A 113122-nucleotide genomic window follows, 5' to 3' on the forward strand; every position below is an offset into this window, starting at 1 on the left:
GTGGAATTGATCAAGCCGATCGCCATGGAGGAAGGCTTGCGCTTCGCGATTCGCGAAGGCGGTCGTACCGTCGGCGCCGGCGTCGTCACCAAGGTCCTCGAGTAAATCACGGAAGAAAAGAGCCGGAGCTTCGCGCTCCGGCTCTTTTCTTTTGGGGTCGTTTCGCGCTAGACTGGCCTTTAGCACCAGGCAGGCGCCGGAGGGATTCCTCCGGCCTTTCCCTGAGAGGAAGCCTGGGAGTCCGAACGCGGGCGCTTCGCCCACACGGACGAAAGGAGTACGAACATGGCGAAGGAAGGTCCTCGCATCAAGATCAAGCTCGAGAGCACGGCGGGCACGGGCTTCTACTACACGACGACGAAGAACCGCCGCAACACCACGGCGAAGCTCGAGCTCAAAAAGTACGACCCGATTGCCAAGAAGCACGTTCCGTTCAAAGAAAAGAAGATCTAACGTGAACGGGATTGTGCGGTACTTCCAAGAATCGCGCCAGGAACTGTCGCGCGTGACATGGCCGAACCGCCAGCAGGTGCTGGAGGGCACGCAAGTCGTGCTGTTCTTCATCATCGCGATGTCCTTGTTGATCTTCATCTATGACTCGGCCTTCGCCTTCCTGATTCGCTCGGTGGTGCCGCGGTGAGTATCGAGTGGTACGCGGTCCACACGTACGTCGGTCAGGAGAAGCGAGTCGAGGAAGCGCTCATGGAGCGTTCCAAAAAGCTCGGCTTGTACGGCACGAAGATCTTTCAAGTGCTGCAACCCAAGGAAACGGCCATCGAGTTGCGCGAAGGTGGGAAGAAGGAGACCGTCGAGCGTCTCCTCTTTCCCGGCTACGTGTTCGTGCAGATGGACGTGGAAGACGACGATGTGCCGGGCGAGCTCGGCGAGTCGTGGGAAGCCGTGCGGGCGACGCCGGGCGTGACGGGCTTCGTGGGCACGTCCACCCATCCCGTGCCGCTTTCACCCGACGAAGTGCAGCGCTTGCTGCAAAGCGTCGGCGTGGCGGCGAAGCAGGAAGAAGCCGCTCCGGCGCGCGTCAAGGTCAACTTCAAAGAAGGTGACATGGTCCGCGTGACGGCCGGTCCGTTCGCCGACTTCACGGGTGTCGTTTCGGAAGTCAACGCGGCGCAGGCCAAGGTCAAGGTTCTCGTGTCGATCTTCGGACGTGAAACTCCGGTCGAGCTCGACTTTTCGCAAGTCACGAAGTCCTGACCGTCTCGCATCTTCCCAAGGCGCTCGCCTTGGGATAAACTGTGCAAGTTGCCTTCACCACGAAGGCACTTAGCGCTGGCACCCCGAGCGCCTCAAGGCTCGTTCGGGGGAGCTAAGGAGGAAGAAGTATGGCGAAGAAAGTCGTCGGCATGGTGAAGCTGCAGCTTCCCGCCGGTAAGGCCACCCCGGCACCGCCCGTGGGTCCCGCGCTGGGTCAACACGGCGCTAACATCATGGGCTTCGTGAAGGAGTTCAACGCGGCGACCGCCGACAAGGGTGACGCGATCATCCCGGTCGAGATCACCATCTTCGGAGACCGCTCGTTCACCTTCATCACGAAGACTCCGCCGATGAGCTACCTCATCCGCAAGGCGAGCGGCATCGCCAAGGGCAGCGCGACCCCCAACAAGGCGAAGGTCGGCACGCTTTCGTGGGATCAAGTGCTCGAAATCGCGCGCACCAAGATGCCCGACCTGAACGCCGCGTCGCTCGAGGCCGCCGCGAACACCGTTGCGGGTACCGCGCGTAGCATGGGCGTCACCGTCGAAGGAGCCCCCAATGCCTAAGCACGGCAAGCGTTACACGGCGCTCGTCGCCAAGGTGGACCGCAGCAAGGTCTACACGATCGAAGAAGCGACCGCGCTCGTCAAAGAACTCGCCACCGCGAAGTTCGACGAGACCGTCGAAGCGCACTTCCGCCTCGGCATCGATCCTCGCAAGAGCGACCAGAACGTGCGCGGTACCGTCGCGCTTCCTCACGGCACGGGCCGCACGGTGCGTGTCGCCGTGATCACGCAAGGCGACCGCCTCGCGGAAGCCGAAGCGGCCGGCGCCGATGTCGTCGGCGCGGGCGAACTCATCGACCGCATCGCGGGCGGCTTCATGGATTTCGACGCGGTCGTCGCGAGCCCTGACATGATGGCGCAAGTCGGTCAGAAGCTGGCGCGCCTCCTCGGTCCGCGCGGCCTGCTGCCCAACCCCAAGAGTGGTACGGTCGGCACGGACGTCGCGGGCATGGTTCGCGGTCTCAAAGCGGGTCGCATCGAGTTCCGCAACGACAAGACGGGTGTCATCCACGCCCCGATCGGCAAGGCATCGTTCGAACCGGGCAACATCGCCGACAACTTCCGTGCGCTCGCGACCGCCCTCGAAGGCGCCAAGCCTGCAGCCGCGAAGGGAGTGTACGTCCGCTCGATGTACCTCACGACCACGATGGGCCCCTCGATTCAAGTCGCCCTCGCTTAAGAAGCTTTTCCGCGCCCTCGTTGGCACCCCGGTGCGAATCGCACCTTTTAATGGCACCGTAGACAGCGGGGACCCTTGCCAGGTTGAAACATCCCGCCGAGGCGTTCCAGTCGCATTCGCACTGGGCACCTACGCTCAAGCACCTCTCAGCTTTAGGAGCAGACGTGGCGAACCAACGAAACACCAATAACCTCGCCGCGCTTCGCGAGTCCCTGCAAGGCATCGACACGTTCTACGTCGTGAATTACCAGGGCCTCACCGCAGGGCGACTCGGCCAACTCCGTCGTGACTTGGCCGCGAAGGGTGGGCGACTGATCGTCGCCAAGAACACCCTCATCAACATCGCCTTGCGCGACAGCGAGCGCGATTTCGCTGACATTCTGCACGGTCCCTCTGCCATCGTCCTCGCGCAAGGCGATCCCGCCGGCGTCGCTCGTGTCCTCTCGGACGCGGGCAAGGCGAACGACAAGGGCATCCCGGCCTCCAAGGGCGGGCTCGTGGAAGGTCGCCGTGTGGATACCGCCGTCATCGAACGACTGGCGAGCCTCGGCAGCAAGGATCAACTGTACGGCGAACTCGTCGGCGTACTCGGCGCGCACCTCAGCACCCTCGTTGGGCTGCTCGAGGCGCTTCAAGAACAAAAGGGCGGCGCGGCCGCTTAATCGAAGGAGACCATCATGGCTTACAACAAAGAACAATTCCTGGACGATCTGAGCAACATTACCCTCCTCGAACTCGCCGATCTCATCGACGCGATCAAGGAGAAGTTCAACGTGACGGCCGCTGTCGCCGTCGCGGGTCCCGGCGCCGGTGCCGCGGCCGCCCCGGTCGAAGAGAAGACCGAGTTCGACGTCGTCCTCGTGGACGCCGGTGCCAGCAAGATCAACGTCATCAAGGAGCTCCGCGCCATCACCGGCCTGGGCCTCAAGGAAGCCAAGGACCTCTCCGAGAAGGGTGGCGTCGTGAAGGAAGGCATCAGCAAGGACGATGCCGAGAAGTTCCGCGCGCAACTCGAAGGCGCGGGCGCGAAGGTCGAAGTCAAGTAAGACCTTTACACCGCGGGTGCAATACCGGAAGCTCCACGGCTTCCGGTATTTTTCATTGCCGTCGCGTCCCCTTGAAGCGAACACAGGATCGAGAAGGCTCTTTTTCTCGTCGGGATGATCCGTTCGAGCAGGCGCCCACCGAGGCGAGCGGCGTGCCTTGATCCAGCGTGGAGCAAGAACCTGCTTTCGGTCGGGCGAAGCGAGAAATTCCGATTCGTTTTTGCTATAATCGCGTACAGGACAGCTCGAATATGGAGCTCAAGCGCTCCTCTTGCAAGTCTTACCCGTTTCGGGTAGACTTCTTAACGCTGCCTGCGGATGCGGGCAAGGAGGAGACGACGCTGGGAGCAATCCCAACACAGTCAGTCTGAAGATTCGGAGGCGGGAAGTTTTCTCGCCTCCCCTCAACCTTGTTATCCATGATGGGCAATGACGGGTTCGGGGCGAGGCCAAAGGTCTTACCACAAGCGTTGAGGTGTGAATGACACAACGAATCGAACGCTTCGGCGAAATCGCCGAAGTCATTTCTCTGCCCGAACTCACGGAAGTCCAGGTCAATTCCTTCGCGCAGTTCCTGCAAGAAGGCAAGACGCCTGACGAGCGTGAAAATGCGGGCCTGCAAGGGGCTTTCAAGGAAGTCTTCCCTATCGACGAGTCCGACCGCAACCGAAGCGCGGGCCTCGTCCTCGACTTCTTGGAGTACAAGCTCGGCGAACCGCCCTACACTCCCGAAGAGTGCCGCGAGAAGGACTTGACGTATCAAGCGCCCCTCTACGCGAAACTGCAGCTTATTCACAAGGACAGCGGCCTCATCAAGGAAGACCAAGTCTTCCTCGGCGACTTGCCGTTGATGACGAAGGACGGTTCGTTCGTCATCAACGGCGCGGACCGCGTCGTCATCTCGCAAATCCACCGCTCGCCCGGCGTGTACTTCACGTCCTCGTACAAGGGCATCAAGAAGTTCTACACGGCGGCGATCATTCCCATGCCGAAGCGCGGCCCGTGGATCGAGTTGGAGTTCAACGGTCCCGCCCTCGAAATGAAGGTCAACAAGCGCAAGTTCCCCGTGAGCTTGCTGCTGCGCGTTCTCGGCTTCGACGACTCGCAAATCAAAGCGTTGTACGCCGAGTTCGACGAGTCCTTCGAATTGCCCGAGGACAAGTCGAGCGGCATGAATCCTGACGAAGCGCTGCTGCGCTTGTTCACCGTGCTGCGCCCGGGCGATCCCCCAAAGCGTGACAAGGCCATCACGTACTTGTACAGTCTCCTCGCAGACCCCAAGCGTTACGACCTCGGCGAGCCGGGCCGTTTCAAGATGAACCGCAAGCTCGGCACGACGCGCGACGACCGCACGCTGCTGAACTTCGTGGACGGCAAGTTTCAAGACGCGGGTCTCATCGACACCATTCGCTATCTGCTCGCCCTGACGTACGGTCGTCAAGATCTGACGGTCGGCGCGGACGAGGACGGCGTCGCGCAAACGGTGCCCGTCGAGGAAGACGACATCGACCACCTCGGCAACCGCCGCGTGCGTACCGTGGGCGAACTGCTCGCCGACCAGTTGCGCGTCGGCATGGGACGCATGGCGCGCGGCGTGCGTGAGCGTATGCTGCTCGGCAATCCCGACGCGGCGACGCCGACGAAGCTCGTGAACAACCGTCCTATCGTGGCGGCCCTGCGCGAATTCTTCGGTCGCAGCCAGCTTTCGCAGTTCAAGGACCAGACGAACCCGCTGGCGGAACTGCGCCACAAGCGCCGCATCTCGGCCCTCGGTCCGGGCGGGCTCACCCGTGAACGCGCGGGCTTCGACGTGCGCGACGTGCACCGTACCCACTACGGTCGCGTCTGCCCGATCGAAACACCCGAAGGCGCGAACATCGGCTTGATCTCGTCGCTCGCGTCCTTCGCGAAGGTGAACGACCTCGGCTTCATGGAAGCGCCGTACCGCAAGGTCGTCGACGGTCACGTCACCGCCGAAGTGCAGTACATGACGGCCGACATCGAGGACCGCTTCAACATCGCGCAGGCCAACACGCCCCTCAACGAGGACGGCACCTTCGCCACCGACCGCGTCCTCGCGCGTCGCCGCGGCGATCCTTTCTTGATGGATCCGGCGGAAGTCCAGTACATGGACGTCTCGCCGAAGCAAATCGTGTCCATCTCGACCTCGCTCATTCCGTTCCTGGAGCACGACGACGCCAACCGCGCGCTCATGGGATCGAACATGCAGTCGCAAGCCGTGCCGCTCGTGCGCGCCGAGAGCCCCGCCGTGGGCACGGGCGTCGAGGAACGCGTCGTGCGCGACTCGGGTACCAGCGTCGTCAGCGACGTGAAGGGCCGCGTGTCTTACGTGGACGCCCGCGCGATCCAAGTGACCCTCACGGAAGATCGTCCGGAACTCGCGCTGTTCACCGGGAACGTGCGCACCTTCGACCTCGTGCGCTTCACGCGCTCGAACCAAGGCACGAACCTCGACCAGCGCCCGATCGTCTCGGTCGGTGACGAAGTCGACGTCGACCAAGTGCTCGCCGACGGTCCCGCCTCGGAGCTCGGTCGTCTCGCGCTCGGTCAGAACATCACCATCGCCATCATGCCGTTCGACGGGTTCAACTTCGAAGACGCCATCTGCATCTCCGAAGCGCTCGTGCGCAAGGACTTCTACACGTCCGTGCACATCGAGAAGGACGAGATCGAAGCGCGCGACACGAAGCTCGGCCCCGAGAAGATCACGCGCGACATTCCGGGCCTCTCGGAAGCCGCTTTGCGTGACCTCGACGAGGACGGCATCGTGCGCGTCGGAGCGGAAGTCAAGCCGGGCGACATCCTCGTCGGCAAGACGTCGTTCAAGGGCGAAAGCGAACCTACGCCCGAAGAGCGTCTGCTGCGCTCGATCTTCGGCGAGAAGGCCCGTGAAGTGAAGGACACTTCGTTGCGCGTGCGCTCCGGTGAAGGCGGCATCGTCGTGAAGACCGTGCGCTTCCGCCGTGGCGACGAAGGCGTCGACCTCAAGCCGGGCGTGCGTGAAATGGTGCGCGTGTACGTCGCGCAAAAGCGCCGCTTGCAAGTCGGCGACAAGGTCGCGAATCGTCACGGCAACAAGGGCGTCGTCTCGAAGATCCTGCCGCCCGAAGACATGCCCTTCTTGCCCGACGGCACGCCCGTCGACCTCGTGTTCAACCCGCTCGGCGTTCCGTCGCGCATGAACCTCGGCCAGATCCTCGAAACGCACCTTGGTGAAGTCGCGCGCCTCACGGGCCAGAAGTTCGTGACGCCGGTGTTCGACTCGGCCACGGAAGACGCGATCAAGGAGATGCTGCAAGTCGCGGCGGCCGAACGCATCGACGCGCACAAGAAGTCCGGCTTCGAAACCGACGTGCGTGAAGCGGAAGTGCTCGAGCGCGCCGGGAAGCTCGGCGTTATCGACTTGCCGCAAGGCGACTACGACAACGCGCAGATCGAACTCGCGCGCACCGGCAAGAGCGTCTTGTACGACGGTCGTACGGGCGAGCCGATCTCGGGTCCGGTCGTCGTCGGCACGATGTACGTCATGAAGCTCTACCACATGGTGGAAGACAAGCTGCACGCGCGCTCCACCGGCCCGTACTCGCTCATCACGCAGCAACCGCTCGGCGGTAAGGCGCAGTTCGGCGGTCAGCGCTTCGGCGAGATGGAAGTGTGGGCGCTCGAAGCGTACGGCGCCGCGCACACCCTGCAGGAGATGCTCACGATCAAGTCCGACGACATCGAAGGACGCGACGCCGCGTACCAATCGATCGTCAAGGGCGAGGAAGTCGCGAACTCCACCATTCCCGAGTCCTTCAAGGTGCTCGTCAAGGAACTGCACTCGCTGGGCCTCGACGTGGAAGTGCTCGACGAAACCGACAAGCCCGTCGACATCTTCGAAGGCATGATGCCCAAGCGGTGATCGCCCGGCGGGGAGGGGCCTTCTTCCCTCCCTGTTCGGCCTTCCATGACCACAGGCCTCTCTCAATTGGAGTGATGCTTTGAAAGATTTCAGCAAGGTTCGTATCGCCATCGCCAGTCCCCAGCGCATTCGCGACTGGAGCTACGGCGAAGTCGAGAAGCCCGAAACCATCAACTACCGCACCCTCAAGCCCGAGCGCGAAGGTCTGTTCGACGAGCGCATCTTCGGTCCGCAAAAGGACTACGAATGCGCGTGCGGCAAGTACAAGCGCCAACGTTACGAAGGCAAGGTCTGCGAGCGCTGCGGTGTGGAAGTCACGAGCTCCAAGGTGCGCCGCTACCGCATGGGTCACATCGACCTCGCGACGCCCTGCGCGCACATCTGGTACGTCAAGGACACGCCGAGCAAGATCGGCACCCTTCTCGACCTCAGCGCGGCGCAACTCGAGAAGGTGCTGTACTTCAGCTCCTTCCTCGTGATCGATCCGCAAAACGCGCAGAAGGACGGTCGTCCGCTGCGTCGCGGCGAATTGCTCTCCGACGACGAGTACCGTGAGCTTCGCTTCGGCCGTCAAGAAACGTACACCTTGCCCAACGGCACGGAAGCAAACATTCGTGACGGTGAGTACGTCACGCGCGGCCAAAGCCTCGGGGGCAACGTCGTCAGCAAGATGGACGGCCTCGCTCAATACCGCTTTCCGCGTCGCGCGGAACTGCACTACCGCGAGGAAGCCGAGGCGCGCGTCCTGCTGCCCGGCGACATCCTCGTGGCGCAAGACGCGTTCCGCGCCGGTGAAATCATCGCCGAGCCCGAAGCGGACCTCAGCATCAACGCGCCCGTCGACGGCATCGCGTTCCTGCACGATCTCGGCGAGGATAGCGTCCTCGTGGACTTGCAAAGCGACGACGGCGAAGTGCTGGCGCGCGTATACGTGCCGCATGGCATGGAAGTCGCCGTGGCCGAAGGCGAGCGCGTCGAGTCCGGCGCGGTCCTCGCGACCGCGCCTGCCGGAGCCCGTCTGCGTACGAGCCGCGCTTCGCGTCTCGAAGGCGTGAAGACGAGCAAGAAGGGCGACACCACGGCGGCCGTTCACTGGACGCGTACCGTCGAGTTCCCCATCAATCCCACGATGCACGTCCTCGTCGGAGACGGCAGCGAAGTGCGCAAGGGGCAACGCGTCATCGGCGCGATCGACGAAGACCAGATGGTCACCGCCGAGCGTGACGGCACGATCACCCTTCACGCGCCCGCCAGCATCATCGTCTCCAAGGCGAAGGTGTACGCGTATCAAGACGAGCCCTTGGTCGTCAACGGCGACCGTGTCGAGCCGGGCGACTCCCTCGCCGACGGCGGCGCGCTGCGCAGCGAGATCTCGGGCCGCGTGGAGCTCGACCTCGTGCGCAAGCAAGTGCGCATCATCGAGTCCTACGACTTCGTGGCGAAGATGGGCGCCGAGGCCGTCAAGGAGCTTCTCGACGGGCTGGAACTCGGACAACTCGAGGCGGAACTCAACGAGCAGATGAGCGACAACTCGCGCCACAAGCGCGCCAAGGCCCGCAAGCGCCTGGAAGTCGTTCGCTCGTTCGTCAAGAGCGGCAACAACCCCTCCTGGATGATCCTGGAGACCGTGCCGGTCATGCCGCCCGACCTTCGCCCGATGGTGCAGGTGGACGGCGGTCGTTTCGCGACGTCCGACCTCAACGACCTCTACCGTCGCCTCATCAACCGCAACAACCGCCTCAAGAAGCTGATGAGCCAAGGCGCGCCGGACATGATCATCCGCAACGAGAAGCGCATGCTTCAAGAAGCGGTGGACGCCCTCATCGACAACGGCCGTCGTGGCTCGCCCGTCACGAACCCCGGTTCGGACCGCAGCTTGCGTTCTCTGACCGACTTGCTCGGCGGCAAGCAAGGTCGCTTCCGTCAGAACCTGCTCGGCAAGCGCGTCGACTACTCGGGCCGCTCGGTGATCGTCGTCGGTCCGCAGCTTCGCTTGCACCAATGCGGTGTGCCGAAGCGCATGGCGCTCGAACTCTTCAAGCCCTTCTTGTTCAAGGTGCTCGAGGAGAAGGGCGAAGTCACGAACATCAAGCAAGCCCGCAAGATGCTCGAGCGTTACCGTGATACGCGCGACTCCGTGTGGGACGCACTCGAAGAAGTCATCGAAGACAAGGTCGTGCTGCTCAACCGCGCGCCCACCTTGCACCGTCTCGGCATCCAAGCGTTCGAGCCCGTGCTCGTCGAAGGCCAATCGATTCAGCTTCACCCGCTGGTCTGTGAAGCGTTCAACGCCGACTTCGACGGCGACCAGATGGCCATTCACGTTCCCCTGAGCGCGCAAGCGCAAGCCGAAGCGCGCATCCAGATGCTCTCGGCGCACAACTTGCTGTCGCCCGCCAACGGCGAGCCGAACGTCAAGCCCAGCCGTGACATCATCCTCGGGATCTTCACGCTGACCCTCCTGCGGCGCGACAACAAAGGCGCGGGCGCGGAATTCACGTCCGAGCAGGACGCCCTGAGCGCGCTGGAGCGCGGCGAAATCGGCCTCAACTCGCCCATCACGGTGAAGGGGCAAGAAATGTCGCCCGGTCGCTTGAAGTACGTCTTCACGTCGCCCGACGAAGCGATCCTCGCCGTGGAGCGGAGCGAGATCGATTACCAAGATCACGTTCGCATTCGCGTGAACGGCGTCATGCACGACACCTCGGCAGGCCGCGTGATGTTCCGCCGCATCGTGACCGAAGCTTTGAGCGACCACAACCAACGCCTCGTGGAAAACCTCGTGTCTTTGGACCTCGCCTACGAAAAAGACGGCTTGAAGGACATGATCATGCTGTGCTTCAAGACGCTCGGCATCGAGGCGACGGCCAAGCTCCTCGACGCGCTCAAGGACAGCGGCTTCCGCTTGTCCACGACGTCGGGCATCACGATCGGCATCGACGACGTCGTCATTCCGCCCGCGAAGCAGGAGATCCTCGCGGAAGCGGACGGCAAGCTCAGCGAAATCGAGCAGAATTTCGACTTCGGCTTCCTCACGGAAGAAGAGCGTTACAAGCAAGTCGTTCAGCTTTGGAACGACACGACCGACTCCGTGAAGAACGCGGTGTTCGACAACTTCTCCAAGAACTACCCGTTCAATCCGCTGTGGATCATGTCGCAGTCGGGCGCCCGCGGTAACCCGCAGCAGATTCGTCAGCTCGCCGGGATGCGCGGCCTCATGGCCAAGCCCGACGGTTCGACGATCGAAGTTCCGATTCGCGCGTCCTTCCGCGAAGGACTCACGGTTCTCGAGTACTTCATCTCGACGCACGGCGCGCGTAAGGGTGGCGCGGACACGGCGCTTCGCACGGCCGACTCGGGCTACCTCACGCGTAAGCTCGTCGACGTGGCGCACGAAATCGTCGTTCGTGACGTCGACTGCGAAACGACCGACTACACGATCATTCCGCTCGGATCCACCGACGAGCGCACGGGCGAGTTCCGCGCGCGCAAGGGTGGCGAAATCGAGACGTCGCTGTACGGCCGTACGCTCGCGGCGGATCTCGAACTCGAAGGCCGCACGATCTCGACGGGTTCCATGCTCGCCCTCGAGGACGTCAAGGCCATCACGAAGCAAGCCAAGGCCATCGGCGAGGTGTTCGTCCGTACGCCGCTCAACTGCCGCGTGAAGGCGGGCGTGTGCCAGAAGTGCTACGGCTACGACCTCTCGCAAGCCAAGCCCGTCTCGATGGGCGAAGCCGTGGGCGTCGTGGCGGCCGAGTCGATCGGCGAGCCGGGCACGCAGCTCACGATGCGCACCTTCCACACGGGTGGGGTCGCGGGTGGCAGCGACATCACGCTCGGTCTGCCGCGCGTCATCGAGTTGTTCGAAGCGCGCAAGCCGAAGAATCAAGCGGTCGTCGCCGACCGTGACGGCGCCGTTCGCATCGAAGAGGACGACGAGCGTTACCTCGTGCGCATCGAAGCCGAGCAGGCCGAGCACTCGAGCAAGACCGCGATGAAGATCAACAAGGCGATGCGTCTCATCGTGCGTGACGGGGACAGCGTGCAAGCGGGCGACCCCTTGACGCGCGGCGCCGTCAATCCGCACGACCTGTTGGAATTCCGCGACATCGACACGACGCAGCGTTACCTCGTGGAGGAAGTGCAGCGCGTGTACCGCAGCCAAGGCGTGAAGGTGCACGACAAGCACATCGAGTTGATCGTGCGTCAGATGCTGAAGTTCGTGGAAGTCGTGGACGGCGGCGACACGGACCTGCTCGAAGGGCAGAGTGTGGAGCGCTGGGAAGTCGAAGCGTCGAACGAGGCGTTGCCGGACGGCAAGCGTCCCGCGTCGTGGAAGCCCGTGCTGCTCGGCATCACGAAGTCGAGCCTCAGCACGAAGTCGTGGCTGTCGGCCGCGTCCTTCCAACACACCACGCACGTTCTCACGGAAGCGTCGATCAAGGGTCAAGTCGACGACCTCATCGGCCTCAAGGAAAACGTCATCCTCGGCAAGCTCATCCCGGCGGGAACGGGCCTCGACATCGTGCGCGTCTCGCAAGTCGCCGACGACCGCACCTTGGAGCGCTACGGCCGCGACGGTGCCCCGACGGACGTCGAACGCCGCGCCCCGAGGTACGAAGGCGACCGCGCCATCCAGCCCGGATTCGACGACTAAACCTCTCCTCACCCAGCCTCCTCTTCCCGCGCGGGAGGGGAGGCTTTTTGTTGGTGCTAGGCTTCTGTGCATGAACGTCACCGTTTCCTTCCTGGGTCTCGGCGCCATGGGCTACCCGATGGCTGGGCACCTCGCGCGAAAGTTCGACACGCTCGTGTGGAATCGCACGCGTGAAAAGGCCATCGCGCACGAAGCGGAATTCGGTTCGCGCGCCGTGAACAGCGTGGCCGAAGCGGCCGATGTCGACATCCTCTTCACGTGCCTGCCGACGACGGCGGATGTCGCGAGCCTCGCGCCTGAAATCGTGAGCGGCGCTCGCGAAGGACTCGTGTGGGTGGATTGCACGTCCGGCGATCCCGGCAAGTCGCGCGAGCTCGCCGAATGGCTTTCGCGTCGCGGGGTGGAGCTCGTGGACGCTCCCGTCTCGGGCGGCACGGTCGGCGCTCAAAAAGGTGCCCTCACCGTGATGTACGGCGGAGCGGAAGCCACGATGGAGGAAGTGAGGCCCGCGCTGGAAGCGTTCGCGGCGAAAGTCGTTCGTGTCGGCGACGTCGGCGCGGGCCACGCGGTGAAGGCCATCAACAATGCCTTGCTCGCCGTGAATCTTTGGTCGGCGTCCGAAGGGCTCGCCGCGCTCGCCGCCCTCGGCGTGGACGTCGGCGCCGCCCTCGACGTTATCAATGCGAGCAGCGGACGCAGCAACGTGACGGAGAATCTCATTCCGCAACGGGTCCTCACACGCGAGTTTCCCGCGACGTTCAAGCTCGGCTTGCTCGCCAAGGACGCGGGCCTCGCGCTCGACGTGGCGCGGGAAGCGAAGGCTCCCACGCCCCTCCTCGCGATGCTCGAAAGCCTCGTGCGCGCCGCTGCCCGAGACATCGGGCCCGACGAGGACCATACCGCCCTCGCGAAGCTTCTCGAACGTTGGGCGGGCGCTCAGATCAAGTCTTCCTGAGAGGCGAAAGACGCACGGGTAAGGTAGGGTGAGGGCAGTATGACAACCTCACCCTCGTTCGACGTCGTCTCCGACGGAGGCCTCGACAAGTTCGAGGACCTTCTCAACGACGTGCCCGCCGCGCCTTTCGCGCTGCACTTCGGCAACACCAGCTACCTCGCCGACCAGTTGCCGCGAGAAGCCTTCTTCCGTGAGCTGAAAACGAACGCGAGCCACCCCACCACCAGCCAACCCACGCCGCAGCAATTCGCCGAGATGTACACCGCCGCTCGACGCCCCGTCTTGTGCGTCACCATTTCGGCGGGCTTGTCCGGCAGTCGAAGCGCCGCCGAGCAAGCGCGGAGCGTCGTGCCGAACGCGGACGTCACCATTCACGACTCGAGGACGCTCAGCGCCGCGCAAGCCTTCCAAGTCCACGCCGCCATGACGGCTCGCAACCTTGGGCATAGCGTCGACACGGCCAAGGAGTGGATGACGCGCGTCTCCGACGAAACCGAGTTGTACTTCACGATCGACACGTTGGAGTACCTCAAGAAAGGTGGACGCATCGGGCGCGTTCAAGCGGCGCTCGGCGGACTGCTGAACCTCAAGCCGATCGTGACAGTGGACAAGACGAGCGGCACGTACGTCAACGCGGCGCGGGCGAGGTCGTGGAGCAAGGCGCTCGAGACGCTCGCGGCGCAAGTCACGGCGAAGTACGGAGCGGGAACGCCCCTTCGCGTCGGCTTGCTGTACGGAGATTCGACGAGTTACGCTGCAGAATTGCTGGAGTACGTGAAGGTGAAGCATCCCATCGTGTGGAGTGGAGCGGCGTCGGTGGGACCGGCGCTCGCGGTGCACACGGGACCGAAGGCGGCGGGCTTGGCGGTGGCGCCCGGCCCTTGGCCTTGGGAGCGGTGAGAAAAGGCGCGCTCGCCCCGTCCGTCCGAGTGACGTTCAGCTCGATGTGGGCGCGCGGCGCGCTTCAGCCTTGCTTTCCCGACAACAGCACGTCCATCCTCTGCAAATCCTCGGGCGTGTCCACGTCCGTCAACGCCACCTCGGGAAAGTCCAACCACACGGCCTCGCCGCCGAATTCCTTCACGAGGTCTTTCGGGCCGTGGTCTCCCCTTCCCGAGAAGCGGCCGAACAAGTCTTGGCGAAACAAGTGCGGCGGCGCGCGAACCTCGCCGTACCGAGCGAGGACGAGAGGCGGACGTGAAGCTCGGTACGCCTCGGTGACGGCGCGGTGCATGGCGGGCGTCACGAGGGGCATGTCGGCGAGCGCGAACGACGCCGCCTCGACGTCGTTTGGCAACGCGTCCACGCCGACTTTGAACGACGTTCCGATTCCTTCGCGGTAACGTTCGTTCACGACGAACGTTACCGGCATATCCCGCAAGGCGGTCTTCACGTCGTCCGCGTCTCGGCCGAGCACGACGAGGACGAAATCGAAGCCTGCCGCGACGACGTTGCGGACGGTGTGGCGCACGAGCGCTTCCCCGGCGACGTCGAGAAGTTGCTTGTTTCGGCCCATGCGCCTCGACGCGCCGGCGGCGAGCACCACCCCGGCGAGGCGGCGGCGCTCGGCGGCATTCAGCGAATCTGTCTGAATTTTGACATACGAAAAATTCAATGTGTCATAATCTTAATTCAACACAGCATTCATTTCAGTAGGACCGCTGCCGAAAGGTGGCACGGGAGGTCGTGAGATGTTTCCAGCAGCTTTCGATTACCTTCGGGCGCACTCCATCGAGGAAGCCGCCGCAGCGCTTTCACAGCATGGGGGCGACGCGCGCATCCTCGCCGGAGGGCAAAGCCTCATTCCTGCCATGCGCTTCCGACTGGCCAGGCCGACCGTCCTCGTGGACATCGGGTCGCTGCGTGACCTCGTGTACCTGCGCGAGGAAAGCGGCTTCCTGCGAGTCGGCGCGATGACGACGGACGCGCGCTTGGAGCGCGACAAGGACGTCCGCGCCCGCTACGCCCTGCTCACCGAGACCTCCGATGTCGTCGCCGACCCGGTCGTGCGGCACAAAGGAACGGTCGTCGGAAGCTTGTGTCACAACGATCCTGCCGGTGATTGGGCGGCGGCGGCACTCGCGAGCCGCGCGATCATGGTCGTGCGCGGACCGAGCGGTGAACGCGACGTGCCCATCGACGAGTTCATCGTCGACTCGTTCACGACGGCCGTGCAGGAAGGCGAGATCGCGGTGGAAGTGCGCTTCCCCACGCCGAGCGCCCGCACGAGCGGCGCGTACGAGAAGATCGAGCGTAAAGTCGGCGATTACGCGACGGCGGCGGCCGCCGTGCAACTCACCCTCGCCGACGACGGGACGATCGCGCAAGCGGGCGTCGCCATCACCGCGCTCGGACCGTTCGCGATGCGCGTCACCGAAGCCGAACGCCTTCTGCTCGGGCAGCGACCGAGCGAGGACCTCTTCCGCGCGGCGGCCGAGGAAGCGTACCGACTCGCCGACCCGAATCCCGACACGCGCGGCAGCGCCGAGTACAAGAAGAACATGGCGCGCATTCTCGTGGCGCGCGGCCTTGCCCGCACCTCCTCGAAGCTTCACGCCTGAGGTCCCCATCATGACGAAGCAACGCGTCGAACTGAACGTCAACGGTGAAATCCACGAAATTCAAGTCGAACCTCGCAAGCTGCTCGCGTACGCTTTGCGCGACGAGTGCGGCCTGACGGGCACGCACGTCGGCTGCGACTCCTCGTCGTGCGGCTGCTGCGTCGTCGTCCTCGACGGCGAGACGCCCGTCAAGAGCTGCACGATGTTCGCGGTGCAAGCCGAAGGGCACGACATCACCACCGTCGAGGGCCTCGCGCAAGGCGGGCAACTGCACCCCCTTCAGCAAGGCTTTTGGGATCAGCACGGCTTGCAATGCGGATACTGCACGCCCGGAATGCTGATGACGTCCTACGCGATGCTCAAAGAGTACCCGGAGCCCACCGAGGAGGACGTTCGCAAGTTCTTGAGCGGCAACTTGTGCCGCTGCACGGGCTACAACAACATCGTCAAGGCCGTCTTGCAAGCCGCGAAGGCCCTCGGGGCCGAAAAGAGCGAGCCCGAAACGACGGCGGCGGACGACTGACTCTCACTTCCAGCTCCTCTCCGGCCAGGAGAGGGAAGCATCCTCGGAGGCACGCATGAGCATCACTCCCGATCCTCAAAAGCACGCCCTCGGCGTCTCGATGAAGCGCAAGGAAGACCCGCGCTTTTTGCAAGGCAAGGGGCGGTACGTCGACGACATCAACTTGCCGGGTCAGCTGTACATGGCGATCGTGCACAGCCCGTATCCCCACGCGAAGATCAATTCGATCGACAAGGAGCCCGCGCTCGCCGTGCCGGGCGTGAAGGCCGTCATCACGGGCGAGGACCTCGTCGCGGCCGGGCTGGGATGGCTGCCGACCTTCCACGGCTTCGACAAGCAGATGGTGCTCGCCGTCGGCAAGGCCCTCTTTCAGTACCAAGAAGTCGCGGCGGTGTTCGCGACGTCGCGGGAAGCGGCGATGGACGGCGCGGAACTCGTGGAGATCGATTACGAGCCGCTCGATCCCGTCGTGAGTCCGCACGAAGCGGCGAAAGACGAAGTCGTCATCCGCTCCGACCGCGAAAAGAGCACCAACCACATCTACCACTGGGACGTCGGACACAAAGACGAGACCCAACGGGCCCTCGAGGCGGCCGAGAAGGTCGTGAAGCAACGCATCGTCTTCCAACGCTGCCATCCCGCGCCGCTCGAGCCGTGCGGATGCGTGGCCGAGTTCGACACCATGGGCCGCCTGCACTTCTACGTGACGTCCCAGGCGCCGCACGTGTACCGCACCGCGCTCGCCCTCGTGACGGGCATTCCCGAGGACAAGATCCACGTCGTCTCACCCGATATCGGCGGCGGCTTCGGAAACAAGGTTCCGGTGTACCCCGGGTACGTGTGCGCCGTCGTGGGCAGTTTGCTGTTGAAGAAGCCCGTGAAGTGGATCGAGACGCGCACGGAAAACCTCACGACGACCGGCTTCGCGCGTGACTACCACATGGACGTCGAGATCGGCGCGAAGGCCGACGGGACCGTTACGGCGCTTCGCGTGAAGACCGTGGCGGACCACGGGGCGTTCGATGCGGCCGCCGACCCCACGAAGTACCCTGCCGGAATGTTCGGCATCGTGACGGGCTCTTACCAATTTCCCGTGGCGTATGCCGAACTCGACGCGTACTTCACGAACAAGGCGCCCGGCGGCGTCGCGTACCGCTGCTCCTTCCGCGTGACGGAAGCGTCGTACGCGATCGAGCGCGCCATGGACATCCTCGCCGACGAGCTCGACATGGACCCCGTGGAGCTTCGCAAGAAGAACTTCGTGCGCAAGGACCAGTTTCCGTACCAGTCGGCGCTCGGCTTCACGTACGACTCCGGCGACTACCACTCGACCCTCGACAAAGCCCTGGAGCGCATCGGTTACGACGACTTGCTGCGCGAGCAAGCCGAGAAGCGCGCCCGAGGCGAGCTGATGGGCATCGGCTTTTCCACCTTCACCGAAGTCGTCGGTGCGGGTCCCAGCAAGCACTTCGACATCCTCGGGATCAAGATGTTCGATTCGGCCGAGATTCGCATCCACCCGACAGGATCGGGCGTCGTGCGCGCGGGCACGAAGAGCCAAGGGCAAGGACACGAGACGACGTGGGCGCAGATCGTCGCCGAGGAACTCGGCCTCGACCCGCAAAACATCATGGTGGAGGAAGGCGACACGGACACCGCTCCGTACGGCCTCGGCACGTACGCGAGCCGTTCCACGCCCGTGGCGGGCGCCGCCATCTCGCTCGCCGCGCGCCGCATTCGCGAAAAGGCCCGCAAGATCGCCGCTCACCTTCTCGAAGCGTCTCCCGAGGACGTGGAGTGGACGGACTACAAGTTCCAAATCAAGGGCGTCCCGACGAGGAGCGTCACGATGAAGGACGTCGCGTTCGCCGCGTACACCAATCCCGGCGACAACGAGCCCGGCTTGGAAGCGTCGTACTATTACGATCCTCCGAACATGACGTTTCCGCACGGCACCTACGTCGCCGTCGTGGACGTGGACCGTCACACGGGCGAGACGAAGGTGCGGCGCTTCCTGGCCGTGGACGACTGCGGAACCGTCATCAACCCGATGGTCGTGGAAGGGCAGATCCACGGGGGTCTCACCGAGGGATACGCGATCGCATTCATGCAGGAGATCACGTACGACGAGAGCGGCAACAACCTCAACCCGAACTTCATCGACTACCTCGTGCCGACGAGTCTCGAAGCGCCGAAGTGGGAGACGGACAACACCGTCACTCCCTCGCCGCATCACCCGATCGGTGCGAAAGGCGTGGGGGAATCGCCGAACGTCGGATCGCCCGCCGCGTTCGTGAACGCCGTCATGGACGCCCTCTCGCCGCTCGGCGTACGCCACGTCGACATGCCGCTCACGCGGGAGAAAGTGTGGCGGGCGATTCAGGAAGCGGAAGCGAGACGAGCGATCAGCGCGGACTGACCGAGCTCTTCATCCTCGGCCCCTCTCCTTGCACGGGAGAGGGGAGGTAAGTTGGAAGCGAGGTAACGACGATGAAATTGCAATACACCGGTCAAGAACAAGTTTCCGCGCCCGTCTCCGACGTCTGGACGTTCATTCGCGATCCCCGCTTGGTGGCGTCGTGCCTGCCCGACGTTGACACCGTGGACGTCCACGACGACACGCACTTCGACGCGACCGTGAAAGTCGGCATCGGACCCGTGCGTGGAAAGTTCAAGTTCAAGATCGAGCTTCAGCCTGACCCGGACGCGGGCCGCATGACCGTCAAGATCAACGGGGGCGGCTTCGGAAGCGTCGTGGATCTTGCGGCGGGCGCGAACATCGTGGACAACGGCAACGCCACGACGACCCTCGATTGGGGCGGCGAGGCGACCATGCGCGGCCCGGTCGCGACGGTCGGCGGGCGAGTCCTAGACGCGCAGGCGCAAAAGCTGATCACGCAAACCTTCGCGAACATGGCGGCGAAGTTGAACGCGGCGACACCGGCCTGAGGCGCCCAAGCTTGCACGCCACCTTATCCTTCGCGTGCAGGCTTGGGCGCGAGGTCGCATTCTCGGCCCTCGGTCGGAGGGCTCCCGCGAAGCGGGTGGAGGGGCATGTCCGAGCACATCCCTGATTTCTTCGGTCGGTTGGCGTCCCTTCGAGCGCAAGGAACGCCGGTGGCGGTCGCGACGGTCGTGGCAAGAAAGGCGCCCGTGTCGGCCCACCTCGGCGATCGGGCGCTCGTGTTCGCGGACGGGCGCATGGAGGGCTTCGTGGGCGGATCGTGCTCGCGCGACATCATCCGCAAGCAGGCGGTGGAAGCGCTCGCCGCGGGCAAGCCCCGCCTCGTGCGCATTCGGCCCGACGCGAGCCAAGCGTCCTCCATGAGTCCGGACGCGGAAAGCATCGTCGTGCCGATGACGTGCGCTTCGGAGGGCGCGAGCGACGTGTACGTCGAGCCGATCCTACCGCCGAGACGTCTCGTTGTGGTGGGCTTCACACCCGTCGCCCGAGCGGTCGCGACGCTCGCGCGGTCGCTGGAGTACGAGGTGACGCGCGTCGTGGAGGCGATCGAAGTGCCGAGCGCCGAGACGGACGGCGTGAAGGTCGTGGCCGTCGAGGATCTCTCGGAAGCGTTGCGAAGCTCGCCTCTCGCCGTGCGGGGCAATCTCGTGGTGATCGTGGCGTCGCAAGGACACTACGACGAGGTGGCCTTGGAAGCGGCGCTTCGGGTGAAGCCTGCCTTCTTGGGCTTGCTGGCGAGCCGCAAGCGCGCGGAGACGGTGCGCACCGTGTTGCGAGACGTCTCGGGCTTTTCCGAGGAGGACGTCTCCTCCATTCGCAATCCTGTCGGGCTCGACATCGGCGCGAAGACGCCCGCCGAGGTCGCCGTGTCGATTCTCGCGGAGATCGTGCAGGCGAAGCCGTTTCTGCACGCGCCGAGTCAGACGGTCGCGCCTTCCCCGCCGATCGTGGCGGTCGATCCCGTGTGTGGAATGGAAGTGGAAGTCGCGTCGGCGAAGCACGTCGCGGAGCATGATGGAGGCATGTTCTACTTCTGCTGTCCGCACTGCAAAGCGCGCTTCCTCAAGGACCCCGCGAAGTACCTGGCCGGAGCCGCTTCGTGACGACCTTGGCGTTCGAGGCGCTCGCGAGCGCCTTCGAGGGGCGCGGCTACGTGACGTCCGCGCCCCTCGCGACGGCCCTGCAACTCGTGGCGGCCTTGCGAAAACCGCTGCTCATCGAAGGACCAGCGGGCGTCGGGAAGACGGAAAGCGCGAAGACGCTCGCGGACGTTCTCGATACGAAGCTCGTTCGGCTGCAGTGCTACGAGGGGCTCGACGCGGCATCCGCCCTTTACGAGTGGAACTATCCGCGCCAAATGCTGCGAATTCGCATGACGGAAGGTGAAGGCGGGCGTTTGGAGGAGCGCGAAGCGCAAATCTTCGGTCCAGACTTTCTGCTCAAGAGGCCGTTGCTGGAAGCGATCACGCAGTCAACGGCGCCCGTCTTGCTCATCGACGAGGTGGACCGCGCTGACGAAGCGTTCGAAGCGTTCTTGCTGGAACTGCTCGCCGAGTTTCAAGTGACGATTCCGGAGCTCGGGACGATTCGAGCGGTGGAGCGGCCGTACGTGATCTTGACGTCGAACCGTTCGCGCGAATTGTCGGACGCGTTACGACGACGCTGTCTGTACTTGTGGCTGGACTATCCGACCTTCGAGCAGGAAGTTCGCATCTTGCGAGCGAAGTTGCCGAACATGAACGAGCAACTCGCCGTGCAGGTCGCGCGGGTGATGGCGGAATTGAGGACGCTGCCGCTCGGGAAGCTTCCGGGTGTCGCCGAGAGCCTCGATTGGGCGCAGGCGCTCATGACGCTGCACCGTGAAGTTCTCGACGAGGACACGTTCTCGCAGACCTTGGGGTGCATCTTGAAGTTGCGTGAGGATTGGCAGCTCGTGGCGGCGCAAGCTCCGAGGTTGCTCGCGCGAGCATGACGCTCAAAGCGCCGCACGCGGACCTCGCGCGCAACGTGGCGGCGTTCGCGCACGAGCTGAGAAGCAAGCACGGCTACCGTGTCGGAAGCGGTGAGGTGCAGGCGGCCCTGCTCGCGCTCGCCGTCGTGGATCTCGGCAGCCTCACGCGCGTGCGCGACGCCCTACGGCCCGTTTTGGCGGCGTCCCATGAGGAAGCACGCGGCTTCGACGCGATCTTCGATGCGTTCTTCTTGCCGCGAGACCGCATGGGCATCGCGCAGCCGAACATGCCGGGATTCGAGCCGAAGAACGAGCGCCCCGGCAAAGGGAAGGGCGCCCAGGAGCGCGAAGCGGACGCCGATCAAGGCGGCGAAGGTGAGGAAGGCGGCGGGCGGCGTTTGCGCGAGGACGCTCTCGAAGAAGGCGCAGACGACTCGGGCGGCTCGAAACCGTTCTTGCGCGCGCGGTACAGTCCGCTGGAAGTGGAGGGCGAGCCGCCGAGCGTGAGGGCCGAAAGGCTGGCGGAGATGCTGGGTGTCGCGACGTACCTCGTGTCGCGCCTCACGCTGGGCCGCAGCCGCAAGTGGACGCCGATGCAAAGAGGATCGCGGCTCGACTTCCGGCGAACGCTGCGCGCCTCGTTGTCGCGCGGCGGAGAAGTCGCGCATCCGCATTGGAAGGGCCACCCGAGGCGCAATCCGCGCTTCGTGCTGATTCTCGACGGAAGCCGGTCCATGACCCCGCACACCGCGTTGATGCTGCAGTTCGCTTACGCGTTGACGCTGCGGGCGCGGCGCGTGGAAGTGTTCTTCTTCTCGACGGAGTTGAAGCGGGCGACGCCGGAACTTCGGCGCATGGTACGGTCGGGCCGCACGGGCACCTTGCCGGGCTTCGGAGCGGCGTGGGGCGGCGGAACGAACATCGGCGGCAGCCTCTCGAGCCTCGTGCGCCTCCATCCGGACTTGCTTTCGTCGGAGACGATGACCTTGATCCTCTCGGACGGCCTCGACGTGGGTGAGCCCGACGTGCTGGAGCGCGCCATGCGCGAGTTGAAGCGGCGTACCGCGAGCGTGGTGTGGCTCAACCCGCTGCTCTCGACGGCGGGCTACGAACCGACGGCGCGGGGCATGCGCGCGGCCTTGCCGTTCGTGGACGTCTTCGCGAGCGCGAACAACCTCGCGGCCCTACGGGCGCTCGCCGCGCGAATCACAATGAAGCGCTGAGGGCGTCCTCCAGCGTCTGCCACGCGAGGAGGGCGCACTTTCTGCGGGCGTGCAGCTTCGATACGCCCGACAAGGCAGCGAGTTCGCCGAGAGCGGGCGTCGGGCTCGCCTCGCCCATCACGACTTCCTTGAATTGCCGAGCGACGTCGCGCACCTCCGCGAGGGTCTTGCCCTTCAAGGCGTCCGTCATCATCGAGGCGCTCGCCACGCTGATCGCGCACCCTTTGCCTTGGAAGCGTACGTCCGCGACGCGGTCCGCGTCGAGCTTGATCCAAACTTCGACGGAGTCGCCGCACGATGTGTTCGTTCGCGAGGCGTTCAAGGCGTCGTCGATTCGTCCGACGCCGTGCGGATGCTTGTGATGCTGTGAGATGACGCTGCGGTAAAGGTCTTCGAGGGCCACTGGAAACTCCTTTTCTTCGGAGGACTCAATGCGAGTGGTTCATGCCGGGCATGTCCTGCATGTCCGTCGAGTTCGTCGGAGCGGCCGAGGTCGCGCCCCGTTGCTGCAAGAAGGTCTTCATAAGGGCGATTTCGCTGCTTTGCGTCGTTTGGATGTTGCGTGCGAGACTGCGAATCTCGGGGCGCGTGTCGTTCAACATCGGTTTCGCCATCGCGAGGGCGCCTTCGTGGTGACGGATCATGAGGCGCAGGAATTTGACCTCCGCGTCCTTCACGGGCAAGGTGGACAGCGACTCGACGTCGCCGGAAGTCGCCATGCCCATTTGGCGGGCGTGTTCGGCCGTCATCGCTTGGCCCGCCCACGGCACGCCCCACTGCGTCATCCAGCCGCGCATCTGCCCGACTTGGTCTTGCTGCGCGAGCGTCATGTCGAGCGCGACCGTTCGCAAGTCCGGGTCGGCGCTGCGATCTCGAATGCGGATCGCCATGTCGATCGCTTGCGAGTGGTGCTGAATCATCTCGCGCACGAAACGCACTTGCGCGCTCGCGTCGTTCGGCGTGGCGCCGCGCATCGCGACGAGTGACAAGGCGAGCGTGAGGACCGCCAGCACGGCGACGATCCCGAACGTGCGAATTACGAGGAGAGGAGCCTTCACGACGTCAGTATAAAGACGCGCGTGAAGGCTCCGTGTCCCGCCGAATTCAGTTCTTGAACGACTTCCACTCGGCGACCGAAGCGTTCGGGTCGACGACGAGCCGCACGTACTGACCGTTGAGCGCGTGATTCAGGCGGCCGCACAAAATGAGGTACACGCCGGGTTTGTTCGCCACGAAGTCGAGGGTGGCGTCGAACTCGCCCGTGCCTTGCCCGTGCACGAGGACACGCTTGCCCGCCCCCGGAAAGGCGGCGGCGGTGACAGGGTACTGGTCTTTGAGTTCGCCGCTCTTCGGGGCGTCCACGACGATGGCGGTGTGAAAGGTGTCGCCCATGTTGCGGAAGTTGATGACGACACGCCATCCTTGCGGCACGACGAAGCCCTTCTCGCCGTCGGTGACGCCGTTGTAGTTGAAGCCGTCGTTTATGGTGGGACTGCCCGCCTTGACAGTCAGGACGGCCGCGCGGTTCTTCGGCGCGTTCGTGACCCACATGGAGTCGCCGGGCGGATACTTCACGGCGCTTTGTGCGGCGGTCGGACCGCTCGCGGCGCTCGGGTTGCCGCTCTGCTCGACGCTCGTCGCAGTGGGCGCAGTTCGCCCGACCTTAGCGACGTACCAGACGTCGTTCAAGGCTTGGCCGAGGGTGTCTCCCGCCTTGCGGTCGCGTTTCCAGTAGTAAAGCGGCTGGCCGTTGTAAGCGACTTGCCGAGTTTTGTCCTTGCGTTCGATCAAGGTGAGTCGTCCTTGAGCGCCGCCGGGCAGAGTCGGAAGTTGCGAAGCGAGCACGGGGGGCCAGTTCTCCGCGCAAGCGTCGTAGCAGTTGCTGGTGCCCAGGGAGTCGCGCGTGAAGATGTAAAGCGTCTTGCCGTCCGCACCCGTGAGGAACGCCCCGAGTTTGGAGTCTTCGCGCACGTCGAGGCGAAGGCGTGCTTGTTGTGCGACGACGCTCGTCGCCAGCAGCAACCCCACCATTGCAAATTTGAGCATAGCCCTCCTACGAAAAATAAAGTCGTACGTTCGGAGGGTACGCACGCGGGCGTCACAGTTTTCTTACACCTACACGCGTGCGGACATCAACTGCGACGCGAGTTCAAGAGTGTTTCAGCGCGGCGTCACGCTCGAAGCGCGAGAAGCCTGATAAGGTCGTCCTCATGAGGACCTTGTCTTGGCTGCTCGGCTTTTGTCTGCTGCTTGGCGCGGCGCACGCCGCCGACGTGGAGGTGCGCGCGACGACCGATCCGAGCGTGCGCGTCGGCATCAGCGGCCTCGACATTCGCGGCTTCGACGTCGGATTCGGCGTGTCGAACGTGGGCCTCGACCTCAGCGTCGGGCGGCGCCTCGATCTCTCGGCGTTGGGAACGCTCAGTGCCCGCACCACGATCGCCGCGACCTTCTCGGGGGCCTTCAATGTCGTCTCGACGGCGAACGGAACCCTCGGCCCGATCGCGCTGAGCTCCTCGCTCAACGCCTTCACGGCGCCGCCCTCGGCCTTCGATCCGCTCGCCGTCTTCTCGTACGAGCCGACGCCCACCTTGAATTCCGGCTTGTTGTTCAGCGCCACGGGTCGTTACCGCGTGCAGCGTGACCTCGTCGTCGGCGTGAGCGGCGAGCTCGGCGCGGACTCGGGCGTGAGCGTGTTCGGAGAGATTCGGCGCGACGAACTCACCTTGCGTCTCGGCGGACGAACGGGCGCGACTGCGACGGGCCTGCTCGTCGGAGCGACGATGCGCGGGGAAACGACGACGCTTGGCGTGGACGCGCTGCTCGGCATGAACAGCGTCGGCGTGACGGGCAGCGTCGTCGTTCAAGACCTCTTGGGCGAGAACACCAGCGCTCGCGCTTACCTCGCCTTCGAGCCGTGGCGGACGGCGGCCCTGCCCTTGCGTTACGGTGCCGACGTCACGCTGCCCGTCGCGCGAGGGGCCTTGACGGCGGGAGTTCGCGGCGGCACGGGCAACGTCGGCTTGCGCGTCTCGTACGCTTTCCCGCTCGGCGGCCCCGACGACGAGGAGTGAGTTCGCAGTCAGTTCCCAGGAAGCCTTCTCATGACCTCGAACGAGATACTGTGACTCGATGAAGAAAATCTCGCTTCTTTTCCTCGCCCTGCTCGGCAGCGCTTTCGCTCAGTCCGCCAACGAGATCGTCTCGAAGGTGGAAGCCGCGCAGAAGAACGTCAAGGACTACAGCTTCAAGATCAGCGGCACCGCCAACTTCGAAGGTGGCAGCCAAAAGCTCGACCTCGACGTCAAGGCCATTCCGTCGGCAAGCGTGGCGCGCGTGCAATTCAACGCGCCCGACGCCTTGGCCGACAACATCATCGTCGTGGACAAGAACACCGTCTCGACGTACCTGTACCTCACGAACCAGATCACCGTTCAAACCGTCAAGTCGTCGAGCGCGGGCGGCTTCAACTTCGACTTTTCGCAGCTCACGAACGCGTCGCAGTTTTTGTCGGACAACTACAACGTCAAGCTGGTCGACACGGACGGCGCGTCGGGCAACCGCACCTTCGTCTTGGAAGCCACGTCCAAGAACGGCGGCACGGACCGCAACCGTGTGTGGATCGCCGAGCAAGGCTGGCGTCCCACCCGCGTGCAAGTCTTCAACGGGTCGGGCAAGGTCACGACGGACCTGACGATCAGCAACTACAAGACGAACACCGGCCTCACGTCCGCGAAACTGCGCGCCCTTCCGAAGGACGCGGAAGTCGTCAAGCGATAAGCCACGGTCATTGGCGAAACGCCCCCTGAAATCAGGGGGCGTTTCGTTTGGCGACGTTCTGAACTTAAAGTCCCCTCCTCGGAGGGGACTTCGACGAAAGCGAGCGGACGGCCGCGCTTACCCTTTCACGCTTCCCGCCAGCAAGCCGCGCACGAAGTAGCGGCCGAGCAGGATGTACACGAGCAGGGTCGGCAGGGCGGTGAGCAACGCGCCCGCCATCGGCAAGTTCCAACTCACGGCTTGTCCGCCGGAAAGTTGGGCGAGGGCCGCCGTGATCGGCTGGCTCGACGGGTTGGCAAGGGTCACGCCGAACAGGAATTCGTTCCAGACTTGCGTGAACTGCCAAATGACGACGACGACGAAGCCGGGCACGCTCAGCGGAAAGATGACTTTGCTGTAGATGCCCCAAAAGCCCGCGCCATCAATGCGAGACGCCTCGATGAGCGCGTCGGGCACTTCCGAGTAGTAGTTGCGGAAAATCAAGGTGGTGATCGGCAAGCCGTACACGACGTGCGCGAGGATGAGGCCCCACAAGCTGCCGTAAAGACCGATGCCCTTGATGAACTGGAACAGCGGAATGAGCACCGCTTGGTAGGGAATGAACATCCCGAACAGCATCAACGCGAACAGCAGATCCGCGCCCGGAAACTTCCACTTGCTCAGCGCGTACCCGTTGAGGCTGCCCAACAAGGCCGAAAGGGCGGTCGCGGCGACGGCCAGGAGAAGCGAATTTCTCAGGCCGCCCGAGACTTTGCTCCACGCCTCGGTGAAGCTGCCCCAATTCCACGTGCCTGGCAGGTGCCAAGTCGTGTCGAGGTTGATGGCGTCGGGCGTCTTGAGGGCCGTGACGATCAGAAGATAGATCGGCACGAGAAAGAACAAGGCGGCGACGACGAGGGCGAGGTACACCAAGGCTCTCGAGAGCGAGAAGCGGCGCGGCGCGGCGCTTGCGCGCGTTTCAGGCACGGTCGTGGTCACGCGCGGTCACTCCTTCGGAATTGCGAGGCGAGGTACGGCACGATGACGGCGGCGACGAGCACGAGCAGCACCATGCCGATCGCGGCGCCCTTCGCGAACTGGTTGCCTTGGAACGCCGTGATGTACAGGTACAAGGCGGGCACCTCGGTGTAGAGGTTGTTGAGGCCCGTCATGGCGTATACGAGGTCGAAGATCTTGAGGGAAATGTGGCCGAGGATGATCATCGCGCTCAAGGTGATCGGCGACAGCAGCGGGAAGATGACGTGGCGGTACACGCCCCACTCGCCGGCCCCGTCGACGCGCGCCGCTTCTCGGAGCTCGTCGGGAATGCCGCGCAGCCCGGCGAGGTACAGCGCCATCGTGTAGCCCGACATCTGCCAAACGGCGGCGACGACGATGCCGATGAAGGCGAGGTTGAAGCCGTGCGGCTCGGGCGCGGGCGTGATTTGGACGCGGTTGCCGAACGTCAAGGCCCACAAGAAGAGCAGGGCGGCGCAGATGACGGCGGTCCACGTGCGCGTCCGGTCGCCCGACGTCCACGCGCGCCACGCCACGACGAGCAGCACGAGGCCCACGACGAAGGCCGTGGCGAGCGGCAACTTGTTGAAGTCGAAACTCCAGATGGTGGACGAGCTCGTGAGCCACGCGTTGTTGTTCGGGTCGAGTCCGAACAAGGCGTTCACGCCGCCCGACGGTTGCAGCATCCAGCGCCAAATGGTGCCCGTCACGATAAACGACAAGCTCATCGGGAAGAGGAAGATGGTGCGCCACAAGCCTTCACCGCGCGGATTGCGGTCGAGGAGCATCGCGAGGCCGAGCCCGAGCCCGAGGCACGCCGCGATGAAGAAGACCGTGAAGAACAAGGTACTCACGAGGTCTTGTCGAAAGCGCGTTTCGAGGAAGCCGGTGAAGAGGTTGGCGTAGTTGTCGAAGCCCGTGAACTTGATGACGGGGTTGAGGCTCAAGGCTTGTACGGGATCGTTGCCCCAATCGGTGAGGCTGAGATAACCGGAACGCGCGATGAAGCCGTACACGAAGATGGCGAGCATCACGACCGACGGCGCGAGCACGACAAGGCTCCACGCCCGATCGGCGCTGAAGTTGCGTCGACGCGGTGTCGACGACTTTCGGGGCAAAGTGGCGCGGGCCATGACAAACTCTCCTTAAGCGAGGAGGCGACACCGCGACGATGCCGCCCCCACCGTTCAGACGTGAAAGAAACTTGTTACTGCCCGAGCTTCGCTTGCGTCGCGAGGGCCTGCATGGCTTGCGCCGCCGCTTGCGCGTTGCGGCTTTGGCTGAACTGCGCGACGATGCCGTTGAAGCCGCTCATGAACGTCTCGTTGGCGACGGCGCCGTGCACGAGGCTGCCCGCGATGGCGTCGCGGCGCCAGTCACGCGCGGCCGATTGCGAGTAGGCGTTGTACTTGCTGAGATCGGAGTCGGTGCGCGCAGCGATCGAGCCCTTGAGCGGGTTGAAGGCGTCTTGGCCTTCCTTGCTGCCGAGGAGCTTGAGCCAGTTCGTGACTTCGGTCTTGTTCTTCACGCCCTTGGGCAGGCCGAACGAGTCGGCGAGGAACAAGAAGGTGCCCGACGTGCCGGGCGCGGCGGACCAGCCGAAGTCGGTGCCGGGCTTGAGCTTGAGCGTCGTGGCCATATAACCGGCGGCCCAGTCACCCATGATGTTGAACGCCGATTGGCCCTTCACGACGCGGTCGGTCGCTTGCTGCCACGTCAAGCTGCCCGCGTCCTTGTTGGTGCAGTCGAGGACCTTGCCGAAGTTCGTCCAGATCGCGACGGCCTTCGGATCAGTGAACTTCAGCTTGCCGCTGAAGAGGTCGGCCCAGCCCGCACGGCCCAGCGTGCCGAGCGCGATGGACTCCCACAAGTGTTGTTGCGGAAAGCTCGCGTCGCCGACGGAGATGGGCGCGGCGAGCCCTTTGGCCTTGAGCGTGTTGCAGGCCGTGAGCAATTCGGCGATCGACTTGGGCGCCGAAACGCCCCACTTCTTGAGGTTGGCGGGCACGTACCACATGACGTTCGAGCGGTGCACGTTGACGGGCACGCTCCAGATGCCGCCCTTGCTCGACAGCAGCGGAATGAGGTCCTTCGGGAACTTCGAGAGCCAACCTTCGGACTTGTACAAGCTCGAGAGGTCCTCCATGCGGTTGGCGACGACCCACGTGCCGATCAGTTCTTGACCCGCGTGGACTTGGAAGGAATCAGGCGGATCGCCGCCGAGCATGCGCGTCTTGAGGACCGCTTTCGCGTTCGTGCCCGCTCCGCCCGCGACGGTGGCGTTGACGAACTCCGTGCTGGGGTACTTCTGCTTGTAGAGCTTGACGAGGGCCGCGAGCGCGGGCCCTTCGTCGCCCGACCACCACGAAAAAACTTCGACGCGCTTGCCTTGCGCGAACGCGGCGGTGGCGCCAAGCAAAACGGCCGTGACGAGAACTGCTTTCTTCTTCATACGTCCCTCCAGGGGGTTACGGAAATCGACGGGTGTTGTGTGGAATGAGCGGGTGGCGTGGACGGTGAGGCGGCAGGGGGCGCGTTGGCCCCGCTGACGCGGTACAGGCGGCGCAGGCCGCGCGGCGTGAAGAGTTCCTCGAGCATCATGGCGCCCGCGCCGAGGACGCCGACGTTCGCGCCGAGGTGGCTGAGGTCGATGGCGACGCTGTCACGGCTGATGTGCAGGGCGCGCTCGGCGACGACGTCGCGCACCGCGTCGATCAAAGGTTGCCCCGCGAGGGCGAGTTGCCCGCCGATCACGACGACGCTGGGATTGAAGAGGTTGAGGACGGTGGTGATGGCCACGCCGAGGTGGCGGCCCGTTTCCTGCCACACGTCACGGGCGATGGTGTCACAGTCGGCGAAACGCAGCAGATCGGCGAGGTCGCTCATCGCGGTGAGGTTGGAGCGCGACTCGCCGCGCACCTTGGCGCGCATGTTCGCGACGACGATGTCGGCGGCGGCGTAGCTTTCGAGGCTGCCGGGATTGCCGCTGCGGCCCCTCGGTCCCATCTCGTTGATGGAGATGTGACCGATTTCGCCCGCCCCGCCGCGCGCACCTCGGTACAGATGCCCGCCGAGCAGGATGCCCGCCCCGATGCCTTTGGCGGCCTTGATGTAGATGAGGTCGGGCGTGCCCTTGTGGATGCCGAAGCGCCACTCGGCGAGCGCGCCGAGGTTGGCGTCGTTGTCGGCCGTGACGGGAACGGGAAAGCGGGCGCCGAGCGCGGCGGCGATGTTCTCGCCGTCCCAGTTGGACATGTTGGGAGGCCGCACGACCTTGCCCGTGTGGTGATCGACCGGGCCAGGAACGCCGACACCGATCATGGCGACTTGCTCGAGCGTGACGCCCGAGCGTCCGAGGACGACGTGCAGAAGGCGCTCGATTTCACGGTAGGTGGCGGCGGGACCGGAGGCGATGTCGTGCTTTCGCTCTTCGAAGGCGACCACGTCGCAGCGCAAGTCGAGGAGGGCGACGCGAAGGTGTCGGGCGCCGAGGTCGACGGCCAACAGGTACACGGCGCGGGCGCACAGTCGCAGCATGGTCGCCTTGCGGCCCGCGCCCGCGCGGCTTTCGTCGCGCCCGACTTCCTCGAGCAAGCCCGCGTCGAGCAGCTCGGCGACGATGTTGCTGATGGCGCTGCGCGACAAGCCGACGCGGCGCGACAATTCGACGCGAGAGAGGTCCTCGTGCCACAACATTTTCAGGAGCAACAGCGTGTGTTGCGCCCGAATGGCAGCCAAATCGAGGACATCATGGGTCATCGCGAACGAACCTTTCTGCCGAACCCTTGAAGGGCGCGGCGCACTTCTCCCGCTTTTCGCGGTCTCATGGAGGTGAAGTGAAGGTACGCTTCAGCGATTTTGTTTGTCAAATGAACAAATGAATGGGAGCGGTTACACGGTCATTTACCTTTTGGAAGTGCTTCAAGATCGCGTATTCACCAGTAGTGACAACCATTACCTCTCATGAAACGAGAGGAACGATTCCGCACCTGCCCTTTCACTGAGGCGTTTGGTCGCACCGCTTTCTTCGTCCAGTGCTGGCATGACGGCATCTAGGGCACGGCGGCGTTCTCGTGTGCTCCTTATGAGGGTTAAAAAGACGAGTCTCACAAGAGCGTGCGGCTGGAAAACGCCACGAACAAAGACGAGCACGCCCGCCTCGAGCGCCAAACAAACGGTCGGCTCGAAGCGGGCGTCGTGTTGCGACGAGAATTACTCGTCGGTGGGTTCGGGTGGGACGGCTTCGTCCGACTTCTCGGGCCGCAGCAGCGGAAAGAGGAGCACGTCCCGAATCGACGCCTTGTCGGTCAGGAGCATCGTGAGACGGTCGATGCCCATGCCCATTCCGGCGGCGGGCGGCATGCCGTACTCGAGGGCCAGCAAGAAGTCCTCGTCCTGCTGATGCGCCTCGTCGTCCCCCGCTTCGCGGCGCGCCGTCTGCGCTTCGAAGCGCGCTCTTTGATCGAGAGCGTCGTTGAGCTCCGAGTAGATCGGCGCGAGCTCGAAGCCCGCCACGAACAAGTCCGTACGCTCGGTAAGCGCGTCGCGCGTGCGGTGCTTCTTCACGAGCGGTGAGATCGCCAACGGCATGTCCACGAGGAACGTCGGATTCACGAGGTTCGGCTCCAAGTACTCGCCGCTCACCTTCTCCAGCAGCTTGTAGTCGGGCACCTTGCGCCACTCCGGGTGACGCTCGTTCGCCCACGTTCGCAGCGCTTCGGCGTCCATGGGATCGAAGCCGAGCTTCGCCGCTTCCCGAACGGCCGCCGCGAAGTCGAGGCGCGCGAACGGACGCGCGAAATTCACTTCCCGCCCGCCGAACGTGATCGTCTCGCGTCCGTGAATCGTCGTGACGAGTCCGTGCAACAGCTCTTCGACGAGGGCCATCATGTCGTTGTAATCCGCGTAGGCCCAGTAGAACTCCAACATCGTGAACTCGGGGTTGTGCGTCGCGTCGATGCCTTCGTTGCGATAGTTGCGTCCGATCTCGAAGACCTTCTCGAAGCCGCCCACGAGCAGGCGCTTGAGGTACAGCTCGAGCGAAATGCGCAACGAGAACTCGTGTGACAAGGCGTTGTGGAACGTCTTGAACGGCTTGGCTTCCGTACCGCCCGGAATCGACTGGAGGGTCGGCCCCTCGACTTCCAGGAAGCCGCGATCTTCGAGAAAGCGGCGAATGAACGACAAAATGCGCGCGCGCGTCTTGAAGACGGCGCGCGACTCGAGGTTCGTCATGAGGTCGAGGTAGCGGCGCCGTGAACGCAATTCCGGGTCGGCGAGGCCGTGGAACTTGTCGGGCAGCGGATGGAGCGCCTTCACGAGCGGCGTCCACTCTCGCACGTGCAACGTGACCTGTCCCGTCTTCGTGACGAACGGAAAGCCCTTCACCCCGATGATGTCGCCGAGGTCGAGGTGCTTGAGAAGCGCGAAGTTCTCGAGGTCGTTCTTGCGGAAGAAGAGTTGCAGCGTGCCCGTCTCGTCTTGCAAGTCCATGAAGGCCGCGCCGCCTTGGATGCGCATGCGCATGAGGCGACCCGCGAGGGCGTACGTCTCGCCTTCCCACGCCGTGCCGGGCTCGCCGCCCGGATGCGACGTCAGAACGTCCGACGTGTGATGCGTCTGCGGGTACGCGTAGGGAAAGGCCTCGAAGCCCGCCTCCGTCAGCGCTTTTTGATTGTTGAGTCGAGCGATGGTCTGCTCGTGAAGGCCGTCGTGCATGAGAGGCAGTATACCCTCCGGCTTCAGAGGGTCACCTTGTCCTCGTAGCACCACGCCCACGTCTCGCCTTTCTCGACGCTGCGAACGAGCGGATGGGCCGTGGTGTGGTGATGTTTCGTCGCGTGCTTGTTCTTGCTGGAGTCGCAGCAACCGACGTGCCCGCACGTCAGGCATACCCGCAGGTGGACCCACGAGTCGCCGGAGGCGAGGCATTCCTCGCAGCCGTCCGTTCTCGGAACGACGGTCGTGGCGGCGGAAGTGTGCGTGCAGGCGCTCGAAGCCCGCTGGGATGGAGTCAGTGAGACCTCGGCGGCGGGCACGAAGCGTTCTTCACGGCGTTGCGGACGTGGACCAGTTTCGGACATGTCAGACCTCAAAGCGTGGGCGAGGAGTTCGAGGACTTCGTCGTGGTCGCTCATCACATCATGAGCGCCCGCCGAGCGCAACTCGTGGGCGTGACGCTCCTCGGCGCTCGCGACGACGCGCACGTTCGGGTAGTTGGCGCGCACGACGGAGACGACGCGGCCCGCCATTTCGACTTCGTCGTCGGGCACGATCAGCAGGCGCGCTCGGTCCGCGCCCGCCTCGGCGAGCATGTACGGACGGCTGTAGTCGCCGAGCATGACGTGATAGCCCGCCTGTTGAGCTTGCTGCGCTCCGTCGGGACTGAGAGTGACGATGCCGAACGGCACGTCGGCGGCGTGCAGCGCCCCCGCGATTCGCCTTCCGAGGTCGCCGTACCCGGCGATGAGCACGTGGTCGCGCAGCCCTCCGAACCCTTCGTGGGGTTCGGCAGTGGAGGACGCGGGCGTCGATTTCGAGAATCGCTCGCCGATCGTCCCGCCGAGCCGCGCGAGGACGGGCGTGAGGGCCATCAGGACGACCGTGGCGGCGATGAAGGCTTGGGTGCCGCCCGTACCGAGCCCGGCGGGCGACAGGCCGTACTCGCGGCCCGTGCGTTCCAAGACAAAGGAGAACTCGCCGATCTGCGCGAGCAGGAAGCCCGCGCCGAGAGCGACGCCGGGCGCGTATCCCAGGAGACGCGCGCCGAACGCGGACGTGAGGGCCTTCACGGTGACGACGAGCAGCAGCACGCCCGCGACGAGAGGAAGGTTCGCGAGCAGAAAGCGCACGTCGAGCAGCAACCCCACGGACACGAAGAAGGCGGCGCTGAACAAGATCTGCAGGGGCAGGACCTCGCCGAGCGCTTGACGCCCGAAGCGGCTTTCGGATACGACGAGGCCCGCGAGGAACGCGCCGAGGGCCAAACTCACCCCGGCGACGGAACTGATCCAGGCGGTGCCGAAGCAGATCGCGATGACGGTCAGCAAGAAGATCTCTTGCGAGCAGGTGCGCGCGACGGCTTCCAGGACGAGCGGCATCACGCGCCGCGCGAAGATCAGGACGCCCGCGACGAGCAGGGCGGCCTTGCCGAGCGCCCACACGATGTCGAGGGGTGATCCGCCTCGTCCGCCCAAGATCGGCACGAGCAGGACCATCACGACGACGGCGAGGTCCTGGAAGATCAGCATCCCGAGGCTCACCTGGCCCGTCTCGGAGCTCGTTTGGCCCTTGTCGGAGAGAAGCTTCATGACGATCGCCGTGCTCGACAAGGCCAGCAGGCAGCCCGTGAAGATGGCGGCGTTGAGGGCCACGCCGAAGGGAATCAGGGCGAGGGTCGTCACGACGATGACTCCCGCGACCTGAAGGCCGCCTCCGACGAAGATCAGGCGCCCGATGCGCGCGAGGCGATCGAGGCTGAACTCGATGCCGATGGCGAAGAGCAGCAAGATCACGCCGAGCTCGGCGGCGGCGTTGATGAGCTCTTCGTTTCGTACGAGCCCGAGGACGCTCGGGCCCGCCACGACGCCGGCGAGCAGAAAGCCGATGATCGGCACGAGGCCGAGGCGGAACGACAGGTACGCCACGCCCGCCGCGAGCAAGGCGAGCAAGGTGAGTTGCGGAAAGAACGGCGGCGCTTCTCCGGCGGCGAACGCGGTCGACGCGAGCAGGAAGGCGGCCAGCCCCACGAGTCGCTTCATAATGCAGAGTATCATCACGAAGCTTCACGAAAACTTCGGGATAGACTCCGCGCATGGGCCGAGAAGAGCACGTCTCCGCGAGTCCCGAGCGCGTTCGGGCCGCCGTCCTCACGATCAGCGACACGCGCACGTCCGAGACGGACAAGAGCGGACGTTACCTGCAAGACGCCTTGTCGTCCGCAGGGCACGACGTCGTCGGATACCGCATCGTGCCCGACGAGGCCGACGAGATTCGGGCCGCCTTTCACGACTTCTCGCGTGTCGCGCAAGTCGTGATTTCGAGCGGTGGAACGGGCATCACGGGGCGGGACGTGACGGTTCCGGTCGTGGAAAGCCTGCTTCGCAAGCCGATGCCGGGCTTCGGAGAACTCTTTCGCATGCTCAGCTACGCGGAGGTGGGCGGCGCGGCGATGCTGAGCCGAGCGGTCGGGGGATTGGCGGACGGAGCCTTGATCTTCGCGCTTCCGGGCAGCTTGAACGCGGCGCAAACGGCGTGGGACAAGCTGTTGAAGGACGAACTGGGGCATCTGGTGTTCGAGATGTTGCGGCACGCGCCGAGCGAACGGGCATCGAACGGGCCGGGGAACGCTTCGTGATTCTCGCGTACGTGCTGCTGTGCCTCGCGGCGCTCGTGTACTGGGGCGCGCGCATGGTACGGTTACGGCGCGCGGGATTGTACGAAGCACGCGGATGGCTGGTGCCCGTCGGGGTGGCCTTGCTGTTCGTGGGGTTGCTTCGCGAGGAGACCGCCGTGCTGATCGGCGTGGGCGGCGCGCTCGCCCTTATCGGGGAGTTCTTTCCTCAAGTGCGCAGGCGACGCGGCAAGAAGGCGGCGCAGCCTCCGCTGTTACCGAAGTTCGAGCGTTGGAGCACGGCTCGCGAGCCTCACACGCCCGACATCGAGTTGTACTTGGAGGAGACGGGCGCCCGGGTGCGCAACGTCGGGGCCGTGACTTTGCACCTTCGCGGCTGGTCGCCGAGCGGATACAACGGCTGGCTCAAGCTCTACTCCGAGGAGGACGGCGCGCCCGTCGAGGCGTTGGCGCCCTCGGCCTTCGCGCGCCTCTCGCCGTGGCCCATGCCGAACCGGGGCGTGCGCGTGTGGTACGTGCGCGAAGACGCGCCGAGCGAGGACTTCGTCTTCAAGGCCGATTGGGAAGAGTCGGCGCGGCGCCTTCGCGAGTTGAATTAGCGGTCTTCGCGAAGGTGTAGACTTTTCTCACAATGGACATCTCGAGGGAAGTCGGCATCCTGCTGCTGTCGGTGTTGTACGCGTTCGTGGGCACGTTGCTGCTGTTGGTCGGCTATCGGCTGTTCGATCGCTTCACGCCGACCGACGCGCAGAAGAAAATATTCGAGGAGGGCAACGTCGCGGTCGCCGTGTTGTTCGGCGGGTTCTTGGTCGGCCTCGCGATCGTCATCGCGGCGGCCCTCAGCGGCTGATCGTTTCAGCGGTCGCGGTCGTCGGTTCGGCCGCTTTCCGCCGAGCCGAGGGCGGGCGCGTTCGTGGCGCCCGTGTTCGGAATGGGAGGAAGCGGTCCTCGGTCGCGCAAAGCTTCGCCGGGCGTGGAGGGATTGACTTGGTTGCCGCCGCCGTCCTCGACTTCCTCGACGCTTTTTCCGAGGGGCGGGATGCCGGAGAGTTTGGTATCGTCCATGCCTCACCTTGCGCCCGCGAGACGCGAGAAGGGTTGGAGGAACGCGAAGCCGTCTTACGCTTCGACTTGATACGAGTCGTATCAAGATTTCTTCCTCTCCTCGTTCAAGATTGGCAAATCTGTCCTATTTTGGCGCGAGCCTTACCCCTACACTAGTTCGGTGACTTCAGGAACTTCCTACATGCTGCGCGGCACCGCTGCGAACGACACCCTGCGCGTCCTCGCCATCGACGGGACCGCCCTCGTGGAAGAAGCGCGCACGCGACACGACCTCAGCCGAACGGCGTCCGCCGCGCTCGGACGCGCCCTCATCGGATCGCTGCTCCTCGCGCAAGTCCTCACGAAGACCGACGACGGACGCGTCACCTTGCGCATTCAAGGCGACGGACCCGTGGGTTGGATCGTCGTGGAAGGCTCTGCCGACGGGCTCACGCGCGGCTACGTCCGCCAACCGCATGCCGACCTGCCGCCGCGTGAAAGCGACGGCAAACTCGACGTGCGCGGGCTTATCGGCCAAGGCGACCTCGCCGTGACGCGTCTGCTGGAAAACAGCGAGCCGTACACCGGCACGGTCGAACTCGTGTCCGGCGAGGTCGCCGAGGACCTCGCGTACTACCTCGCGCGCTCCGAGCAGATTCCGAGCGCCCTGCTGCTCGGCGTGTACGTCGAAGGCGGCCGCGTCACGCACGCGGGCGGCCTGCTCGTTCAAGCCATGCCGGGCGCCAGCGACGAGACCCTCGCGCGTCTCGAAGCGAACATTCGCGCCATGGGCAACATCACCGACAACTTGCGGCGCGGCTCCATCCTCGAAGCCACGCAACGCGCCCTCGACGGCCTCGGTCTCACCTTGCACGAGCAGGCCACGACCGCCCGCTTCGAATGCCGCTGCTCCGAGAAGCGCGCGTTGTGGTCCCTCGCGTACTTCTCGCCCGCCGAGCGTCAGGAGATGATCGACGAGGGCGGCCAAGAAGTCGTATGCCACTGGTGCGGCCACAAGTACCAACTGCAACCCGACCAGATCCGCTCGCTCGACGCGCCGCACGCGCAAGCCTAACTTCTTTTCCCCGGCTCCCCTCTTCCATCACGGACAGGGGGGCTATTCTTTGCGAGATGACCGACCTCCTTTCCTTCACCGCCACGCCGGGACGGCTCGACGCCGTGCTGAGCGTCCTGTCCGGCATCAGCCGCTCGCAAGTCGCCTCGCTCATCGAAGGCGGGCTCGTGCGCGTGAACGGCGCCGCGGCCAGCAAGAGCGGCTTGAAGCTCAAAGGCGGCGAGATCCTCGAAGTGACCGTGCCGCCGCCCGCTCCGAGCGACGTCGTGCCCGAAGACGTTCCCCTCGACATCCTCTTCGAAGACGACGCCCTCATCGCCGTGAACAAACCGCCCGGCATGGTGACGCACCCCGCGCCGAGCGTGAACAGCGGGACCCTTGTGAACGCCTTGCTGGGCCGCATGACCTTGCCGGAGCAGGAAGGCGCCCTCGGACCCGACGGGTACCGCCCGGGCATCGTCCACCGCCTCGACAAGGACACGAGCGGCGTGATCGTGGTGGCGAAGACCGTGGAAGCGCACGCGCGCCTCGCGGCGGCCTTCAAGGACCGCGACACGAGGAAGACCTACCTCGCGATCTGCGGCGGCACATGGACGGCCGAAAAGACGACGAGGATCGACGCCCCGATCGGACGCCACCCCGTGGAGCGACAAAAGATGACGGTCGGCGGCGGCGCGGCGCGCGAAGCGCAAACGACCTTCGTGCCCCTCGCGACGGTCAGGACGAAAGGGCGGACCTTCGCGCTCGTGCGGTGCGAGCCGAGAACGGGCCGCACGCACCAGATTCGCGTGCACCTCGCCCACCTCGGCTCGCCCATCGTGGGCGACGAGACGTACGGCCGCGAAAGCGACGCCATCGGCCGTCAAGCGCTGCACGCCTGGCAGTTGCGTCTCCCCCACCCCGTCACGGGCGACGAGCTTCACCTCACGGCGTTCCCGCCCGACGATCTGCTGAGCGCGTGGGTGAAGCTCGGAGGCGACATTCCAAAAATCCTGACTTCAGAATGAGACATTTGCCGGAATGTCCCGCGTGAAGGCGGTTTTAAGATGAGCGCGCACCGCGAACGCTCGCTTCGACTTCGCGGCTATGAAAGGAGCCATTCATGCCGAAATACGAACTGCCCCCCCTGCCTTACCCCAACGACGCCCTCGAGCCGCACATCGACGCCCAGACGATGGAGATCCACCACGACCGTCACCACGCCGCGTACGTCAACAACGCCAACGCGGCGCTCGAAGGTCTCGACGACCTGCAAGCGCTGAGCCCAGAGGAGCTCATCCGCAACCTCGACCGCGTGCCGCAAGACAAGCGGGGCGCGCTTCGCAACAACGCGGGCGGGCACGTCAACCACTCGATGTTCTGGCAAATCATGGGCCCGAACGGCGGCGGTCAGCCCACGGGCGAACTCGCGGCGGCCATCGACGAGGCCTTCGGGTCCTTCGACGCGTTCAAGCAGAAGTTCACGCAAGCGGGCATCACCCGCTTCGGATCGGGCTGGGCGTGGCTCGTCGTGAAGAACGGCAAGCTCGACGTCGTCTCGACCGCCAACCAAGACAACCCCCTCATGGGCGAGGCGGTCGCAGGCGTCGGCGGCACGCCGATCCTCGGATTGGACGTGTGGGAGCACGGCTACTATCTCAAGTACCAAAACAAGCGCCCCGACTACATCGCCGCGTGGTGGAACACGGTGAACTGGGACAAGGTCGCCGAGCTGTACACCGCCGCGAAGTAACGCGCCACGCGAAACAACCGGCAATGCCGCGACGGGAGGACCCACGGGCCCTCCCGTCAACATTCGTGCGTCATGCAGGAATCACCGAGCGCGACGTACCTTGCGAAAGCCGGTCGGCAAGGAGGGCGCAGCATGTCAGCGAATCGGGAAAGAAGGGCGCAGGTGCCGAGGTGGGCAAGGCGGCTGATCGTCGGGCTCGGCACGGCGGTCATCGTCGCGGCGGTTTCGGGCGGGACGCTCGGCGTGCTCGGCGCGGCGGCAGGATCGGGGGCGGACGCGGGGCGTGCTGCCGCCGCCTTCGCGGGTTTGGCCCTCGGCGTCGGGACACCCCTCGCGCTCGTGCACGCCCTCGTCGTCGCGCCCCTCGCCGCGAAGGCGAGGCACGCTGCGTGGGCGTTCGTGACACACCTCGTCGGGGGCGCCCTCTTGGCGAGCTTGCTGAGCGTGACGCTCGCTCCGGTGGGCGCGTTGGGTGGAGCGGTGTTCTTCGCGCTCGAACGACGTTACGGTTCCGAGTAGTGCTGTTCGGCGAGGCACGCGGGCGACCGTGATGAACGCGCGGTCGGACTCGGCGCTTCACGGGCCGCCGAAAGGCGGCCCGTGAAGCGCCGAGCGGCTCAACCGGGAATGAGGCTGATCGGCGTTTCGATCTCGACTTCCGCGCCGACCGGACCGAGCATCACGCCCGCCGCCGTTGACTGCTTCACGCCGAAATCCTTGAACGCCCCGCTCGTGTCGACCTTGATGTACACGGCGCTCTTGGCCCCGGCCGTCAAGACGCCGCCGACGCCCGCCTTCGTGCCCAGCGTGAGGGTGATCTCTCCTTCGAAGGCGTACTCGAGTTCGGCGAATCCGCCGCTCTCGACGAACAGGAGTTCGCTTTCGAGCACCGTGATTTCCACGGCGACCTTTTCGCAGTTCACGCTGAGCTCGGCGATCTTCAAGTCCGCCTTGAGCTTGTACGGTCCCGTCAGAGGACATTCGAAGGCTTCGGGCGCTTCCTCTTGAGGTTGCGCTTCGGCCTCGGCCGTGCCGTCGCAGTCCATGCCGTCCGCCACACGAGTCTCGTATTGCGCCCACAAGTTCCCGGCGCTCGACGCCGTCGCGAGAAGGTTCGAGATGAGGTTCTCGGCTTCCTGCTGCGCGGTGAGGCGCGCGAGCTTGAAGTCGACGGGATCGGAAATGTTGCTGGCCAGACCCGTCGCGACGCGGTACATGGGGTCCATCAGTTCGGCGTAGGCGCCGTCGAGACGCAGCATCGACGTGCGCCAGCGAGCGTGGGCCTCCTTGAAAGCGGGGCAGCGCATCGCGTTGTACTTTCGCCTCACGCCCTCGCGACAATCGGAGTCCCGGCAAGCCGTCAGCTCGGGCGTTTCCGCCGCCGCGATGTCCTTCATGGCCTGCGCGAAACGACCGCTTGGCGTGCGCGAATTGAAAAACACGGTCTGCTGCGAGTTCGGCTTCGTGGCGTCGAACTGCGACCCGCCGAAGTTCACCGCGCCTTCGTCGCGCGTCAACTCCTCAGCGACGAGCGCGAAGCGCTTTTTGAGGGTCGGTTCGAACGGCAAGGCGGTGATGCGGAAGACGATGTCGTACACGCGCGCCTTGGCGAGTTCGTCTCCCGGCGAAGGTCGCCTTGCCTGCACGAGGCGTGCCGCCTGCTGTTGTTGCAACTCGGCGACTTGCTGCATTCGTGCGTCGCTGCGCTGGCGATACCATTCCTGCAACTCTTTCACTTGCTCGAAGAACGCTTGGCCGTCTTGCACGTTCTTCGGGTACTTCAAGCTCGGAAGCTTCCAACCGCGTCCACGCGACAAGTCGTACACTTCGTGAGCCGGGGTGAGCACCAACGTGCGCGCGGCCGTACCGGTCGAGGTCGAAGTCGGCGTGGACGGGGGCGCCGTCGGTGGTGAGGACGGTCCTCCGGGCACGGCGGGCGGCGCGGGAGGAGGCGTCGCCGTCGCCGTCGAGGCGTTCTTCGGAGCGGGACCACGCCGCCCTGCGGCGGCGAAGTACGTCACCGCTTCGGTCTTCTTGCCTTGTGCCCGCAAGGCGAGCGCGAGGTTGCGCTTCGCTTCCGCCAAGAACGGGTCGAGGCGTACGGCTTCTCGCAAGGCCGTTTCCGCGTCGGCGAAACGCCCGAGGGTGAGCAGCGCGTGACCGCGCGCGTTGAGCATCACGGCGCGCGACACGAAGGCGCCGCTCGGCGTGCCGAGCTTGTTCGCCTCGTCGAGGAACGAGAGGGCTTCGTACGGCATGCCGAGCAAGCTCAGCAAGCCTGCGGCGTTCACGAGATGCGCGGGGTTCTTCGCGTCTCGCGCGTGCGCCGCCAAGAGGGCGGCGAGGGCGATGGCAGGACGGTTCTTGAGGACTCCGGTCGCGACGACGCCTTGGAGTTGCGCGGCCGTCTTGCCTTGCAGCAAGTTCGCGAGTCGGTCGATGTCTTTTTGCGGCGCGTCGAGGTAGGCGGCGTGACGCGCGCCGTTCAGGGCCTCGGCGAACGTCACCGCTTTCACCGCGCCGCGAACGGGCGCGGGCGTGCCGGAAAGGTTGCCTTTCGCTTTCGCCCTCAAGCGGTCAAGTTCGGCTTTGGTGGCCTTGTAGTTCGGGTCGCTCGGCGACATGGCGCTCAGCGCGCGTTCATAGGTGCCGATCACCGAGAAGTCCGCGCGGACGTCCGCGCGGTTGGGAAAGCGATTGGCGAACGCGGCCTCCAGCAACTGCGCGGTCACGTCGTCATCGGTTGCGGGAGGGGCGTCGCTCCAGCCGACCCAACGCTCGCTCGTGACGGCTTGGGCGGACGCGACGTCGGCGAGGCAAACGGCGAGGGGGCTCGCGAGCAGCAAGGCCGTCAGGAGGCGTTTCATGATGCGCAAGGTACGCGGCCGATCATGATCGAAGCGTGGTTACGGCATGGCGCGCCGTCCGCTCGGCACGTCAGGAAGCGTCGACGAGGACGAGGCGTGCGGTGCGGGCGGCGGCGTCGCGTGCCGAGCGCGCCGCGTCGACGTCCCCGTTCGTTTCGAAGCACCCGGCGGCCTCCTCGAAGAACATCGTGGCTTCGCGAAACTGCGCGGACGCCTCGGCGATGACGGCCGCTTGCGAGAGCCAATCGGCGGCCTTCGCGAAGTCGCCGCCTCGGAGCCAGTGTCGCGCGACGCGGCTCGGCGCGGCGTCGTAACGCGGCAGGACGCGCGCGGCGCTTCGGTGCAGCAGGCGCCGAACGGTGTCGGGCATTCCGACGTCGACCGCCTCGTACACGAGGTCGTGGCTGAAGCGTTCACCGCGCGTGATCTGAGCGGCCTCCAACTCCTCCCAAGCGGTCGCCGTGTCCAGCAAGGGCGCGCCGAGAACGTCCGCGACGAGTTCCACCGAGAAATCGCGCTGCAGCACGGCCGCCGCCCTGGCGGTTTGCAAAGCGGTCGTGGACAGACGGGCGAGCCGACGCGCGATGAGATCGCCGACCCTTCCGGACGGAAGAAGTCGCTCGGGAAGGCCCGAGGCGAGCTGGTTCGACTCGATGAGGTGCTTGACGGTTTCCAGCAAGAAGAGCGGATTGCCGCCCGCGTACGACGCCAAGCGCGACCGCAACTCCCCTTCGCCGGGCACGCCGACTTGTTCCAGCAAGGCGAAGCGGCTTTCGGGCGCGAGAGGACGCAATTCGATGTGCAAGGCCATTCCTCCTTGCACGAGTTGCTCCAACAGCCGCAAGTTCGCCTCGGACGTTTCGCCCGTGCGGAGCGTCGCGATGACGCGCGGCATGCCGCCAGGTTGACCGAGCGGATACGCCCCGCCGAAGAACGACATGCCGTCCTCGACGCTCACGTCGTCGAAGAACTGCCAGTCGTCCACGATCATGGTGGTGATCCCGGCGTTCGTGGCGAGCGCGAAGACGCCCATGGCTTGCCGAAACCGCAGCACGTCCAGGTGGTTGGTGAGGGGTGGCGGCGCTTCGCCCGCCTCGGCGAGTTCGGGAAGATACCGTGACATCTCCAGGCGCACCCACGGTTCCAACGGCAAGTCCGTGTGGCGGTTCAGCAGCGTCCGAAAGGCGCGCGCCGAGGACGCGCCCGGCTGGTTCGTGTCGCCGGGACGTCCTTCGAGCACGTGATACTCACCCTTGCTCGACGCGAAGTCGAGCGCGAGCCTCGACTTGCCGACGCCGGGCTCGCCGCTCAGGAAGATGAACTTGCCCGCCTGCCACGCCTCTTCCAAAGAGGCCCACTCGCCCTCGCGTCCCACCAGGACCGGGGGGCGCAGGACGCTGAGAGGAATGTCCGTCCGCGCGACGCTGGGAACTTCCACGCGCCCTTGGCTGACGAGGCGCGCGAGTTCCTTCGTTTCCGGCAGAGGTTCCACGCCGAGTTCGCGTTCCAGCACGTCCTTGCACTTGTGGTACGCCTTCAACGAGGCGGGGCGGTCGCCGCGCAGGTAGTGAAGCCGCATCACGCGCCGCCACGCGTCTTCGGAAAGGACGTCGAGGTCGAGCAGGGCCGACGCGTGCCGCAAGGCTTCGTCGAAGCGTCCGTCTCGTTCGGCGCGGTCGCTTCGGTCGCGCCAAGCGGTGAGACGACGCTCACGTAGCCGTTCTTGCTGCAGCGCGATCCAGTCGTGGAGTTCTAAGCAGTCGTCGTAGCTCGAGCCTTGCAGCAGTTCTCCGTCGCTCGCGAGCACGTCCTCGTACCGGCCTTCCTCGAAGGCCTGCCAGACGCGCTTGACGTCCGTGGAAGCGTCCTCGGCGAGCGTCAGGACTTCGGCGCCTTCGACGAGTTCGGCGCTCGTGGCGCTTCGCAGCTTGCGCAGCAGGTGCACGAGGTTGTTTCTGGCGGCGGCTTCGCGGGTGTCGGGCCACAGCAACTCGGTGAGTTGGGCGCGTCTCGTCGGCCCTTCGAGCGCGAGGTACGCCAGCAGGGCCGCCGCCTTGCGCTCCAGAACGAGCGTCGCTCCAGCATCGGAATCAAGATGAGGAACTCCGAGCAAGCGAACGTGCCAGGACGAGGCGGTCATAGGATCGCCTTCAGTGTATCAATCCTCACGAGGAGCGCCATGCTTCTCGTGAGTGTCCCTATCGCGCGGGTCGCGCCGTCGAGGTGGAGAACGATGACCGAACGCGGTGAAGGCCACGGCGGGCGTACTCGGGCACCTCACGGCGACCTTGGTCGAAGAACGCCTCACCGGTCGATGTCAGGGCAAGGCGGCGAATTTGTGTTTGAGGGCCTTGTCGGTCGCGGCGGGCACCATTTTCGAGACGTCGCCGCCGTACGAGGCGATTTCGCGCACCATGGAGGAGCTGACGTAACTCCACCGTGTGGCCGCCATGATGAAGACGGTCTCGACGTCGCCGAGTTGGCGATTGAGGTGCGCGATTTGCAGTTCGTACTCGTAATCCGAGACGGCCCGCAAGCCGCGGATGATGACCGAGTTGCCCTGCTCGCGCATGTACTCGACGAGCAGGCCGCCGAAAGTGTCCACCTTGACGTTGCGCAGATGCGCCGTCGCGGCTTGGAGGATCTCGAGGCGCTCTTCGAGGGTGAAGAGGTGCTTGCCGGTCTTGCGCGCGTTGTGCATGACGGTGACGGTGACGGTGTCGAAGATGCGCGCCGCGCGCGTCAGCACGTCCATGTGTCCGTTCGTGACGGGATCGAAGGAGCCGGGGTAGACGGCGTGTTTCACGATGATCGAGTGTACAGCGTGAGGACGTTGCTGCCGTAGACGCGCCGCTCGGCGTTCCATCCTTCGGCGCTCGGCGGGGTGAGTTGCACGGGGTGTTGCACGACGAGGGTGCCTTCGTCGGCCACGACGTGCGACGTGAGGACGGCTCGGGTCGCCTTGGCGATGTCGTGCTCGTACGGCGGGTCGAGGAAGACGAGGTCGAAGCGTCCGAGGCGCGGCAGGAGGGCGAGCGCGTCGCCGTGGAGGACGCGCGCGTCGAGACCGAGGGCGCGCGCGTTGTCTTCGAGGGTCTTCACGGCGCGCTTGTCCTTGTCGATCAGGGTGACGGCGTAGCCGCGGCTGGCCGCTTCGAGGCCGACGGCGCCGCTTCCGCCGTAGAGGTCGAGGAAGGCGCCTTCGTCGAAGCGAGCGGCGAGAAGGTCGAAGAGGCTTTTTCGAAGGCGGGCGCCGGTGGGACGGGCGCTTTCGGGAACTTTGAGGGCGCGTCCTTTGGCGACGCCCCCGAGGATGCGGAGGTCGGGCACGACGTCAGGATACCGCCTCTTGACAAGTGACCAAAGGTCAGTAAATATATGACCCGTGGTCATCAAGCAGCGCGCCCGCAACGACGAGGACAAGACCGCGCGGCGCGAGCACATCCTCGACACCGCCGTTCGCCTGTGGGACGAGCGTCCCTACGACGAGCTCACCATGAGCGACCTCGCCAAAACCGTCGGGTTGGCCAAAGGCACGCTGTACCTCTACTTCCGCACGAAAGAGGAAGTGTTCGTCGCCGTCCTAGAGCGTCTGCTGTGGACGTGGTTCGCCACCGTGGACGAGCGACTCGACGCCAAAGAACACGCGGCGCCCGGCGAAGTCGCCGACCTGCTCGCCGACACCTTGCGAGGCCAGGAGCGCATGGTTCGCCTGCTCGCGCTTCTCAACACCGTCTTGGAGCAAAACGTGAACGTCGAGGTCGGCTTGAAGTTCAAGGCGGACCTCGCCGAGCGGCTCGCCATTACGGGGGCGCGGCTCGCCCGCCTGCTTCCCGGCCTCGACGGACCGCGCGTCCTGCTGCACATGAACGCCCTCGTGATCGGCCTGTTCACCGTCACCGCCGAGACGCCCGCCCTGAAAGCCGCCCGCGACCACGAGTCGCTTCGCCACCTCGCGATGGACTTCGACACGGAACTTCGCTTCTCGCTCGCCGCCTTGCTGGGCGGCCTCACCCAGGAGGTATGACATGATCCACGCCGCGCGTCCGCTCGCCCTCGTCACCGGAGCTTCCGGCGGCATCGGAGAAGACATCGCCCGAGAACTCGCCGACCGAGGCCACGACCTCGTCCTCGTCGCGCGCACGCAGGGCAAGCTCGAAGCGCTCGCCGAACGGCTGCGGGTGCAGTTCGGCGTCACCTCGCACGTCATCGCGCTCGACTTGTCGAAAGCGGATGCGCCCGCGCGACTCGAAGCCGAGCTGACCGCGCGCCACCTCACCGTCGACGTCCTCGTGAACAACGCGGGCTTCGCGAGTTACGGCGAGTTCTGGACGCTCGATCTCGCGCACGAGATGAACATGATTCAAGTGAACGTCGCCACGCTCGTGGAGCTCACCCGCCGTCTCCTGCCCGGCATGGTGGCGAGAAAGCGCGGACGAATCCTGAACGTCGCCTCGACCGCGTCGTTCATGCCGGGACCGCTCATGGCCGTGTACTACGCCTCGAAGGCCTTCGTGTTGTCTTTCGGCGAAGCGATCGCCGAGGAACTGCGGGGCACGGGCGTCACCGTCACGACCCTCTGCCCCGGCCCGACGACCTCGGGCTTCCAGGAACGCGCCGGCATGCAAGACTCGAAGCTCTTGCAGCAGGGCTTCGTGCGGATGATGACGAGCGCTCAAGTCGCGAAGCTCGGCGTGGACGCTTCGCTGCGCGGTCAGCGCGTCATCGTGACGGGCGTCCTGAATCAGTTGCAGGCCCTCACCCCACGCTTCTTGCCGAGAAGCGTCGTTGTGGGCGTCGTCAAAGCTGCACAGGCCCGCGGCCACTGAACGTCCGTGACGCTAAACTGAACTCATTCCACTTTCCTGAGGTCGCGCCATGACGTCCATCCTGCCCTCACCGCAAGACTCGCTGCCGGACTTCTCGCTGCCCCACGCGATGCTGTCACGCCGCGCCGCCGACCCCACCTTCCGCTCGCTTCCCTCGCGCAAGATGCGCCTTCGCAAGCTCGCGGCGGCCGTCAAGGCGTACCGCGCCGACATCGCCGAAGCGCTTCGCCGCGACCTCGGCAAAGGCCGCGCGGAAGCCGAGGTGAGCGAAGTGCACTCCGTGCGCCTCGAAATTCGCCTCGCTCTCAGGAACCTCGACCGTTGGGCGCGCACGCGGCGCGTCGCCACGCCGTCCACTTTGCTGATGGCCTCGTCGCAAGTGCGGCGCGAACCCAAAGGCGCCGTCTTGATCCTCGCGCCGTGGAACTACCCGGCCAATCTCGCCTTGACGCCGCTCGTGTCGGCCATCGCGGCGGGCAACACCGTGGCCCTCAAGCCTTCCGAGAAAGCGCCCAGAACCGCCGAGGTGCTCGTGAAGCTTTTGCGCGAGACCTTCGCGCCCGACGAAGTCGCGGTCTTCACCGGCGGCCCCGAGGTGGCGCGCGGTCTTTTGGAACTGCCGTGGGATCACGTGTTCTTCACGGGTAGCACGCGCGTCGGACGCGAGGTGATGCGCGCCGCCTCCAAGCACCTCTCCCCCGTCACCTTGGAGCTCGGCGGCAAAAGCCCCGCCATCGTGCACGCCAGCGCCGACCTCAAGCTGGCCGCCGAGCGCGTCGCGTGGGCCAAGTTCGTCAACGCCGGTCAGACGTGCGTGGCGCCCGACTTCGCCCTCGTGCACGAATCCGTCGCGCTCCGATTCGTGTCCGAGCTCAAGAAGGCGACCGTCGTTTCGTACGGCGAGGCGGCGCGCTTGCAAGGCAATCGCGACTACGGGCGGCTCGTGGACGAAGGGTCGGCCGAACGCCTGCAAGCCCTCGTGGAAGACGCGGTGGCGCTCGGCGCGAAGGTGGAGATCGGTGGAAGCGCCGCGCCGAGCGAGCGCTTCATGGCCCCGACGATCCTGACGAACGTCGACGGTCACATGAAGGTCATGGAAGAGGAGATCTTCGGGCCCGTCCTGCCGATCTTGACGTACCGCGAGGAAGTCGAGATCGCGTCGCTCGTGACCGAACTCGGCTCGCCGCTCGCCCTGTACGTCTTCGCCGAGGACAACGGTTTCGTGGAGCGCACCTTGCGTGACACGCGCTCGGGCGGCGTCGTCGTGAACGGAGCGTTGTCGCACATCCTCAATCCGCACCTGCCCTTCGGCGGCGTGGGACCGAGCGGCATGGGCAGCTATCACGGCGAGTGGGGCTTCAAGACGTTCAGCCACGAACGCGCGGTCTTGCGACAAGGGCGATTGTCCGCGCTCAAGGCGATGACGCCGCCGTACGGTCGTCCCGTTCCGCGCCTCACCGCGTGGCTGCTGCGCCTCATTTCGTGAAGCTCGCCGGGGCCATCACGGCGGGCGGACGCTCCAAGCGCTTTGGCACCGACAAGGCATTGTTCGAATTCGAGGGCCGCTCGCTGCTGCGGCGCGTCGCGGACAGCTTGGACGACTGCGAACCGAAGTTGCTGATCGCGCCTCCCGGCAAGTATGACCTCGGCGGCTGGCGCCTCGTGGACGACACTCGGCCGGGCGAGGGTCCGCTGGCGGGTCTCGAGGCGGCGCTCGCACAAGTGGACGACTGGTTGGCTTTCGCGGGCGTGGACTTGCCGTTCGTGCGTCCGGAGTTGTGGAACGTCCTCGCGCGCTTCACGCTCGGCGCGGACCTCGTCGTGCCGCTCGACGAGGCGGGGCGGCGCCAACCCTTGTCGGCGCTGTACCACGCCTCGCTTCTGCCCCGAGTCACGGCGTTGCTGGACGGCGGCGAGCGTAAGCTCAACGAGCTTCAGCAAGCCGCGCGAACGGTGTTCGTCCCGTGGGCGCACGTGTCGCATCTCGGACCGCACTTGTTCGTGAACCTCAATACGCCAAGTGACTTACCCCGCGCACCTTGAATCGTGTTAGAACTCGGACGTGCTCCAACCTGACAGCTTGCTGAAGTTCGTCTTTCCCTCCGATCCGCAACTCTCTCCCGACGGCGGACGCGTCGCCTTCGTCTTGTCTCGCATCGAGGAAGAAGACCTCGACAAGATCGACAAGGACTTCGCCAAGCCGAGGTACAAGAGCGCCGTGTACGTCTCCGACGGCGGCGAACCGCGCCAAGTCACGAGCGGCGAAAAGGGCGACCGCGCGCCGCGCTGGTCTCCCGACGGCGAGACGCTGCTGTTCGTCTCGAGCCGCAGCGGCAAACCGCAATTGCACCTCCTGCCCCTCGCGGGCGGCGAAGCGCGGCAACTCACGCGCCTCAAGACGGGCGCGTCCGAAGGTCAGTGGAGTCCCGACGGTACCCAAGTCGCCTTCTTGTCGCGCGGCGACGACGAGGACAAGTCGAACGAACGCGGCGAGGCGAAGGTCGTCGAGCGCCTCGTGTACAAGTTCAACGGCGCGGGCTTCTTGCCCGTCAAGTCGGCGGCCCTGTACGTGCTGAACGTCTCGTCGGGCGAGTCGCGGCTCGTCTTCCAGCCCGAGACGTCCATCTCGGACTTCGCTTGGAAACCTGACGGCAGCGGGTTCCTGGCGATCATGGCCAAAGACGAGACGGCGTTCGCCTCTTGGGAAAACGAAGTGTTCGACATCGACTTGCAAGGTCAGGTCAAGCAAGTCACCGATTGGCGCTCCGGCTTGTTCAGCCTCACCATCCACCCGAGCGGCGCGAAATTCGTCGCCACGGGCCGCCCGAGCGACAAGACGAACGTCGAGGAAGGCCACATCTTCGAGTTCGACTTGCAAGGCAATTGGAAGCGCCTCGACGAGAAGGTCGACTTTCCGGCGGGCAACATCGTGGCGGGCGACTGCCACGTCGGCAGCTTTCCCGGCAAGCCTTCGTACGTCGGCGAGGACCTCGTGTCGCTTTACACCGTCGGTGGCAGCGCCGGACTGTTCGCCCTGCAAGACGGCGAAAAAGTCGAGCGGGTGTACGCCGAGGGACGCGTCGTTTCCGCCTTCACCGCCAACGCCAACGGAACCGCGTACATTCAGGAAAGTCCCAGCGAGTACCCCGAGGTGTTCCTCGGCGGCCGCAAGATCACGAACCTCGCCGCGAAGCTCGGCGACTTCCCGATTCGCCAGCCCGTGCGCGTCACGGCGACGCACTCGGACGGCACCGAGGTCGAAGGCTGGGTGCTGCGCAACGGCGAAGAAAACCAGCCTGCCATCCTCACGGTTCACGGTGGACCGCACACGGCTTACGGCCATGGCTTCATGCACGAGTTCCAACTTTTTGCCGATCGCGGTTACGCCGTGTGCTACGCCAACCCGCGCGGCTCGGTCGGCTACGGCCAAGCGTTCACGTCGGCAATCTTCGGTCGTTGGGGCACCATCGACTACGAGGACCTCATGGCCTTCTTCGACGCCTGCCTGAGCGCGATTCCCGACCTTGACGCTTCGCGCACCGCCGTCATGGGAGGCAGTTACGGCGGCTTCATGACGAACTGGGTGATCGGGCACACGGACCGCTTCACGTGCGCCGTCACGGACCGCTCCATCTGCAACCTCGTGTCGTTCAACGGCACGTCCGATATCGCCCCGCGCTTCTGGCGCGACGAGTTGGGCCTCGAGTACATTCGCAGCACCGACATCGAAGGGCTTTGGAACATGAGCCCCCTCAAGTACGTCGAGCACGTCAAGACCCCGTGCCTCATCGTGCATTCCGAGGAAGACCACCGCTGCCCGGTCGAGCAGGCCGAGCAGTGGTTCACGGCCCTGAAGTTGCGCGGTGTCGAGACCCTGTTCGTGCGTTTTCCCGGTGAGAACCACGAACTGTCGCGCTCGGGTCGCCCCGACCGCCGCATGGTGCGCCTCGAGCACTACCTGCGCTGGCTCGACAGCCACCTCGGCGTGGGCGGCTGAAGCGTTTGCACTTGAAGCGGACCTTCGTGAGGCCCTCCGAATTCGGAGGGCTTTTCCGTTCGTTCACGAGCTTCGTGCGCGGCGTCAGCTCGACAAGAGTAGAATTGGCGCTCAGCATGGCCTCCACCTCGGTGACCTCGCCCCCACTCGCTCATCCTGTCGACCCGCCCTTCGTCGCTCACAGCGCCCCCGCTCAAAAGTCGCGCATCGAAGCCATCAACATTTTTCGGGGGCTCGCCATCCTCGAGGTCGTGATGCACCACACCACGGGCATGGCGCTCCGCTTCGTCGATCCGGGCGGCCTCGCGCACTTCCTGCTGGCGGTGGTGAATCGCATCCTGCACTTCGCCGTGCCCGGCTTTCTGTTCATGACGGCGGTCGTCCTCACGCGAAGCGCCCTGAAGCGCTTCGAGCCGAAGAGCTACTACTGGGGCCGCGTCAAGAAGAGCCTCATGCCATACCTGATCTGGACCGTACTGTACGTCCTCTTTCGCGTGTGGACCGAGCAAGATCCGCGCGGCGTGCTGCAACAGCCCGAACGCTGGCAAGTGTGGCTTCAGTACGGCAAAGGGTACTTCCACTTGTACTTTTTGCTGATCGCCTTGCAGTTCTACCTCGTGCTGCCCCTCGTGCTGCCGCTCTTTCGGCGCAAGTTGAACTTGCCGTTGCTGATCGCGGCGGCGTTCGGCTCGCAACTGGTCGTGTACCTGCTCAACCGCGAGGGCGTCACGAACTGGCGGTTTCCCGCCACGATGGCCGTGTGGTACATCCCCGCCATCACGCTCGGCATGTACTTCGGCGCGCACTACTCGGCCTTCGAGAACTTGTGGCGCAAATGGCGTCTGCCGCTCGTGGCGAGCGCCGCCGTCGGCTTGGCGTGGTACTTGCCGCAAGCCTACGCCGCGCTCGTTGGCTCGCGCGTCGACAACTTCTCGTACAACACCGCGCACTGGGTGTACACCACGACCTTCGCGCTCGTCCTCTTCGGCTTCGCGCACTCCTTCGCCCGAGCGCCGCAGTGGTTTCAGCGCCCCCTGGCGCGCCTAGGAAGCGTCAGCCTGCAAATCTATCTCGTGCATCCCGCCTTGCTGTTCTTCTTCGAACGCGAGGGTCTGCACGGCGAGCCTTTCAGCGTCGCCGTGCAAGTGCTCGTGGCTTTCCTCGCATCGCTGCTCGTTCCGTTCGTGTTCGCGCGCCTCTTGGAAGGAAAGAAGCTGAGTCTGTGGCTGTTCGGGCGCTAAAATAGCGCCCATGTCGTTTCTCGCCGCCTTGCTCACCGTGCTCGGGTACCTCGTGGGAAGCTTGCCCCTCGGGTACTGGTTGTTGAGCCGCCTCGGCTTCAATCCACGATCGCTCAGCGCCTACAACCTCGGCGTGGAGAACGTCGTGCGGCAACTCGGCGCGGGACCCGCCGCCGCCAGCAGCGTCCTCGACGTCATCAAGGGCCTCGTGGCCGTTCTCATGGCGTCCAGCCTCGGTGTGCCGGAAGTCGCCGTGCTCACGGGCGTCGCCGCGTTCGTCGGGCACCTGTACCCGCCCCGCTTCGTGTTCGGTGACTTGCCGCCGCGCGGACGCGGCAACCTCGTGCTGCTCGGTGTGCTGGCAGGCTGGTACGTCACGGGAAGCTTGAGTTTGTGGACCGTCCTGATTCCGCTCGTCGCGTGGGCGGCCACCTTGGGGCTGTCGGGCTTCGCGTCTGTCGCGACGGTCGTCGGATTGCTGGTGTTCGCGCTGCTGCTGACCTTCACGGACGTCCCCATCGGCGCGAAGCTCGCGGGTTGGACGCTGCTCGCGTTGTCCGCGTGGCGCTTCAAGGAGAACCTCGGGCGTGTTCTCGACGGCACCGAACCGAGAGTCGGCGAGGACGTCCCGATGCGCGGCAAGAATCCCAACCAAGTTGTCGCGGCGTTCATGATCCACCCGCTCACCCTCGACGACTTCTGGCAGTCGAAACGCTTCGCTTGGCTGCGGCCCCTTGTAGACCGAGGCGTCGTCAGCGAGAAAAGCGTCAAGGCCATGGCGACTCAACTGCGGCCCATGAAAGTCGGCGAGCTTCGCGGCATCAAGACGTCCGACGGCAAGGAGATCCGCGCGTATCTGCTCTCCAGCCCTCTGCTGCCCGACGTGTTTCGCGACTCGCCCGACCTCGCCGTGAAGCGCGCCATCGAAGGCGCGCGTCTCGCCCACGAGCTCGGCGCGTCCGTCGTGGGGCTCGGCGCGTTCTGGTCGGTCGTCGGCAACAAGGGTGAGGATGTCCAGAAGGCGGTGCCCGACATCACGGTGACGAACGGCGGCGCGTACACCTCGGGCACCATCAAGGCGGCAATTCCGGCGATTTTGAAGCACTTCGGCGAATCGGGCCGCGACTTGTCGGGCGCCACGGCGGCCGTCGTCGGCGCCAACGGCGTCGTCGCCTTCGGCATCGCCCGCACCATCGCTTCGCACGTACGCCGCGTCGTCATGGTGGGACGCGACCTCGAACGCTTGGAGCGCAGCGCGAACACCTTGCGACGCGCGAATCCCGCGACCGAGGTCTTCACGACCACGGACGTCGCCGACATCAAGGACGCCGACCTCGTGTTCACCGCGACGTCCGACCCGAACCCCGTTATTTTTCCCGAGCACGTCAAGCCAGGCGCGTGGATCTTCGACGAAGGCGTGCCCCCCGACGTGGACGAATCCGTGCGGCTATTGCCGGGAGTGCGCGTCATTCCCGGCGGCGTGGTGAAGCCGCCCGGCGACTTGAAGACCAGCCTCGACATCCACTTCGGCGAAGGCGCCGTGCCCGCCTGCCTCGCCGAGACCCTCATCATCGCCGCGACCGGCGAGCACGCGAGGCAGTCGCTCGGCAACGGCACGAAGTCGGAGAACATCAACTTCTTCGTGGATCAGGCGCAAAAGCTCGGCTTCGAAGTCATCGGTTGACCTCCGCTCGTCGAGAGGGGCGCCCGAGAAGCGGGTGGCGAGTCGGCGAGGATGTACAATACTCGATCGTGAGGACATTTCCTGTCTCCGTGGGCGGCGTGAGCCGCGAACTACCGATCGTCGAGGTCGCGCCCGGCGTGTCCGTCGCCTTGTTCAACATGCTGGGCGACACCGAGGTGACCGAGGCGGCGGGCCGCGCGCTTGCCGCAAAATTACCGCGCGACGTCGAGGTGCTCGTGACGCCCGAAGTGAAGGCCCTGGGCCTCGCGCACGTCATCTCGCGCGAAAGCGGCTTGCCGTACATCGTGATTCGCAAGACCGAAAAGCCGTACATGGTGAGGCCCGTGGCACGCGAAGTCGTTTCCATCACGACGGGTAAGCCTCAACTCCTCGTTCTCGACGGCTTCGACGTCGACAAGATCCAAGGCCGGAAGGTCGCGATCGTGGACGACGTCGTGTCGAGCGGCGGAACGCTGCACAGCCTCAGCGAGATCATCTCCGAAGTCGGCGGTGAAGTCGCGGCGGTCGTGGCGGTGTTCACCGAGGGGCAGGAGCGTCCCGAAGTGATCAGTCTCGGCCACTTGCCGCTGTTCAAGTAGGCGTTCGTTGTGGGTAGACTGCGCTCATGACGAATTCGACGACGTACAGCGTCACCGTGAACGGCGTGACGCGCGAACTGCCCAGCATTCAAGTCGGCGAGATGGGAAGGGTACCGCTCGTGGAACTCCTTGGCGACTTCGAGTTCACGAACGCCGTCGCGGACGCTCTCGTGCCGCTCTTGCCCGAAAACGCGCAAGTGCTGCTGTCGGTCAGTACGTCCAGCATTCCCCTCGCGCACGCGGTCTCGGAGCGCAAGAAGCTTCCGTACGTCATCGTGCGCAAGAAGCGCCGCACGTACATGCGTCAACCTCTCATTCAAGAAGTGCCGAGCATGACCCTCGGCGTGAACGAGACGCTTTGGCTCGACTCGCGTCACGCGACGCGCCTCAAAGGACAGCAAGTCGTGATTCTGACGGACGTCGTCGTATCGGGCGGCACGCAAGAAGCGCTCGCGAAGCTCGTGGAGCGCGCGGGCGGCACGGTCTGCGGCTACGTCAGCGGCTTCAAGCAAGGCGATCCGCGCGTGGCCGTGCAGTACCTCGTGGAATTGCCGAAGGTGCTGTAACACCTCCAGTGTCTCGAGCCCCTCGCTCGTGAGCGAGGGGCCTTTTCATCTTCGCGGTCACTCGAAGATCTTGCCGGGATTCAGCAGTTCGTGCGGGTCGAACAGGCGCTTGAGGTCGCGCATCACGTCGAGGGCGTCGCCGTGCTCGGCGCGCAGGTACTTGCGCTTGCGAATTCCGACGCCGTGCTCGCCCGTGCACGTTCCGCCCGAAGCGATGGCGTGACGGGCGAGCGCGTCGCTCACGGCGTCGATGCGCGCCCAGGCGTCGTCGTCGCTCGGCGCCGCGTGGAAGAGCAGGTGAAGGTTGCCGTCTCCGACGTGCCCGAGCATCGGGGCGTGCAAGGCATGCTCGTCGAGAAGTCGGCGCGCTTCGTCCACCAAGTTCGGCAAGGCGGATATCGGCACACAGACGTCGCCGATCCGCACGTCGTGTCCGGGAGCGGCGGCCCGCAAGGCGTAGTAGGCGTGGTGGCGAACGGTCCAAAGAGCGGCCCGCTCGCTTTCCTTGAGGGCCCGCCCGACGACGTTGCCGCCCGATTCGGCGCACACGTCCTCGACGACGTCCAGCGACGCCTTCACGTCCGCGTCGTCGCGGCCGACGACCTCAATCCAAAGGGTGGGAACCTCTGGGTCGTCGCGGCCCTGGTAAGCGTTGACGGCCTTCACCGTCTCGGCGTCCACGAGTTCAAGGCGTTGCGGCGCCACGCCCGCCCCGAGCAAGGCGGTCGTGGCATCGACCGCTCGGCGCACGTCGGGGAAGATGACGCGAACGCTCGCGGCGCTCGGCGGAAGTGGGTGGAGGCGCACGGTGAGGCGCGTGAACACACCGAGCGTGCCCTCGGAGCCGACGAAGAGCGGCAGCAGGTCGTAGCCCGCGCTCGACTTGCGCGCGCGCGTTCCGAGGTCCAGCATCCGTCCGTCGAGCAGGGCGACGCGCGCCTCGAGAACGTTGTGCTTCATGGTGCCGTAGCGCACGCTCGTCGTGCCGCTCGCGCCCGTGGCCGCCATGCCGCCGAGGCTGGCGTCGGCGCCGGGATCGACGCTGAAGAACAAGCCGTGGCGACGCGCGAGGCGCGACAGCTCACGGTGCGTGACGCCCGGCTCCACGACGGCGAGGAAATCGTCGGGTTCGATGGACAACACGCGGTTCATCCGCGTGACGTCGAGGCTCACGCCGCCTCGAACGCAAATCGCCGAGCCTTCGAGGCTCGAGCCGGCGGCGAAGGGTGTGACGGACACGCCGTGCGTCCGCGCGAAGGCGAGAACGGCGAGAACGTCCGCCTCGCTTTCGGCGTACACGACGGCGTCGGGCGCGTACGTGCCGGGGTAGCCTTCGTCGTGCCCGTGCGCGGCGAGGTCGGCGGCCGAAGTCGCGACCTTCGCGCCGAGAGCCGCGCGAAGGTCGTCGAGAATCGTCGTGGTCATGCCTCAGCGTACGAGAATCGGAGGTCGGCACATCAACGATAGGAGCGCACGAAGCGAATCGTGGATCCCAGGGGACGAAAGCCGAGCTTCGCGTTGAGGGCCAGCATCGGCACGTTCGTCGTGTCGTTCGTCGTGCGAATCTCGGACACGTCCACGTCTCGTGCGTAGCGGACGCCGCGCACTTTCAGCAAGGTGGCGACGTTCCGTCCGCGCAAGTCGCGCCGCACGCCCGTCATGTCCGTCTGCAAGCGTTCGCCACTTCGTAGCAGCAGCGAGTACCCGACGAGGTCGTCATCCTTGACGGCGACGAGGCAAGCCCGCGGATCGAAGGAGGGAGCCTTCAGAGTTTCCGCCTGAAACTGCTCGAACGTCCACGTTCCGAGAGGTTCCGGGTACGGCACGTCGTGCCACAAGGACGTGTTGAGGTCGTACAGTCGGCGCTCGACATTGGGCACCTTCGCCAGATCTGCGAGGGAAACGACTTCGACGCCCGCATTCCTCACGCGCGCCTCGAGTCCCTCGAAGCGCGCGAAGTCGAACGAGGGCGTGTCGAGGACCGAGTCGAGGCGCCGCCACATCTCCAAGAAGCCACGGTCGCGCGCGAAGCGCACCGCTCGACCGTGCGTCGCCCGGACGTCGACGTGCAGTTCCTCGGGATGCAATGGCAGCAGTTCGGTCAGGAGGGCCTCGTAGAGCGCGCGTCCGAAGCCTCGGCCCTGCTCGGCGGGATGCACGCGCACGTTCACCTTGAACTTGCCGGGACGGTGGCTCATCGGGTCGAATCCGGCCTCGGCCGTCCCGAGGAGGCGACCGTCATCGTCGAGCACGAGGCGCCTGAAGAAATCGCTTGGTGCTCGCAGGGCTTCCTCGCGCCGCAAGTCGTCGGTCGTGGTCGTGTCTCCGAACTTCTCGGCCGTCAGGAGGGCGGCGAGGGCCGGGAAGTCGGCGCTGGAGGCGGAGCGGACGGTGAGCACGCCCTCACCTCGTGAGCGTCGTCATCCAAGCGAGGGCGGACCGAGGCGGCAAGAGGCGAGCGCCGCGCGCGGGCGGGAACCACGCGAGCAGGGGCGCCGCGCCCCTCACGTCCCCGAAGACGACTTTGTGGTCGAGGTCCGCCAGCCACAGCAAGCCGGTCGGGGCGAGCAACGTCGTCTCCCCCACTTCGTGCGTCGTTCCGAGCCACACGCAGTCGACTTCCGCGTCGTCGGCGGGATTGAGCGTTCCGGGCAAGCAGCCGTAGTCGACGGGAGCCGTCCACGGCTCGTCTCGCAGAAACTTGACGCCGCCGTCTCGATACACGAAGCGGCGCGTCTCACCCGCGCGCCACTCCACGACGCCGAGCGCGCGGTGCGGAAAGTCGGCCGGTTGCTTCAAGGAGCGGCCTCCGTGAGTTCGAACTGCCTCAGCAGCGTGCCCTCGAAGCTCACGAGGGCGCGGAATTCGCCGCCGGGCGTCGCGGAGAGGCGAAAGACGGCGTTCGGGTCGCTCGCGTCGACGTACGTGCGGTCGCGCGCCAGCAACGCGTCGCCATCGAACCACGCGACGTCGAAGAACCCGCTTCCCGAGCGGGCGTCGAGGACAAGCCGCAACTCCAGCGCGTCGCCAACACGCTGCAAGGAAGCCGCCGAGAGGCGCGCGGGCACGTCGCCTTGCAAGACGGGCGGCACGAGCGGAAATGACGTGTAACGGCAGCTTCCCAGCAGGAGCGCCAAGGGCAAGAGCAGCACGATGTTCCTCACGAAATCACACTCCGGTGGCGACGATGGCGCCGAGCAGGGCGAGTGGGGCGGTCTCGGCGCGCAGGATGCGCTTTCCGAGCGTGACGGCACGGTAGCCGCGCGTCAAGAGCAAGTCGATCTCGTCGTCGTGGAATCCGCCTTCGGGACCGCTGACGAGGGTGACGGACGCCGTCCACGTCAACAGGTCGGCGAGTCGGTCGCTGCTGCCGGGATGCGCCACGTACCCTTGGGTGGTGAGCGGCAAGTCGGCGAGTTTGATCGGAGAGAGCACGTCGGGCACGACGGCGCGGCGCGATTGCTTGCTCGCCTCGGCGGCCACGCGCCGCAGCCGTTCCAATTTTGCCGCGCTGATGTCGGGCACGTCGGCGAAACGCGTCGAGAGCAGTTGGATCGACGTGACGCCGAGTTCCGTGCTGGCCCGCACGACGTCCGAAAGCTTGTCGCCCTTGAGCAGGGCCACGGCGAGCGTGATCGGCGTCGGCGTCTCGGGCGCGGCGTCCACCGTTTCGAGCAAGGCCAGGATGGCGCGGGCATCGTCGAGTTGGCGAATCACCGCGAGCGCTTCCCTCCCTTTGCCGTCGAAGACGCGCACCTCGTCGCCTTCGGTTAGCCGCAGCACGCGCAGGTGGCGTACTTCACGGTGTCCGAGCGTCACCTCGCCGTCGAGGGCGTCGACGCGAACGCGGTGCACGGTCACGCTCGCGCGGCGACGAGGGCCCAGTCGCCGTCCGTGCGCGTGTCGACGTGTGAGAAACCTTGGCGCGCCAAGGCGGCGAGCACGACGTCGAGTTTCGACGTCAGGATGCCCGTCAGCAGCAAGGAGCCGCTCGCGACGATGACGTCTCGGTACTGGTTCATCAGCATGTCGTGCAATTCCGCGTACAAGTTCGCGACGATCACGTCGAACGGCGCGGCGCGCACGTCGGAGAGGGTGCCTTCCACGAAGCGCAGCGTCAAGCCGTCCGGATCGAGGCCGTTCGCGCGGGCGTTTTCGCGCGCCGCCGGAATCGTGACGGGATCGAGGTCCACTCCGAGCGCTTCGGACGCGCCGAGGCGCATCGCCGCGATCGCCAGCACGCCCGAGCCCGTTCCGACGTCCAGCACGCGCTTCCCGGCGAGGTCCGTTCGTCCGAGCTCCTCGACCGCCATCCGAGTCGTCTCGTGGTGGCCCGTGCCGAAGGCCATCCCGATGTCGATGACGAGGGCAAGCCGTCCCTCGGGCACTTCGCCTCGCAGCCAAGGCGGCACGATCGTGATTCGGCCCGCTTCCACGGGTCGAAGGCTCGCTTTCCACTCCGCTTGCCAATCGCGCTCCTCGGCTTGCTGCCACTCGCCGATCAGGGGCAGGTCGACCCGCCGCTCGAAGTAGGCGCGCACTTCCCGCTCGCCTTCCTCCAAGCCCGTCGCGCCGAAGTCCCACAGCACGTCGAGGTCCGCCTCGTGCGACGCGTTTTCTCGTTTGAGTACGAACACCCACATGAGGGGTAGTCTAGTGCACTCCCTCTCGACAGGATCGCCGCGCGTCTTGAAGTCTTTATAATCACGCGCATGAAACTCGCGATCGTCGGCGTCGGGAAACTCGGGCTCGCCCTTTTGGAGGGCCTCACGAAGCGCGGCGTGATCGACCCGAGGGACATCGGCCTTCTGGACGCGAACGTCGCGCGGGCGCAGCAACTCGCCGATCGCTTCGGCGCGCGCGTTCTTACTTCCGCTCAGTTGCGCGAAGCGAGCCGAATCGTGCTGAGCGTGCAACCCCGCACCTTCCCGAGCCTCGTGGAAAGCGTGGCGCAGCCCAACGTCGGCTACATCTCGACGATGGCGGGCGTGAGCCTCGCGACCCTCTCGCGGCGCCTCGGCACGAAGCGCGTCGTGCGCGCCATGCCGAACCTCGCGGCGACGATCGGGCGCGCTCAAACGGCCTTGACGGGACCCAAGGAGGCGTTCGATCACGGCGACTTGGACTTCGCGCGCTCGCTGTTCGGCGCGGTCGGGGACGTGTACGAGCTGTCCGAGCACCTCTTCAACACGTTCACGGGCATGAGCGCCTCGGGGCCCGCGTACGCCGCGGTGTTCGCCGAGGCGCTCGCCGACGGTGGCGTGCGCATGGGACTCGCTCGACCCGTCGCGCAAGAACTCGCCGCCAAGGTGTTGATCGCCACGGGCGAACTGCTCCTCGCCCGGGCGCATCCCGCCATGCTGCGTGACGAAGTCGCCAGTCCCGGCGGCACGACCATCGCGGGCTTGCAAGCTTTGGAGGCGGGCGCGTTTCGCTCGGCCGTCATCGAAGCCGTGGTCGCCGCGACGAAGCGCGGCTCGGAGCTCGGCAAGGACGAGGAGTGAGCAGCGACGTGCGAGCAGGCGTGTGAGAATACGAACGCTTCCCCAGCGACTCAGACGTTAATCTGGTCTTGATGCGTTTCCTGTTGTCCGCCGTCGTCGCGCTGTCCACATCCGCGCTCGCGAGTTCGTACTTCCCGAGCGCTCCCGGAACGACGTGGAAGCTGTCGAACGGGGAAGTTCAAAAGTTGTTGCAATCCTCCACGCTTCGTGGCGTCAAGATCACGCCGCTTCAGCACACCGTGAGCGGCAAGCTCGTCTCGGAGGACTTGTTGGAGTTTCGCGGCAACGCCGTGTTTCTGCGCGGCACGCGCCAAAACGGGCGCTTGACGTGGTACGACACGCCCCTCACGATCTACCCGGGCAGTCCCCTGTCCCCGGGACAAACGTGGTCGAGCAGCGCTGCGGGCATCACCCTGGCCAGTCGCGTGATGGGGACGGAGCCCGTGACGACGTCGGCAGGCCGTTTCAACGCCCTGGTCATTCGAAACGACGTCAAGACCGCGTCGGGCGCGAGCAGCACGACGTACAGCTACTTCGTGCCCGGCGTGGGAACCGTGCGCTACATGAGCGGCAACGGCAGCGTCGTCGACTTGACAAGGTAAGCCGCCGACTCACTCGTGCGCTTCTTGGTTCGAGCAACGTTCTTTGCGGCGCTTGCGAAAGGTCAGAAGGTCCTTGTACATCTTCGTGCGGTACTTCAATCCTTGCCACAAGCCGCGCTTTTCTTCCTTCATGACCTGCTTGAGCTTGTGGAGTTCCACGTAGCCCCACTTCACGCGGTCGTTCTTGAGGGCGTAGGTGATGGCGGGTTCGGGCCAGCGTTCGGACGCGAGGCGCGGCACGCCCAACAACCATTCTCGACGCACGGCCCGCTGTCCGCTGAGGTGTTTGGTCATGCGGTTGCCGAAGTCCGTCATGAAGCCGCCGTCGTTGAACACTCCGATCGCCATGTCGAGCTCGCCGTTGGCGACGGGCGCGAGCAGGGTGTGCAGGTGCTCGGGAGTCAAGCCGACGAGGTCCGCGTCGAGCAGGATGACGATGTCGGCGTTCGTCGCCAAAAGTCCCGCGTAGAGGGCAGGGCCTTTTCCGCCGTTCGAGTGAAGCTCCACGACGATGGCGCCCGCTTCACGAGCGACGCGCGCCGTGCCGTCGGTGGAGCCGTCCGAGACGACGACGACTTCGCGTGTGAAGGCGAGGGCGGGTCGAACGACGTCGACGATCGTGGATTCCTCGTTGAACGCGGGAATGATCACGGCGACGCCGTACGCGCTCGGTTGTGAAGGAGTCGCCTCGCTCATACGTTCCTCACGGTATCGCAAAAGTCGCGCTTAGAAGAAGCGGGCCACGTCGCTGAACACCACGAACACCATCAACACGAGCACGAACGCGAAGCCGAGGAAGTTGATGAAGTTCTCCTGCTCGAAGCTCAGCGGTCGGCGCAGCACGGATTGCACGAGGACGAGCAGGATCCGCCCACCGTCGAGGCCCGGAATGGGAATGAGGTTGAACAGCGCGAGAGAGAGGTTGATGAGCGCCGCGATGCCGAGAACGCTCCACGCGCCGAGTTGCGCCGCTTGCCCGACCGTCTCGACCGTACGAACAGGGCCCGACACGCCGCTGTCCGCCGAGGGGTTGGTGTTGAGCGTCACGAGGTTGCCGACGAGGTTGCCGAACGCTTGCAGCACGAGCGGCACGCCCGTCACCATCGTCTTGACCGCCTCGCCGAGGGCGGGCAGGAAGGCGACTTGACGCGTGAGGATGGCCGGGCCGTAGCTGATGCCGAAGCGGCGGCGCTCTCCCTTGTCGTCCTTGGGATTCCAATCGAAGGTGACGTCGCGCGTGCGCCCGTCTCGTTCCAGCGAGAAGGACTTGCGGCCCGGCAAAGCGAGGGCGTCTTGCACTTGACGGTAGCCTTCTCGGCGCTTGCCGTCGACGATGTAGAAGTCGGGGATGTCGCGCCCATCGATGGCGACGATGACGTCTCCCGCTTCGACGCCGACGCGCTGAGCGAGCGAGTTCGGGGTGACGCTTCCGATGCTCGCGCGGTCCGTGAGCGGCGTCGTGACGCCTTGGGTCGTGTAGTACCCTGCCAGAAGCGGCAGGGCGAGCAGCAAGTTGAAGATCGGGCCCATCAACAAAATGACGATCTTTCCGAGGGCGCCGAGCTTCGCGAACCCGCGCGTGGGCGCGCGCAACTTGCCGTCGCGATCCGCGTCGGGTGCCATGCCGTCGATTTCGACGTACCCCCCGATCGGAAGGGCCGAAACGCGCCACTCGGTGCCGCGAATCATTTTTCGGTAAATGATGGGTCCCATCCCGACCGAAAAGGACTTCACCGCGACGCCTTGCGCCCGCGCGGCCCAGTAGTGGCCGAGTTCGTGCCAAGCGGTCGCGACGACGATGATGAGTAGCCATAAAGCGATGGCGACGAGGATATTCACGCGCGCCCTCCTGCGACTCGGGTGAAGTCGGCGACGAGTTCGAGGGCGCGAACACGAGCCCACGCGTCCGCCTCGTCGATCGCGTCCCACGTGAGCGGCTGCGTCGACGTCTCGTTCAGCACCCGCTCGATAAGGCGGGCCATGTCCAGGTAGCCGATCTTGCCGCCGAGGAAGGCGTCCACGGCGATCTCGTCGGCCGCGTTGAGGACGGCGGGCGCCACGCCGCCGAGTTCGCCCGCACGGTACGCCAAGCTCAGCATGGGAAAGCGGTCGAAGTCGGGCTCGAAGAACTCGAGCGTCCCCGTGAGGCTGTACGAAGGCGCCGAACGCGCGAGGCGCGGTCCGCCTCGCACGTCGCCCGCCCGCGTCATGCCGTTCGAGGCGCTGGAGAGGCCGTAAGCGATCGGGAGACGCATGTCGGGAGGTCCGAGGTGCGCCTTGAAGTTGCCGTCCACGAAACGCACGAGGGCGTGCACAACGCTTTGAGGATGAACGAGCACTCGAATTCGAGGCAACGGCAAGCCGTACAGGGCGGCCGCTTCCAGCACCTCGAGTCCCTTGTTCATCAAGGTGCTCGAGTCGATGGTGATCTTGCGGCCCATGTTCCACGTCGGATGCTTGAGCGCCTGCTGGGGCGTGACGTCGGCGAGGTCCGTCGGCGCCGTGCGGAAGGGGCCTCCGGACGCGGTGAGGATCAACGTGTCGACTTCTTCGAGGTTCTCGCCCACGAGCGTTTGGTACAAACCGCTGTGCTCGGAGTCCACTGGCGAGATGCGGCCGCCGCCCGACGCGGCCGCTTCCCAGATGAGGTGCGAAGCGACGACCATGGCTTCCTTGTTCGCGAGGGCGACTGCCCGGCCCGCTTCGAGCGCGGCGCGCGTCGGAGCGAGCCCCGCGAGACCGGGAATGGCGCCGACGACGACGTCCGACTCCGCGGCGGCGACTTCGCACGCGTCGGAAACGACGCGATGGCTCGGCAGACGTCGGCGCGCTTCCGAGAGAAGCGCGTCGGAAACGCTGACGACGCGAGGACGGAATTCGCGTACTTGCAGTTCGAGCAGATCGAGGTTGCTTCCAGCGGCGAGCGCGACGATCTCGTCGCCTCGCTCACGCGCGACATCGAGGGTCTGGGTACCGATAGAGCCGGTGGAGCCGAGGACACAAAGACGCATCATCGTCACTGTGCCGCATGCTCGTGAGCGGAGAAAGAGCGAATCCTACGAACGCAACCACGCATGAACCGTCGCCTCATCCGAACCCCACGACCGACAGAAACAAGTACGTGATCGGCACGGCGAACAGCAGCGAGTCCAAGCGGTCCAGCATGCCGCCGTGCCCTGGCAGGAAGCTGCCGGAGTCCTTGGCTTTCAATGCCCTTTTGAGCAGGCTTTCGACGAGGTCGCCGAGTTGCGACGCGCTCGACACCAGCAGCGAGAACAAGAGAGCGTCCCAGACGCTGAGGTCGTACCACGTTGTCGACACGGCGCGCGTCACGGCGAAGACGATGACGAAGCTGAGCGCGAGCCCGCCGATGGCGCCTTCGACCGTCTTGGCGGGCGAGACTTCCGGCGCGAGCTTGCGTCGCCCGAAGAACTGCCCGAAGAAGAAGCCGCCGACGTCCGTCGCGAAGGTGGCAATGAGCGGTAAGAACAGCCACACGAAGCCTTTGTCGTGGTTGGGCGTGGCGCGCAGCAGCAGGAAGTAGCCCAGCAGCCAGGGAATGTACAGCAAGCCGAACATGCTGTACACGATGCGTTCGAGCGGACGCTCGCCGGGCGAGACGACTTCGATGATGAGGAAGAAGCCGAAGGCGAAGGCCAGCACGACTTCGCGCCAAGAGATCGGCGAGAGGGCCGCTTCCGCTCCAAGCGGATACGACGCGAGGATGATGGCGGCGCCCGCCACGTACAGCGACTTGCGCCGCACGTCGAGGTCGTTGTGTTCGCACATCGCAACGTACTCGCGCAGCGCGACCGTGCTCAGCAGCAGCAGCATGGGCAGCATCACGCCTACGCCCGCCCACAAGACGAGCATGATCACGACGAAGCCGACGACGGATGTGAGGACGCGCGTTCTCAGGGTTTCCACGCATCCGCCTTTCGCGTCGGAAGCGACGGTGCGCAGCCAAAGTTCGACTCCGGACGACGCCAAGTCGTCCGGATCGAATCGTGAGGAGCGTCCGCCACGCTTACCCGAGGATGTCCTGCTCCTTGCGTGCGAGCACGTCGTCCACCTTCTTCACGAACTCGTCCGTGATCTTCTGAACTTCTTGCTCGGCACGCTTGACTTCGTCCTCGCTGACTTCCTTCGCGTGCTTTTTGATTTCTTCGAGCGCGCTCTTGCGCACGTTTCGCACGGCGATCTTGCCTTCCTCAGCGTAGTTGCGCGCCGTCTTCACGAGTTCCTTGCGGCGTTCCTCGGTAAGGACGGGCAGCGAAATGAAGATCGAGTCACCCTTGTTGTTCGGATTGAGGCCCAGGTCCGAGTCGCGAATGGCCCGCTCGATCGCGCTGAGGGCGTTTCGGTCCCACGGTTGGATGACGAGCGTGCGCGCGTCAGGCGTCGTGATGGACGCGACCCCGTCAATGGGCGTCGAGGAGCCGTAGTAATCGACTTGAATCTTCTTGAGGATGCCAGGGTTGGCGCGTCCCGTGCGCAACACGCTGAGGTGACCCTCGAGCGCTTCGATGGCTTTTTGCATTCGGCTGCGGGTATCGCTGAAAATTGGTTTCATCGTCATGGCGTGACCTCCAGAGCGAATATCGTCGAGGCGTATTCTACGCCTCCCGGATGGCGGGACACGTCGGCGCCCCTCAGGACGCGGTCGGGGCGGGGCCGGAGTGGATGAGCGTCCCGACGCGTTCGCCCGCCAACAGACGCTGCAAGTTGCCGCGCTCGAAGATGTCGAACACCACGAGCGGCAAGTTCTTTTCCATGCACAGCGTGATCGCCGTCATGTCCATCACGGCGAGGTTCTTGTCGATGACGTCGCGGTGCGTCAAGGTATCGAAGCGCTCGGCCTGCGGATTCTTTTGCGGATCGTCGCTGTACACGCCGTCCACTTTGTTCTTCGCGTACAGCACGACCTCCGCGCCAATCTCCATCGCGCGCAGGGTGGCCGTCGTGTCCGTGGAGAAGAACGGAATGCCGTTGCCACCCCCGAAGACGACCAAGCGTCCCTTTTCCAAGTGGCGCATAGCGCGGCGGCGAATGTAAGGCTCGGCGACGGCCTGCATTTGAATGGCGCTCATGACGCGCGTGTCGCATCCGGCGCGCTCCAAGGCGTCTTGCAACGCCATGGCGTTCATGACCGTGCCGAGCATGCCGATGTAGTCGGCGGTCGCGGGATCCATGCGGGCGCCGTTGCGGACGCCACGCCAAAAGTTGCCGCCGCCGATCACGATGGCGAGTTCGACGCCGCTCGCTTCTTTGGCAGCCTTGAGCTCGTGGGCGAGGCTCATCGTGGCGTCAGGCGAGATGCCGAAACCCGACTCGTTCGAAAGGAACTCGCCGGAGAGCTTGAGAAGGACTCGTTTGTACATGGCACGTAAACCTTTTCGGCGAGAAGGCGAGACGTCACTTCGGACGTCGAAGCCGAGCGGACTCAGAAGAAGAGCGGCTTCACAGCCGCTCTTCTTTCGATTCGTTCAAGCTCCGACTTCGAAGCGCACGAAGCGGCGCACCTTCGCGCCTCCGAGCATCTTGCCGACCGTGACGGAGTTGTCCTTCACGAACTTCTGCTCCAAGAGCACGTTCTCTTCGTAGAACTTGCCGAGTTGACCTTCAACGATGCGTTCCACGATGTTTTGCGGCTTGCCTTCGTTGATGGCCTTGTTCGTGAGGATCTCGCGTTCCTTCTCGATGTCGCCCGAGTTCACTTCGTCACGCGTCAGGTAACGCGGACGCTCGGCGGCGATGTGCAACGCGACGTCCTTGGCAAGCTCGGCCGAGCCGCCTTCGAGTTCGACGAGCACGCCGATCTTGCCGTTGGAGTGCACGTAGCCACTCACGACGCCGTCCGTATCGATGAAAGCGGTGCGGTTGAGCACGAGGTTCTCGCCGATCTTGCCGGCTGCCGCCGCGAGTTCGTTCGCGACGGTCTCGCCGCCTTGACCGGACGTGGCCTTGAAGGCTTCGACGTCCGAGGCGCCGCTTTGCAGCAGCGACGCCGCGAAGCCTTGCACGAGCGCTTGGAAGTCGGCGTTGCGCGCCACGAAGTCCGTTTCCGAATTGACTTCGACGATCGCGCCCTTCTTGGCGTCGTCGGACAACTTCACGACGATGAGGCCTTCCTTGGCTTCACGGTCGGCCTTCTTGGCGGCCTTCACGATGCCGCGCTCGCGCAGCAACGCCACGGCCTTGTCTTCGTCGCCGCCCGCGTCGGCGAGCGCCTTCTTGACGTCCATCATGCCCGCGCCCGTCATTTCACGCAGCTTCTTGATCGATTCCATCATAAGGAGACCTCCTGGAAAACATCCCGGCCGGACGCTGTCAGGGCGCCTCGACCGGGATGAGGTGAGGGCTTAGTAGTCTTGGTCGGACGCGCGGCTCTTCTGGCTAATTTCGCCGCCGACGCCGTCGTTCGTCGTGAGTTGCGCTTCGTGCGTCCCGGCGTCCGCCGCAATCTCTTCTTGCAGCGCGTCGAGTTGGGCGACCTCTTCGGAAAGAGGCACGCTCGACACGTCTTCGGCGCCGCCGCGCGCTTCGACGATGATGTCGCCGATGCGGTGCGTGATGAGCTGGATCGAGCGAATCGCGTCGTCGTTTCCGGGCACGATGTAGTCGATGACGTCGGGGTCGGAGTCCGTGTCAGCGAGGGCGATCACGGGAATGCCGAGCTTCTGCGCTTCCTGAACGGCGATGACTTCCTTCGTGGGGTCCACGACGAAGATCGCGTCCGGAAGGCGCGTCATCTTGCGGATGCCGCCGACGTAGCGCAGCAGGCGTTCACGCTCGGCGCCGAGGACGATTCGCTCGGCCTTGGGGCGCTCGTTGATGCGGCCCGACTCGAACATGTCGTCGAGCTCGTTGAGGCGCTCGATGCGCGTGCGAATCGTGCGGAAGTTCGTGAGCATCCCGCCGAGCCAACGCTGCGTGACGAAGGGCATGCCCGAGCGGCGCGCTTCGAGTTCCACGATTTCTTGCGCCTGCTTTTTGGTGCCGACGAAGAGAATGATGCCGCCGCGCTCGGCCGTCGCCTTGATGTAGTCGAAGCTGCGGTCGATCTGCTTGAGGGTCTTTTGCAGGTCGATGATGAAAATGCCGTTGCGTTCGGCGAAGATGAAGCGCTTGAACTTGGGGTTCCAGCGCTTCGTTTCGTGCCCGAAGTGCACGCCCGCTTCCAGCAATTGCTTCATTCCGATGTAAGACATGGAGCCTCCTGAGCGTTGAAACGAGATGTGGCGACCCTCGCACGAACGGATGCTCGCCGCGACGCTCGAGCGCGGCCAGCGGGAGCGAGAGCGCACCCAAAGAAGAAGTGTAGCACGCCTCCCGAGGTCACGAAAAGAGCGCCCCGAGATTGACTCGGGGCGCTCGACTTCAGGAGCGGTCAGCGGACGCGGGTGAGCGCCGCCTGCGCTTCTTGGTAGCCGGGGTTGAGGCGCACGGCTTCGCCGTACGCTTCGCGGGCCGCGACCTTGTCACCGCTCGCTTCGTTGGCCCGCCCGAGCCAGAAGAAGTACTCGGGGTTCGTGAGGGCCAGCGCGGCGGCCTTCGTGAGGTCCGTGCGGGCGTCCTTGAGCTGGCTGCCGTCGAGCGCGAGACGACCGCGGTAGTAGTAGAACTCGGGGTAGCGCGTCGGCGCGAGGTTGAGGGCCGCGTCGAGTTGCGTCTTGGCGCTCGCCGCGTCCTTGTTGAGGTACGCGAGGATACCGTTTTGGCCGAGCACGTACGCGTTTTGCGGCGCGAGGCGCAGCGCTTGGGCGAGTTCGAGGCGTGCGGCCTCCATTTGATTCGTCACCATCAAGAGCTTGCCGTAGTACGCCCTTGCCATGACGTTTTGAGGCTCGGCGATCACGGCTTTTTGAAGTGTCGAGACGGCGAGCGGCAGCTGATTCGTGGCGTAGTAGAGGTCGCCGAGGTTGTAGAGCACCGTGGCGTTGTTGGGCGCGAGGGCCACGGCCTGCTTCGCGGCGTCGATGGCGCGCGTGTAGTCGCCGCGCAGCGCGAAGACGTTGCTGCGCTCGTTCCAAACGGCGGCAGAGGACGGCAGGATCGTTTGGGCGTCCGTCAGGATCTTCAGCGCCTGATCGAGGTTATCCTTGACAGAGTCGCGATCGGTCGTGGAGACGTACTGCGCCGTGTACGCTTGCGCGAGGGCGATGTACGCGCTGATGTTGCGCGCGTCCTGCTGCATGAGTTTGCGCAGCGTCTCGATCGCGGCTGAGTACAGACGCAGACGCGTTTGCGTGCGGCCGAGGCCGAGCAGCGCGTCGGAAGAACGGGCATTGCACTCGGACGCCGCCTTGAAGGCGACGTACGCGGAGTCGTACTTCTGGTCGGAGTAGTACGAATTGCCGAGCACGATATAGCTGCCGCAACTGAACACGGGGCGCGTCGAGGGCGTCGTGCTCGGTTGGGTCGTGCGGGGCGCGGCGGGAGTGGAGGGCGCCGAGGGAGCGGGAGTCGTAGGCGGAGTGGTGGGCGTCGAAGTCGACTGGGCAAGAGCTGACGAGCTCAGGCCGAGCAGGACGACACCAGCTCTCAACCCGTGCAGGCCGAGCGGGAAAGCACGCTTCACTGGGAAACCTCCAATGGGATCAAGGCTAGCATCGCTGCGACATGTGTCGCAAGAGCGCTGTCTTCTTGCCCATTTCATCCCGGCAATGATATAAATCGCGCGCAATGAGAGAGTGAACACGATCTGAGAAAGCTGACTTCAGAGTTGTCGGTTCACAGGACGCGCGGGTCATAATGAACATGATGACGAGGCGATTGGGGCTCACAGGCAGCATCGGCGCCGGGAAAAGCACCGTCGCGCGGCTTCTGCGCGCTCGAGGTTTCACGGTGCTCGACGCGGACGAGATCGCGCGGGAAGTGTCTCGCTCTCACGAGGTGCTCGCCGAGGTAGCAAGCGCGTTCGGCCCGCAGTACGTTCACGAAGGCGACCTCAATCGCCCCTTGCTGTCGAGCCTCGTCTTTTCGCAGCCCGAGCAGCGGGCCGCGCTCAACGCGATCGTCCATCCGCGCGTACGAGCGGAGATGGAGCGGCGCGAGCGCGAAGCGGGCACTTCGTGGGTCGTGCAAGACGTGCCCTTGCTCTTCGAAGGCGGACTCGACGCGCGCATGGACGCCATCATCGTCGTGGACGCGCCCCTCGAAGCGCGCGTCGCGCGGGTGATGGCGCGCGACGGCCTTTCGCGGGAAGCGGTCCTGGCTCGGGACGCGGCACAGATGCCCGCCGAAGAGAAGCGCCGCCGCGCCAGCTGCGTGCTGGTCAACGACGGCGACCTCGCCTCGCTCGAGCGTCAGCTCGACGCGGCGCTCACGGCGATGGGCGCGTCGAGCTGACGCTCTTCGCGGCGATGCGCCAGCGCGGCGCGGATGAACCCCACGAAGGGCGCACTGGGACGCATCGGGCGGCTCTTGAATTCCGGGTGACTCTGCAAGCCCACGAAGAACGGGTGGTCGGGCAGTTCGATCGCTTCGACGAGCCCCGCTCCGCGGCCCGCCATGCCAGGCGTGACGCCCGAAACGACGAGGCCCGCCGCCTGTACCTTCTCGACGTACGCGGGATTGACTTCGTAACGGTGGCGGTGGCGTTCCATCACCGTGCCGCCGCTCGGCACGCCGTACAACTCGGCGAGTTTGGTGCCGCCGCGCAATTGCATGGGCCAGTCTCCGAGACGCATCGTGCCTCCGAGGCCCGCCACTTCGAGTTGCTCGGGCATGAGGTCGATGACTTTGTGCGGAGAGTACGGATCGAACTCCGACGAGTTCGCCCGCTCCAAGCCGATGGATCTCGCGAATTCGATCACGGCGATCTGCATGCCGAGGCAGATTCCGAGGTACGGCAACTTGGTGTCGCGGGCGTACGAAGCCGCGCGAATCTTGCCCTCGATGCCGCGAATCCCGAAGCCGCCGGGTACGAGCACGCCGTCCGTATCAGCGAAGTGGCGCTCTAGATCGCCGGGGTCCGATTCGTTGGCGAGTTCCTCGGCGTTCACCCACTTCACGTTGACGCGCGCTCCGTTCGCGATGCCCGCGTGCGTTAAGGCTTCCAGCAAGCTCAGGTACGCGTCGGGCATCGCCGTGTACTTCCCGGCGATGGCGATCGTCACCTCACGCGGCGGCGTCTTGATGATGCGCGCCGCTTCCTGCCACACGCCGAGGTTCGGCAAGATCGGCTCGAGGGCGAGATGCGCCTCCACGACCTTGCCGAGCCCCTGCTCCTCGAGGGCGAGCGGCACCTCGTAGACGTGCGGCACATCGTACGACGTGAAGACGTTGCCGGGCCGTACGGACGTGAACATCGCGATTTTGCGCGTGATGTCGTCGGGCAGCCTCTTCGCCGAGCGGACCATCACGATGTCGGGCGAGATCCCGACGGCGCGCAAGCTCGCCACCGAGTGCTGCGTCGGCTTCGTCTTGAACTCGTGCGACGTCGGAAGGTACGGCACGAGGGTGAGGTGCAGGTAGAGGGTGTTCTCCTCGCCCTCGTCGAAGCGCAGTTGGCGAATCGCCTCCAGGAACGGCAAGCTCTCGATGTCGCCGACGGTCCCGCCGACTTCGACGATCACGATCTCCGCGCCCGCCTTCTCCCCTGCCACGCGAATACGGCGCTTGATCTCGTCGGTGATGTGCGGAATGACCTGCACGGTTTGGCTGAGGTAATCGCCCGCACGCTCCTTGCGAATGACTTCCAAGTAGACCTGACCTGTCGTGATGTTGCTGCCTTCGGGCACGTCGAGGTCGAGAAACCGCTCGTAGTTGCCGATGTCGAGGTCCGTCTCGGCGCCCGACGCCGTCACGAACACCTCGCCGTGCTCGTACGGACGCATTGTGCCCGCGTCGATGTTGATGTACGGATCGATCTTCACGGCCGTGACCTTGTAACCGCGGGCTCTCAGCAGCGCGCCGAGCGAGGCGGTCGCGACGCCCTTGCCAAGGCTCGACACCACGCCGCCCGTGACGAAGATGTACTTCATGTTCAAGTCCCCCTGCTTTTCGCGAGCTCGCGCCCGACGATCGAATGGCGTCAAAAAAAGACAGCACAAAAGAAAAAACCGAAGACGCTCGGCCTTCGGGACTTCATGCTAACACGGATCTCGGGACGAAAGCTTCACCGCGCGACGTTTCGAGGAAAGGCGCTCGTGCGAAGCGGCGTGACGCGCACGACCTTACCCGAAACGCGCCGCGCGAGCGCGATCGTCACCTCGACGCCGTCCCCCGTGCGTGCGAACGGCGACACGCTCGAATCGAGAAAGTCGCACACGATCAAGCCGACGCCGGTTGGCTGAAAGCTCACGGGAACGGCCGTGAAGTCGGGAGGACTCGGGTAGTACGAGCGGTATTCCATGAGCACCCACGCCGTCCCGTCGTTCGTGGCGTCGGCCCCCGGGTTGTTGCCGAGCGCGGCGTTCGCCGTGAGGACGGAGCGCTTGACCGGGTAGTAGGCGTAGAAGGCGTAGCAGCCCTCCGAGCGATAGGCGGGATGGCAGTCGACCGAGGCGTCCCTCGGCGGCAAGATCAACGCGAGGATGGGGTCGGTGCCCACCGTCCACGTCTGCCCGCCTGTCGGTCGACGGGACGTGAAGCCGCTGACGGACAAGCGTAAGGTCGAGCCGGTCGGATACACGTGAACGGCCTCGCGAATTCGGGCGGTCACGACGGCCGACGCGAGCGACGCTTCCGAGACGAGTTCCGCGCGAGCGGACAGGTCTGCGCTCGCCCTCGCCGACGTTTGCAACACGCCGATCAGCACCAAGCCCAGCGTCGCGGCGAGGCCGAGGGCGAACAGCATCTCCAGCAAGGTGAACCCCCTCGACTTCATCGGCCCTCCGGCCTCGCCACATCGAACACGAGGATCGTTTCTCCGAGCGCCACGCGAACGCGCAGCAAGGCGGGCGGATGAAGTTGAAACGTCGAGCAAGTCGAGGCAGGCGTCGGGCCGCTCGAACCGTCGAGCGCCGACGCCGTCACGCGGACGTTCGCATCCACGGTGACCCCGCAGCGCCCCGCGTAGTTGGCAGGGTTCCTCCACGCCGCGCGTACGCGCTCGGACGCTTCGAACAGGCGCGCGTCGAGGGTGAGCGACGTTTCACTGGCGCGCGCCATCCCGAACAGGCCCGACAGAGGCGCGACCACGGTCAGCACGAGCGCGAGCAGCGCAAGGGCGACGAGGACTTCCACGAGGGTGAAGGCCGTCTCGCGCGACGTCGGCGGGCGGTGCCGAGGCGCGTCACTCATCGCCCGTCACCATCACCTTTCCGGTGATCCCGACGATTTTGACGAGCAGAGGCCGTGTTCCCGGTACGCCCTCCACGCGCAGCACCACCCCGATCGCCGCCGCCAGTTCCGCGTACGGCGGGGTGTACGTGACGATTACTCGTCCGACGGGGCAGGTGACGCACACCAGCCGCGTCCCAGAAGGTAGGACACGTGAAAGCGACCGATTGCCGCTCGCCATCGTGTAACCGACCGTTTCTCGCGCTTCTGACGGCCACGAGAAGACTTGGACGAGCGACGAGCGCACTGCCTCGAAGCGAGCGGCGCGCAAATCGGACGCGACGAGGAAGGCGGCTTCTCGCACGGCACCTTGACGCACGGCCCTCGTGGCAACGAAGAAGCCGACACCGAGCACCACGCCCAGGATCGCGCACACGACGAGCGCTTCGAGCAGCGTGAAGCCCGCCGAATCGCGTCCTTGCCTCACGGAACTTGCCTCCAGGTGCCCGGCACGGCGAACGTGGACGTGTCGACCGTCCAACGAGCTTCGCGCGGAAAAGCGGGGGGCGGCGTGCGGTCGTCGTGGATGACGTCGAGCCGTACGGCGAGAGGTCGAGGTGCACGCTCGGCGACGCTGCCCAGCAAGTGCAGGGTCGGGGCCGCGACCGCGGGGCATGCGGCGATCGACGCGCACGACGGTGTGGCGAGCCCTCGTCCGTCGGCGAGCACCGCAACGTTGGCGTGCAACGAGAGGTCGCTCGATCGGCTCGGCAGAATCGAGAGGTCGCCGCCGAGCGCGACGAGACCGAGGCTGTTGATCGCAGAAGGCGTGACGCGAGGATCTTGCGAGAACGTGACGTCGTCACCCACGCCGATTCCCCCGAGGGCCACGATCGAGATCCTCGCCGAGTTCGAAACGTCCGGAGCGTTCGAGCCGTCTCCGCGCATGTCACGGACGTCTCCCCGGACGAGGACGACGCCCGAAAAGGCCACACCCGACTCGGCGAAGTTCTCGCCGCGCCACACGTCCCACAGTCCGTCTTCTCGCGCCCGCAAGGACGTCGTGCCGCCGCCTTGCGTGACGTCGACGATTTGACGACCGTCGCGCACGGAGAGGACGAGGCGGTCCACGTTCCCCTCGATGGTCAAGCCGCTCTCCGACAGTCGCGCGCCCGACGTCGACGAGGCGGTCGTGACGTCGTTCAGGACGTCGCCGGGCGTCGGAAACACGACCGTGGGCGCGTCGAAGGTCGGCGTGGACGCGAACATCTTCGGGCACGCGAGAAGCGAAGCGCATCCGACGTCTCCCGTCACGTTAGCGGACGAACTCGCCGTGGAGAACGTTCCGTCGAACCGTGCGAAGGCGGTCGGAGTCATCTCGAACACGGGTGCGGCGTTGGAATGGACTGGCCCGACGAAGTGATCGCCCGCTCGAAAGGAATTGGCTTCGTTCGTGGTGGACGGCGCGTCGCGCAACACGGCGAAGCGGTGTAGGGAGCGTCGGGCGATCGTCACGACGAGGTCGTCGGTCGTGTCGACGCGCACGTGACGACGAGCGACGACTTGACCGTCACGCTCGACGGTTCCGACTCCTTCGAGGGTGACGAGACGAAGATGCAAGCGGTACGTCGCGTCGCTCGTGCGTTCGGCAGCCGAGGGTCGCAGCACGACATTCCAGCGGGCGTGACGAACGAGGCTCGAGTCGGCGTCCAGAACGACGTCGCGTTCGCGTCCGAACAGCACGTCGCGCCAGAACGCCGCCGCGTCCTCGCCGTCGGGATAGGCCGTCGCGGGGGCAAGCGCCGTGAAGACGTCGAGCGCCCCGTCGCTCGCCTGCTCGCTGGCGTTGCAACGCGCGCCGTCGGCGGTGTCCCGCCAAGGATGTTCGCCGCAGAAGCGCGACACGAGGGCGTCGAGTCGCGGCGCGGCATCTTCGTCGGAGATACGGACGGTGTCGAGGACGCGTCGAAGGTCGGCGAGGTGGGCGCGTGCATGCGCGAGACCGGATTCGGCGGCGAGTTGGGCGGCGACCGCGTCGTGTCCGTCGGCGGCGCTGACTCGGGTCGTGAGGGTGAGCGCGAAGGTGACGACGACCATGCCAGCGAGCAGCAAGGCCAGCATCAAAACGGTGAGGATCAGGGCGGCGCCGCTTCGAGGCGACCTGGTGAGGCGTAAGGATCGAGGATTGGAAGCGTGAGGCGTGAGGCGCGACATGACGACGCGTTGTAGTGTCGATATATGAAGGCGGGCTAAAGGCAGTGCTCAAGATTCGCGTCACCTCGACATCAATGGGAGAATTCGGGAATGTAACAGATTCCCGAAGCGGCGTGAGGTATGTTAAGGCGTGCTTTCGCGCTTTTCCCACCTTTTGTTCATCTGCTTGTTGTCGGCGAGCGCGGCCTTTGCCCGGCCCGCGAGCGCCTATCTGCCCGACCTCGCCTTCGTGCATCAGACGTACAACAACTGCGGTCCAGCCTCGATCGTGAGCGTGCTCGGTTACTACGGCCTCAAGGCGGACCAAAGCGAGCTCGCGCGCGTTTTGCGGCCAAGAGGCGGCTACATGACGGCGGACGTGATCGATCCGTTCCTCAAGCCGTATGGCCTGCGCGCCACGCGCTTCAAGCGCGGCGAGATCGAGCACATTCGCCTGCTGGTCGCGCAGGGCATCCCGGTGATCGTCCTGCAATGGCTCGACCGGGTGGGCGGCATTCCTCACTTCCGCGTCGTGCGAGGTTACGACGACAAGCAAGGCGTTTTCTGGATGGCGGATCCCATCTACGGGCCGAACGTGTACGTCGACTACCACGACTTCGAGAGGTTGTGGGCGGTGTACGGACAGGAGTTCATTCCCGTGTATCCCGAAGGCTGGCAAGCGAAGATCGAGAAGATCCTCGGGGTGAAAGGCGTGCCGCGCGGATGATCCTGTCGATCGAGACGGCGACGCCGTTCCTCGTCGTCGGGCTCGTCGGGCAAAGCGTCGCCGACGAGCGGGTCGAGCGCGTGGAGCGCGCGCACGCCGAGCGATTACCCGCCATCGCCGAGGACTTCCTTCGACGCGACCTCGATCTCGTCGTGATCGGGACGGGACCGGGCTCGTACACCGGCGTGCGCGTCGGCGCGAGCTACGCGCTCGGCGTGGCGCGCGCGCGCGGCGTGACCGTCAAGGGGGTGAGCACCCTCGAAGCCATCGCGGCGAAGGGCGAAGGGCCCGTCGCCGTGTCCCTCGACGCGCGCAAGGACTTCGTGTACGGCGCGCGGTACGAAGTCGCGAACGGAATCGTGACAAGAGTGATCGACGAGCCTGCCAAGCTTTCCCTCGCCGAGTTCGAGGCGCGCGCGAAAGGCTTTTCGTGGTTGCGCGACGAAGCGCCGGGCGGCGTGGCGCTCGCGCGCCTCGGCGAAGCGCGGGGCCGCACGGATTGGGCGCTGTCATACTTGTAGCGTGACCGAACTGCTTTTCCGACGAGATCCCTACGCGACGATGTTCGAAGCGACCGTGACCGAGGTGCGCGGCCACGACGTGCTTCTCGACCGTACCCTCTTCTACCCCGAGGCAGGTGGGCAAAGCGCCGACGAGGGCGTTCTTCGTAGCGTGAGCGGCGAGGCTCGGGTCGTGGACGTTCGGAAGGACGGCGAGGTCGTGTGGCACACCGTGGAGGGTATCGTGCCGAGCGCCGGGAACGTCGTGACGGGCGAGCTCGATTGGCCCGTTCGTTACCGCCACATGCAACGCCACACGGGCGAGCACCTTCTCGCGCAAGCCTTCTTGCGCGTCAACGACGCTTTTCGCGTCGAGGCGGTGTCGATGCGCTCGCCCACCTGCACGATCGACTTGCGAGGTGATCCCACGTTCGAGGATGCACGCGCCGCCGAAGCGATCTTGCGGGAGGTGGCGGCGAAAGACTGGCGAGTCGAGGCGTTCGAAGTGCCGTCCGGGGAACTGTCTGCCTTTCCGCTGCGCCGTCCGCCGAAAGTCAGCGGGCTCGTGCGCCTGGTTGGCGTACGAGACGCCGACGGCGGGTGGTGGGAGATGAGCGCGTGCGGCGGCACGCACTTGAAGTCGACCGCGTTCGCCTCGCCGATCGTCGTGCTGGGATTGGAGCGCGTCAAGGGCGGTTTGACGCGCGTGTCGTTCATGGCGGGCGACGAGGCGACGGAGTACCTCGGTCGCGTGTACCAAGACGCGAAGAGTGTCGCGCAGAAGCTCAGCGTGCCCGTCGAGAAGCTCGTCGAGCGCTTCGAGGCGACGCTGCAAGACGCGGCGAGCACAAAGCAGGAACTGGAGCGGGCGCGCTCCAGTTGGGGCGAGACGCTCGCGGCGGGTTCCGAGCGTCTCGGGCACGCGCGTTTCGTGCGCGTGCCCGACGTGGCGCTCGTCGTTCACGTTCTCAAAGCCTTCTTGGATGAGCCGAGCGCTGTCGGCATCGTCCTCTCGCCCGAAGGGCGTTGCGGCGTGGCGAGCACCCGCCAGGACGTCCACGCGGGCAAGACGTTGCAAGCGCTGCTCGAAGCTTCGGGCGGGCGCGGCGGCGGCAAGCCCGACGTGGCGCAAGGTCAGACGGCGAGCCTCGATACGTTCGAGGACGCGGCGCGATCGTTCGCCTCAACGCTCGTTTAGGCGATCTCGCTGGAAGGCGGGCGGCGCGCACGACACCTTGGAGAAGTGATTCGACGTCTGCTCGCCTTGCTGCCCCTGTCGGCTTCCGTCGCCTTCGCACACGAGAAGTGGTTTCACGACGCCACGCGCTTCCCACTTCGCTGGGATCTGTTCTTCACGCCGTTGCCGCTTGCCCTCGTAGGCGCCGTCTTGATCGTGACGTTGCTCGCGTGGCTGTTTCAGCGGGCGCGGGGCGGGCAGGGATTCTTGCCGGGCTTTTTGGTGTTCGGAGCAACGCAGCCACGTCTCACGCTGCTGTACGCGGTCATCCCGGCGATTCTCGCCGTTCACTTGGCGGTGCCGCTCCTCGTCAACGGCGTGGAAGGCACGCTCTTCTCGCCGAACAACGAGCTGCAAGGCGGCTGGGCGTACCCGTTGGGCTTGCTGCAAGTCGGCGTGGCGCTCGCCTTGTTCTACGGAGGCTTCACGCGCATCGCCGCGCTCGTCCTCGGCGCGATGTGGATCGCTGGCCTGTTCGCCGCAGGCTTCTCGGACACGCTCGACAACATCCATTACCTCGGCTTCGCCGTGTTCTTCTGGCTGGCGGGACGCGGGCCGATCTCGGTCGGGCGGCTCGTCTTGCCTCGCATGGAGCCGCCCGCCGATCTCGCGCGCTTCGCCGTGCCCGCCTTGCGGATCTTCACGGCGCTCAGCCTCATCTCCGTGGCGTTCAGCGAAAAGTTCGCGAATTTGCCGCTCGCGACGTCCTTCCTAGGCGAGTACCCGCTCAACGTGGCGGCGAACTTCGGCCTCGGCTTGAGCGACACGAACTTCGCGCTGCTCGCGGGCGCGATCGAATTGCTCGTCGGGCTGTTCTTGCTCTTCAACATCTTTCCGCGCGAAATCATCCTCATCGCGTGGCTGCCCTTCAATCTCACGTTGACGGTCTTTCGTTGGCAGGAGCTCGTGGGGCACTTGCCGTACTACGGCATCATGGCGTTGCTGCTGGTGTGGTGGCAAGGCCGGGAAAACGAGGACGCGTGGCGACGCGGTCTGCACGAATCGATCGTTCCGTCTCGTCCGCATGCCGACGAGGGCGCCGTGCTGCCCGACGACCACGGCGTGAAGACGAAGCGGGGCGCCGCCGCGTCCGGCGACTGAACTCGGCGAGCGGAGCGTCAAGCCGGCACCTCGCTGGGACGACGCAGACGCAGCGCGAGCGCGAACGCGACGATCACGAGGACGACGGCGAGGATGAACGCGTGGCGCAACCCTTCGGCGAGCGCTTGGCCTCCTCGCGCGAAGCCTTCCCCGATCAGCAAGCCCATCAAGGCCACACCGAGCGCGCCGCCCATCGTGCGCGAAAACAGCACGGCCGACGTCACGGCGCCGAGCTCGCTTTTCGGCGTCGCTCCCTGCACGGCGATGAGGAGGCTGAACATCGCGAAGCCCATGCCGCTTCCGGCGAGGAAGCCGGCGGCGGCGAGCGCAGGAATCGGAAAGCCGATGAGCAAGGCGAGCGCCGCGTACGCCACGATCAGCAGGGCGTGCCCGAGAATCACGAGCCGCGTGAGCCCCACGCGCAAAGCGACGCGTGACGCCACGATGCTCGTGACCGTCCATCCCACGAGCATCGGCGTGAGGATGAGGCCCGCCTGCGTCGCGCCTCCGCCCGTGACGCCTTGCGCGTACAGCGGCAGGTACGATACGGACCCGAAGTACGCGGCGCCCGCGAGAATGTTGTTCAGCACGCCGACGCGGGGCAGGCGCAGGCGCAGGGAGCTGATCGGAAGCAGCGGTGAGGCGTGCCGCAACTCCACGAGCACGGCGAGCGCGAGCATCACGAGTCCCACGGCCACTTCGGCCCAAACCTTGAGTTCCAAGCCCCAAATCAACAGGCCGCTGCCGAGCGTGAAGAGGATCGCGCCGCCCCAATCGAGCGACACGCGGCCGCGGCCGGGCGATTCGCGCAAGAAGCGCCACACGAGCAGCGCGGCGATCACGCCGAACGGCACGCTCATGTAGAAGACGAGGCGCCATGACGTCGAATCGACGATGAGTCCGCCCAGCAGCGGCCCGAAGAGGCCCGAGAGTCCCCACACGCCGCTGATGAAGCCTTGCACCCTCGCGCGGGTTTCCATCGTGTACACCTCGCCGATGATCGTGAACGTCAAGGGCTGGACGGCGCCCGCTCCGACGCCTTGCAGCGCGCGCGCGACGATCAGCCACGACATGGAGTTCGCCGCGCCGCAAAATGCCGATCCGATCAAAAACAGGATCACGCCGAGCAGATAAAGGTTCTTGCGGCCCAGCATGTCCGACGCGCGCCCCCACAGCGGGCTGCTGACGGTGCTGGTGAGCAGGTACACGGCGAACGGCAAGGCGTACAACTCCTGGCCCCCGAGGTCGCGAATGACGCTTGGCATGGCGGTCGCGACGACTGTGCTTTCCAACGCGGCGAGAAAGATCCCGACGACAAGGCCGGAGGTGGCGAGACGACGATCGGACGGCGAGGAGGAAGTCACGAGGGCGATCATACGCCCGCTCACGCGACGACTCCGTGAAGGCCGAGTCAAACGATGTTGCGGGCGAACGTAGGCGAAGCAGCGTAGTCCTCGTAAGCCTGCGACCCGCGCTCGGCGTAGTCCTTTCGTGGCATGCGCATACGACCCGCACAAACGACAATGACTTCAGAAGCGGACGAAGCGCCGCTCGATCTCAATAGGAGCCCAAGATGAATCACCTTCTGGAAAGTCAGCTCGCGACTCTGCGCGTTCAGCAACTGCGCATGGAAGCTCGGCAAGATCAACTCGTCAAGGAAGCAAAAATGGAGTCGCGCGGCGATCTGCTCGCCCGTCTCGGCCTCGGTCGCCCCGAGGGGAAAGTGCAACCCGCCCGAGCATGAGCCACCTGCCGATTCTTCGTCGAGGCCGCCAAAAGCGGCCTCGACGCTTTTGTAGGAAGCTTTAGATCCCCCTCATCGTCGACGTGAGGGGGATCTCCACACTGGCGCTATGCCTTCTTCTCGACACGACGAATTGACGATTCACACGTCCGCCGATCCTCGCTTCACGACGCGCGCGGTGGTGGAAGCGCCGAGCGGCCTGTTCCTCGTGGATCTCGGCGAGCGCCCGTACTCGGAAAACGAAGGCGTGTCGTATGACGAGACGGCGTTCCTCGCGGCGATCACCGATGCTTACCGTGAAGGACGCGGCAAGCCCGTCGACAGCGTCGACGAAGCGTTTCGCTGAACCGAAACGAAGCGGCCCCGCTTCGCCCTCCCGGCGACGACGTGCGCGGGCCCTCGTCTTGCCGCCTCGGTAAGGCGGTCGGGTAACCTGATGACGTCGTGTTCGACGCTCGTCTTTCGCACGCTTGATTCGAGTCACTCAGGTTTTACCAGGAGATGCCATGACATTGCACGAACTCGCCGGTCGCCTCGCGCCCGCCGCTCTGCTCACGAACGTTCCGCGCCTCGTCAGCGCCTACTACAGCGAGCATCCCGACGCCGCGGATCCCGCGCAGCGCGTGGCCTTCGGAACGAGCGGGCACCGCGGCACGTCGCTGAACGCGTCGTTCACGGACGCGCACATCGCCGCGATCAGTCAGGCGGTCGCCGAACAGCGCCGAGCGGAAGGCGTGACAGGACCGCTCTTCCTCGGGATGGACACGCACGCGCTCAGCGAGGCCGCGTGGACGACGGCGATCGAAGTTCTCGCGGCGAACGACGTGGAAGTGCGTTTCGAGGCGGGCCGTGGCTTCACGCCGACGCCGCTCGTATCGCACGCGATCTTGACGTACAACAAGGGCCGCTCGCAGCAACTCGCGGACGGGATCGTCATCACGCCGAGCCACAACCCGCCGCAAGACGGCGGCCTGAAGTACAACCCCCCGACGGGTGGACCCGCCGACACGAGCACCACCAAGGCCGTTCAGGAACGCGCGAACGAACTGCTCGCCAACGGTGGAGCGGGCATTCGCCGTGTACCGCTCGCGCGGGCCCTTCGAATGCCGAACGTCGCGGCGTTCGATTTCGTGACGCCCTACGTCGGCACGCTGAGCGAAGCGGTGGACCTCGAGGTGATTCGCGCGTCGAGCCTCAAGATCGGCGTGGACCCGATGGGCGGCGCGAGCCTCGCGACATGGGAGCGTCTCGCGGAGGACTCGGGGCTGAACCTCACGATCGTGAACGACCGCGTTGATCCCACGTTCGCGTTCATGCACGTCGACAAGGACGGCAAGATCCGCATGGACTGCTCCAGCCCGTACGCGATGGCGGGTCTGCTGAATCTGCGCGCGGACTTCGACGTCGCCGTCGGCAACGACCCCGACGCGGATCGGCACGGCATCGTCACGAAGGACGGCTTGATGAATCCCAACCATTTCCTGGCGGTGTGCGTGCGCTACTTGTTCGCGCACCGAACGGCATGGCGCGCGGACGTCGGGGTCGGCAAGACGCTGGTGTCGAGCGCGATTATCGACCGCGTGACAGCCGAGTTGGGACGGCGCTTGGAGGAAGTGCCCGTGGGCTTCAAGTACTTCGTGCCGGGCTTGCTGTCGGGCTCGCTGGGATTCGGCGGCGAGGAAAGCGCGGGCGCGTCGTTTCTGCGGCGTGACGGCACTCCGTGGACGACCGACAAGGACGGCATCGTGCTCGGCTTGCTGGCCGCCGAGATCGCGGCCGTGACGGGGCGGGTGCCGAGCGAGCACTACCGTGAAATCGAGGCGAAGCTGGGCGCCAGCAGTTACGCGCGTATCGACGCGCCCGCCAACGCCGCCCAGAAGAAGGTGCTGTCGAACTTGTCGCCCGAACTCGTGACGGCGACGAGCCTCGCCGGAGAGCCGATTCTCGCGAAGCTCACGCGAGCGCCGGGCAACAACGAGCCGATCGGCGGCTTGAAGGTAACGACGGCCAACGCCTGGTTCGCCGCGCGTCCCAGCGGCACCGAGGACGTGTACAAGATCTACGCCGAGAGCTTTCTCGGCGGCGAGCATCTCGCCACGGTGCTGAGCGAAGCCAGAGAAGTGGTCGACGGCGCGTTCTCGGCGGCGGGCCTTTGATTCGCGGGCGAATCAAGCCGAGCCCGGACCGAGTTTAAAGTACACTTTCGGAAGCGCCCTCGGCTCGCGCTGCCTGACTCATGAGGTCCTCGACCAAACCGACCATGATCGAATCGGACTCGCCGCTCGGGCGTCTGAAGCGGCGCACGTACCTGTCGGTATTGGTCGTCGCGGTCGTGGGAACGCTCGCCTCGCTCGGATTGGAATTCTTGCAAGGCACGCTGTTCGAGCCGAGCTTGTGGCCGCGCGGAGCCGCCCTCGCGCTCTACTCGTGGTTGCTCTGGGCCGTTTTCGCCAAGCGGGTGGAACTACACCTCGTCGAGGCCATCGGCTTGTACGGCATCAGCGTGCTCTTCTTGTGGCAAGTCGTGCTGGAAGCTCTGGCAGGCCATCCGACGCCTCCCTCCTTGCACCTCACCCTCGTCGCGATCGCCGTTTCCTGCTTGATCACCGTGAGCCGCGACGTGGCGGCCCGCTTCATGGCAAGCCTTTACGTCACGTCCTTCGCGTTGCCCGCGCTCGTCGCGCTGGCGCGCGACGAGCCGGTCACAAGCGCGCTCAACCTCGACTTGCTCGCGATCACCGGAGCGGTGCTGGCCTTGCTGTTTTTCCTGTCGACGTACAACCATCACCTCGGGCAGCAGCGTTTGGAAACCGAGGAGATGCGGCGCCTCGCGTTCACGGACGCCGTGACGGGCGTCGCCAATCGCCGCAAGCTCTACGAGGTGCTGAACGGGACCCTCAAGACGGGGGTCAGCATCGTGCTCCTCGACCTCGATCATTTCAAAAGCGTCAACGACCGCTTCGGCCACGAGGCGGGCGACGCCGTGCTGCGCGAAGTGGCGCGCCGCCTGCGAAGCGAGTTGCGTCCGCACGACTCGCTGGGTCGGTGGGGCGGCGAGGAGTTCCTCGTGGTGCTGCCCGACACGTCCTCGTCCGAAGCGGCGAGCGTCGCCGAGCGCTTGTGGCGCGCCCTTCGCGCGCACCCCTTTCGCCGCGCGGGCCGCGTGACCGGCAGTTTCGGCGTGGCGACCGCGCGCACGGGCGACTCGACCGACCGTCTCGTTAGCCGGGCGGACGCCCGCTTGTACCAAGCCAAGCAGCTCGGACGCGACCGCGTCGTGTGGTCGGACGCGAACCACCCGATGTCCGAGACGACCCTCATCCTTGAAGAGTGACTTGACGTCGTTCACACGCGTCCCGCACTTCGCACACGGACGATGAGGCATGTCGACCTTCCCGACTCGAGGAGGCGTGCAAGAAGCGCGGCCCGACGTGGCGCGCGTTCGCACCCTCATGGTGAACACCTTCCTGCTCGGCGAGCCGGGCGGACCGTGGATTCTCGTGGACGCGGGCCTGCCAGGATTCGCGAACACCATCAAGCTCGCCGCGAAAACTCGGTTCGGTATCCGAAAGCCCGACGCGATCGTGCTCACGCACGGGCACTTCGATCACATCGGCAGCCTGGGCGAACTCGCGCGCAGTTGGGACGTCCCGATTTACGTTCACCCACTCGAACGGCCTTACGTCACGGGCGAGTCCGCGTACCCGCCCGGCGATTCGAGCGTCGGCGGCGGATGGATGGCAAAGCTTGGCCCGATGCTGCCGCCCGGTCCCTTCGATTTCGGCTCGCGCGTTCGCGACCTGCCCGCCGACGGCAGCGTTCCCGGAGCGCCCGGTTGGCGCTGGCTGCACACCCCCGGACACACACCCGGACACGTTTCGCTGTGGCGAGAGCGCGACCGGACCCTCATCGTGGGAGACGCGTTCGTCACGACCATTCAAGAGTCGCTGCGGGCGTCACTGTCCGAGCGGCCTCGCATCGTGCGGCGCCCGCCCGCGTACTACACGCCCGATTGGGACGCGGCGAGAGAAAGCGTGCGTCGTCTTTCGGCGTTGCAGCCCGAAGTCGCCGCGACCGGGCACGGCGAGCCGATGAGCGGTTCACCGCTGCGTTCGCAACTCGACATTCTCGCTCGAGACTTCGAGATCCTGGGACGTCCGCACGTCGGGCGGTACAGCACAGTGCCCGCACGAGCCGACGAGCACGGCGTCACCTTCGTTCCGCCGCCACCCGCGTCGAAGCCCAACCTGACCCTCCTCGCGGGCGGAGCGGTCCTGGGATTGCTCTTGCTGCGTCGACTCAGAAGTTGAGAACCGAACACTCGCCGAAGGCGGCGAGAATCAGTGCGGCGGGATGTTGCGACGCTGGGCTTTGTGATGATCGAGTTCCACCGCCAATTCCATCATGAGCCGGGCCGTGGAGCGCGAAATCGACTGAGGCATGGCAGCGAGCACGTACGGCTCGAGCGGTACGAAGGTGAACCCGCCGTGCTCGTGCGCGTCGGCAGAGAGCACAGCTTTCTTGAAGGCCGTTTCGCCGCCCATCTTCAGGTAGTGCGCCTCGACGACGTTGCCTTCGCGCATGAACAAGTGCGCGTCGATCGGGCCGATGTGCAGCGTCAACAGTCCCGTCTTGCGGTTGTGGTTGAGGCTCGTCAGCATCTCGAAGACGGGGAACACCGAAAAAGCACCGCTGAGTTGCACCTTCGGCATTTCGGCCATCTGCATCTCGGCGGCGAGGATGACCTTCTCTTCGGGCACTTCCTTGTCGATGTGCAAGCCCAGCTTGCGGTCGAGTTGCGCCCACAATTCAGCGGTGTCCAAGGTCGCGTCGAGGGGCACGTCATGCCTTCCCGGTGGAAACGGCGGCTCGCCTCGCTGCAAGTACGCGAACTTCGTCTCGACGAGTCCGGGCAGGCTCCTCACGAGAAAGCGGAAGTCGACCAGGCTTTTGTCCTCGAGCGTCTCGGCGCACACGATAGTATGCGGTCGGAGATCCTCGAGGCGGCGGAGGGCGTGAAAGGCGTTACGGGCGCGCTCGACGGTGTGGCCCTCGTCGTGCGCCTGCAATTCCAGCCGAAGCATGTTGAGTTCGTCGCGGTATACGAACAGGATTGTCACGAGAAGGCTCCGGGGCCGTTTGGAACGAAACGGCGTTCGAGAAGGACGAGTACGCTCTCACTATAGCGGCAGTCGTTCATGAAGCTTACACTTTTGCGGCGGAGAGAGTACGTCAGGCAGCGACATGCCGGGACCTTGTCGCCTTTCTCGTTCGCACTCTTAGAGACTCAATTGGTAGGAGGGGCCAGAGGACGAACCGACAAAGCGACCCGGCGCCTTCGCTCGGTCATTCGAACCGAATAGCGTCACACGCGTATGCAAGTCGAAGCGAACTGCCAACAAACCTTCGCCTCAGCGCGCTCGGTCTGGCACGAGCAGCCAGCGAGCCAAAAGCGGGCCGTCGAACAAGCCGAACACCGAGCGCTGAACCATGGAGTTGTACACGCCGTTGTAGATCGGCACGGGCAAGTCGCTCGACGGATACGTCGCCTGAGACCCGATGACCTTGAGGGGAAAGGAAAGTGCCAGCGCCGTCACGACGACGAAGCCCAACAAAGCGCCCCCCATGCCCCCCACGACGAGATGCCACGACCGAGGCGCGATCATCCACGTCAATCGTTCGGTGAGGACCGAGGTCGCGAAGCCGAGGGCCAACGCCACCACGACGCCGAGCCACGGTGACGGTAACGCGTTCGTGAGCAGCAAGCCCAGCAGCGCGGCTCCCGCCCACGCCGCGCCCATCAGGCCTCTACGAAATCCCAGTACGGTCAGGGCCGCCCACAACGTCGCGAGCAGCGCGTCGAACCAAGTCAGCATCATCCGTCATTCTACGCTCACACGTTCCTCAGAAGGGTGCGAAATGTCAAAAGTTCAGGGTCGCCGCGCTTCCACTGCCATAAAATGAATTCATGATTCGAGTGCTGCTCGCCGATGATCACGCCCTGTTCCGTCAAGGCCTCCGAAGCCTGTTGGAAAGCGAGGGGTTGCGCGTCATCGGAGAGGCCACCAACGGCCGCGAAGCGATTCGCTACGCCGCCGAGACCCATCCCGACGTGATTCTCATGGACATCCAGATGCCCGATCTCGACGGCGTGAAGGCGACGCAGGCCATTCTCGAGATCGATCCCACGGCGCGCGTCATCATGATCACCATGTACCGCCAAGACCGCTACGTCTTCGAGGCCGTCAAGGCCGGAGCGCGCGGCTACATCCTCAAGGACGCCGACGCAAGCGCTTTGCTCGACGCCATTCACCGTGTCGCCGCCGGAGAAGCGCTGCTCGACTCGGACCTCGCGCAAAACGTCCTCGACGACTTTCGCGACAAAAAGGAAGTCTTGCCGTCCGAGAAGCACGCCGACCTCAACGAACGTGAAACCACGATTCTCAAGTTGCTCGCGCAAGGCTACAGCAACCAGGAGATCGCGCTGCGCCTCGACATCTCCGAAAAGACCGTGCGCAACCGCCTCTCGGAGATCTTCACGAAGTTGCAGCTCAACAACCGCACGCAGGCGGCCCTGTACGCCATTCGGGAAGGCATCGCCAACCTTGAGTAAGCGCAAGGCCAGCGTCCGCCCGGAGTCGTTCAGGGCGGTGAAGAGGGTGTACCGCGCGGGTTGCGGTCGGTCGTGGGAGCTCGTGTCGGAGGCGTCCGACTTCGCGTACACCCGCCAAGAGTTCGCCGATTGCCCGACGTGCCCGCACCGCGTCGAAGCTCCCGAGAGCGGCGCCTTCTGCACGCTACGGCCGCAGGACGCCCCGCATCCTTTCGCGAGCTTGGCGTCCTTGAAGCTCACGGAGTAGCGTTTGGGCGTGACCCAGATCGCGGAATCCCTGCTGGCGCGCCATCCCGGCGCGGTGTCGATCATCGTTCGTGACGCCGAGACGGGCGACCTTCTGTTCGAGCGATCGCCCGACCGTCCCTTTCACGCCGCCTCCACCATCAAGGTTCCCTTGCTCGTACGCGCCCTTCAGCGTGTCGACGAGGAGTCGTTGTCTCTCGACGAGCGCCGCGAGATGCGCTCCAAGGATCAGGTCGGAGGGGCAGGGGTGTTGCACGAACTCGGCCCCGGTCTCGCCCTCACGCTGCGCGACTTGTTGACGCTCATGATCATCGTGTCCGACAACACCGCGACGAACATCGTCATCGACCTTCTGGGAATCGACGACGTGAACGCCTTTTTACGCGCGCAAGGATTCACGGTCACCGATCTCGTCGGCAAGCTGCAACTTCCCAGCGAGCGCCACAACGAGCGCCAGCGGCGCGGCGAACGCAACCGCGCGAACGCTCGCGAGCTTTGCGAATTGCTGTACCGTTTGACGCGAGGCACGCTGCTCTCCCCTGCCTCGACGGCCCTCGCGCTCGACATTCTGCGGCGTCAGCAGCTCAAGGACATCATCGGACGGCGAGCGCCTCGAGACGCGGACGGTGAGCTTCGCTTCGAGATCGCCTCCAAGAGCGGCGAACTCCGGGGCGTGCATCATGACGTCGGCGTCGTCCGCACCAAGCGACCGCTCGTCATCGCGGTGCTGAGTGACGGCGGCGAAGATCCGCGCGAGCATCCGGAAAACCGCGAGGTGGTCCTGTTGGCGGAAGTTGTCAGTGTCCTCATGGAGCGTTTCGGGGACATTACGCCCGGCAGTCCTTCCTTAGACTCGATTCGATAGAAGACGTGTCTCTCGGCTTGGAGCGCACTTGGGCGTGCGTGATATGCTGAGTGATACGGGCGTCACAATCGCGCCACACCAGGAGTGAGGGTCAAGGAGAGAGATGGAACGGAACGACGCGGTCATGCCAGGAGTCGCGATTGTGGTCGCGGCATTGATGTGGGTCTTGTTGCTGTGGTTGTTCAACAACGAGACCCAAGTCCCGAAAGTCGAAGTCAACCCACAGTTGAAGGCGGCGGCGGCCAAAGAATGGCCGACGATCGGCAAGAAGGTGTTCGAAGGCGCGCAACCCGCGTGCGCCGGTTGCCACGGTGTCGCCGGTCAAGGCGGCGCGGGACCCAAACTCGTCGGTGATGAGCACGTCGACGACACGGGCCTCATCGTCAACAACATCCGCAAGGGCAAGGGCATCATGCCCGCGTACCCCAACCTCAGCGACGCCGAGATCATCGCCGTTACGAACTACATTCGTAACTCGTGGGGTAACAAGTACGGCGTCGTCGGTCCGGAAGTGCTGCAAGCGGCCGTCTCCAACATCGGCCCCGAAGTGCTGCGCGTTCGCTCGCGCTTCGTTCCCGAGGACATCAAGCTTCCCGAAATCTTCCTCGGCACCTTCGTGATGGTGCTGCTTACCTACGGCGTCATCGGTCTGTTCAGCGTGTGGGCCGAAGGCACCGAGTTGCACGTCGGCATTCACAAGAACCGCTCCAACCCGATCGCCGTGCTGTTCTTCGTCGCGACGGTCGTGAGCGCCGCCATCTTCTCGATCCTCTTCGCCATTCAGATCGTCAAGACCCTCAGCGGTCAAGCAGCCGATCCGCCCGCGCAGCCGAGCGTCACCACCGAAGGCCTGTATTCGGCCATGATCTTCCTGAGCCTGGCGGCTGCGCTCGGCATCTACATGAAGTACTTCAAGGACAGCCAAGTCCTCGTCGAGGACGCGAGCGGCGAGTTCCCTTGGTAACCCGGAGCCAAGAATGACCAAATTCAAGCGAGTCGATCCTGAAATCAGCCGTCGCAAGTTCGTGAACTGGGCGCTCGGCATCTCGGCGGGCATCAGCGGCCTGGGCTTCTTGTCCATCGTCGGCAGCGCCCGTCCCGCCAACCGACAAACGCCCGACAAGCTCGGGCCCGTTCCCGGCGACATCCTCGTGCACGCGGAAGGTGAAAAGACCGGCCAGCCCGTCTCGGTCGCCGAGTTGGAGCGCAATCCCGTGCGCGCCTATCCGCAAGGCAAGGACAAGAGCGGCAAAGCTTTCTTGCGGCAAGGCGACCAGCAAACGAACCTCGTCGGCATCAGCAAATTCCCGGAAACCGAGCTCGGCACTGCCACGAACAAGCAGGCGGCGCCGCAAGGCATCGTGGCGTACAGCCTCGTGTGCCAGCACCTCGGTTGCCAAGTGAACTGGCGTAACGCCGACCAGACGCTGCTATGCCCGTGCCACTCGGGTGATTACGACATGCGCAACGGCGCGAAAGTCCTCGGCGGCCCGCCGCCACGTCCTCTCGCGCAACTCCCGCTCCGCGTCGACGGCGACAACCTTGTCGTGGCGGCGACTTTCTTAACGCCACCTTATGGCGTCGCCGAAGGTGATTTCGAACAATACAAGCAACGCGTCGAGGAGGCGAGCAAGGCATGAACCAATGGCTTGACGAACGTCTGAACATCTCGCGCTTGAACGACAAGTTCTTGCGCAAGGCCTTCCCCGTCCACCACTCGTACTTCCTGGGCGAGATCACGCTCTTCTCGCTGATCATCCTGATTCTCACAGGCGTCCTCTTGGCGCTCTTCTACGAGCCGAGCCAACGTCTCGTGCCCAATCCTCTCGACCCGGGCAGCGCCACTCAAGTGCCCGCCGCGTACGCCTCGGTCATTCAGATCAACGCGTTGCCGTACGGCGACATGCTGCGCCGCATTCACCACTGGACGGCGAACATCATGATGGCCGCCGCCGTGCTGCACATGATGCGCATCTACTTCACGGGTTCGTACAAGAAGCCGCGCGAAATCAACTGGTGGATCGGCGTGCTGCTGCTGATCTTCACGGCCCTCACGGCCCTCACCGGTTACAGCTTGCCGTTCGACAACTACGCCTTCACGACCATCAAGGTCATCTACGGAATCGCGGGCTCGATTCCCTGGGTCGGCGAGTACATCGCGCAACTCGCGTTCGCAGGCGCATTTCCCGGCGACCGCCTTATCGCGCGCATGTACGGCTACCACATCATGCTGCTGCCCGGCGTTCTGCTCGGCCTGACCGCCGCGCACATGCTGCTGATGATCAAGCAGAAGCACACGCAGCCCGGCTACGCCAAGCGCATCGCGTACAAGAAGATCGTCGGCGTGCCCTTGCTGCAAGACCAAAGCTTCATCATGGTGATGCTCGGCTTGCTGCTGCTCGGCGTGATCATGCTCTTCAGCGCGTTCATCCCGGTGCACCCCGTCGAGTACTACGGTCCTCCTTCCAACAACACGCCGCCCATCAAGCCCGACTGGTACTTCCTGTGGATCTTCGGCATCCTCGCGATCCTGCCGTCCACGCTGGAGTTCAAGCTTCTCGGCGGCACCTTCAACTCCGAGTTTCTCGGAGGGGTGCTCGGCGCCGGCCTCGTCGTCCTCGTGTTCCTCGCTGTGCCCTTCTTGGATCGCTCCAGCGGCAAGGAAATGCACTACTACTCGGAGAACCCCACGGAGTACCCGAAGCGACTCGCGGCGGGCATCGCCATGACGACCTTGCTGATCGTGCTGAGCGTTGCCGGGTACAAGCCTGAGCTCATCGGCTCGGGCCTGCTGACGAACGAAAACGCCAACCCCTTCTTCTGGATCGCCTCGATCGCCCTGCCGGTCTTGATGTACTTCCTGACGCTCGGCATCGTGCGCATGATCAGAACTCTTCGCGAAGCGGACGTGCGCGATCAAGCGAGCGCCGCCGCCGACGACTGACCTCGGTGTTTGGAAACGCGCCGCGTCTCACGACGCGGCGCGTTTCTCTTGCAGCCACAGCGCGAACATGAAGACGACTTGCACCGCTCATGCTCTTTACTTTCACGCGTCTTATAACAAATTCGACATGAAAGGCTTTCTTTTCGGCGGCTTGACGTTGGCGCTCGCCGCTTGCAGTTCGATCTCCTCGATGTTTCCTCCTGCGCAAAGCCAGCCTCCCGTGGTGGAGAGCGGCTTCAGCGGTTATGTCGCGCTCGGCGATTCGCTCACGGCGGGCGCTCAGTCGGCGGGCCTCACGGCGAGCGGGCAATCGGCGGCGTACCCCGTCGTCTTGTCACGCTGGGCGGGCCATCCTATCAACGCGCCGCTCACCAACGATCCAGGCTGTCCTCCACCTTTGGGAGGAAGCCTGACCGCCGCGTCGTGCACCCGCGCCAACCCCGGCGCGGTCGTGTCGAACTTCGCACTGACCAGCGCGCGCGTCGCCGACCTCACCAGCACCACGAGTGCGAGCGTCGGCGGCGAGGCGCAGGCGCGTTTGTACAATTTGGTGCTGGGGGCCAATCGTACGCAGGTCGAAGCGGCGTTGGCGGCGCGGCCGAAGTTCTTGTCCATTTGGATCGGGGCGAACGACGTGCTGGACGCCGCCCTGTTCGGAGATCCGTCTCGAAGCACTTCGCCGACCGAGTTCCAAGCGGCTTACCGCCGCTTGCTGACGCAGCTGCAACCCCTGGGCGCGAAGACGGTCTTGATCACCGTGCCCGACGTGACAGCCATGCCCGCCCTCATCCCCGGGCCGAAGCTCGCGCAATCGAACTTGAAGGTCCTCACGACGATCTTTCCGAACTTGCAAGTCGACCGCGCGAGTTGCGCGGCGAGCGAGAACTTCGTCTCCGCCTCCACCCTCATCGACGCGGGCTCGAACGGAGGCGTGGTTTCGTGCAACGCCCCGAGCGCGCTCACCCCGAGCGAGGCCGCCACAATTCGCGCGACCGTCGGCGCCTACAACGCCAGCATTCGTGCGCTCGCGGGCGAGTTCGCCGCGAAAGTCCTGGACGTATCGACCCTGCTTCCGACGGCTGCCGACACGAACGTCAATCTCGACAACGTCATCGCGCCCTTCGGGCCGGACTTTTCGCTCGACGGTGCCCATCCCAGTGGAGTGGGACAAGCCAAGATCGCTCGCACGCTCGGTGCGTTCCTCAACGCGCAGTTCGGCACCGCCATCTCTTTGCCGTAACATTTCGTCATGGATGACGGCTGGAATCACCTCGCTCGGCTCGCCCGCACCTCCTCGCTCAGCCTCGACTCCGTCGAGGACGCCAGCGAGGAGGCGCTTCGCTCGTTCGCTCGAGAGGTGCTGTCCGAGTTGGTGGCACGCGGCCTGCTTGTAGGCAGCGAACCGATCGGGTGCCACGCACGGCCCCGTGAGCGCGGCAACTGACGATCAGCGCGTGCGCTAAAATACTCGTTATGGCAGGTCACAGCAAGTGGGCTCAAATCAAGCGCAAGAAAGGCGCGAACGACAAGAAGCGCAGCGCCATCATCAGTAAGCACATTCGCGCCATCACGGCGGCTGTCCGCTCGGGCGGCAGCGGCGACCCGGCGGCGAATCTCAGTCTCAAGAACGCCATTGCCGCCGCGAAGACGGACACCGTGCCCGCCGACAACATCGACAACGCCATCAAGCGGGCGGTCGGTGGCGCGGAAGGCAGCGCGGAGTACAAGGAAGTCACGTACGAAGGGTACGGTCCTGGCGGAACGGCCATTTTGATCGAGACCTTGACGGACAACGTGAACCGTACGGTCGGCGAAATTCGCGCGGTGTTCAACAAGCGTGGCGGCTCGCTCGGCAACAGCGGCTCGGTGGCGTGGCAGTTCGACAAGAAGGGCGTCATCCTCGTCCAAGAGACGAGCGAGGACGCGCAGGAAGCGGCGATCGAACTCGGCGCGGAGGACTTCCAGGAATCCGAGGACGGTCTCGAAATCAGCACGGCGCCCGCCGATCTGTACGCCGTCTCGGAAGGTCTCGCCAAACGCGGCTTCACCGTGGAGAGCGCGCAGATTTCCATGATCGCGAGCAACACCGTCGACGTGTCGGGCTCGGACGCCGACAAGGTGATGGCGTTGCTCGAAGCGATCGAAGATCTCGACGACGTGCAAAACGTCTACAGCAACGCCGACCTCAGCAACGTCGAAGCGTGACCTCGCTTCCCACGTGAGCGTGGCGTTCGTGAAATCCTGAGACCCTCATGTTCATTCAAGCCGTACGTTTCGATCACTCGCCGCAGTTGCACGACATGAACGCGGACGTTCCTTACGACGTCGGCGCGCGTGTCGTCGTGCAAAGTCGACGCGGCTTGGAGATGGCGCGGGTGCGTGGCGAGCCGCACCTCGCGCCGTCTGAGCCGAAACCCATGACGATCCTGCGAACGGCGACGCCCGAGGACCTCGAGACGCACGAGCAACTCGTGCGCGAAGGCGAAGACCTCAAGTGGCTCGCTCGCGCTCGGGCCCGCTCGCGTGGCTTGAGCGTCAAGATCGTCTCGTGCGAATTCACGCTCGACGGAGCCTTGCTCACCATCAGCTACAGTGCCGACGAGCGCATCGAACTCGGCAACCTCGTGCAGGACCTGCGATCGCACACGAAGGCGAAAATCAACTTCTTGGCCGTCGGTCCGCGCGAGCAGGCCATGACGATCGGCGCGCTCGGAGCTTGCGGACGCGAGAACTGCTCCAGCACGCACTTGCAGGACTTCGCGCCCGTCTCGATTCGCATGGCGCGCGATCAACAGTTACCGCTCAATCCCGAGAAGCTCAGCGGGCCGTGCGGACGTCTGCTGTGCTGCTTGCAATTCGAGCACACGATGTACCAGGAACTCCTCAAGGAGTTGCCGCGCAAGAATGCCAAGGTGTGCCACACCGAGAGCGGCGCGTGCGGAAAAGTCGTGAAGCTCAATCCGCTGGCCGGCACGGTGGACGTGTACACGGACGCGGGCCTGTTGGCGGGCGTGAAGCCCGACGAGTTGACGCCGTGGAGCGGCAACGACAAGAACCCGTCCTGAAGGGTTCACTCGAATCCACGTTCACTCCATTCGGTCGAGTGCGTGCACGACGTACGTGACGGAGCGCCTTCCGAGCGGTACCTCGAAGGCCTCTCCGACCTGCCTGCCGAGCAAGCGTGACCCGACCGGGCTGTCCGTACTGATGCGGGCCACGCCATCGATCGTTCCGGTCACTTCGGCAGGACTGACGAGTTGTACACGCAGCTCACGCCCACTCGCTACGTCACGTAGCGCGACGACCGCGCCAATGGTCGCGGTGCTCACGTCCAGCGTTTCGCTTTCCAACACGACCGCGCGAGCGAGCGTGTCCTCGATTTCCTGAAGGCGTGCTTCCACGGCAAGCAGGTGATCTTGTGCTTCGCTCAACCCGAGGTTCTCCGCGTCGTTCGCTTCGAGTTGATCGCGCACGACACGCCGAGCGTCCTCCAATCGGTCCCGCTGCTGCTGCAGCGCCCGCTCCAGACGTGCGTACCCTTGGGGGGTCAGCTTGATCTCGTGCTGCATGGTCGTCCTCCGAGAACGTGGTCTCGTACCCCGATGGCAAGAAAGCAAAAGACGTCGGGCCCGACGTGGTGGCGATGATCAGAAGCCCTTGCTGGCGGCTTTGCGCCACCACTCCACGTTTTCGGTGCTTATGAAAGCTCGCGCTTCACTCAAACGAATGGGCGTGATCACCCAACGGCTGCTCTGGGAAACGCTGACCCTCATCGCGCCCACCGTCTCCTTCATCTGTTCCTGCAACTGTTTGGTGGTCAAAGAGCACGCGATGAGCCACGTGGACTCCAACACGTGCGCCCAACCGTTCGAACCCATGAGCTTCAACGCTTCGAACAACGCTTGATACTCCTCGCTCGTCGCGTCTTTCAAGTCGTACGAGATCATGTACATCTGCGCCATACGGCAGTGTACGTCGCTGATCGTCCGATCGTAGCGCGCCCTGGCGGCCCGTGGAAGTGCTTGAACGGAGTCGGGGAAGCACCCAGGTGCTTGCTCCCGAGAGCAGGACTTGCCAAGGATGCCGCCGCGACCTATACTGTGTCTCCGGACGAGCGGAAGCAGTTTTTCTCGTCTGGGACGTATTCGCGGGTCCTTAGCTCAGCCTGGTAGAGCAACGGTCTCCAAAACCGTGGGTCGTAGGTTCGAATCCTTCAGGGCCCGCCAAGCGAAAACCCCGTCTTAGACGGGGTTTCTTTTTTCCTTCGAGTTGCTCGTCGGTCTTCGCGCGTCACCCTCCACTCGACACAACGCCCAGCCCCCACCGGAACGTGGGGAGAGGCATGAGGTGAGCGGGGCAGTGTAAGCCTATTGGAGCCGCCGCCCAGTGATACATCAAGAAATTCATGCGGCGTGGAAGCTTGTTGCCAGTTCCCTCCCTGCCGGAAACGTGTTCAATCGTGTCTGCCGCGCTCGGCATCGGATCGGCAGACACGTCATTCGCGAGCAGGCCGAGAACCCGGCCCGCTCGCAGGAATTCTCCGCTCAGGCGCTCGGCGTGAGAAGCTTCGGCTCGCGGCCCGTGCGCGTTCCGTACGCTTCGGCGATAAGCTCCCCGACGCGGCGGCCCGTGCCGAGGCGCGCGAGCATCACGACGCTGCCCCCGAAGCCACCCCCTGTGAGGCGCGCCCCGAAGATCTCGGGGTGTTCGCGCGCGAGTTCCACGATGAGATCCACTTCGGGCACGCTCACCGCGTAGTCGTCGCGCATGGAGGCGTGCGAGGCGAAAAACAGTTCGCCGAGACGTTCCAAGTCGCCCGCACGCATCGCTTCGACCGCCTTGAGGACCCGCGCGTTCTCGGTGATGACGTGACGAGCGCGCCGATTCAACGGTTCGGGCAGGGCGTTCACGCGCTCCAAGTCGGCTTCGGTGAGGTCGCGCAGGGCGTTCACGTCCAGAAGTTCGCACGCCTTCTCGCACTCCGCGCGGCGCGTGTTGTAGTCGCCGCCCGCATGCTGATGCTCGACGCCGGAATGCAGCACGACGAGGTCCGCGCCCGCAGGCAGCTTCACGCGCTCGAACGAGAGGTCACGGCAATCCAGGAACAGCGCTTCGCCTTCGGACGCGAGGCTGCACGCCATCTGATCCATGATGCCGACGTTCGCGCCGACGAGTCCGTTCTCGGCGCGGCGGGCCAGTGTGGCGACCGTCACGTCGTCGATGTCGAGCGAGTAGAGTTCTCGCAAGCCACGAACGAGTGCGACGAGGAGCGCCGCCGAGCTCGACAGGCCGGAGCCGAGCGGCACGTCCGAGGCGACGGTCACGTCGAAGCCGGAGAGGACGTGACCGTCGCGCGCGAGTTCCTGCGTGACGCCCGCGATGTAGTCCACCCACGTGCCGGTTCTGGCTTCCCCGCCGAGGATGTACTCGCCGTCTTTGCCGAGGTTCGTGGCGTGGGCCCGCACGCGCGTTCCGTCGCGCCTCGCGAGAAGCACCGTCGTCTTTTGTGGAATGGCGGTCGGAAGCACGAAGCCGTCGTTGTAGTCGGTGTGCTCGCCGATGAGGTTCACGCGGCCCGGCGCGGCCGCCGTGACGGTCGCGTCGAGCCCGAAGAGGTCTCGGAAGGTGGCTCGGTGGGTGTCTTGAGTGTCGCTCACTTCATTTCTCCAGTACGGCAGGTCGGGGACCGAACGTGCTTTCGACGGTCGGCCAAGCGGGGTCGAGGGTCAGGACTTGGTGTGCCCCGGCAGAGTCCATGAAAATGGTGTCCTCAATCTTCGCGCCGATCACGCTAGGATTCCAGGCAAGGGCGCAGTTCGGCGGCAAAACGTCCTTCGTGTCGGGCGTGACGATGACTTCGCGTGCTCGGTAGCCCGTCAAGCCGCCTTGGTGGTGCTGATTGATGGCGTCGCGCTCGCCGACGTCCTCGTACGCGCGGCGCAAGGTGTCGTAGAGGTCGTCGAACCGAGCGCCGAGTCTGCAGGCTTCGAGGACGCGCGCCTCCACCGTCCGGACTTTCTCGTGCGCTTCGGCGCTGCGCTCGTCGAGCTTTCCGAAGCTCACGAAGCGCGTGATGCTGACGTACAGCCCTTGGCCTCGGGCGCAGAACACCAGGCCTCCGTACGAGCCGACGGGGTCGTCTTTGGTGACGAAGTGGCGGTAGAGGGCGAGGCGGCGCTCTCCGGCCGCCATCACGAGACCGGGTTCCAAGCCGCGCTTCACGAGGGCCGCCGAGCCCGCCGCCGCGAGGTCGCGTTCGGTCCACGTCGGTTCGCAGGCCGTGAGGGCTTCGGTCATCGCTTCGGCGGCGAGGCGGCCCACGGTGCGCAGACGGCCGCTTTCGCTGTTGTCGAGCAAAGTCCAGCGCATCGACCATGCCGACGCGGGCAAGGGGTCCTCGCCAGGCGCGGGGCGGTCGGAGAGGACGTGCCCGGGCGCTTGCTCGTTCACGAAAGCGTCTTTGGCGCTCGCGTCCGCCCAAGGGTGCGACCAGACTTGCAAGGGTCCGACGATTTCCTCGTCGCGCAATCGGTCCGCCTCGATTTCGTCCGTCAGGATCCAAGCGCCTTCCTTCGTGAGGAAGACTTCGGCCACGCCGACGTCCGACGCGAGCACGACGACGTTGGAACCGCCCGCCGTCACCCACGCGAACCAATCGATGCCGCGCAGCCGTACGCCGTCCGCCCCGGCTTCCTCCATCAAGTTCACGAGCCGTCCGAGTTTCGCGGCGACTTCCTGCGCTCGATTCACGAATCCCTCCGGCTCATGACGCCCCCGGGAGTTTCACGGCGCGAAGCTCTGCCGCCTTCGCCTCGGGCAGCGCGTCGTTGGCGAACACGCCCGCACCCTGCTCGGTTCCGGCGAGGTACTTCAGCTTGCCCTTGGCGCGCAGATACGGGTAAAACTCGATGTGCAGCGGCCACTCTGGGTAATCGGTGCCGTCCGTGGGCGCTTGGTGGATGGTCATGAGGTACGGCATGGGCTGTTCGAAGAGGGCGTCGAAGCGGCGCACGGTGTCCGAGATGAGAGCGGCGAAGGCGCGGCGCTCCTGCTGCGAGAGGTCGGACAGGCGCGTAGCGGCGCGGGCGGGTACGATCCACGTCTCGAAGGCGTAACGCGCGAACGGCGGCACGACGCTCAGCGCCTCTCCGGCGTCCGTCACGACGCGGGTGCTCGCGGCGCGCTCGGTACGAACGAAGGTCTCCAGCCACGCCTCCCCGTGACTTTCGCGGTGGGCGCGCGCCATTTGCAGCGTGCGAACTTGCACGGGCGGCAGAAAGTCGTACGCGTAGATTTGACCGTGAGGGTGATGCAGCGTCACGCCGACTTCCACGCCGCGATTCTCGAAGGGCAGGACGTACGCGAGGCCCCGCTCGGCGAGGCGCGTGGTGCGGTCCGCCCAGACGTCCACGAGAAGTTCGACGTGCGAGGCGTCGAGCTCGCCGACGTTCGTGTTCGGATCCTGCGAGTACACGACGACTTCGCACGCGCCCACGCCGTCGGCCGTCAAGGTGCCGTCGATGGTCGGGGCCGGGCCGGGCTCGGGCACGAGGCTCGGAAAGCGGTTTTCGAAGACGGCGACGTCGTACGCGCCTTGAGGTAATTCCGTGGGGTTCTCGGGATCGCGGGTCGGCGCGAGCGGATTGTAGTTCGGAGGCGGCAGGAACGGACGGTTTTGCCGGTAAGCGGCGTAGATGACCCACTCACCGCGCAGAGGATGCCAGCGCAGGTGCGGCGTGGCGGCGACCGCTTCGGGGCTGGGCGAGGGAATGTCGCCGACGTCGATGTGCGTTCTCGAGTACAACCACAATTTGCGCCCGTCCGGCTTGACGTACTCGGCTCGTTCGTATCGGTTGGGGGGCAAGGAGTTTTGGGCGCTCGAAGCGTTCATGAAGTCCTCCATGGAGCGGGGGGGCTCTCGATTCACCCCCACGCGTTACTTCCTTACCTTACTTTCGTGTTTTTCGAATCGCAACCGTTGAAGCGTCGACCCTCAACGATTCTTCGAGCGAAAGGAACGGGGATCGAGGCCGCCGCGGTGTTCGTCCAACACATTGAACTCACCGCGTGTGAAACGTGTCGGAGCGTTTCCCCAAGAAGACGTGAGCGACTCGGGACGGTCGGGCGCGCTCACCTCGAGCGAGCGGCGCAGCAAAGACAAGTCTTCGCTCCGCAACGTCCTCAACGGATCGCTGCTCGCCCGCAAGCCGCCGATCGTGTCGAGCAGTCCCAGCAGCGACCCGCGCTCGGCGTCATCGAGCAGGCTGCGCTCGCGGCGCGCGATCATGACGTCCGGATCGGGCTGATACCAGGCGTGCTGATACCAGCGGCTGAGGCTCGTGACGACGGCGTTGCGCGCGGCGGGGCCGGTCGCGTCACCGAGCCACAGCCTTCGCGCGTAGTCGTCCCAGATCGGCGCGACGTCCGGCCCGGTTCGCATGGCGTCCACGAGGCCGATCGAGGAAGCAAGGGGCGCCCCGCATCCCAGGATGAACGTGCTTTCTCCCGCGCCGCGCCGCAAGGCTTCGAGCCCCATGCGATACGCCGCCGCGCGGCTCACGTCTTGATGGCGCCTGCTCGGCATGGCGCCCGCGAAGAGGAAGTCGAGCTTGAGGTAGTCGTAGCCCCAGGACACGACCGTGCGCGCGAGGTCTTCGAGCCAATCCTGCACCTCGGGCAAGGTCGTGTCGAGGCCGTAATACGCGCCGCCCCAGTTGTCGCCGCAATTCACGAGTTCGCCCGCCTCGTCGCGCAGGAACCACCCGGGATGCTCGCGAAACAAGCGGGACGTGGGCCGCGCGATGAACGGCGCGAGCCAAAGGCCCGCGCGGAAGCCGAGGTCTCGCAGCACGAGTGGCGCTTCCCGCGCGTGCCGCCCGAAGGCAGGCTTGGCATCCAGCCAATCGCCGAGGTCCGCCTGAAAGCCGTCGTCGAGTTGGAAGACGTCGAACGGCAAGTCCAGCTCGCGCGCGAGCGTTGCCTCGCGCACGAAGGTGTCGAAGGTGATGTCGCGGTAATACGAGTACCACGAGCACCACACGCGCAGGGGCGCGGGAGTGCGTGCCTGCATCTCGCGCCCGAGATCGGCGCTCAGGGACTCGATGAGGTCGATGACGTTCTCGGAGAAGGCGAGGTGGGCAGGCTCGGGATCGCCTTCGCATTTGTACGAGAGGTGCACGAGGTCGCCGTCGGCGTGCGCTTCCCAATGCGTGAAGGAGTGCGCGGCGTTCCCGGCGCAGCCGACGTACCCGCTGCCGTCCTCGGCGATCAGGGCGATTAAGGTGTGAGAGCGCCACACGCCGGGCTTGCCGCGATCTCCGGGAGGCCACGCGACGTCGTGCCCTTGCCGCACGAGCACGTCGAGGGTCGGTCGAGCCTGAACGTCGGTCAAGGAGCGCAGTTCCGCCTCGCTCCACGATTGATAGCCGCTCACGAGCACGCGGGCGCGCGGCACCGTGAGCGTCCAAGTTCCGCTGGGAGCCGTGAACGTTTCGGTCATCATACGAGGGTCCAGCTTACCGGACCGAGCTCGCGTCCCTCGAAGGTCACGCGTTCGGGATTCCAGTTTTGCACGAGGGTGCGCCCTCCTCGGCGCGACACTCGAATGCCTGGCGGCAGCGGCGTGGGATTCAAGCCAAGCTCGCCCGCGAGGCGGTACAGCGTCTCCCACACCAGCCCGGTCGAGTTCGCCCCGATCGTGACGACTTGTCCGTGCCGCACGGCCGCCGCCGCTCCTTCGAGGGGTCCGCCTTCGTAGTGCGCGAGGACCTCCGCGCCTTCCAACGGCTCGTAGCCTTCCGCCCACGTCGTGACTTCATGCCCACCCGCCTTGATCGTGAGGCCGGGCCGCAAGCTCTCGAAGTTAAGAACGCGCGCTCCGAAGAAGGTTTTGAAGTTGCCGAACTGTCCGTTTTCGTGCGCGCGTCCCGAAGCGGTACGAAAGGCGGTGCGCGGGCCGAACACGAACGCCCTGCCCGCGGCGTCGCCGCGCAGCTTCTCGAGGCGGGCGTCCGAGATCATGGTGAGGCTGGGCGCGACGACGAGCGCGAACCGCGAGAGATGCGCGTCGGGATGAACGATTTCCACGTCGATGCCGAGCGACCGAAGCGCCGTGTAGTAGGAAGAGGTCTGCTCCCAGTAGGCAGGGCCGCCGTGCGGCTGCTGATCGAGGACCCACAAGCTCTCGTAGTCGTGCAGCAACGCGACCTTCGCGGGAACGTCGCCGAGCACGAGGTCTTCGCGCTTCAGGCGCTCGACCTCGAAAAAGCCCCGGTCGGGGGTCTCGTCGTGGCGAAGAAGGCCGCTGTGCAAAACTTCCTGAGCCATCGTCGCGGCGCGCCAGCGAAAGTAGCTCACGCAGTCCGCGCCGTGCGCCCAAGCCTGCGTCGTCCACAGGCTCACGGCTCCGTCGGCGGGCAGCGGATTGTAAGGCGCCCAGTTCACTTGGCCGCACTGCTGTTCCATCACCCAGAACGGTCGGCGCATGAGCCCCCGGTACAAGTCGTGGTTGAAGGCGATGGCGTCGGGGTGACCGGTGCGGGCGTAGTACGTCTTGAGGTCCTCGCCGACCCACTTGCCGAAATGCTCCAGCATGCCCGTCGGATAGTTGTCCCACGTCGGGAAGTCGAGGCACGCGGAGACTCGGTAGTGATCGAAGCCCGACTCGAAGATCATGAAGTTGTGCGTGACGAAGCGGCCCGGCGAGAGTTCGCGCAAAATCGCCACTTGCTGCTCTTGGAACTCCACGATCATGTCCGAGCAGAAGCGGGCGTAATCCAGAACGTGCGACGGATTGGCCTCGGTCACCGTGAGGTTCGGCGGGCCGATCTGCTCCCACGCCGTGTACTCCATGCTCCAGAACACGTTGCCCCACGCTTCGTTGAGCGCGTCGAGCGTGCCGTACTTCTTCTCCAGCCAAGCGGGAAAGGCGGCCGCGCTCGCCCCGCCGAACGAGCGGGCCGTGCCGTGACATCCGAATTCGTTGTCGGTCTGCCATCCGACGAGGCCGGGATGCTGCCCGTAGCGCTCGGCGAGGGCGCGCGTGATGCGGCGCGAGTGCGCACGGTACACGGGCGACGCGAAGTCGTAGTGACGGCGCGACCCGAACGCCCGTACCCGCCCGAACTCGTCGTACGGCAAGATCTCGGGGTGTTGGCGAATCAGCCACGCGGGAGGCGTCGCCGTGGGCGTGCACAGCACCACCCCGAGTCCCGCTTCGTGCAGAACGTTCACGGCGTCGTCCAGCCAGCTCCACTCGAATTGCCCTTCGCGCGGCTCCATGCGGCTCCACGCGAACTCGGCGATTCGCACGAACGAGAGGCCGAGTTCCTTTTGCTGTCGCGCGTACGCTTCCCAGCGGTCGCGCGGCACGTGCTCGGGGTAATCGCAAACGGCGAGATGCAAGCTCGAAGGGGAGGTCAAATCGGTGCTCCTTTCGCAAGCGATCAGCTCCGGACGCTCAACCTGACAGTCGAGCGTCCGGAGCTGATCGCCGATGACTGACGGCTGTCAGCTTACCCCTTCACGGCGCCCGCGCTCAGTCCGCCTTGCCAGTAGCGTCCCAACGACAGGAACGCGAGGACGAGCGGCAAGATGGAGATGAGAGCGCCCGTGACGATCATGGTGTAGAGGCGCTCGGTGCCCGTCGTAGTGTTGTTCCAGACGGAGAGGCCGAGCGTGAGCGGATAGAGCTCGGTGGAGTTCAGCATCATGAGGGGCAAGAAGAAGTTGTTCCAGCCCGCCACGAACGAGAAGAGCGCCACCGTGACGAGTCCGCCGCGCACGAGCGGCAAGCCGAGTTGCCAGAAGATGCGCCCTTCGGACGCGCCGTCGATTCGCGCCGCTTCCATGAGCTCGTCGGGAAAGCCCGCGTCCCAGAAAAGACGCATGAGGTACAAGCCGAACGGGTTGACGATGGACGGCAAAATGAACGCCCACGGCGTGTTGATGAGCGGAATGCCCGCTTGACCGAGGTTTTGCATGATGAGGAAGAGCGGCAGGACGAGGGCCGTGCCGGGCACCATGATCGTGCCCAGGATGAGCGAGAACAGCGCGTTCTTGCCTTTGAACTGGAACTTCGAGAAGGCGTACCCGGCGGTCGCGCAGGTGAGGGCCGAGCCGATCGCGATGGCCGTGGAGTAGAGCGCGGAGTTCAGCAGCCAGCGCGGAAAGATGCCGTCTTGGTGCGTGAAGACCTTCCGGACGTTGTCGAGAAGGTGGCTGGGGCTGGAGAACCACAAGCCGAAGGTGGAGAACAGTTGACCGTTGTCCTTGAAGATCGTCACGAACATCCACCACAGCGGAACGAGCGAGTAGATCGCGAAGAGGCCCAAGACGAGCAGTTGCAGCGGAGTGAAACCTCGCCGCGGCTTCGGGGTGCTGACGGCGCGTGCGCGAGCGCCGACGTCGGGCAGAGCTTGGCTCATCGGTCACCTCCGAGGCGGGCGAAGCGCAAGAAGACGGTGCTGAACAGGAACGTGACGAGCGCGATGAGGATGGCCATCGCGGCGGCGTAACCGTACTGCGCGTCACGCGACGCGGCGAGGTAGATGTACGTGTTCGGCGTGAGGTTGTCGGGAACGTACCCGAGAGGTCGCAGCACGAACGGCTCGCTGAACACCTGCATGGTTCCGATGATCGAGAAGATGAACGTCAGGATGATCGTGGGGCGCAAGAGGGGCAATTTGATGTAGCGCGTGAGGTTCCACCCGTCCGCTCCGTCGATCTTCGCCGCCTCGTAAATGTCGGTCGGTACGTTTTGCAACGAGGCGTAGAGGGTGATCATGTTGTAGCCCGTCCACGTCCACGTGACGATGTTCGCCACCGACCAAAGCACGACCGTGCTCGACAGCATGTCCACCGTGCCGCTTCCGACCGCCTTGAGCGTCTGGTTGATCGGAGAGAGGTTCGGCGAGTACAGGTAACCCCACAAAAGTCCCGCGACAACCGCCGGGATGGTATACGGCAGGTAGAAGACGGTGCGGAAGAAGCGCTGCGCACGCCCCTTGACGGAGTCGAGCACGATCGCGAGGGCAACCGCGATCCCGAGCATGATCGGAATCTGCACCAAGCCGAAAAGGGCGATGTTGCCGAGCGACTGCAAGAAGGCCGTGTCCTGCAAGGCGCGCGAGTACTGCTCGAACCACGCGAAGACTTCCTTGGCGGGACCGAAGCCGACGCGTTTCTTGATGAACAGACTGAGGTACACGGCGTACAAGACGGGCGCGAGATAGAAGACGGCGAAGGCGAGCAGAAAAGGCGCGAGGAACAGCCACGGCGTCGTTGATGAAACGGCGCGGCGCGAACGTCGAGGGCGAGGCGGAGAAAGCGTTCCTTGGCTCATACAAACCTCGTGAAAGGACGAGGGTCGAGAGGCGAGGGCCGAGACCCTTGACCCTCGACCCTCGTCTCTCGACCCTTATCGAACCGTGTAGCCGTCTTTGCGCGCGGCGTCGAGAGATTCCTTCTGCCAAGCGGCCAGAGCTTGATCCGGCGTGAGCTTGCCCTTGAGCATCGCGTCGATCTGCTTGTTGAAGTTGGCGTCCACGGCGGGGAACCACGGCGCCCACTGGAAGTTCACGTTGACGCCTTCGGACGCCTTGGCGTAGACGGCGTTGATGTCCTGGCCGCCGAAGAACTTGATGGGCGGAGAGGTCTTGTCGCTGAGCGCGGGAAGTTTCAAGCCCGCCTTCGCGGCCGGGAACAGGCCGCCGCCCTTGAAGTTCGTCTCGACGGCCGTGCGCGACGAGTTGAGCCACAGCGCGAACGCGGCGGCGGCCTGCGGATTCTTGCTTTGCGTCGTGACGGCCATGCTGGAACCGCCCCAGTTACCGCTGGCGCTCGCGCCCGCCTTCCACTGCGGCAAGGAGGCGACGCGCCATTGACCCGCGCTCTTGGTCTTCATGGAGGACGCGTACCCGCCCGGACCCCACGCCGCTTCGAAGTTCGTGGCGATTTGACCGGCGCCCGCCGCGTTCCAGTAGTCGGCGCTGAACGCGGGGACGGTGGAGACGTAGCCTTTCTTGATAAGGCCGTTCCAGTAATTCAAGACCTTCTTGGCGCTGGAGTTGTCGAGCGTCTGCACCCACCCGTCGCCGCTGCGCTTGAAGAACTGGCCGCCGTCTTGCCACGCGAGCGCGATGAACCACGGCGAGAAGGTCGAGTAGAAGTTTCCCATCTTGACCTTGCCGCCCGACGCCTTGCTGAGCTGCTCGGCCGCCTTGGCGTACTCGTTCCACGTCTTGGGCACGGCGATCTTGTACTTGTCGAAGATGTCCTTGCGGTAGACCATCGCGAACGGACCCGTGTCTTGGGGAATGGCGTACACGGACTTCCCGTCGGGGCTGACTTGTCCCCACGTCCACGGCACGAAGAGGTTGCGCGCTTCGTTCGCGCCGTACTTCGTGAGGTCCGCGAGCCCGCCCGTGTCGATGAACGACGGCAGGTAGCCGTACTCGATTTGCACCACGTCGGGCGCGCCCGAACCCGCCTTGAGGGCCGTTTGAAGCTTCGTGTACGTGGCGGGACCGCCGCCGAGGTTCTCGACTTTGACCTTGATGTTCGGGTAGATCTTCTCGAATTCCTTGACGGTCTTGTCGAGGTTCGGCACCCATGACCACACCGTGAGGTTCACGTTTCCGCTGACCTTAGGCAACTTGGGCTCCTGGTAGCTCGATTGCGCCGTGACGCTCGAGCTCAGCAAGCCGATCAACACCAGCAACTTCACGTTCTTCATACGTCCTCCTATTGGGACCGGGTATGCGACGAGAACTTCACCTCGAAGGTCAAGCTCGACGGGAAGTCATGTTGGCGTGCTTCACACCGCGTGAACTTGCACGCCTTGTTCGCGCAGAAGCGCCATTTTGTCGGCGGTGGCATTGCGGTCCGTCACGATGTGCCGGACGCGTGAAAGCGGCAAGATGGCCGCCGACGACACTTCGCCGAGCTTGCTGTGATCCGCGGCGACGATCGTCTCTCGCGCGTTGTTCGCCATGATTCGTTTGATTTCGGCTTCCTCCAGGTTGCGGTTCGTGATGCCAGCTTGGGCGTCGACGCCGTTGCAACCGAGGAAGAGCTTGTCGGCGTACAAGCTTTCGAGCAGACGCGTTCCGAGCGGATTGACGAGGCTGTGCTGCAAGCGCCTCAAGGTCCCGCCCGTCACGACGACCGTGATGTTGGGAAGCTTCTCGAGCTCCAAGGCGATGTTGAGGCCCGACGTGATGACGGTCACGTTGCGAAGAAGCGGCGAAATGGACCGTGCGATCTCGGTGGTGGTACTGCCGACGTCGAGGAAGACCGTGTCGCCGTCCTCGATGAGGTTGGCGGCGAATTGGCCGATGCGGCGCTTCTCGTTGGAGTACAGCTTGCGCGTCTCTTCCAGGGGACGCTCGGCGTGATTCGCGAACGGACGAACGGCGCCGCCCCGCGTGCGGTGAATGAGCCCTTGGCGCTGCAGCGTTTCGAGGTCGCCGCGAATCGTCACTTTCGAAACGCCCAGCAGGTTCGAGAGGCCGTCGACCGTGACGCGCTCTCGCTGCTCGAGTTCCGACAGAATGACTCGCAGACGGGATTGCAAAGCTTTCCTTTCCCCCTTTCGATTCGTTTCGCTTGTGTCGGAGCTTATCTCTAGGGCGGGAGCGAAGTCAAGGTCGAGTGAAGGCGAACGGCACCGAAAAGCGACGCAGCTTACCTTGCGAGGCGTTCGAGGTGAATCCGGGCGGGGTCTTTCACGAAGCCCATCGCTTCATTGATCGAAAGCATGGGGCGGTTCACGGCGTGGTTGCTCGTGCGAACGAAACGAAAGCCGTGCGTGCGCGCGTACTCGGTCGCGGCGAGCTTGAGAGTCTGCGCGACGCCGAGGCGGCGATGCCCGCGCCGCACTCCCGTGAGGCCGGTCAGAAGGGTGTCGGGCTTCGCCGAGGGCCGCAGTTCCGTGAACCCGACGAGTTCACCGTCGCGCACCGCGAAGAAGGTGGCCTGTTCGAGCAGTCGAGGTTGACGCGGAATGCGCTCGCGCCACGTCTCGAACGGCCACGGTTGGAAGGTCGTTGCTTGGGGCACGTCCGCCAAGAGCGAGACCGCCAGATCGTACCAACGCCGCTCGAAAGTTTCGTTTCGCCAGTCGAAGGCCGAGAGAGGTCGCACGTCGACGCCCGCCGCGCGCGACTTCTCCTCGAAGGCCTCGAACTTCGCCGCGTCGAAGGCCGTCACGTCGAGTTGCGACGAGAACATGCGGTCGGTTTCGCGAAAGCCTTTCGACAACAAGAGCGGCAACTGCCAACGGTCCTCGCGGGCGCCCGCGACCAACACGTCGGGCGCGTGGGGCGCCAGGGCCGACTCGACTCGGTCGAAGAGCGCCTCGGCGTGCTCGGTCGTTTGCGCGTCCGGCACGAGCCACAAGGAAAGCGAGAAGTAGCCCGGCAAGGGGTTGTGCCGCCACGTGCCGCCGCTCGCTCCGCCGATGACCGCGCCGCCTCGTTCCAGCACGAAGCGGTATTGCACGTCGCCTTCGGCTTGGGACGCGTCGAGGTGCCGCAACTCGTCGACCGAGCGTGGATCGTCCGGTTGCGCGAATCTCAGCATCGCCGCGAAGCGTTCGTACTCCAAATCGGTCGGCTCGAAGGGCCGCAAGGTCGCAGGGGTCGTCATGCCGCACGGTAACAAAGCCGCTTCGATCGTTCATCGGCCAAACGGCGCACGGCGGCGAGGCGTCTTCAGCGAGCGACCGTGCGAATGTCCGTTCCTTCGAGCTCTCCGTCGCGAATGTGCACGACGCGGTCGGCGCGGGCGGCGACGTTCGGGTCGTGCGTGATGAGCACGACCGTCTTGCCCTCGGCGGCCGGTGCGAGCAACAATTCCAAGATGGACGCTCCCGTCTTCGTGTCGAGGTTGCCCGTCGGCTCGTCGGCGAGCAGGATCGGCGGATCGGTCACGAGGGCGCGCGCGATCGCCACGCGCTGCTGCTCGCCGCCCGACAGTTGAGACGGCAGGTGGCCGCCACGCTTGCCGAGCCCGACGCTTTGCAGCAGACGCTCGGCGCGCTCGCGGCGCTCGTGCGGCGTCACTCCGGCGAGCATGAGGGGAAACTCGACGTTCTCGCGGGCGCTGAGGATCGCGACGAGGTTGTAGTTCTGGAAGACGAAGCCGAACTTCTCCAGGCGCAGCGCCGCCCGCTGCGTCTCGCTGAGCCGCGCGATGTCGACGTCGTCCACGAGGACGGAGCCGCCGCTGGGCGTGTCGAAGCCCGCGAGAAGGTTGAGCAGCGTGGACTTGCCGCTGCCGCTCGGTCCGACGACCGCCGTGAGGCCGGGCGCGAACGTGTAGCTCACCTCGTGCACGGCGGTGACGACGGAGTCGCCGCTCGGATAGACTTTCGTGACTTGTCGAAGTTCGATCATGGATTCCTTCGGTTTCTCGGCTTCAGATGCGCCCGAGCGCCTCGGTGATCTTGAGGCGGCTCGCGGAGCGGGCGGGCAGCAGGCCCGCGAGCAGGCCCAGCAGCAACGAGATCAGCATGGCGAGCAGCGCGAGGCGAGGCGTGAGGGCCGCCGCGTCGATGTTGGCGAGGTTTCGCGTGTACGCGTTCACGCCGAGGATGCCGAGCACGCCGAGCGCGATGCCGCCCACGCCGCCCGCGAGGGCCAGCAGCAGGCTCTCGGTGAGGACGAGGCTGCGCACGAAGGCCGGTTTCGCTCCGATGGCGCGCAACGTGCCAAATTCCCGCGTGCGTTCGAACACGCCCATCATGACCGTGTTCGCGACGGCGAGTCCACCCACGATCAAGGCGATGAGGCTGATTCCGAAACGCACCGCGTCCGAGATGCGAAGCGCCCGCTCGATGAAGTTCAAAAAGTCCGCCTGCGTCTGCACTTCGAGTTGCAGCTTGGACGACAAGGCCTTGGCGACTTCGCGCGCGCGCGTCGGCTCGTCGAGCTTGAGGGCGATGATCGACAGGCGGCCTTGCGCGGCGATCGCGTCTTGCAAGGTCGTGAGGGGCATCAAGATGAACGAGTCGGTGAGGCCGCCGCCTTCGCTCAGCACGCCGACGACCTTGACGGCCGCGCGGCGATTGACGCGCAAGGTAGACCCGAGCTTGAGCCCGCCGTTGCGCGCGGCGCTCGCTCCGACGACGGCGACGGGCCGCCCTTCGTCGGACGGTTGCAGCAAGCGGCCCGCCGCGACCGCGACGTTGGGAAACACGGCCTTCACGCCGAGCGCGGCGGGCAAGGCGTACAAGATGTAGCTCGAACTCGGGTCGAGTCCGCCGCGCACGCTGAGGGCGACCGGAATGACTTGCTTGATGCCGTACTGCTCCTTGAGGGCGTTGACTTGACCCACGGTGCTGCCCGGCAAGTTCGGCTCGGGCGCGAAGCCGCCCGCGTCGAAGCCGTTGAGGCTGATTTGCAGGTCGGGGCCGATGTTGCCGAGTTCGGAGGCGAAGACGCGCCGCAATCCCTCGCCGAGCGACAAGAAGATCACCATGCTCGCGACGGCCACCACGATGCCGAGCGCCGTGAGGATCGTGCGAACGGGGCGTCGCAGAAGACCGCGCAATGCCAGTTGCCACAAGTCGGGAAGTCGCACGCCTTCTAGAGTACCGATTTTGCGTTTTCCGGCTGTGGGGCTTCTCAAGGTTCGCCGGTAGACTCGGCTCCATGAAAGCCGCCTTCACGATCGTGCTGGCCTTCGCGTCGTGCGCGAGCGCCCGACTCGCCTTGCTGCCGCTCGATTCTCGGCCCGCTACCAGCGACTTGCCCGCCCGCATCGCTTCGCTGAGGAGCGAGGACGTGAGCGCCGCGCCGACGACGCTGCTCGGAACGCGCGAACGCGGCGCGGACGTCTCGGCGCTCGGCGCTTGGCTGGAAGCGCAAGACGGCGGACCCCTCGTCGTGGCCCTCGACACGCTCGCGTACGGCGGCTTGGTGCAGTCGAGGTCGAGCGATGCGAGCGTCGAGGAAGCCTTGAAGCGCTTGGAGGTCGTGCGGACGTGGCGCGCGCGCACGGGTCAACCCGTCTACGCCTTCGTCACCTTGCCGAGGCAGCCCGACGCGCGAAACAGGGCGCGCAACTTCGAAGTTGCCAAGGAGATGGTCGAGTGGGCACGCCAAGGAGTGTTCGCCGAGTTGCACGTCACGTGGGACGACGCGTTGCCGAGCTCTCCCGCGCCGGCGGAAGGAGCGCGCTTGCGCTCGGACGCTCCACGAAACGTTCGCGTGTACCCCGGCGCGGACGAGGTGCTGTCGATGCTGGTGGCGCGCGCCCTGTCGCCCGCCGCGCGCCGCCTCGCGGTGGAGTTCAGCGATCCCGGCGCGGCGACGCGCCTCGCGCCGTACGAAGGCATTTCGTTGACGGACAGCGTGCGACTGCACGCGGAAGGCACCGGCTGGACGGTGGTGCCGTCGAAGTCCACGCCTGCTCGCCTTCCGTTCGGCGGAACGGTGAGCGAGCCGACCGAGCCGTCCGACCTCACCCTCTTCGTCTTCAACGGCGGAGATGCTCGTCGCGCCGCCTTGCGCGTCTCGCAACTTCTACGCTCGGGGCACCTCGCCGTGGCGGACGTTTCGCGCGTCAATCAAGGGACGCTGCCGCTGTGGGCGGATCTCGGAACGCTCGACCGACCGCGCGATCTCGCTTCGCTCGGCGCGTGGGGCACGCCTGGCAACAACTTCGGCACGGTCCTCGCGCACGCGAAGATCTTCTTGGAGGGCGCCGATCCCGCGAGGCAAGACGCGCTGCTCGCACGTCAAGTCGCGAACGACGTGATCTTCAGCGCGCGGGTGCGGTCCGCTTTGCGCGCGGCCGTGCCCGAAAGCGACATGGGATCGGACGACGCGCAACGCGCCCTCGTGAACCTCGCTCGCTCGTTCTTTCCGCTGCGGCTCGCGGACACGTACGAGTTGCAAAGCGCGGACTTGCCGTGGCGACGCTCGTTCGAGTGGCGCTTCGAGTTGCGCCGCGAAACGCCTTGAAGTTCAGGGGCGATCGTTCCTCGTTGTCGCCAAGGGTCACGCGGTGCTGCCACGAGTCAGGCGCGCGAGTCGGCTTCGACCTCGGACCGCTTCGGGAACTTCTCGAGCCCGCAACTCGGCGACGTTTCGTCCCGTGCGACTTCGGCGGAGGCGTTCGAACTCAAGCCTCGCGGCGACCCATCCACAACGCCGAGCCGATCACGAGGGCGGCGCCCAGCAAGGCGAGCGGCGAGAGGCGCTCGGCGAACAGCGCGGCGGCCAAAACCGCGGCCACGACAGGTTCCAAGGCGGCGATGACCGACGCGCGGGTCGTCGGGAGATGACGAAGGCCCAGCGAGTAGACGAAGTACGCGAGGTAGGTGCTGAAGAAGGCCATCGCGAGCAGCAGGCTCCACGCGGCGAACGACTTCTCGGCGAAGGTCGTGAAGGGCGCGAGTCCCAACGCGCCGATCGGAAGGGCCAAGGCCAGCAAGGCGGGCGCGCCGTACCGCGCGAAGTACACCTTGCCGTACGGGTAGTACAGGGCGTACGTGAGGGCGCTCAGCAATCCGAACATCAACGCGGGACCCGTGACGCGCACGCCCGTTCCGCCTCCGACGCTGATGAGTGCCACGCCCGCGATCGTCACGAACATCGTGAGAAGTTCCGCGCGGCCCAGGCGCTCTTCGAACAAGCGCCAGCCGATCACGGCGACGAACGCGGGCGCGGTGTACAACAACACCGACGCGAGGCTCGCGCCGCCTTCACGCACGGCGAGTTGGTACGCGCCGTAAAAGACGCTGACGCCGCTGAGGCCGAACAGCACGGTCATCAGCAAGTCCTTGCCCTTGGGAAGGCGGGCGCGCGTGATGACCGCGTGCGCCGCGAAGAAGGCGCCGCCCAACACGGCCCGCCAGAAGGCCACTTCCAGCGGTGCGAGGCCGAGGGATCCGGCGAACTTTCCGAAAATGCCCAGCAAGCCCCACAGCGTTGCCGCCGTCATGATCAGCAAGGCCGAGGTGAGAGGAGGGGTGGCGCGAGGCACGGGCATGGCGCCCTTCACGTGCGCCTCCACGCGCGGAAGGTCGCAATCACCGCGGCGAGCACGCCGAGCACGGCGAGGATGAGCAGCAGGGTCGATCGGCGGTCGCGCAGTTGGCCGCCGGGCGGCAGGATGCGCGTGATGTACGCGCGCGCTTGATCGCCGACGAGGAGGACGTCCACGGGGCTCGGCATGCCCGCGCGCGGCACGAGCAGGTCGGACGAGCCACCCGCGACGCGCGGCGTGAGAAAGCCGCTCGACGTGAGAGGCGAGTAGATTCGGCTCGTCACCCAGTACGAGTACGACCGAGCAGGCAAATCGGTGTCGATGGAGACTTCGGTGCCGCGCCGAACAGCGGGCGTCGCGAGCGAGACTTCCTGAGTCTCTCCGTTCACGACGTGCCACGCCCGCGTGCGAAAGCCGCTGACTTGGTAGTGACGCTGCCAGCCGTCGCCGGGCGGCGTGACGAAGCCGGTGTCGGCGAGTCCTTGCTCGCCGCCCACGCTCGTCTTGACGAACACGTCGATGAGGGTGGAAGACCAGCCGCTCGGCGCGTTCCAGGGATTGGCGACGCCGCCGAGTCCCACGACGATGCGCACTC

General features: G+C 65.2%; 114 protein-coding genes and 1 tRNA gene (1 of these 115 cut by a window edge). 61 read left to right on the top strand and 54 right to left on the bottom strand.

The features are described from left to right. The 12 genes from DES52_RS07330 to DES52_RS07385 all read left to right on the top strand — a co-directional run. Positions 1–105 (top strand): EF-Tu C-terminal domain-related protein (locus DES52_RS07330; protein WP_146237215.1); only part of this gene is annotated, 105 nt, incomplete at its 5' end. Between the two features lie 180 nt (positions 106–285). Beyond that, positions 286–453: a 50S ribosomal protein L33 gene (gene rpmG / locus DES52_RS07335; protein ID WP_110886162.1), complete on the top strand. Its 168-nt coding sequence runs from the start codon at positions 286–288 to the stop codon at positions 451–453. Position 454: 1 nt separating this feature from the next. After that, positions 455–640: a preprotein translocase subunit SecE gene (secE, locus tag DES52_RS07340; protein ID WP_110886163.1), complete on the top strand. Its 186-nt coding sequence runs from the start codon at positions 455–457 to the stop codon at positions 638–640. Then, positions 637–1212, top strand: coding sequence for a transcription termination/antitermination protein NusG (nusG, locus tag DES52_RS07345; RefSeq protein WP_110886164.1), 576 nt, complete (start codon positions 637–639; stop codon positions 1210–1212). The genes secE and nusG overlap by 4 nt, the downstream gene beginning before the upstream one ends. Before the next feature lie 128 nt (positions 1213–1340). Then, positions 1341–1778 (top strand): 50S ribosomal protein L11, encoded by a 438-nt coding sequence (rplK, locus tag DES52_RS07350; RefSeq protein ID WP_110886165.1) that lies wholly within the window; start codon positions 1341–1343, stop codon positions 1776–1778. Further along, positions 1771–2457 (top strand): 50S ribosomal protein L1, encoded by a 687-nt coding sequence (gene rplA / locus DES52_RS07355; protein WP_110886166.1) that lies wholly within the window; start codon positions 1771–1773, stop codon positions 2455–2457. Before rplK ends, rplA begins: the two co-directional genes overlap by 8 nt. 164 nt (positions 2458–2621) lie before the next feature. After that, positions 2622–3119, top strand: coding sequence for a 50S ribosomal protein L10 (gene rplJ / locus DES52_RS07360; protein WP_110886167.1), 498 nt, complete (start codon positions 2622–2624; stop codon positions 3117–3119). 15 nt (positions 3120–3134) lie between these two features. Then, positions 3135–3503, top strand: a complete 369-nt coding sequence (rplL, locus tag DES52_RS07365) for a 50S ribosomal protein L7/L12 (RefSeq protein WP_110886168.1) — start codon at positions 3135–3137, stop codon at positions 3501–3503. Positions 3504–3984: 481 nt separating this feature from the next. Then, entirely contained in the window at positions 3985–7428 is a 3444-nt protein-coding gene (gene rpoB / locus DES52_RS07370; RefSeq protein ID WP_110886169.1) for a DNA-directed RNA polymerase subunit beta, read from the top strand. 79 nt (positions 7429–7507) lie between these two features. Further along, positions 7508–12088 carry a DNA-directed RNA polymerase subunit beta' gene (locus tag DES52_RS07375; protein ID WP_110886170.1) on the top strand — a complete coding sequence of 1527 codons (4581 nt, stop codon included), beginning with the start codon at positions 7508–7510 and terminating at the stop codon, positions 12086–12088. 70 nt (positions 12089–12158) lie between these two features. Beyond that, on the top strand, positions 12159–13043 hold the full coding sequence (locus DES52_RS07380; RefSeq protein WP_110886171.1) for an NAD(P)-dependent oxidoreductase: 885 nt from the start codon (positions 12159–12161) through the stop codon (positions 13041–13043). Between the two features lie 39 nt (positions 13044–13082). Then, positions 13083–13943 (top strand): DegV family protein, encoded by an 861-nt coding sequence (locus DES52_RS07385; protein ID WP_110886172.1) that lies wholly within the window; start codon positions 13083–13085, stop codon positions 13941–13943. Between the two features lie 64 nt (positions 13944–14007). Here DES52_RS07385 and DES52_RS07390 read toward each other — a convergent pair whose 3' ends face one another. Further along, positions 14008–14658: a nucleotidyltransferase family protein gene (locus DES52_RS07390; RefSeq protein WP_245900798.1), complete on the bottom strand. Its 651-nt coding sequence runs from the start codon at positions 14656–14658 to the stop codon at positions 14008–14010. A gap of 76 nt (positions 14659–14734) precedes the next feature. Here DES52_RS07390 and DES52_RS07395 point away from each other — a divergent pair, with 76 nt between their 5' ends. The 7 genes from DES52_RS07395 (at position 14735) to DES52_RS07425 (ending at position 22266) form a co-directional block, all read left to right on the top strand. Next, positions 14735–15604 carry an FAD binding domain-containing protein gene (locus tag DES52_RS07395; protein WP_110886174.1) on the top strand — a complete coding sequence of 290 codons (870 nt, stop codon included), beginning with the start codon at positions 14735–14737 and terminating at the stop codon, positions 15602–15604. A gap of 10 nt (positions 15605–15614) precedes the next feature. Then, positions 15615–16127, top strand: coding sequence for a (2Fe-2S)-binding protein (locus DES52_RS07400; RefSeq protein WP_110886175.1), 513 nt, complete (start codon positions 15615–15617; stop codon positions 16125–16127). A 55-nt stretch (positions 16128–16182) separates the two neighbouring features. Beyond that, positions 16183–18546 (top strand): aerobic carbon-monoxide dehydrogenase large subunit, encoded by a 2364-nt coding sequence (locus tag DES52_RS07405; protein ID WP_110886176.1) that lies wholly within the window; start codon positions 16183–16185, stop codon positions 18544–18546. Positions 18547–18617: 71 nt separating this feature from the next. Next, positions 18618–19076: an SRPBCC family protein gene (locus DES52_RS07410; RefSeq protein ID WP_110886177.1), complete on the top strand. Its 459-nt coding sequence runs from the start codon at positions 18618–18620 to the stop codon at positions 19074–19076. Positions 19077–19181: 105 nt separating this feature from the next. Beyond that, the gene (locus DES52_RS07415; protein ID WP_110886178.1) at positions 19182–20195 is read left to right on the top strand and encodes an XdhC family protein; all 1014 of its coding nucleotides are present in this window, start codon (positions 19182–19184) and stop codon (positions 20193–20195) included. After that, complete coding sequence (locus DES52_RS07420) at positions 20192–21064, top strand: AAA family ATPase (RefSeq protein WP_110886179.1); 873 nt, start codon at positions 20192–20194, stop codon at positions 21062–21064. Before DES52_RS07415 ends, DES52_RS07420 begins: the two co-directional genes overlap by 4 nt. Beyond that, positions 21061–22266 carry a vWA domain-containing protein gene (locus DES52_RS07425; protein WP_110886180.1) on the top strand — a complete coding sequence of 402 codons (1206 nt, stop codon included), beginning with the start codon at positions 21061–21063 and terminating at the stop codon, positions 22264–22266. Before DES52_RS07420 ends, DES52_RS07425 begins: the two co-directional genes overlap by 4 nt. Here DES52_RS07425 and sufU read toward each other — a convergent pair. From sufU to DES52_RS07440, 3 genes are read right to left on the bottom strand one after another with little or no spacing between them, the layout of a single operon-like run. Next, positions 22250–22669, bottom strand: coding sequence for a Fe-S cluster assembly sulfur transfer protein SufU (gene sufU, locus DES52_RS07430; protein ID WP_110886181.1), 420 nt, complete (start codon positions 22667–22669; stop codon positions 22250–22252). The two genes, DES52_RS07425 and sufU, sit on opposite strands and share 17 nt — an antisense overlap. Before the next feature lie 25 nt (positions 22670–22694). Beyond that, positions 22695–23324 (bottom strand): DUF305 domain-containing protein, encoded by a 630-nt coding sequence (locus tag DES52_RS07435; protein ID WP_245900800.1) that lies wholly within the window; start codon positions 23322–23324, stop codon positions 22695–22697. 46 nt (positions 23325–23370) lie between these two features. Beyond that, complete coding sequence (locus DES52_RS07440) at positions 23371–24312, bottom strand: sulfocyanin-like copper-binding protein (protein ID WP_110886182.1); 942 nt, start codon at positions 24310–24312, stop codon at positions 23371–23373. Between the two features lie 164 nt (positions 24313–24476). Here DES52_RS07440 and DES52_RS07445 point away from each other — a divergent pair, with 164 nt between their 5' ends. Together DES52_RS07445 and DES52_RS07450 are read left to right on the top strand one after the other, a co-directional pair. Further along, positions 24477–25340, top strand: coding sequence for a hypothetical protein (locus DES52_RS07445; RefSeq protein ID WP_110886183.1), 864 nt, complete (start codon positions 24477–24479; stop codon positions 25338–25340). 58 nt (positions 25341–25398) lie between these two features. Next, positions 25399–26046, top strand: coding sequence for an outer membrane lipoprotein carrier protein LolA (locus tag DES52_RS07450; RefSeq protein WP_110886184.1), 648 nt, complete (start codon positions 25399–25401; stop codon positions 26044–26046). A gap of 117 nt (positions 26047–26163) precedes the next feature. Here DES52_RS07450 and DES52_RS07455 read toward each other — a convergent pair whose 3' ends face one another. From DES52_RS07455 to DES52_RS07480, 6 genes are all read right to left on the bottom strand, one after another. Continuing rightward, entirely contained in the window at positions 26164–27024 is an 861-nt protein-coding gene (locus tag DES52_RS07455) for a carbohydrate ABC transporter permease (protein WP_110886185.1), read from the bottom strand. Beyond that, entirely contained in the window at positions 27021–28175 is a 1155-nt protein-coding gene (locus tag DES52_RS07460; protein WP_110886186.1) for a carbohydrate ABC transporter permease, read from the bottom strand. The genes DES52_RS07455 and DES52_RS07460 overlap by 4 nt, the downstream gene beginning before the upstream one ends. Before the next feature lie 74 nt (positions 28176–28249). Next, the gene (locus tag DES52_RS07465) at positions 28250–29494 is read right to left on the bottom strand and encodes an ABC transporter substrate-binding protein (protein WP_110886187.1); all 1245 of its coding nucleotides are present in this window, start codon (positions 29492–29494) and stop codon (positions 28250–28252) included. Beyond that, positions 29491–30801, bottom strand: a complete 1311-nt coding sequence (locus tag DES52_RS07470) for an ROK family transcriptional regulator (protein ID WP_110886188.1) — start codon at positions 30799–30801, stop codon at positions 29491–29493. Before DES52_RS07470 ends, DES52_RS07465 begins: the two co-directional genes overlap by 4 nt. 453 nt (positions 30802–31254) lie before the next feature. Next, on the bottom strand, positions 31255–32760 hold the full coding sequence (gene lysS / locus DES52_RS07475; RefSeq protein WP_110886189.1) for a lysine--tRNA ligase: 1506 nt from the start codon (positions 32758–32760) through the stop codon (positions 31255–31257). 23 nt (positions 32761–32783) lie between these two features. Continuing rightward, entirely contained in the window at positions 32784–34802 is a 2019-nt protein-coding gene (locus tag DES52_RS07480) for a cation:proton antiporter (RefSeq protein WP_110886190.1), read from the bottom strand. 53 nt (positions 34803–34855) lie between these two features. Here DES52_RS07480 and DES52_RS07485 point away from each other — a divergent pair, with 53 nt between their 5' ends. Genes DES52_RS07485 through DES52_RS07495 form a run of 3 tightly spaced genes read left to right on the top strand, consistent with a single transcriptional unit; the run spans position 34856 to position 36245 of the window. Next, positions 34856–35398, top strand: a complete 543-nt coding sequence (locus DES52_RS07485; protein WP_110886191.1) for a MogA/MoaB family molybdenum cofactor biosynthesis protein — start codon at positions 34856–34858, stop codon at positions 35396–35398. After that, positions 35395–35994: a hypothetical protein gene (locus DES52_RS07490; protein ID WP_110886192.1), complete on the top strand. Its 600-nt coding sequence runs from the start codon at positions 35395–35397 to the stop codon at positions 35992–35994. The genes DES52_RS07485 and DES52_RS07490 overlap by 4 nt, the downstream gene beginning before the upstream one ends. A gap of 32 nt (positions 35995–36026) precedes the next feature. Continuing rightward, entirely contained in the window at positions 36027–36245 is a 219-nt protein-coding gene (locus DES52_RS07495) for a DUF350 domain-containing protein (protein ID WP_110886193.1), read from the top strand. Between the two features lie 5 nt (positions 36246–36250). Here the strand turns inward: DES52_RS07495 and DES52_RS07500 are convergent, their stop codons facing one another. Next, the gene (locus DES52_RS07500) at positions 36251–36460 is read right to left on the bottom strand and encodes a hypothetical protein (RefSeq protein ID WP_110886194.1); all 210 of its coding nucleotides are present in this window, start codon (positions 36458–36460) and stop codon (positions 36251–36253) included. A 181-nt stretch (positions 36461–36641) separates the two neighbouring features. On the opposite strand from DES52_RS07500, the gene hslO reads away from it, so the two are divergent. The 4 genes from hslO to DES52_RS22850 all read left to right on the top strand — a co-directional run bounded on the left by hslO (position 36642) and on the right by DES52_RS22850 (position 39765). Further along, positions 36642–37514, top strand: coding sequence for an Hsp33 family molecular chaperone HslO (gene hslO / locus DES52_RS07505; RefSeq protein WP_110886195.1), 873 nt, complete (start codon positions 36642–36644; stop codon positions 37512–37514). 56 nt (positions 37515–37570) lie between these two features. Then, positions 37571–38521 (top strand): RluA family pseudouridine synthase, encoded by a 951-nt coding sequence (locus DES52_RS07510; RefSeq protein ID WP_110886196.1) that lies wholly within the window; start codon positions 37571–37573, stop codon positions 38519–38521. 95 nt (positions 38522–38616) lie between these two features. After that, complete coding sequence (locus tag DES52_RS07515) at positions 38617–39246, top strand: superoxide dismutase (protein ID WP_110886197.1); 630 nt, start codon at positions 38617–38619, stop codon at positions 39244–39246. 162 nt (positions 39247–39408) lie between these two features. Further along, positions 39409–39765, top strand: a complete 357-nt coding sequence (locus DES52_RS22850) for a hypothetical protein (RefSeq protein ID WP_170130940.1) — start codon at positions 39409–39411, stop codon at positions 39763–39765. A 98-nt stretch (positions 39766–39863) separates the two neighbouring features. On the opposite strand, the gene DES52_RS07525 is transcribed toward DES52_RS22850, so the two are convergent. The 4 genes from DES52_RS07525 to DES52_RS07540 all read right to left on the bottom strand — a co-directional run bounded on the left by DES52_RS07525 (position 39864) and on the right by DES52_RS07540 (position 45443). After that, entirely contained in the window at positions 39864–42113 is a 2250-nt protein-coding gene (locus DES52_RS07525; RefSeq protein WP_110886199.1) for a tetratricopeptide repeat protein, read from the bottom strand. Between the two features lie 70 nt (positions 42114–42183). Further along, positions 42184–44253 (bottom strand): ATP-binding protein, encoded by a 2070-nt coding sequence (locus tag DES52_RS07530; RefSeq protein ID WP_110886200.1) that lies wholly within the window; start codon positions 44251–44253, stop codon positions 42184–42186. Positions 44254–44430: 177 nt separating this feature from the next. Further along, the gene (gene coaD / locus DES52_RS07535) at positions 44431–44919 is read right to left on the bottom strand and encodes a pantetheine-phosphate adenylyltransferase (RefSeq protein ID WP_281268562.1); all 489 of its coding nucleotides are present in this window, start codon (positions 44917–44919) and stop codon (positions 44431–44433) included. After that, the gene (locus tag DES52_RS07540) at positions 44916–45443 is read right to left on the bottom strand and encodes an RsmD family RNA methyltransferase (protein WP_245900801.1); all 528 of its coding nucleotides are present in this window, start codon (positions 45441–45443) and stop codon (positions 44916–44918) included. The genes coaD and DES52_RS07540 overlap by 4 nt, the downstream gene beginning before the upstream one ends. A 55-nt stretch (positions 45444–45498) precedes the next feature. Here DES52_RS07540 and DES52_RS07545 point away from each other — a divergent pair, with 55 nt between their 5' ends. The 9 genes from DES52_RS07545 (at position 45499) to DES52_RS07585 (ending at position 55029) form a co-directional block, all read left to right on the top strand. Continuing rightward, a complete protein-coding gene (locus tag DES52_RS07545; protein WP_110886203.1) occupies positions 45499–46140 on the top strand; it encodes a TetR/AcrR family transcriptional regulator in 642 nt (213 codons plus the stop codon). Between the two features lies 1 nt (position 46141). Next, complete coding sequence (locus tag DES52_RS07550; RefSeq protein WP_110886204.1) at positions 46142–46942, top strand: SDR family NAD(P)-dependent oxidoreductase; 801 nt, start codon at positions 46142–46144, stop codon at positions 46940–46942. A gap of 49 nt (positions 46943–46991) precedes the next feature. After that, entirely contained in the window at positions 46992–48428 is a 1437-nt protein-coding gene (locus DES52_RS07555) for an aldehyde dehydrogenase family protein (RefSeq protein ID WP_110886205.1), read from the top strand. Then, the gene (mobA, locus tag DES52_RS07560) at positions 48425–48985 is read left to right on the top strand and encodes a molybdenum cofactor guanylyltransferase (protein ID WP_110886206.1); all 561 of its coding nucleotides are present in this window, start codon (positions 48425–48427) and stop codon (positions 48983–48985) included. Before DES52_RS07555 ends, mobA begins: the two co-directional genes overlap by 4 nt. Before the next feature lie 19 nt (positions 48986–49004). Next, the gene (locus tag DES52_RS07565) at positions 49005–50939 is read left to right on the top strand and encodes a S9 family peptidase (protein ID WP_110886207.1); all 1935 of its coding nucleotides are present in this window, start codon (positions 49005–49007) and stop codon (positions 50937–50939) included. Positions 50940–51055: 116 nt separating this feature from the next. Next, the gene (locus DES52_RS07570) at positions 51056–52180 is read left to right on the top strand and encodes an acyltransferase (protein WP_110886401.1); all 1125 of its coding nucleotides are present in this window, start codon (positions 51056–51058) and stop codon (positions 52178–52180) included. 10 nt (positions 52181–52190) lie between these two features. Then, entirely contained in the window at positions 52191–53864 is a 1674-nt protein-coding gene (locus DES52_RS07575) for a glycerol-3-phosphate acyltransferase (protein ID WP_110886208.1), read from the top strand. A 68-nt stretch (positions 53865–53932) separates the two neighbouring features. Further along, positions 53933–54463: a phosphoribosyltransferase family protein gene (locus tag DES52_RS07580; RefSeq protein ID WP_110886209.1), complete on the top strand. Its 531-nt coding sequence runs from the start codon at positions 53933–53935 to the stop codon at positions 54461–54463. Between the two features lie 26 nt (positions 54464–54489). Beyond that, positions 54490–55029, top strand: a complete 540-nt coding sequence (locus tag DES52_RS07585; RefSeq protein WP_110886210.1) for a phosphoribosyltransferase family protein — start codon at positions 54490–54492, stop codon at positions 55027–55029. Between the two features lie 57 nt (positions 55030–55086). Here DES52_RS07585 and DES52_RS07590 read toward each other — a convergent pair whose 3' ends face one another. From DES52_RS07590 to DES52_RS07615, 6 genes are read right to left on the bottom strand one after another with little or no spacing between them, the layout of a single operon-like run. Then, positions 55087–56454: an FAD-binding oxidoreductase gene (locus tag DES52_RS07590; protein WP_211317878.1), complete on the bottom strand. Its 1368-nt coding sequence runs from the start codon at positions 56452–56454 to the stop codon at positions 55087–55089. Positions 56455–56486: 32 nt separating this feature from the next. Further along, entirely contained in the window at positions 56487–57428 is a 942-nt protein-coding gene (locus DES52_RS07595) for a GNAT family N-acetyltransferase (protein ID WP_110886211.1), read from the bottom strand. 4 nt (positions 57429–57432) lie between these two features. Beyond that, entirely contained in the window at positions 57433–57828 is a 396-nt protein-coding gene (locus DES52_RS07600) for an inorganic pyrophosphatase (protein WP_110886212.1), read from the bottom strand. Beyond that, positions 57825–58181: a hypothetical protein gene (locus DES52_RS07605; protein ID WP_110886213.1), complete on the bottom strand. Its 357-nt coding sequence runs from the start codon at positions 58179–58181 to the stop codon at positions 57825–57827. Before DES52_RS07605 ends, DES52_RS07600 begins: the two co-directional genes overlap by 4 nt. 16 nt (positions 58182–58197) lie before the next feature. Continuing rightward, on the bottom strand, positions 58198–58884 hold the full coding sequence (locus DES52_RS07610) for a 16S rRNA (uracil(1498)-N(3))-methyltransferase (protein ID WP_110886403.1): 687 nt from the start codon (positions 58882–58884) through the stop codon (positions 58198–58200). Positions 58885–58886: 2 nt separating this feature from the next. Further along, positions 58887–59672 (bottom strand): 50S ribosomal protein L11 methyltransferase, encoded by a 786-nt coding sequence (locus DES52_RS07615; RefSeq protein ID WP_110886214.1) that lies wholly within the window; start codon positions 59670–59672, stop codon positions 58887–58889. A 69-nt stretch (positions 59673–59741) separates the two neighbouring features. Here DES52_RS07615 and proC point away from each other — a divergent pair, with 69 nt between their 5' ends. Together proC and DES52_RS07625 are read left to right on the top strand one after the other, a co-directional pair. Next, positions 59742–60533, top strand: a complete 792-nt coding sequence (gene proC / locus DES52_RS07620; protein WP_110886215.1) for a pyrroline-5-carboxylate reductase — start codon at positions 59742–59744, stop codon at positions 60531–60533. 71 nt (positions 60534–60604) lie between these two features. Then, positions 60605–61135: a TapB family protein gene (locus DES52_RS07625; RefSeq protein ID WP_110886404.1), complete on the top strand. Its 531-nt coding sequence runs from the start codon at positions 60605–60607 to the stop codon at positions 61133–61135. Between the two features lie 9 nt (positions 61136–61144). Here the strand turns inward: DES52_RS07625 and DES52_RS07630 are convergent, their stop codons facing one another. The 9 genes from DES52_RS07630 to DES52_RS07670 form a co-directional block, all read right to left on the bottom strand. Beyond that, positions 61145–61831, bottom strand: coding sequence for a glycosyltransferase family 2 protein (locus DES52_RS07630; protein ID WP_110886216.1), 687 nt, complete (start codon positions 61829–61831; stop codon positions 61145–61147). Between the two features lie 30 nt (positions 61832–61861). Beyond that, positions 61862–62974: a M50 family metallopeptidase gene (locus DES52_RS07635; RefSeq protein WP_110886217.1), complete on the bottom strand. Its 1113-nt coding sequence runs from the start codon at positions 62972–62974 to the stop codon at positions 61862–61864. After that, positions 62971–64146 (bottom strand): 1-deoxy-D-xylulose-5-phosphate reductoisomerase, encoded by a 1176-nt coding sequence (gene dxr, locus DES52_RS07640; protein ID WP_110886405.1) that lies wholly within the window; start codon positions 64144–64146, stop codon positions 62971–62973. The genes DES52_RS07635 and dxr overlap by 4 nt, the downstream gene beginning before the upstream one ends. 76 nt (positions 64147–64222) lie before the next feature. Beyond that, positions 64223–65062: a phosphatidate cytidylyltransferase gene (locus tag DES52_RS07645; RefSeq protein ID WP_110886406.1), complete on the bottom strand. Its 840-nt coding sequence runs from the start codon at positions 65060–65062 to the stop codon at positions 64223–64225. Positions 65063–65162: 100 nt separating this feature from the next. After that, positions 65163–65714 carry a ribosome recycling factor gene (gene frr, locus DES52_RS07650; RefSeq protein WP_110886218.1) on the bottom strand — a complete coding sequence of 184 codons (552 nt, stop codon included), beginning with the start codon at positions 65712–65714 and terminating at the stop codon, positions 65163–65165. A 73-nt stretch (positions 65715–65787) separates the two neighbouring features. Next, positions 65788–66516, bottom strand: coding sequence for a UMP kinase (pyrH, locus tag DES52_RS07655; RefSeq protein ID WP_110886219.1), 729 nt, complete (start codon positions 66514–66516; stop codon positions 65788–65790). A gap of 105 nt (positions 66517–66621) precedes the next feature. Further along, entirely contained in the window at positions 66622–67428 is an 807-nt protein-coding gene (tsf, locus tag DES52_RS07660) for a translation elongation factor Ts (RefSeq protein WP_110886220.1), read from the bottom strand. A gap of 69 nt (positions 67429–67497) precedes the next feature. Then, a complete protein-coding gene (gene rpsB / locus DES52_RS07665; protein ID WP_110886221.1) occupies positions 67498–68346 on the bottom strand; it encodes a 30S ribosomal protein S2 in 849 nt (282 codons plus the stop codon). Between the two features lie 179 nt (positions 68347–68525). Next, positions 68526–69716: a tetratricopeptide repeat protein gene (locus DES52_RS07670; protein WP_245900803.1), complete on the bottom strand. Its 1191-nt coding sequence runs from the start codon at positions 69714–69716 to the stop codon at positions 68526–68528. Between the two features lie 179 nt (positions 69717–69895). Between DES52_RS07670 and coaE the strand changes: the two genes are divergently transcribed. Next, positions 69896–70486, top strand: a complete 591-nt coding sequence (coaE, locus tag DES52_RS07675; protein WP_110886408.1) for a dephospho-CoA kinase — start codon at positions 69896–69898, stop codon at positions 70484–70486. On the opposite strand, the gene DES52_RS07680 is transcribed toward coaE, so the two are convergent. The 5 genes from DES52_RS07680 to DES52_RS22855 form a co-directional block, all read right to left on the bottom strand. Beyond that, positions 70444–72123 carry a CTP synthase gene (locus DES52_RS07680; protein WP_110886222.1) on the bottom strand — a complete coding sequence of 560 codons (1680 nt, stop codon included), beginning with the start codon at positions 72121–72123 and terminating at the stop codon, positions 70444–70446. The two genes, coaE and DES52_RS07680, sit on opposite strands and share 43 nt — an antisense overlap. A gap of 134 nt (positions 72124–72257) precedes the next feature. Beyond that, positions 72258–72968 carry a PulJ/GspJ family protein gene (locus DES52_RS07685; protein ID WP_110886223.1) on the bottom strand — a complete coding sequence of 237 codons (711 nt, stop codon included), beginning with the start codon at positions 72966–72968 and terminating at the stop codon, positions 72258–72260. Then, on the bottom strand, positions 72965–73384 hold the full coding sequence (locus DES52_RS07690) for a prepilin-type N-terminal cleavage/methylation domain-containing protein (protein ID WP_110886224.1): 420 nt from the start codon (positions 73382–73384) through the stop codon (positions 72965–72967). Before DES52_RS07690 ends, DES52_RS07685 begins: the two co-directional genes overlap by 4 nt. After that, entirely contained in the window at positions 73377–73850 is a 474-nt protein-coding gene (locus DES52_RS07695) for a pilus assembly FimT family protein (protein ID WP_170130941.1), read from the bottom strand. The genes DES52_RS07690 and DES52_RS07695 overlap by 8 nt, the downstream gene beginning before the upstream one ends. Next, the gene (locus tag DES52_RS22855; RefSeq protein ID WP_170130942.1) at positions 73847–75577 is read right to left on the bottom strand and encodes a hypothetical protein; all 1731 of its coding nucleotides are present in this window, start codon (positions 75575–75577) and stop codon (positions 73847–73849) included. The genes DES52_RS07695 and DES52_RS22855 overlap by 4 nt, the downstream gene beginning before the upstream one ends. A 130-nt stretch (positions 75578–75707) precedes the next feature. On the opposite strand from DES52_RS22855, the gene DES52_RS07700 reads away from it, so the two are divergent. The 4 genes from DES52_RS07700 to DES52_RS07715 are packed head-to-tail and all read left to right on the top strand — an operon-like array spanning position 75708 to position 79121. Then, on the top strand, positions 75708–76283 hold the full coding sequence (locus DES52_RS07700) for a C39 family peptidase (protein WP_110886226.1): 576 nt from the start codon (positions 75708–75710) through the stop codon (positions 76281–76283). Continuing rightward, positions 76280–76804, top strand: a complete 525-nt coding sequence (gene tsaB, locus DES52_RS07705) for a tRNA (adenosine(37)-N6)-threonylcarbamoyltransferase complex dimerization subunit type 1 TsaB (RefSeq protein ID WP_110886227.1) — start codon at positions 76280–76282, stop codon at positions 76802–76804. Before DES52_RS07700 ends, tsaB begins: the two co-directional genes overlap by 4 nt. Before the next feature lies 1 nt (position 76805). Continuing rightward, positions 76806–77981: an alanyl-tRNA editing protein gene (locus DES52_RS07710; RefSeq protein WP_245900805.1), complete on the top strand. Its 1176-nt coding sequence runs from the start codon at positions 76806–76808 to the stop codon at positions 77979–77981. 45 nt (positions 77982–78026) lie between these two features. Then, complete coding sequence (locus DES52_RS07715) at positions 78027–79121, top strand: DoxX protein (RefSeq protein ID WP_211317879.1); 1095 nt, start codon at positions 78027–78029, stop codon at positions 79119–79121. A 17-nt stretch (positions 79122–79138) separates the two neighbouring features. On the opposite strand, the gene DES52_RS07720 is transcribed toward DES52_RS07715, so the two are convergent. Beyond that, positions 79139–80485 carry an MFS transporter gene (locus tag DES52_RS07720; RefSeq protein WP_484068172.1) on the bottom strand — a complete coding sequence of 449 codons (1347 nt, stop codon included), beginning with the start codon at positions 80483–80485 and terminating at the stop codon, positions 79139–79141. Between the two features lie 209 nt (positions 80486–80694). Between DES52_RS07720 and DES52_RS22860 the strand changes: the two genes are divergently transcribed. The 5 genes from DES52_RS22860 to DES52_RS07745 all read left to right on the top strand — a co-directional run bounded on the left by DES52_RS22860 (position 80695) and on the right by DES52_RS07745 (position 85175). Further along, entirely contained in the window at positions 80695–80865 is a 171-nt protein-coding gene (locus tag DES52_RS22860; RefSeq protein ID WP_170130943.1) for a hypothetical protein, read from the top strand. Between the two features lie 109 nt (positions 80866–80974). Beyond that, on the top strand, positions 80975–81211 hold the full coding sequence (locus tag DES52_RS07730) for a hypothetical protein (RefSeq protein WP_110886231.1): 237 nt from the start codon (positions 80975–80977) through the stop codon (positions 81209–81211). 160 nt (positions 81212–81371) lie between these two features. Next, positions 81372–83021 (top strand): phosphoglucomutase (alpha-D-glucose-1,6-bisphosphate-dependent), encoded by a 1650-nt coding sequence (gene pgm, locus DES52_RS07735; RefSeq protein ID WP_110886232.1) that lies wholly within the window; start codon positions 81372–81374, stop codon positions 83019–83021. 104 nt (positions 83022–83125) lie between these two features. After that, a complete protein-coding gene (locus tag DES52_RS07740; RefSeq protein WP_170130944.1) occupies positions 83126–84199 on the top strand; it encodes a GGDEF domain-containing protein in 1074 nt (357 codons plus the stop codon). A 49-nt stretch (positions 84200–84248) separates the two neighbouring features. Next, positions 84249–85175 carry an MBL fold metallo-hydrolase gene (locus DES52_RS07745; RefSeq protein ID WP_110886234.1) on the top strand — a complete coding sequence of 309 codons (927 nt, stop codon included), beginning with the start codon at positions 84249–84251 and terminating at the stop codon, positions 85173–85175. A 30-nt stretch (positions 85176–85205) separates the two neighbouring features. Here DES52_RS07745 and DES52_RS07750 read toward each other — a convergent pair whose 3' ends face one another. Continuing rightward, the gene (locus DES52_RS07750) at positions 85206–85985 is read right to left on the bottom strand and encodes a DUF4388 domain-containing protein (RefSeq protein WP_110886235.1); all 780 of its coding nucleotides are present in this window, start codon (positions 85983–85985) and stop codon (positions 85206–85208) included. A gap of 291 nt (positions 85986–86276) precedes the next feature. Beyond that, positions 86277–86744 carry a hypothetical protein gene (locus DES52_RS07755; protein WP_110886236.1) on the bottom strand — a complete coding sequence of 156 codons (468 nt, stop codon included), beginning with the start codon at positions 86742–86744 and terminating at the stop codon, positions 86277–86279. Between the two features lie 89 nt (positions 86745–86833). Between DES52_RS07755 and DES52_RS07760 the strand changes: the two genes are divergently transcribed. From DES52_RS07760 to DES52_RS07805, 10 genes are all read left to right on the top strand, one after another. Continuing rightward, on the top strand, positions 86834–87478 hold the full coding sequence (locus DES52_RS07760; protein ID WP_110886237.1) for a response regulator: 645 nt from the start codon (positions 86834–86836) through the stop codon (positions 87476–87478). After that, positions 87471–87725, top strand: a complete 255-nt coding sequence (locus DES52_RS07765; RefSeq protein ID WP_170130945.1) for a hypothetical protein — start codon at positions 87471–87473, stop codon at positions 87723–87725. Before DES52_RS07760 ends, DES52_RS07765 begins: the two co-directional genes overlap by 8 nt. A 9-nt stretch (positions 87726–87734) precedes the next feature. After that, positions 87735–88589, top strand: a complete 855-nt coding sequence (locus DES52_RS07770; protein WP_110886409.1) for a serine hydrolase — start codon at positions 87735–87737, stop codon at positions 88587–88589. Positions 88590–88692: 103 nt separating this feature from the next. Continuing rightward, the gene (locus DES52_RS07775; protein ID WP_110886239.1) at positions 88693–89553 is read left to right on the top strand and encodes a c-type cytochrome; all 861 of its coding nucleotides are present in this window, start codon (positions 88693–88695) and stop codon (positions 89551–89553) included. A 13-nt stretch (positions 89554–89566) separates the two neighbouring features. Beyond that, positions 89567–90229: a Rieske (2Fe-2S) protein gene (locus DES52_RS07780; RefSeq protein ID WP_110886240.1), complete on the top strand. Its 663-nt coding sequence runs from the start codon at positions 89567–89569 to the stop codon at positions 90227–90229. Then, positions 90226–91533 carry a cytochrome b gene (locus DES52_RS07785; RefSeq protein WP_110886241.1) on the top strand — a complete coding sequence of 436 codons (1308 nt, stop codon included), beginning with the start codon at positions 90226–90228 and terminating at the stop codon, positions 91531–91533. The genes DES52_RS07780 and DES52_RS07785 overlap by 4 nt, the downstream gene beginning before the upstream one ends. Positions 91534–91660: 127 nt before the next feature. Beyond that, positions 91661–92773: an SGNH/GDSL hydrolase family protein gene (locus DES52_RS07790; protein WP_170130946.1), complete on the top strand. Its 1113-nt coding sequence runs from the start codon at positions 91661–91663 to the stop codon at positions 92771–92773. Positions 92774–92782: 9 nt separating this feature from the next. Beyond that, complete coding sequence (locus tag DES52_RS07795) at positions 92783–92977, top strand: hypothetical protein (protein WP_110886243.1); 195 nt, start codon at positions 92783–92785, stop codon at positions 92975–92977. Positions 92978–93006: 29 nt separating this feature from the next. Continuing rightward, positions 93007–93738 carry a YebC/PmpR family DNA-binding transcriptional regulator gene (locus DES52_RS07800; protein WP_110886244.1) on the top strand — a complete coding sequence of 244 codons (732 nt, stop codon included), beginning with the start codon at positions 93007–93009 and terminating at the stop codon, positions 93736–93738. 47 nt (positions 93739–93785) lie between these two features. Then, positions 93786–94598, top strand: a complete 813-nt coding sequence (locus DES52_RS07805; protein WP_110886245.1) for a PSP1 domain-containing protein — start codon at positions 93786–93788, stop codon at positions 94596–94598. A 21-nt stretch (positions 94599–94619) separates the two neighbouring features. On the opposite strand, the gene DES52_RS07810 is transcribed toward DES52_RS07805, so the two are convergent. Together DES52_RS07810 and DES52_RS07815 are read right to left on the bottom strand one after the other, a co-directional pair. Continuing rightward, positions 94620–95102 (bottom strand): GreA/GreB family elongation factor, encoded by a 483-nt coding sequence (locus tag DES52_RS07810; protein ID WP_110886246.1) that lies wholly within the window; start codon positions 95100–95102, stop codon positions 94620–94622. 78 nt (positions 95103–95180) lie between these two features. Further along, positions 95181–95495, bottom strand: coding sequence for a hypothetical protein (locus tag DES52_RS07815; RefSeq protein ID WP_110886247.1), 315 nt, complete (start codon positions 95493–95495; stop codon positions 95181–95183). Between the two features lie 187 nt (positions 95496–95682). On the opposite strand from DES52_RS07815, the gene DES52_RS07820 reads away from it, so the two are divergent. Then, positions 95683–95759: transfer RNA gene (locus DES52_RS07820), tRNA-Trp, on the top strand. Positions 95760–96077: 318 nt separating this feature from the next. Here the strand turns inward: DES52_RS07820 and galK are convergent. The 12 genes from galK to DES52_RS07880 all read right to left on the bottom strand — a co-directional run bounded on the left by galK (position 96078) and on the right by DES52_RS07880 (position 110115). Beyond that, on the bottom strand, positions 96078–97190 hold the full coding sequence (gene galK / locus DES52_RS07825; RefSeq protein ID WP_110886248.1) for a galactokinase: 1113 nt from the start codon (positions 97188–97190) through the stop codon (positions 96078–96080). Position 97191: 1 nt separating this feature from the next. Next, entirely contained in the window at positions 97192–98283 is a 1092-nt protein-coding gene (locus DES52_RS07830; RefSeq protein ID WP_211317880.1) for a M24 family metallopeptidase, read from the bottom strand. 13 nt (positions 98284–98296) lie between these two features. Next, positions 98297–99424: a galactose-1-phosphate uridylyltransferase gene (gene galT, locus DES52_RS07835; RefSeq protein ID WP_110886411.1), complete on the bottom strand. Its 1128-nt coding sequence runs from the start codon at positions 99422–99424 to the stop codon at positions 98297–98299. Between the two features lie 102 nt (positions 99425–99526). Next, positions 99527–101035: a glycoside hydrolase family 36 protein gene (locus DES52_RS07840; protein ID WP_245900807.1), complete on the bottom strand. Its 1509-nt coding sequence runs from the start codon at positions 101033–101035 to the stop codon at positions 99527–99529. Further along, complete coding sequence (locus DES52_RS07845; RefSeq protein WP_110886249.1) at positions 101032–102954, bottom strand: beta-galactosidase; 1923 nt, start codon at positions 102952–102954, stop codon at positions 101032–101034. Before DES52_RS07845 ends, DES52_RS07840 begins: the two co-directional genes overlap by 4 nt. A 92-nt stretch (positions 102955–103046) precedes the next feature. Further along, positions 103047–103958 carry a carbohydrate ABC transporter permease gene (locus DES52_RS07850; RefSeq protein WP_110886250.1) on the bottom strand — a complete coding sequence of 304 codons (912 nt, stop codon included), beginning with the start codon at positions 103956–103958 and terminating at the stop codon, positions 103047–103049. Then, positions 103955–104875 carry a carbohydrate ABC transporter permease gene (locus tag DES52_RS07855; protein ID WP_110886251.1) on the bottom strand — a complete coding sequence of 307 codons (921 nt, stop codon included), beginning with the start codon at positions 104873–104875 and terminating at the stop codon, positions 103955–103957. The genes DES52_RS07850 and DES52_RS07855 overlap by 4 nt, the downstream gene beginning before the upstream one ends. 75 nt (positions 104876–104950) lie before the next feature. Then, positions 104951–106267, bottom strand: a complete 1317-nt coding sequence (locus tag DES52_RS07860) for an ABC transporter substrate-binding protein (protein WP_110886252.1) — start codon at positions 106265–106267, stop codon at positions 104951–104953. Between the two features lie 81 nt (positions 106268–106348). Further along, positions 106349–107107, bottom strand: a complete 759-nt coding sequence (locus DES52_RS07865) for a DeoR/GlpR family DNA-binding transcription regulator (protein ID WP_110886253.1) — start codon at positions 107105–107107, stop codon at positions 106349–106351. Between the two features lie 110 nt (positions 107108–107217). Then, positions 107218–108180 (bottom strand): GNAT family N-acetyltransferase, encoded by a 963-nt coding sequence (locus tag DES52_RS07870; protein ID WP_110886254.1) that lies wholly within the window; start codon positions 108178–108180, stop codon positions 107218–107220. A 65-nt stretch (positions 108181–108245) separates the two neighbouring features. Then, positions 108246–108929, bottom strand: coding sequence for an ABC transporter ATP-binding protein (locus DES52_RS07875; protein WP_110886255.1), 684 nt, complete (start codon positions 108927–108929; stop codon positions 108246–108248). A 22-nt stretch (positions 108930–108951) separates the two neighbouring features. Continuing rightward, the gene (locus DES52_RS07880; protein WP_110886256.1) at positions 108952–110115 is read right to left on the bottom strand and encodes an ABC transporter permease; all 1164 of its coding nucleotides are present in this window, start codon (positions 110113–110115) and stop codon (positions 108952–108954) included. A gap of 71 nt (positions 110116–110186) precedes the next feature. On the opposite strand from DES52_RS07880, the gene DES52_RS07885 reads away from it, so the two are divergent. Beyond that, on the top strand, positions 110187–111500 hold the full coding sequence (locus tag DES52_RS07885; protein WP_110886257.1) for a DUF4127 family protein: 1314 nt from the start codon (positions 110187–110189) through the stop codon (positions 111498–111500). Between the two features lie 160 nt (positions 111501–111660). Here DES52_RS07885 and DES52_RS07890 read toward each other — a convergent pair whose 3' ends face one another. Continuing rightward, positions 111661–112530 carry a DMT family transporter gene (locus DES52_RS07890; RefSeq protein WP_110886413.1) on the bottom strand — a complete coding sequence of 290 codons (870 nt, stop codon included), beginning with the start codon at positions 112528–112530 and terminating at the stop codon, positions 111661–111663. Positions 112531–112538: 8 nt separating this feature from the next. Next, positions 112539–113122: the 3' portion of a glucodextranase DOMON-like domain-containing protein gene (locus tag DES52_RS07895; protein ID WP_110886258.1), read on the bottom strand. The gene runs 166 nt beyond the window's last position; only the last 584 of its 750 coding nucleotides appear in the window; its start codon lies off the right edge, out of view; it ends in the stop codon at positions 112539–112541.

The organism is Deinococcus yavapaiensis KR-236, assembly GCF_003217515.1.
Lineage (GTDB): Bacteria > Deinococcota > Deinococci > Deinococcales > Deinococcaceae > Deinococcus_A > Deinococcus_A yavapaiensis.

What these genes read in the sequence shown, in the direction of transcription:
- rpmG (WP_110886162.1), top strand. Translation starts at nt 286, where the DNA reads ATGGCGAAGGAAGGTCCTCGCATCAAGATCAAGCTCGAGAGCACGGCG.
- rplK (WP_110886165.1), top strand. Translation starts at nt 1,341, where the DNA reads ATGGCGAAGAAAGTCGTCGGCATGGTGAAGCTGCAGCTTCCCGCCGGT.
- rplA (WP_110886166.1), top strand. Translation starts at nt 1,771, where the DNA reads ATGCCTAAGCACGGCAAGCGTTACACGGCGCTCGTCGCCAAGGTGGAC.
- rplL (WP_110886168.1), top strand. Translation starts at nt 3,135, where the DNA reads ATGGCTTACAACAAAGAACAATTCCTGGACGATCTGAGCAACATTACC.
- rpoB (WP_110886169.1), top strand. Translation starts at nt 3,985, where the DNA reads ATGACACAACGAATCGAACGCTTCGGCGAAATCGCCGAAGTCATTTCT.
- DES52_RS07380 (WP_110886171.1), top strand. Translation starts at nt 12,159, where the DNA reads ATGAACGTCACCGTTTCCTTCCTGGGTCTCGGCGCCATGGGCTACCCG.
- DES52_RS07385 (WP_110886172.1), top strand. Translation starts at nt 13,083, where the DNA reads ATGACAACCTCACCCTCGTTCGACGTCGTCTCCGACGGAGGCCTCGAC.
- DES52_RS07395 (WP_110886174.1), top strand. Translation starts at nt 14,735, where the DNA reads ATGTTTCCAGCAGCTTTCGATTACCTTCGGGCGCACTCCATCGAGGAA.
- DES52_RS07400 (WP_110886175.1), top strand. Translation starts at nt 15,615, where the DNA reads ATGACGAAGCAACGCGTCGAACTGAACGTCAACGGTGAAATCCACGAA.
- DES52_RS07405 (WP_110886176.1), top strand. Translation starts at nt 16,183, where the DNA reads ATGAGCATCACTCCCGATCCTCAAAAGCACGCCCTCGGCGTCTCGATG.
- DES52_RS07410 (WP_110886177.1), top strand. Translation starts at nt 18,618, where the DNA reads ATGAAATTGCAATACACCGGTCAAGAACAAGTTTCCGCGCCCGTCTCC.
- DES52_RS07415 (WP_110886178.1), top strand. Translation starts at nt 19,182, where the DNA reads ATGTCCGAGCACATCCCTGATTTCTTCGGTCGGTTGGCGTCCCTTCGA.
- DES52_RS07425 (WP_110886180.1), top strand. Translation starts at nt 21,061, where the DNA reads ATGACGCTCAAAGCGCCGCACGCGGACCTCGCGCGCAACGTGGCGGCG.
- DES52_RS07440 (WP_110886182.1), bottom strand. Translation starts at nt 24,312, where the DNA reads ATGCTCAAATTTGCAATGGTGGGGTTGCTGCTGGCGACGAGCGTCGTC.
- DES52_RS07445 (WP_110886183.1), top strand. Translation starts at nt 24,477, where the DNA reads ATGAGGACCTTGTCTTGGCTGCTCGGCTTTTGTCTGCTGCTTGGCGCG.
- DES52_RS07450 (WP_110886184.1), top strand. Translation starts at nt 25,399, where the DNA reads ATGAAGAAAATCTCGCTTCTTTTCCTCGCCCTGCTCGGCAGCGCTTTC.
- DES52_RS07460 (WP_110886186.1), bottom strand. Translation starts at nt 28,175, where the DNA reads ATGGCCCGCGCCACTTTGCCCCGAAAGTCGTCGACACCGCGTCGACGC.
- DES52_RS07465 (WP_110886187.1), bottom strand. Translation starts at nt 29,494, where the DNA reads ATGAAGAAGAAAGCAGTTCTCGTCACGGCCGTTTTGCTTGGCGCCACC.
- DES52_RS07470 (WP_110886188.1), bottom strand. Translation starts at nt 30,801, where the DNA reads ATGACCCATGATGTCCTCGATTTGGCTGCCATTCGGGCGCAACACACG.
- lysS (WP_110886189.1), bottom strand. Translation starts at nt 32,760, where the DNA reads ATGCACGACGGCCTTCACGAGCAGACCATCGCTCGACTCAACAATCAA.
- DES52_RS07480 (WP_110886190.1), bottom strand. Translation starts at nt 34,802, where the DNA reads ATGAAGCGACTCGTGGGGCTGGCCGCCTTCCTGCTCGCGTCGACCGCG.
- DES52_RS07485 (WP_110886191.1), top strand. Translation starts at nt 34,856, where the DNA reads ATGGGCCGAGAAGAGCACGTCTCCGCGAGTCCCGAGCGCGTTCGGGCC.
- DES52_RS07495 (WP_110886193.1), top strand. Translation starts at nt 36,027, where the DNA reads ATGGACATCTCGAGGGAAGTCGGCATCCTGCTGCTGTCGGTGTTGTAC.
- DES52_RS07500 (WP_110886194.1), bottom strand. Translation starts at nt 36,460, where the DNA reads ATGGACGATACCAAACTCTCCGGCATCCCGCCCCTCGGAAAAAGCGTC.
- hslO (WP_110886195.1), top strand. Translation starts at nt 36,642, where the DNA reads ATGCTGCGCGGCACCGCTGCGAACGACACCCTGCGCGTCCTCGCCATC.
- DES52_RS07510 (WP_110886196.1), top strand. Translation starts at nt 37,571, where the DNA reads ATGACCGACCTCCTTTCCTTCACCGCCACGCCGGGACGGCTCGACGCC.
- DES52_RS07515 (WP_110886197.1), top strand. Translation starts at nt 38,617, where the DNA reads ATGCCGAAATACGAACTGCCCCCCCTGCCTTACCCCAACGACGCCCTC.
- DES52_RS07525 (WP_110886199.1), bottom strand. Translation starts at nt 42,113, where the DNA reads ATGAAACGCCTCCTGACGGCCTTGCTGCTCGCGAGCCCCCTCGCCGTT.
- DES52_RS07530 (WP_110886200.1), bottom strand. Translation starts at nt 44,253, where the DNA reads ATGACCGCCTCGTCCTGGCACGTTCGCTTGCTCGGAGTTCCTCATCTT.
- DES52_RS07550 (WP_110886204.1), top strand. Translation starts at nt 46,142, where the DNA reads ATGATCCACGCCGCGCGTCCGCTCGCCCTCGTCACCGGAGCTTCCGGC.
- DES52_RS07555 (WP_110886205.1), top strand. Translation starts at nt 46,992, where the DNA reads ATGACGTCCATCCTGCCCTCACCGCAAGACTCGCTGCCGGACTTCTCG.
- DES52_RS07570 (WP_110886401.1), top strand. Translation starts at nt 51,056, where the DNA reads ATGGCCTCCACCTCGGTGACCTCGCCCCCACTCGCTCATCCTGTCGAC.
- DES52_RS07575 (WP_110886208.1), top strand. Translation starts at nt 52,191, where the DNA reads ATGTCGTTTCTCGCCGCCTTGCTCACCGTGCTCGGGTACCTCGTGGGA.
- DES52_RS07585 (WP_110886210.1), top strand. Translation starts at nt 54,490, where the DNA reads ATGACGAATTCGACGACGTACAGCGTCACCGTGAACGGCGTGACGCGC.
- DES52_RS07590 (WP_211317878.1), bottom strand. Translation starts at nt 56,454, where the DNA reads ATGACCACGACGATTCTCGACGACCTTCGCGCGGCTCTCGGCGCGAAG.
- DES52_RS07615 (WP_110886214.1), bottom strand. Translation starts at nt 59,672, where the DNA reads ATGTGGGTGTTCGTACTCAAACGAGAAAACGCGTCGCACGAGGCGGAC.
- proC (WP_110886215.1), top strand. Translation starts at nt 59,742, where the DNA reads ATGAAACTCGCGATCGTCGGCGTCGGGAAACTCGGGCTCGCCCTTTTG.
- DES52_RS07625 (WP_110886404.1), top strand. Translation starts at nt 60,605, where the DNA reads ATGCGTTTCCTGTTGTCCGCCGTCGTCGCGCTGTCCACATCCGCGCTC.
- DES52_RS07630 (WP_110886216.1), bottom strand. Translation starts at nt 61,831, where the DNA reads ATGAGCGAGGCGACTCCTTCACAACCGAGCGCGTACGGCGTCGCCGTG.
- dxr (WP_110886405.1), bottom strand. Translation starts at nt 64,146, where the DNA reads ATGCGTCTTTGTGTCCTCGGCTCCACCGGCTCTATCGGTACCCAGACC.
- frr (WP_110886218.1), bottom strand. Translation starts at nt 65,714, where the DNA reads ATGACGATGAAACCAATTTTCAGCGATACCCGCAGCCGAATGCAAAAA.
- pyrH (WP_110886219.1), bottom strand. Translation starts at nt 66,516, where the DNA reads ATGTACAAACGAGTCCTTCTCAAGCTCTCCGGCGAGTTCCTTTCGAAC.
- tsf (WP_110886220.1), bottom strand. Translation starts at nt 67,428, where the DNA reads ATGATGGAATCGATCAAGAAGCTGCGTGAAATGACGGGCGCGGGCATG.
- rpsB (WP_110886221.1), bottom strand. Translation starts at nt 68,346, where the DNA reads ATGTCTTACATCGGAATGAAGCAATTGCTGGAAGCGGGCGTGCACTTC.
- coaE (WP_110886408.1), top strand. Translation starts at nt 69,896, where the DNA reads ATGATGACGAGGCGATTGGGGCTCACAGGCAGCATCGGCGCCGGGAAA.
- DES52_RS07680 (WP_110886222.1), bottom strand. Translation starts at nt 72,123, where the DNA reads ATGAAGTACATCTTCGTCACGGGCGGCGTGGTGTCGAGCCTTGGCAAG.
- DES52_RS07685 (WP_110886223.1), bottom strand. Translation starts at nt 72,968, where the DNA reads ATGAAGTCGAGGGGGTTCACCTTGCTGGAGATGCTGTTCGCCCTCGGC.
- DES52_RS07690 (WP_110886224.1), bottom strand. Translation starts at nt 73,384, where the DNA reads ATGAGTGACGCGCCTCGGCACCGCCCGCCGACGTCGCGCGAGACGGCC.
- DES52_RS22855 (WP_170130942.1), bottom strand. Translation starts at nt 75,577, where the DNA reads ATGTCGCGCCTCACGCCTCACGCTTCCAATCCTCGATCCTTACGCCTC.
- tsaB (WP_110886227.1), top strand. Translation starts at nt 76,280, where the DNA reads ATGATCCTGTCGATCGAGACGGCGACGCCGTTCCTCGTCGTCGGGCTC.
- DES52_RS22860 (WP_170130943.1), top strand. Translation starts at nt 80,695, where the DNA reads ATGAATCACCTTCTGGAAAGTCAGCTCGCGACTCTGCGCGTTCAGCAA.
- DES52_RS07730 (WP_110886231.1), top strand. Translation starts at nt 80,975, where the DNA reads ATGCCTTCTTCTCGACACGACGAATTGACGATTCACACGTCCGCCGAT.
- pgm (WP_110886232.1), top strand. Translation starts at nt 81,372, where the DNA reads ATGACATTGCACGAACTCGCCGGTCGCCTCGCGCCCGCCGCTCTGCTC.
- DES52_RS07740 (WP_170130944.1), top strand. Translation starts at nt 83,126, where the DNA reads ATGATCGAATCGGACTCGCCGCTCGGGCGTCTGAAGCGGCGCACGTAC.
- DES52_RS07745 (WP_110886234.1), top strand. Translation starts at nt 84,249, where the DNA reads ATGTCGACCTTCCCGACTCGAGGAGGCGTGCAAGAAGCGCGGCCCGAC.
- DES52_RS07755 (WP_110886236.1), bottom strand. Translation starts at nt 86,744, where the DNA reads ATGATGCTGACTTGGTTCGACGCGCTGCTCGCGACGTTGTGGGCGGCC.
- DES52_RS07760 (WP_110886237.1), top strand. Translation starts at nt 86,834, where the DNA reads ATGATTCGAGTGCTGCTCGCCGATGATCACGCCCTGTTCCGTCAAGGC.
- DES52_RS07775 (WP_110886239.1), top strand. Translation starts at nt 88,693, where the DNA reads ATGGAACGGAACGACGCGGTCATGCCAGGAGTCGCGATTGTGGTCGCG.
- DES52_RS07780 (WP_110886240.1), top strand. Translation starts at nt 89,567, where the DNA reads ATGACCAAATTCAAGCGAGTCGATCCTGAAATCAGCCGTCGCAAGTTC.
- DES52_RS07785 (WP_110886241.1), top strand. Translation starts at nt 90,226, where the DNA reads ATGAACCAATGGCTTGACGAACGTCTGAACATCTCGCGCTTGAACGAC.
- DES52_RS07790 (WP_170130946.1), top strand. Translation starts at nt 91,661, where the DNA reads ATGAAAGGCTTTCTTTTCGGCGGCTTGACGTTGGCGCTCGCCGCTTGC.
- DES52_RS07795 (WP_110886243.1), top strand. Translation starts at nt 92,783, where the DNA reads ATGGATGACGGCTGGAATCACCTCGCTCGGCTCGCCCGCACCTCCTCG.
- DES52_RS07800 (WP_110886244.1), top strand. Translation starts at nt 93,007, where the DNA reads ATGGCAGGTCACAGCAAGTGGGCTCAAATCAAGCGCAAGAAAGGCGCG.
- DES52_RS07805 (WP_110886245.1), top strand. Translation starts at nt 93,786, where the DNA reads ATGTTCATTCAAGCCGTACGTTTCGATCACTCGCCGCAGTTGCACGAC.
- DES52_RS07810 (WP_110886246.1), bottom strand. Translation starts at nt 95,102, where the DNA reads ATGCAGCACGAGATCAAGCTGACCCCCCAAGGGTACGCACGTCTGGAG.
- DES52_RS07815 (WP_110886247.1), bottom strand. Translation starts at nt 95,495, where the DNA reads ATGGCGCAGATGTACATGATCTCGTACGACTTGAAAGACGCGACGAGC.
- galT (WP_110886411.1), bottom strand. Translation starts at nt 99,424, where the DNA reads ATGAACGCTTCGAGCGCCCAAAACTCCTTGCCCCCCAACCGATACGAA.
- DES52_RS07840 (WP_245900807.1), bottom strand. Translation starts at nt 101,035, where the DNA reads ATGATGACCGAAACGTTCACGGCTCCCAGCGGAACTTGGACGCTCACG.
- DES52_RS07850 (WP_110886250.1), bottom strand. Translation starts at nt 103,958, where the DNA reads ATGAGCCAAGCTCTGCCCGACGTCGGCGCTCGCGCACGCGCCGTCAGC.
- DES52_RS07855 (WP_110886251.1), bottom strand. Translation starts at nt 104,875, where the DNA reads ATGAGCCAAGGAACGCTTTCTCCGCCTCGCCCTCGACGTTCGCGCCGC.
- DES52_RS07860 (WP_110886252.1), bottom strand. Translation starts at nt 106,267, where the DNA reads ATGAAGAACGTGAAGTTGCTGGTGTTGATCGGCTTGCTGAGCTCGAGC.
- DES52_RS07870 (WP_110886254.1), bottom strand. Translation starts at nt 108,180, where the DNA reads ATGACGACCCCTGCGACCTTGCGGCCCTTCGAGCCGACCGATTTGGAG.
- DES52_RS07875 (WP_110886255.1), bottom strand. Translation starts at nt 108,929, where the DNA reads ATGATCGAACTTCGACAAGTCACGAAAGTCTATCCGAGCGGCGACTCC.
- DES52_RS07885 (WP_110886257.1), top strand. Translation starts at nt 110,187, where the DNA reads ATGAAAGCCGCCTTCACGATCGTGCTGGCCTTCGCGTCGTGCGCGAGC.
- DES52_RS07890 (WP_110886413.1), bottom strand. Translation starts at nt 112,530, where the DNA reads ATGCCCGTGCCTCGCGCCACCCCTCCTCTCACCTCGGCCTTGCTGATC.